Below are 106,861 nucleotides of genomic sequence, written 5' to 3'. Positions count from 1 at the left end.
GCGCTCACCCTCGCGGTCAACGTCGCCTGTACGGCCTCCAGCACCGTCACCAACACCGCCACCGTCACCGGAGGCGGCGACACCACCACCCACACCGCCACCGATCCCACGGCCATCACCGGCGCCTGCCCGCCCACGCTGGCGATCAGCAAGACCCACAGCGGCGCGTTCGGGCAGGGCAAGAGGGGCACCTACAGCATCACGGTCACCAACAGTGGCACCGGCCCGACCGACGGCACCACCGTCACTCTGACCGAAACCTTGCCCAAGGGACTCACCCCCGTCTCGCTCAGCGGCACTGGATGGGCCTGCAGCCGATCCACCCTCACCTGTACCCGCAGCGACGTCCTCCCCTCAGGGAGCAGCTACCCACCCATCACCCTCAAGGTGGACGTCTCCTGCAAGGCCTCCAGCACCGTCACCAACACCGCCACCGTCACCGGAGGCGGCGACACCACCACCCACACCGCCACCGACCCCACCAAGATCAAGCGTCACCAGCACGACAAGCACTGCGATCACCACGACCACTGGTAGGGCGACTCCCCTTGATGAGATCCGGCTAGAGCTACGGATCAGAAGCTGCCCGTGCCCCATCCGCGCAACAACACAGCCCCCTGACCGTCTCGTCCGGTCAGGGGCCATTCACCGGCGCGGTGGGTGGGGGCTTTGAACCCAGGGTGGCTCGCGCACGACCGTTTTCAAGACCTGTCTGTCGTTGGCGGGCCGGATCTGGCGTCCGGCTGATCCGGCAGGTTACGACTTCACGGGCGAAGCCGCAGGTCCGGGGCCAATTGCGTGACATCAATAACTGACATCAACAGAGGCGTACAACCACGCACGGCGGCGGGCCCGTAAGCGGCGGACGGACCAACAGATCCCAGCAGGCGAACGGTCCGTGATGGTGCTGCACGCGCCTACGGATCAGAAGGTTGCAGGTTCGAATCCTGCCGAGTGCACAGCAGGCCAGGGGCCTTCAGGAGAAATCCTGTAGGCCCCTGGCTTTTGCGTTGACGGAAGTCTTTGACGGGCCGTGGAGAAAAAGTGGGTCGAGGCCGGGCGGCCAGGGCGAGCGCCCGGTCCGACTTGGCGAGCCGGAATCCGCGGTGACCCTTCGCGAGTGCCTGAGGCCCCGTGGCCGGGGCGGCCGACCTGCGCTGCTTCACCTGCTTCGCTCACCTGTTCGGGCCGCGGCCCGAGTTGTCGTCCAGGGCACGCAGAAGCCCGGCCGGGTCAGGCCGATGCCTTGACGGCCGAGCCCGCCCGGGCCCGCTCCTGCACGACGCGGCGGCGCCGGGTCGGCATCCCGAGCGTCGGGTTGGCGACGCCCCAGGCCGCGCCTTTGCAGACCAGCTCCTTGTAGACGGCGGCGAGCCGTCCGGTCAGGGCCGCCCGGACGGCGCGGTCGTCGGCGGTGACGTACTGGATCACGCCTTCCTTGCGGCCCAGTGAGATGCACTGGTTGAAGTAGCGGAGCGGCGCGTTCGGGAGCTTCCCGCCGGTCAGGCGTGCCGCGATGGCGTCGGCGGCCTGCCATGCGGTCGGGGTGCCCGAGGCGCACGACATCCGCAGCGGCTTGTCGCCGGGGCCCATCACCATGGCCGCGTCGCCGATGGCGTACACGTCCGGGTGCGAGACCGAGCGCATGGTCCCGTCGACCACGATCTGGCCTGTGCCGGTGATCTCCAGAGCGGTGGCCTTCGCGATCGGGTGGACCGCGAAGCCGGTGGTCCACACGGTGACCGCGGCCGGGACGGACTTGCCGTCGGCGGTGGCGACGCGGTCGGCCTCCACGCCGGTGACGGCGGTGTGCTCGTGCACGGTGATGCCGAGCCTGTCGAAGACCCTCCGCAGGTGCCGGCGGCCTTTGGGCGAGAGCCAGTCGCCGAGCCCGCCGCGGGCGGCGAGGGCGATGTCGAGGTCCGGGCGGGACTCGGCGATCTCGGTCGCGGCCTCCAGGCCGGTGAGGCCGCCGCCGACGACGACCACGGGCTGTCCGGCGTCCAGGCCGGCCAGGCGCTCGCGCAGCCGGAGCGCTCCGGGGCGGCCGGCGACCTCGTGGGCGTGCTCGGCGGTGCCGGGGACGCCTTGGGTGTTCCAGCCGCTGCCGAGGGCGTACACGAGGCTGTCGTACTCCAGTTCCGCGGCGCCGTTCGCGTCGATGACGGCGACGGTCTTGCGGTCGACGTCGACGCCGGTGACCTTCGCGAGCTTCAGTTCGACGCCGGTGCCTGCGAACATCTCGCTGAAGGGCCGGGGTTTGAGGTCCTGGCCGACCGCCAGCTGGTGCATCCGGACGCGCTCGACGAAGTCGGGCTCGGCGTTGACGAGGGTGATGGCGACGTCCTCCCGGCGCAGCCGCTTGGCGAGGCGCCCGGCGGCGATGGCTCCGGTGTATCCGGCTCCGATGACGACGATGCGGTGCTGCATTTCCTGGCTCCTGTCTCGCGCGGGTTCGCCACTTGAACCGGGCAGCCCGCCGTTTCCTGACAGGAACGCGATGTGAAGCACCTCACATCGGGGTCAGAAGGCGTGGAGCAGAGGTTCCCCGTGGTCGGTGCCCGCCCACCGCTGGGTCGCGCGTTCGAGTTTGTCGGGGTTGACCTGGTTGCGGAACGCGGCGATGCCCTCGGCGGTGACCTCCAGGCACATGATGCCGATGACCCGGCCGTCGACGACCGCCACGACGGCGGGGGCGCCGTTGGCGGTCGTGGCGTAGACCTCGGGGGAGCCGCCGGCGATGGCGCGCTTTGCCTTGCCGGGTTTGAACAGGCCCCGCATGAACTTCGCGACCGCGAGGGCGCCCTCGAACGCCTTGGCACGGGCCGGGACCTTCCCGCCGCCGTCGCCGACCGAGACGGCGTCCTCGGTGAGCAGCCGCACGAGCGGCTCGGTCCGGCCGCTGGTGGCGGCCGCGAGGAACTCCTCGACGATCCGCCGGGCGGCGGCCTCGTCGATCTCGGTGCGGGCCCTGCCGTCCGCGACGTGCTTCTTGGCGCGGTGGAAGAGCTGCTGGCCGGCGGCCTCGGTGATGTCCAGGATCTCCGCGATCTTCCGGTGCGGGTAGTCGAAGGCCTCGCGCAGCACATACACCACCCGCTCGTCGGGGGAGAGGCGCTCCATGAGGGCGAGGACCGCGTACGAGACCGATTCGCGCTGCTCGGCGGTGTCGGCCGGACCGAGCATCGGGTCCCCGGCGAGCAGCGGCTCGGGCAGCCATTGGCCCACATAGGTCTCGCGCCGGGCACGGGCCGAGGTGAGCTGGTTGAGGCACAGGTTGGTGAGGACCTTCGTCAGCCAGGCCTCGGGGACCTCGATGCGGTCGATGTCGGCGGCCTGCCAGCGCAGGAACGTGTCCTGCACGGCGTCCTCGGCATCGCTCGCGGAGCCGAGGAGGCGGTAGGCGATGGCCTCCAGGCGGGGCATGGAGGCCTCGAACCGGTCCATGTGGTTCACGGTCAGAGCCATGGCCCGGATCCTAGCTCTCACAGCGTGCGACCGACCTCGGGCTGCGGCCCTGCGCCACTCGACCGGTGCTGTTCGACTTCCGGGACGCAGTGGATCGCGGTGATCGAGTCGATCTCGGGGCCCATTCGCGTGTGGCGGCGACTGGGCGCTCAGGTCGGGCCCTCCTTGGGGAGGCGGTGGACCGATCCGCCCTCGGTGGCGGCCTCCTCACCGCGCGGGAGGACAGCCGTAGTTGATCCGTAAGTGACGGCAATCCTGACGGCAACTACGGCACGAGGAGCTGATGATCAACCCCGTTGGCGATCAATCCGGAAGGCGTATCCGGTGGAGGGCGCAAGCGCCTGCCAGGATCACGCTGTGAACGAGTCTTCGATTGCCACGAGACTGAGCGGCGCCCTCGACTGGGCAGGACTGGTCCCGTCCGCCCTTCTTCTTGCGGGGGGCATCAGGGACTACCGAGACGGCGGATCCGTGGGCTGGCCGATCGGCGGAGCGCTGTTGGTTCTGCTCAGCCTCTGGGTGATCTGTCGCGGGAGGTCTCGCCGGAGCGGCAGGACCACCGAGTTGCCGTAGGCGTCCAGCAGAGCCGTACCGCAACCACCCCCGACCGCCCCGACCGCCCCGTCCGCTACCGTCATTCCAGGGCCTCGTAGCGGCCGGAATGGTCGTTGCTGACCGATCTCGCCAAAGCTACGGATCAGAAGGTTGCAGGTTCGAATCCTGCCGAGTGGACAGTGGCAAGAGGCCCTCGGAATCGCCGTCGTCCGGGGGCCTCTTGGCCTTTCCTCCGCCTGAATCGGAATCCGGGAGTTCACGCATGGGGTGCATGGGGTGGCAGTGCACCGGGCTGCGGTGGCCGGATGCGCAGGGGGTGCCCGTCCTGGGGTGGCGGCGGGGCGGGGCCGCGCGGGTGAGTGCGCCGGCGTACGGGACGGAGCTCGGGTTCCGGGCGGTGGGGCGGCGGCACTGTGTCGGGGCGCGCGGGAACGCGTGTCCGGTGGGGGCCGTGGTGGCGGGGCGGAGCACGGGGGCGCGGTGTCCGGAGTGTGCGCGGCTGGACAGGGCGCATTCGGTGGCCGCCGACACGATCGCCGACGACCCTCGGACGTACCGCGTGTATCTCGCCTGGTTCGGGCCGGGGATGGTGAAGGTCGGGATCACCGCCGAGGAGCGGGAGGCGGCGCGGCTGCGGGAGCAGGGGGCCGTGGTGTTCAGCTGGCTGGGGCGGGGGCCGTTGATGGCGGCGCGGCGGACCGAGGAGCTGCTGCGGTCGGCGCTCGGGGTGCCGGACCGGATTCCGTACGCCAGGAAGCGGGCCGTGCGCGCGGCGCTGCCGGGGGCGGCGGAGCGGCGGGCCGAGGTGGCGGAGCTCTACGCGCGGGCTGCGGCGCTGGAGGGGGCCGGGTGGCCGGAGTCGTTGGAGCGGCTGCCGTTCGAGGCGGTCGATCACGCCGGGGTGTTCGGGCTGGACGGCGCGGTCGAGGTGGCGTGGGCGGTCACCGAGTTGGTGGACGGGGGTGTGGTCGCGGGGCGGCTGGTGGCGGCGGCCGGGCCCGATCTGCATGTGGAGACGGTGACGCACGGGGTCGTGGTGCTGGACACCCGGCTGATGACCGGATGGGAACTGGCGGGCGCCGACGCGCGGGCCGGGGTGGGCGTTCCGGTGACCGACATCGGGGGCGGCGGCGTTCAGGGCGGGCTGTTCTGAGATCGTCGGGGCCGGAGGGCCGGAGGGCCGGAATCGTCGGGGCGGACGTGGGAATCGTCGGGGCCGGGCGGTGAAAGGGGCGCGTGATGAGTGGTGACGCAGACGACGTCGTGCGGTTCCGGGAACGGCTGGGGCTGCCCGGGATCATCGATGTCCATACGCACTTCATGCCGGATCGGGTGCTGCGCAAGGTCTGGGCGTACTTCGACTCCGCGGGGCCGCTGACCGGGATGGAGTGGCCGATCGAGTACCGGCACGACGAGGACGAACGCCTCGCGCTGCTGCGCTCGTTCGGCGTGCTCCGGTTCACCTCGATGCTCTACCCGCACAAGGCGGGGATGGCGGCCTGGCTGAACGGCTGGGCGGCCGACTTCGCGCACCGGGTGCCGGACTGCCTGCACACCGCGACGTTCTTCCCGGAGGAGGGCGTGGAGCGGTACGTGCGCGAGGCGGTGGAGGCGGGGGCGCGGGTCTTCAAGTCGCACGTCCAGGTGGGCGCGTACGACGCCAACGACCCGCTGCTGGAGCCGGTGTGGGGGCTGCTCGCGGAGGCCGGGGTGCCGGTGGTGATGCACTGCGGATCGGGGCCGGCGCCCGGCAAGCACACGGGGCCCGAACCGGTCGGCCGGCTGCTCGCCCGGCATCCGCGGCTGCGGCTGATCGTGGCGCACATGGGGATGCCGGAGTACGCGGAGTTCATGGAGCTGGCGGAGACGTACCCGGAGGTACGGCTCGATACGACGATGGCGTTCACGGACTTCTTGGAGGACTTCATGCCGTTCCCGGTGGCCGAGCGGGGGCGGCTCGCGGCGCTCGGGGACCGGATTCTGCTGGGCACGGACTTTCCGAACATCCCGCATCCGTACGCGCATCAGCTGCACGCCCTGGAGCGGCTGGAGTTGGGGGACGACTGGCTGCGGGCGGTCTGTCACGGCAACGCGAGCGCGTTGTTCGACGTGCGCTGAAGGGGTTGGAGGGCGCCGACGGTCGGTGGAGGACGGCGGAGGGCCATTTTTCTCAGGGAATTCACAGAATTGGGAAAGAGCCCTCTCAGAGGAGCCTCACAGGGTGGGGCCATGACGACGACGACCTCGCCCCAGGGGCGTACCGAACTGCTGAGGGCGGACCGCACCCCCGTCCGCGTGCTGGTGGTGGACGACGAGGCTCCGCTCGCCGAGCTGCTCTCCATGACGCTGCGTTACGAGGGCTGGGAGGTGCGCAGCGCCGGGGACGGGGCCGGTGCCGTCCGGATGGCGCGCGACTTCCGGCCCGACGTGGTGATCCTCGATGTGATGCTGCCCGACACGGACGGGTTCGCCGTGCTCGGCAGGCTGCGGCGGGAGCTGTCCGAGGTCCCCGTGCTGTTCCTGACCGCGCGCGACGCGGTGGAGGACCGGATCGCGGGGCTCACGGCGGGCGGCGACGACTACGTCACCAAGCCGTTCAGCCTGGAGGAGGTCGTGGCGCGGCTGCGCGGGCTGATCCGGCGGTCCGGTACGGCGGCCGTACGCAGCGAGTCGACGCTCGTCGTCGGCGATCTGGCGCTGGACGAGGACAGCCACGAGGTCAGCCGGGGCGGTACGTCCATCCACCTCACCGCGACCGAGTTCGAGCTGCTGCGCTTCCTGATGCGCAATCCGCGGCGGGTGCTGAGCAAGGCGCAGATCCTCGACCGGGTGTGGAACTACGACTTCGGCGGGCAGGCGAACGTCGTCGAGCTGTATATCTCGTATCTGCGCAAGAAGATCGACGCCGGACGGTCGCCGATGATCCATACCCGGCGCGGGGCGGGGTATCTCATCAAGCCCGGTGAATAGGCGCACGTACCGGCGGCGGGGGCCGTGGACGCTGCGGACCCGGCTCGTGGTCTCGGCGGTGACGCTGATCGCCGTGGTGGCCGCGGTCATCGGCTCGGTCACCACCATCGCCTTCCGCAGCTACATGTACGGCAAACTCGACGACCAGCTGCGCTCCATCGCCATGCGGGCCGCGAAGCCGCCCGGTGGCGGGGGGCTGATGCCCGGCGGTGCGCTGCCCGGCGGCGATCCGCTGGCCTTCGTCGACGGGCGCGGGCTGCCCGTCGGCGCCTTCGGGGCCGTTCTGGTGGACGGTTCGGTCACCGGGTCGAGGGTGGTCCCGGAGAGCTCGACCACGCCGGGGCCGGGGGCCGAGGACAGCGGGCAGCCGATGACCGGCGCCCAGCAGAAAGCCCTGGCCGCGGCGGACACGCCCGCCGGTGGCGGGGCGCGAAGCATCGATCTGCCCGGGCTCGGCGCCAACCGGGTGCAGGCGGTCGCGGGGCCGCAGGGGACGACGGTCCTCGTCGGCATCCCCGCCGCCGAGGTGCACGGCGCCCTCACCACCCTGATCCTCGTCGAGGTCTGTGTCACCGGCGCCGGTCTGATCGCGGCCGGGATCGCGGGCGCCGCCATGGTCGGTGTCGCGCTGCGTCCGCTGCGCCGGGTCGCCGCGACCGCGACCCGGGTCTCCGAACTCCCGCTGCACAGCGGCGAGGTGGCCCTCCTGGAACGGGTCCCGGACGCGGAGGCCGATCCGCGGACCGAGGTCGGGCAGGTGGGCGCGGCGCTCAACCGGATGCTGGGCCACGTCGGTTCGGCGCTGGAGGTGCGCCAGGAGAGCGAGACGCGGGTGCGCCAGTTCGTCGCGGACGCCAGCCACGAACTGCGCACCCCGCTGGCCTCGATCCGCGGATACGCCGAACTGACCCGGCGCGGCCGCGAGGAGACCGGCCCCGACACCCGGCACGCGCTGGGGCGGATCGAGTCCGAGGCGGAGCGGATGACGGGCATGGTGGAGGATCTGCTGCTGCTCGCCCGCCTGGATGCCGGACGCCCGCTCAGTCACGAGAGCACCGATCTCTCGCCGGTCGTCGTCGACGCGGTGAGCGATGCCCGCGCCGCCGGGCAGGGGGAGCACCACTGGCGCCTCGAACTGCCGGACGAGCCCGCGACCGTGCACGGTGATCCGCCCCGGCTCCATCAGGTGCTGGTCAATCTGCTGGCGAACGCCCGTACGCACACCCCGCCCGGCACCACCGTCACCGTGCGGGTGCGTGCCGCGGCCGGTCACCCGTGGGTGACGCTGGAGGTCCAGGACGACGGGCCCGGCATTCCACCCCAGCTGCTGCCGCATGTCTTCGAACGGTTTGCGCGCGGCGATGCCTCGCGCTCCCGCCAGGCGGGCTCCACCGGGCTCGGGCTCGCCATCGTGCAGGCCGTCGTCACGGCGCACGGCGGCCGGGTGGAGGTGTCGTCGGTCCCGGGGCGCACGGTGTTCGCCGTCCAGCTGCCCGCGGCGTCCGTCGCCCCGGCGCAGTCACAGGCGTCCGTCGCCCCGGCGCACTCACAGCAGGGGGACAGGCTCAGCACATCGGCGTGACAGCGGGGCCGGTGAGTGTCGACGGCATGCGAACCGACACTCCTTGGAGCGCCCTGCCGGCCCGGGACCATCTCCTCGCCGGAGCGGCCGACGCGGCAGGTGCACCCGTACTCGATGTGGTGGTACCCGTCTACAACGAGGAGAAGGACCTCGAACCGTGTGTGCTGCGCCTGCACGACCATCTGGCGCGCACCTTCCCGTACGCCTTCCGGATCACCGTCGCGGACAACGCGAGCACCGACCGGACACCGCAGGTGGCGGCCCGGCTCGCGGCGGCGCTGCCCCGGGTGCGGTCGTACCGGCTGGAGGAGAAGGGCCGCGGGCGCGCGCTGCGTACCGTCTGGTCGCACTCGGACGCCCCGGTCCTGGCGTACATGGACGTCGATCTCTCCACCGACCTCAACGCGCTGCTGCCGCTGGTCGCCCCGCTGATCTCGGGCCACTCGGACCTGGCGATCGGCTCGCGGCTGGCCCGTAGCTCGCGGGTGGTGCGCGGATCCAAGCGGGAGTTCGTCTCGCGCGCCTACAACCTCATTCTCCGCTCGTCGCTGGCCGCCCGGTTCAGCGACGCACAGTGCGGGTTCAAGGCCATCCGGCGCGAAGTCGCGCAGCGGCTGCTGCCGATGGTGGAGGACACGGGGTGGTTCTTCGACACCGAGATGCTGGTGCTTGCCGAGCGCGCCGGGCTGCGCATCCACGAGGTGCCGGTCGACTGGGTCGACGACCCCGACTCCACCGTTCACATCGTGCGGACGGCGACCGAGGACCTGAAAGGCGTGTGGCGGGTGGGGCGGGCGCTGGCGGTCGGCGCACTGCCGCTGGACCGGCTGGCCCGGCCCTTCGGGGACGATCCGCGCGACCGCGCGCTGAGTGGGGTGCCGGGCGGCCTGGCCCGGCAGCTCGTCGGGTTCTGTGTCGTCGGCGCGCTCTCCACGCTCTTCTATCTCGCCCTGTACTCGCTCTTCCGGCTGGGCGTCGGCCCGCAGACCGCCAACGGCGGCGCGCTGCTGGTGTCGGCCGTCGCCAATACGGCGGCCAACCGGAGGCTCACCTTCGGTGTACGCGGCCGGGGCGGAGCCGTACGCCATCAGGCGCAGGGCCTGGTCGTCTTCGCCATCGGTCTGGCCCTGACGAGCGGCTCGCTGGCCGCGCTGGGAGCGGCGTCCGGATCGCCGTCGCACGGCACGGAGCTCGCCGTGCTGATCGCGGCCAACCTCGCGGCGACGGTGCTGCGCTTCCTGCTCTTCCGCGCCTGGGTCTTCCCGGAGCGGGCCGCCGCGGAGGCCCGCTCGGCCGGGCGCGGCGACGACACTCACCACGAACTGGGGAACGCCCGATGACCACGCTGCCTCCCGACCACCTTCCGGCCCCGCCGGACGCGCCGACGCCGCCGCCACCGGATTCCGGGACCGGCCACGCACGGCCGGACAGGCCCTCGGCGCACCGCATATGGCGCGGGAGGCCCGAGGACCCGCGCTGGGCGCGGCCCGCCTTCCTCGCCATGCTGCTGGTCATCGCGCTCGCGTACGTGTGGGACCTCAGTGCCTCCGGATACGCCAACTCCTTCTACTCCGCGGCGGTCCAGGCGGGCAGCCGGAGCTGGAAGGCCTTCTTCTTCGGTTCGTTGGACGCGGCGAACGCGATCACGGTCGACAAGCCCCCGGCCACGCTCTGGCCGATGGCCCTGTCGGTGCGCGTCTTCGGCCTCGGTTCGTGGTCGATCCTGGTCCCGCAGGTGCTGATGGGGGTGGCCACCGCCGGGGTGCTGTACGCGGCCGTGCGCCGCCGTTTCAACGCGGTCGCCGGGCTGATCGCGATGGCGGTGTTCGCGCTCACGCCCGTCGCAGCGCTGATGTTCCGCTTCAACAACCCGGACGCGCTGCTGGCGTTGCTGATGACCGTCACCGTCTACTGCGTGCTGCGTGCGATGGAGAACGGCCGGACCAAGTGGCTGGTGTGGGCGGGCGTCGCGGTCGGGTTCGCGTTCCTGTCCAAGACTCTGCAGGCGTTCCTGATCCTGCCGCCGCTGGCCGTGCTGTACGCGGTGTTCGCGCCGGTCTCCGTACGCAAGCGGTTCGGCCAACTCGGCCTCTCGGCGCTCGCGATGGCCGTCGCGGGCGGCTGGTGGGTGGCGATCGTCGAACTGTGGCCCGCCTCGTCGCGTCCGTACATCGGCGGTTCGCAGAACAACTCCTTCCTGGAGCTGACCTTCGGCTACAACGGCCTCGGCCGGATCAACGGCGACGAGACCGGCAGCGTCGGAGGAGGCGGTGGCGGTGGCCGGTCCGGCGGTCAGTGGGGCGAGACCGGCATCGGCCGGATGTTCGACTCCGAGATCGGCAGCCAGATCTCCTGGCTGCTGCCGGCCGCGCTGATCCTGCTCGTCGCGGGTGTCTGGCTGACCTGGCGGGCCCGGCGCACCGACACGGCCCGTGCGGCGTTCCTCGCCTGGGGCGGCTCGCTGCTGATGACGGCCGTCGTCTTCAGCTTCATGGCCGGCATCTTCCACCAGTACTACACGGTCGCCCTGGCGCCGTATCTCGCGGCGCTCGTCGGCATGGGCGCCACGGTCCTGTGGGAGGAACGGGCCAGGTGGTGGGCGCGCGGGGCGCTCGCCGGCACGGTCGCGGTGACGGCGCTCTGGTCGTACGTCCTGCTGGGGCGCACCCCGGACTACCTGCCGTGGCTGCGCTGGGCCGTCCTCATCGGAGGTCTGGCGGGCGCGGCGGCCCTGCTGCTCGCCGCGCGTCTCGGGCGCCGGCTGTCGCTCGCGGCCGTGATGGTGAGCTTCGTGGCGTCGCTGGCGGGGCCGACGGCGTACACCCTCTCCACGCTGAACACCGGACACCAGGGTTCGATCGTCACGGCCGGCCCGTCCGGCGCCAGTTCGATGGGCGGTCCTGGCGGCGGCCGGGGCGGCGGCCCCGGTGGTGGCGGTACGGGCGGCGGAATGCGGCCTCCGGGGCAGGACGGTCAACAGGGCGGCGGCATGGGACAGCCCCCCACCGGCGGCCGGGGCGGCGACCAGCAGAACGGCCGGCCGCCGGGAGCCATGCCCGGCACAGCGCCGGGCACCGCCCCAGGCGGCATGCCCGAGGGCGGTTTCCCCGGCGGAGGCGACGGCGGAGTCGGCGGCATGGGCGGTCTGCTCAACGGTTCGTCCGTCGGTACCGAGGCCGGGAAGCTCCTGGAGAAGAACGCCGGGGACTACACCTGGGCCGCCGCCGCCATCGGTTCGCAGAACGCCGCGAGCTACCAACTCGCCACCGGATACCCGGTGATGGCGATCGGCGGGTTCAACGGAAGCGACCCGTCCCCGACGCTCTCCCAGTTCAAGAAGTACGTCGGGGACGGCAGGATCCACTATTTCATCGGCGGCGCAACAGGCGCAACGGGCGGCGGCGGCAACAGCGGCACCGCGTCCCGGATCTCCTCCTGGGTGGAGGAGAACTTCGAGGAAGTCACGGTCGGCAGCGCCACTTTCTACGACCTGACCCGGCCGAAGAGCGGCGCGTAGACGAGCGGTCGGGCAACGGCTCAGCGCCGCAGCAGCAGATCCGCGACAACCGGGCGGTGGTCCGAGGCGAGCGTCTCGGCCACCGCCGCGTCGCGTACCCGTACGGAATCCTTCGACACCGCCACGTAGTCGATCCGCTGCACCGGATCCTGCGCCGGGTACGTCGGCCCGCCGGGCTCGACGTCCGTCAGTTCCTTCCACAGCGGGGCGAGTTCGGGAGCGGCCGGTGCCGCGTTGAAGTCGCCGAGCAGGATCTGCCGCACCCCCTGCCGCCCCGCCCCGGCCTCCGCCGCCTCGTCCTGCGCCATGATCCGGCGGGTGTCGGCGACCTGGGCGGTCCGTACGGACGGGTCGGCGCGGTAGTCGAGATGCGTCACATACACATGCACGGGCAGCCCCTTCACCCGCAGGACCACCTCGCCGAAGCCGGGCGCGAGGGCCGGTACCGGGTTCGGGTCCTGGGTGGAGAGCCGGGTGATCTCGTGGTTCTCGGCGCTCACGATCCGGTGCCTGGACAGCACCGCGACCCCGAATTCACGCCGGGGCGCACCGGGTGCCGCGGGATCGAGGCTGTAGATCGGGGCGAACGAGACGTACATGTGCAGCCGCTCGGCCAGTTCACCCGCCAGATCGCGCCACTCGCTCCGGGTGCCCCAGTGGACGTCGACCTCCTGGAGCCCGATCACATCGGCGTCCAGGGCGCGCAGTTCGGCCGTCTGCCGGTCGAGATCGAAGACGTTGTCCATGCCGGCGCCCGCATGGATGTTGTACGTGACCACGCGCAGCGGCACCGCGGGTCCCTGCCCGGCGGCCGATGCGGGAGGCGCGAGGACGGCCCCCGAGAGGCCCGCTGCGATGAGAACGACCACCGTACGACGACGCAGTGACATACCACTCCAGCCCTTGTCGGATCAGCGGCGAGCACGGTATCGCGCGGAAATGAGTTGTAGACCGTACGAGGCGAGCTATACGGTGTACGTCTTACACCTGTACACCGTATAAGAAACCAGGATCAGGAGTCCGCATGACGGCGACCGCCGCCGAGCAGCACCGCTTCTCGCCGCCGAGCCACCCGCAACGCTGGCTGATTCTCGGCGTCATCTGCCTCGCCCAGCTCACCGTGCTGCTCGACAACACCGTGCTCAACGTGGCGATCCCCTCCCTCACCCGGGAACTGGACGCCTCCACCGCCGACGTGCAATGGATGATCAGCGCCTATTCGCTGGTCCAGTCGGGTCTGCTGCTCACGGCCGGCAGTTCCGCCGACCGCTACGGCCGCAAGAAGATGCTCATCGCGGGGCTCGCCCTGTTCGGCATCGGGTCGCTGGTGGCCGGACTCGCCCAGTCGTCCGCGCAACTGATCGCCGCCCGCGCGGGCATGGGTATCGGCGGTGCGCTGCTGCTGACGACGACCCTGGCCGTCGTCGTGCAGATCTTCGACGACTCCGAGCGGGTCAAGGCGATCGGCATCTGGTCGACCGTCAGCTCGCTCGGCTTCGCCGTCGGTCCGCTGATCGGCGGCGTGATGCTCGATCACTTCTGGTGGGGCGCGATCTTCCTGATCAACATCCCGGTCGCGGTCATCGGCCTGGTCGCCGTGGCCCGCCTCGTCCCGGAGTTCAAGAACTCCAGCAGCGAGCGCCCCGACCTGCTCGGCGCACTGCTCTCCACCATCGGCATGGCGTCCGTCGTGTACGCGATCATCTCCGGTCCGGAGCACGGCTGGGCGTCGGGCAGGGTGCTGCTGACCGCCTTCATCGGGGTCGCCGTACTGGCCGGGTTCGTGCTGTGGGAGCTGCACATCCCGTACCCGATGCTGGACATGCACTTCTTCCGGAACCAGAAGTTCATCGGCGCGGTCGCGGGCGCGATCCTGGTCGCCTTCGGGATGGGCGGCTCGCTGTTCCTGCTCACCCAGCAGCTCCAGTTCGTCCTCGGCTACGGGCCGCTGGAGGCCGGTCTGCGTACGGCTCCGCTGGCGCTGAGCGTCGTCGCCCTGAACCTCACCGGACTGGGCGCGAGGCTGGTGCCCAAGCTGGGCACGCCGGTCACCATCGCGGCCGGCATGAGCCTGCTGGCCGCCGGACTCGCCGCGATCGCGCTGCTCGGCGGCAACGGCTACGGCGGCATGCTGCTCGGCCTGGTCGTGATGGGAGCGGGCATCGCGCTCGCCATGCCCGCCATGGCCAACGCGATCATGAGCGCCATTCCGCCGGAGAAGGCGGGCGTGGGCGCCGGGGTCAACGGCACGCTCGCCGAGTTCGGCAACGGGCTCGGGGTCGCCGTGCTCGGCGCGGTGCTCCACTCCCGGTTCGCGACGCTCGTGCCGGCGGCCGTCGGGGCGGCCTCGCTGCCCGCCGCGCTGGCCTCGGCCACCGATGCCGGCGAGCGGGCGCGGATCACGGACGCCTTCACCTCGGGACTGGAGACCAGCCAGCTCGTCGGGGCGGTGGCGGTGCTGGCCGGCGGCCTGCTGGCCGCGGCGCTCCTGCGCCGTGCGGAGCGGGCGGAATCCGCCGGGGCGGACTCGGCCGGGGCCGCGACGGCGGCATAGCATCGAGGCGGGGCGTATCGGACCGTACGAATCCGCTTCGGCCGCGCAGGTACGCAACCGGGTCGTGCGGGCAGGTACCCAGCCGGTCCGTGCGCGCGAAGGATTCGTATCCGATCCGCCCCGCCGGCAAGACGAGGAGAGTGCGACATGGTGTCCGCGGCCGACCGTGTGAAGAACCCTGCCAGGACCAGTGTGTGGCTGGAACAGCGGACACCGTCGCGCGCCCGCAAATCGGACCAGCCGGCCGGCCTCGACCGGGAGAAGATCACCGCGGCATCGGTCCGGCTGCTGGACGCCGAGGGCCTCGCCAAGTTCTCCATGCGCCGGCTCGCCGCCGAGCTGGACGTCACCGCGATGTCCCTCTACTGGTACGTGGACACCAAGGACGATCTGCTGGAGCTGGCCCTCGACTCGGTCTACCGCGAGATCGCGCCCCCTCGTGAGGACGCGCACTGGCACGACCGGCTGCGCGAACTCGCCGTCTCCTACCGGGAACTGCTGGTCCGCCATGTCTGGGCGTCACCGCTCGCCGGTCACTTCCTCAACATGGGCCCGTACTCGATGCTGTTCTCGCACGCCATCCAGGACGTGATCCGGGCGACGGGGCTGCCACTGCACCAGCAGACCGGCGCGCTCTCCGCGGTCTTCCAGTTCGTCTACGGATTCGGCACCATCGAGGCCCACTTCGTGCAGCGCAGCGCGGAGACGGGGGTCAGCCAGGACGAGTTCTTCCAGCAGGCGTTGGGCGCCATCCGGAGCCAGCCGCAGCTCAGCCGGATCGTCGAGGCCTCGCAGGACCTGATGGACGCCCGCGGCGGCGACACGGTCGAGGAGATGCGCGACCGGGACTTCACCTTCGCCCTGGATCTGCTGATCGCGGGCATCGAGGCGATGCGGGACCGCGAGAGCCGCTGAGACCTCGCTCGTCCCTCAGTACCCGCGCCCCACGTCCACGGCCGTGCCCGGCACCCGGCAGGATCGCCCGGTGCCTGGGCCGTACGAAAGCCGGCAACTCGTCGAGTTCCACGGCGGTGTTCGTGGCGATGTGGGGTGCCGTGTCCGCAGACTACGACGGCAGGGACTCACCCTGCACGGCCTGGATGTCGAGCTCCACCCGCAGCGTCGTACCGATCGCGGAGATGCCCGCCTGCACCACCTGGTTGTAGTTCATGGCGAAGTCCTCGCGGCGCAGCTCCGCCGTCGCGCTGAACGCCGCGCGCACCCCGCCCCACGGGTCCGGACCCGTCCCGAGGTAGCTCAGGTTCAGGTCGACCGGGCGCACGATGCCGCGCATCGTCAGCTCGCCGTGGACCAGCCAGCGGTCGGGGCCCGCCGGGGTCAGTCCGTTCGAGCGGTACGTGATCTCCGGGAACCGGTCCGCGTCCAGGAAGTCCGGCGAGCGCAGGTGCTTGTCGCGCATGCCGTTGCCGGTGTCGATGCCGGCCGCGCTGATGACGGCGTCGACCCGCGACTGCTGTACGTCCTCCGCGATCTCGATCCGGCCGCTGAACTCGGTGAACCGGCCGTGCACGCTGGAGATACCCAGGTGCTGGGCGACCGCGCCCACCGAGGAGTGTGCCGGGTCCAGCGACCAGGCGCCCGGCGGCGGCAGCTCCACGCCGCCCTGGCGGGCCAGCACCACCGTGCCGGCCTCGACCCGCCCGCTCGCCGTGACGAGGGCGGTGGAGGCGGCGGGGGCGTACCCGACCGCCGTGACGATCACCGTGTACGCGCCGGCCTGCAGGGGAGTGTCGGTCCGCACCGCCCCGTCCTCGTCGGCGGCGGCCCGCAGCACCTGCGCGCCGGTCATGTCGGTGACCGTCACGATCGCGTGCTGGACCGCCCAGCCGTCCCGCGTACGTACCTGTGCGCGAAGTCCCATCCCGTTTTCTCTCCTTGCTCAATGACTCAATGAGTCGGGCCCCGGGGCGGGGACGGCAGGCCGTCCCCTGCCTGCCGTCCCCACCACCGGGGCCCATTTCCACCGGCCGGTACAACGTCTCCGCTCGAAACGCCGACCCGCCAGGGGTCTGTGGTTACTCGCCGGGGTGGGCGAGCTCGATGTCGTGGCCGTCGACCCCGCGACCGGCCACGGTCAGTGCGCCGGCCACCGGCGGGTAGCCGGTCGCGATGACCGAGTACTCGCCCGTGTCCAGGTCGGTGAAGGCGTACGCCCCGTCCTCCCCGGTCGTCGAGGTGGCGATTACATTGCCCGCCGCGTCGACCAGTGTGACCCGGGCGTCCGGCAGCGGCCGCCGGCCGGAACCGGCCCGCACGACACCCTGCACCAGTGCACCGGACTGCAGCGCGGCCTCGACCCGCGTGACGCCCTGGCCGCCGATGTCCACCGGCAGCGCCAGCGGACGGAACCCGGCGGCGTTCACCGCGACGGTCACCGAACCGGGGACCAGCTCACCGAAGGTGAACTCGCCCGTCTCACCGGACTTGCCGGCGGCCAGCACATCGCCGCGCACATCGGTCACGACGACCATGGCGCCCTCGACGGGCGCGGCGGTCTCGGCGGTCCGCACGATCCCGGCCAGGCCGCTCGTACCGGAGAGCAGGATGTCGTACGAGAGCGGCTCGTCACCGACGACCACGGTGGATGCCTGCGGCTGGAAGCCGTCGGCGGACGCGATCAGGACATAGGAACCGGAGCCCGGCGCGTCCAGACCGTAGCTGCCGTCGGCCTGGGCGACGGAGCGCCCCAGCTGCCGGCCGGCCAGCGAGATCAGCGTGACGGCGGCCCGGGCGACGGGCGCACCCTCGGCGCCGCGCACCACACCGTGCACGGCCGTGCCCTGCAGGGTGGCGACGGGGGCTTCCAGGGTGGTGACCGATGCGGCCGGGGACATCACCGGGGAGGACGGAGCGGTGGCCGGAGCCTCGACCGCGTCCGCGACGGGGGCCGCGGCCGTGGCCGGGGCGTCGTTGGCGGCGTTCGTCTTCAGCGCGACCTCCTTGATGAAGATCGTGACCAGGAAGGCGATCAGCGCGGCCGGAGCGGCGTACAGGAAGACATCGCCGACACCGTGCCCGTAGGCGCTCTCCACGACCGTACGGAACGGTTCGGGCAGCGCGTGCACGTCGGGGATGCCCCCGCCGCCGGTGCCACCGTGGCCCATGGCCTCGCCCTTGGGGCCGAGCTCCGCGAGACCGTCCTTGACGTAGTGGGTGACGCGGTTCGCCATGACGGCGCCCAGCGCCGAGACGCCGATCGCACCACCGAGGGAACGGAAGAAGGTGACGACGGAGCTGGCCGAGCCGAGGTCGGACGGAGCGACCTGGTTCTGCGTGGCGAGCACCAGGTTCTGCATCATCATGCCGATGCCGAGGCCCAGGACGGCCATGAAGACCGCGATGTGCCAGTACGTGGTGTCGTACCGGATGGTGCCCAGCAGTCCGAGCCCGGCGGTGACCAGGAAGCCACCGCTGACCAGCCAGACCTTCCAGCGGCCGGTCTTGGTGATGATCTGGCCCGAGACCGTCGAGGAGACGAACAGACCCGCGATCATCGGGATCGTCATGACACCGGACATCGTCGGCGACTTGCCGCGCGCCAGCTGGAAGTACTGGCTGAAGAAGACGGTGCCCGCGAACATCGCGATACCGACGAACAGCGAGGCCAGCGAGGCCAGCGTGATGGTGCGGTTACGGAAGAGACGCAGCGGGATGATCGGCTCGCTGGCCTTGGACTCGACGGCGATGAAGAGCAGTGCCAGCGCGGCGGAACCGGCGAGCATCACGCCGGTCTGCCAGGACAGCCAGTCGTACTTGTCGCCCGCGAAGGTGACCCAGAGGAGCAGCAGCGACACGGCGGCGCTGATGAAGAACGCGCCGGTCCAGTCGACCTTGACCTCACGCTTCACGACCGGGAGCTTCAGGGTCTTCTGGAGCACGACCAGCGCGATGACGGCGAACGGCACACCGACGTAGAAGCACCAGCGCCAGCCCATCCAGCTGGTGTCGGTGATGACACCGCCGAGCAGCGGACCACCGACGGTGGCGACGGCGAACACCGCACCGATGTATCCGCTGTAGCGACCGCGCTCACGCGGGGCGATCATCGCGGCCATCACGATCTGCGCGAGGGCGGAGAGACCGCCGACGCCGATGCCCTGGACGACACGGCAGGCGATCAGCATGCCGCTGCTGGTCGACATACCGGCGACGACCGAGCCCGCGACGTAGATGATGAGCGCTATCTGGACCAGCAGCTTCTTGCTGAACAGGTCGGAGAGCTTGCCCCACAGGGGGGTGGTGGCGGTCATCGCCAGCAGCGAGGCCGTGACGACCCAGGTGTAGGCGCTCTGGCCGCCGCCGAGGTCGGAGATGATCTCCGGGAGGGCGTTGGAGACGACCGTCGACGACAGGATCGCGACAAACATACCGAGCATCAGCCCGGCCAGCGCTTCCATGATCTGACGGTGTGTCATCGGCATGCCGGACGGGGTGTCGGAAGATCCCCCGTGCTTGGCGTGGCCGCCCCGCACACCGGCTGGTGTGGTCGTAGCCATTGAGTTCCTTGTCTTTGCTTCTGTTACACAGGTGTACGGGTGTGCACATCGTTGTCGCTGTCGGCGGGCCGCGGGCGGCAGTCGCCGATGTGCTTTCCGGGGGCGCATCCCCCGGGGCCGCGGCAGGCGAAACTGGTGCGCAGCCGGGCGAGCAGCGTGTTGAGCTGTCCGACTTCGTCGTCGGTCCAGTCGGAGAGGTTGTGGACGAACAGTTCCGTGATCCGTCGGTTCAGATCGATGAGCAGGTCGTGTCCGGCGGGGGTCAGCCGCAGGATGCGGGACCGCTTGTCCGCCGGGTCCGAGGACCGCTCGATCCAGCCGTGCTCTGCCACATGGGCGACATGGCGGCTGGTCACGGACATGTCGATGGCCATCAGTTCGGCCAGCCTGCTGATCCGCATTTCGCCGTGCTCACGGAGGAGTGCCAGTACGGCGGCGGAGCCGCCAGGGCATTCGGGGGGCAACATGCGGGCGAGTCCCCGCTTGACGGCTCCGACGGCGCTGAGCTGCCGGGCCAGTTCTTCGTACTGACCTCGTACGGCCACGGGCCCCCCAGACATCCCATCGTTCATCTTGTTGCTTAGGGCAACCATAGAATCCGTTGGTTGCTGAAGGCAAACGAAAAGGGGCTTGCAGAAGTAAAGGAACGCAAAAGGCTGCGTAGGGCGCGGGTCAAACGCCCAGCGTGCGGGGGGCGGGTTCGGGGCGGGTGTGTCTCCTGCCACAGGTGGGGCGATCGGGTGCCCGTTCCGGGGTGCGTGCGGGGCGGCCCCGCGGCGTATATAGGGGTGCGGGGGTGACGGGGCGCACGCGATGCACCGGGACGCGGGTGCACGAGGTGCACGCGGTGCGCGGGGGCGCCGGTACGCGGGGTGTACGCCCCTTTCGCACCGACTCCGCGGCGGGGTGGGCGTCCCTCCAGGACCCGGTCGCCGGCTCCGGCCACGGCCCTTCGGTGACCCGGGGGTTGGGCCGCAACGCCGAGTTCGCTAGGGTCCTGGCACATGGCACACAACCCCCACGCCCCGCAGGGCCCCGAGGGCAACAACGACCCGGCCGGCAGCACTCAGATGTTCCGCGCCTTCGTCGACGAGGGCGAGCCGCAGCGTCGGCAGCAGCCGGCCGCTTCGGCCGCTTCGGCCGGACCGAGGACCGGAGTGATCGCCGTCGTCGTCGCGGTGATCGTCGTCCTCGGGGCGGTCGCCTGGCTCGCGCTCCGCTGACCGGCGCACCGGTTCGCCCGTAGCGCTTCGGCTTCCACCCGTCACTTCAATACGGCGGTGACGTCCCGGGTCTCGACATGCATGCCCAGGGGCACCCGCCAGGCGTCCACGCAGACGGTGTACGTCTTCGTCCGCGCGGCTCCCGCGTCGATCGGCGCGGGCAGCGGCGCGGACGACTCGACGGTCGCCCAGTCGATCCCCAGCCCGCCGATGACGTGCGTGGCGAAGGTGACCGTCCCCGACCGCGCCGGTGATCCTCCGGTGTTACGGAACTCCACGGTCACCTTCTCGCACCAGCGCTCGTCCGCGGCCGCCCGCTCCGGGGCGCCCGCCACCAGCACGGCAGGCCCCGCGGGCGGGGTGGAGCCGGGTGCGGGTGCGGATGGGGGCGCGGGGTCCGTGGAGCCGCTTCCCGTACCGCCGGAGCCGCCCGTACTGCCGCCCCCGCTACCGCTGCCCGTACCGCCCGTACCGCCCGTACTGTCCGCACCGGCCGTGCCGGGAGCCCCCGGCGCCCGGCCGGGTTTTCCGCCCGCAGCGCCCGTGCCCCTGGCGGCGGAAGCGTCGGCGGAGGCGTCCGGCGAGGGCCCGCTGTCGCCGTCGGCCCGGCCCCTGGCACTCCCGCCGCCCTTGGCGTCCTCGCCGTCCTTGCCGCCCCTGCCCAGTGGCACCAGCGTCACCTTCCCCGACGGCGCCACCGTCCCGGAAAGCGGTCTCTCCGGCCCTGTGCCCGCCGCGCCGACCGCCACGTAGCCCTCGTTCGCCGTACCGCCGCCGCAGGCGGCCGACGTGCCGCCCAGACACAGCACGGCCGCCGAGGCGGCGATCATGGTGCCCCGGCGGCCGGTCGAGTCGCGTATCTGACGTCGCATCGAGCCAGTGTTGCTGACGGCCCGTCAAATCGGAAGCCTCGCGCCGCGGTGCGGCGGTCCGCGGCGGTCAGTCGGCGATGAGCCCTTCCCTGAGCTGGGCGAGCGTACGGGTCAGCAGGCGCGAGACGTGCATCTGCGAGATGCCGACCTCCTCGCCGATCTGCGACTGGGTCATGTTGGCGAAGAACCGCAGCATGATGATCTGGCGCTCGCGCGGCGGAAGCTTGGCCAGCAGCGGCTTGAGCGATTCGCGGTACTCGACGCCCTCCAGCGCCGAGTCCTCGTACCCCAGCCGGTCCGCAAGGGAGCCCTCGCCGCCGTCGTCCTCGGGCGAGGGCGAGTCCAGCGACGAGGCGGTGTACGCGTTGCCGACGGCCAGGCCGTCGACCACGTCCTCCTCGGAGACGCCGAGCGCCTTGGCCAGCTCCGGCACGGTCGGCGAACGGTCGAGCTTCTGGGCGAGCTCGTCGCTGGTCTTGGTCAGCGCGAGGCGCAGCTCCTGGAGCCGGCGCGGGACGCGCACCGACCACGAGGTGTCGCGGAAGAAACGCTTGATCTCCCCGACGACGGTCGGCATCGCGAACGTCGGGAATTCCACGCCCCGTTCGCAGTCGAACCGGTCGATCGCCTTGATCAGGCCGATCGTGCCGACCTGGACGATGTCCTCCATCGGCTCGTTGCGGCTGCGGAACCGCGCCGCGGCGTACCGCACCAGCGGGAGGTTGAGCTCGATGAGTGTGTCCCGTACATAGGCACGCTCCGGGCTGTCCGTTCCATCGGGGCCCGGTGCGGGCCCCAGCGCGGCGAGCCGCAGGAACAGTGAGCGGGACAGAGTGCGGGTGTCGATGGCTTCCGGCGAGCTGGTGAGCACAACGGGTGCGGGTGCGCTCTTCGTGAGCGTGAGCACCTTCGAGCTGCCCTGTTCTGCGGACATGCCACCCCCTTGAGGTCGCGGACGGTCGCGTGGAGCCGCGACCATCGGAGGAACGCAGCCTCCACCTGAATACCGGCGGCGAGGCCACGGCAAACGCGGTTTCCGCAGAATGTCACATGTCGTCAACACGCTGTAGTGACATGTCGACAAGTCTTTGTGGCATCTGCGCAGTTAACAGGGGGTGTGACGCAATTGCGGCCGTCCGAACCGGACTTCGAGTGCCCTACCCGAACCGGTTAGGCATCGATCCTGTTTGCGGATCGAAGTCGGGCGAAACTACGGGCCAGCAGCCTTGACACATGCATCTGGGAGACCCCCAGTTCCGCACTGATCTGTGACTGCGTCAGATTGCTGTAGTAGCGCAGCAGCAGGATGCGCTGTTCGCGTTCGGGCAGCTGTACGAGCAGGTGCCGGACCAGGTCGCGGTGCTCGACCCCGGCGAGGGCCGGGTCCTCGTAGCCGAGCCGGTCCAGCAGTCCGGGCAGACCGTCGCCCTCCTGGGCGGCCTCCAGCGAGGTCGCGTGGTAGGAGCGGCCCGCCTCGATGCAGGCCAGCACCTCGTCCTCGGAGATCCTCAGCCGCTCGGCGATCTCCGCGGTGGTGGGCGAGCGGCCATGTGCGGTGGTCAGGTCCTCGGTGGCGCCGGTGACCTGGACCCAGAGCTCGTGCAGCCGGCGCGGGACGTGGACGGTGCGTACGTTGTCCCGGAAGTACCGCTTGATCTCGCCCACGACGGTCGGCATCGCGAAGGTCGGGAACTGGACACCGCGTTCGGGGTCGAACCGGTCGATGGCGTTGATCAGACCGATCGTGCCGACCTGGACGACGTCCTCCATCGGCTCGTTGCGGCTCCGGAAGCGCGCGGCGGCGTACCGCACGAGGGGCAGGTTCGCCTCGATCAGCGCGGCTCGTACCCGGCCGTGCTCCGGAGTCCCCGGCTCCAGGTTCTTGAGCTGTCCGAAGAGGACCTGGGTGAGTGCCCTGGTGTCCGCGCCCCTGGTCCTGCCGGGCGTCGTCGCGGTGCTGTCGGGGGTCTCGGTCTGGACCGTCTGAGCTGCTTGGACCGTCTCGGCGGTCTGGACGGTCTGGGGAGGCACTTGAGGCGCTGTACTGGCCGGCACGATGACGCCACCCCTTTGCGGTCAACTTCGGTCAACTCATCCGTCAAAAGCGGTCATAGCATCACAAGACATGTCCACTGTGTGCAAGCACCGTATAGCGTCGTGTTGGGATCAACTTGGTTTAAACACTAAGAAAAGCCCCTCACCGCAATGGTGAGGGGCTCGGGGGACCAGCTACGGCAGGCGGAGCAGGCGGATCAGAACGGATAGTCGGCAATCACCCAGGTGGCGAACGCGCGCCACTGGGCGGCGGCGGCCTGATGGGCCGGATGCTCGATGTAGCGCTTCAGTGCGTCCTCGTCGGCGACCGCGGAGTTGATGGCGAAGTCGTACGCGATCGGCCGGTCGGTGATGTTCCAGGCGCACTCCCAGAACTCCAGCTCGGGGACCTGCCCCTCCAGCTCCCGGAAGGCCTGCGCCCCGGCGACGACCCGCGGGTCGTCCCGCTCGACGCCGTCGTTCAGCTTGAACAGGACCAGATGGCGGATCACGGGGTACTCCTACTTCACGAGCTCGGACATGAAGTCGCCGACGCCCTGTGCGGCACTCGAAACGCCCTCGAACCCTACCTGGACAAGTTCGGCAGCCCGCTCCGGGGACGTGATGATCGTGTACGCCACGAAGACGACTATCACGTAGAGAACTATCTTCTTCGCTTGCACCATCAGCCCCTGCCTCCCCTTCGATCCCCTGTGCAGTCGGGCGATTCTATCCGCACGAATGACCGTATCCCTCTGTTGTTTCCGACCACTCACACGGCCTTTAAGGACCAAGGGCCCGGCCATCGGGGCCCTTTGCCCGCTCGTGAGGCCTCTGTGAGGCCGCAGGATGGAGGGTGGAGCCCCGCGGATCCGGCAGGAAACCCGAGGGGCGAGGGACAGGACGTCACTGTGGGGTCCTCGCCGCGAGCTTCCCCCTGACTGCGGCGAGGGCTTGAACGGCCTGTTCTCCTCGGGGGAAGCGGCTTGTCCCCCCGATGCCGCTTCCCCCGACCAGGACTCCTTCCCCCGACCAGGACTTCGCGGACCGGCTGTGGTCCCGGGTACGACGACCGTCGCGCCCGGGACCACAGCCGGTCCGCGTGCGTATGGCGCGTCGGTACGAGTCGGTGCGAGGCGGTGCGGAAAACTCGAAGGGCCCGACGCGATGCGTCGGGCCCTTCGCAAGAGCGGTAGCGGAGGGATGTGAACCCTCGGTGAGTTTCCCCACACTTGCTTTCGAGTTCTGTTCGTGCTGTGCAGAGCGTGATCCGGGGCCGTTCACTGGCGTTCATTTCGGTACCGACACACGCCCGTCGCGGCAGGCTGAACGGCTCCGGACGGCCGCGTACTGCGATGAATGAGACGGAAACTGAGACGGCGGGGTGACCTCAGTTCACGGTGATCAAGGACGTCGTTCATATGCGCGATGAGTGCCTCCCTCCGAGCGGTGATCTCGTCTCTGCGGCTCTGCAGGGGCCCCGCGCCAGCTTCTGGGATTTCGAATGTTGACTCGCTGCCGTCAGAGGTCACCACTGCAGCAGCGACTTCCAGAGCGGTGCGCAGCAGCCAGATGTTTTGGACTAGAGACGATGCCTGGCGATTGATCTCAGGAGGCCCATGGACGGCGACCGCGGCGGCCAATCGTCGTAGCTCTGAGTGGCCGTCCGCGGCAGCATCTATAGCCCGGATCGCCCTCGCATAGTCCGGGGAGGCGACGTCCGCCACCACGCCCAGGCTCTGTAGGTGCTCGTCCATGCTGGTCATCCGACGGACGGGCAGGTCTGTTCAAAGCCTGAGCGTCCGGGGGTCGCGAAGCGTCGGGCGTGAGCGGGTGTGCACGCCGAGCCTTCCTCGCCGGAAGGCTTTCCTTATTACTGCGACTTTGCAAAGATTCCCCCCGGGGAGGGGACTTTCACATGCGCATCAACAAACGCGCGGTCTGCGCCGCGCTCGGTTTGCTCTTACCCGCCACAGGTGTGGCGACTCTGGCCGCGTCCACCGCGCACGCGGCCACGCCTTGTGCCTCCGGTGTGTGGACGGCGAAGTACTACGCGAACACCTCGTTCAGCGGTACGCCGAAGAAGACCACCTGCGATACGGCGATCAACGAGAATTACGGCACCGGTGACCCGGCGGGCATTGCGCTGCCGCGTGACAACTTTGGCGTCCGCTGGACCGTGAGCCGCGACTTCGGTTCCGGCGGGCCGTTCACCTTCTCCGCCGCCGCTCAGGACGGCATCCGGGTCTACCTCGACGGGGTCCGCAAGATCGACCTGTGGTCGAACGTCTCCGCGACGCGCGGCAAGAGCGTCCGCGTGACGATCCCCAAGGGCACCCACACCATCCGTGTCGACTTCGCCGCCTTCACCGGCAGGGCCAACGTGAAGTTCACGTACGCCCCGGTCACCAGCGCGAGTGTCGACAAGGTCAAGCCGCTGACGCCCACCGGTCTGAAGGCCGCCTACAGCACCAGCACCCTCAAGACCATTCTCACCTGGACGAAGAACGTCGAGATGGACCTGGCGGGGTATCGCGTCTACCGCCGCACCGGCACCTCCACCACCTGGACCAGGATCAGCGGCACGGGCCTGGTCACCTCGCCGTCGTACCTCGACACCCCGCCCGCCACCGGCGACGCGTACGGCTACGCCGTCACCGCCGTGGACAAGGCTGGCAACGAGACCGCCCGCTCCGCCGCCCAGACGGTGACCTCGGTGGACAAGACGGGGCCGGCCGCGCCGACCGGCGTCAAGGCGAAGGGCACACCGCCAGCCGTCACGCTGACGTGGTATCCCGACACCACCGACGATAACCCCTACTACCCCGGCTACTGGGTCTACCGGGCCACCTCGCCCACCGGTACCTTCACCCGCCTGGGCTCAGGGGATGTCGTCATTCCGGCTTACACTGACGCGTCTGCCGAGCCAGGCGTCACCTACTGGTACAAGGTGCGCGCGTCCGACCGCCTGGGCAATCTCTCCGCGTTCTCGGCGGCCGTCAGCGCCGCGCGCCCGGCCGTCGGCGCCGATGCCGCTCCCACCGGGGTGACCGCCGACGACTGGTACGACGGCAACACCGTCACCTGGAAGCCGCCCGCGGGAGCCACGTCGACCGGATACCACGTCTACTTCAAGTCCGCCGCGGACCTGGACTGGACGAAGTTGACGTCCACGCCGGTGACTTCCACCAGCCTCCATCACCCCACCGCGCCCACGGGTGTGCTGTCGCAGTACTACGTCACGGCTGTGGACGCCTCCGGAGCCGAGTCCCTCCCGTCGGCCATCGCGTCAGCCACCCGGCTCGACGGGTCCGGCACCGGCCCCTGGCCGACTCCGGAGGGACTGCTGGCCCGTGAGAACACGGGCGGCATCGAACTGTGGTGGGACCCCTTCCAGCCGCCCAACGGCTCCGCCGTCGGCCGGTACGACCACCAGATGCTGTACCGCGCGGCAGGCGAGGGCGGCACTTACGAGCCGGTCGCCCGGCTGTCGCTCTTCGCGACGTACTACGTGGACACCACGGCGCCGCTGAACGTCCCGCTCACCTACAAGCTCGTACGGGTCAACGGCGTCGGCACCGCGTCCGCCCCTGCGTTCGTCAGCAGCATCCGCGACACCCCCGCCGTCCCCGGGGCCCTCACGGCGAGCGACGGCGTCCGTGAGACGCACGTGAGTTGGACCAGCGGCGGCGAAGCCGACCTCAAGGGCTTCAACATTTACCGATCCACCAGCCCCGATGTCCGCGTCGCCCCCGAGTATCGGCTCAACAGCACGCCACTGAAGGGGAGCATCATCGAGGTGTACTCACCGGACACGATCTTCGAGTACAGCGGCCCCGCCCCCGTCCACCTCGTGGACCACTACATCGAGCCCGGCGTCACCTACTACTACGCGATCACCGCAGTGGATATCTACGGCAACGAGTCCAAGCCCGCCACCGGCTCGGCAACGTCCACCGGCTGGGAGTGACAGAACACGGCCGGGCGCCAAGGCGCGCCCGGCCGTACCTGGCTGCACTGAGAGCCACTGACCGCTGGCGGGTGCCCGGCGGTCATCGGCGCCTACAAGATCGAGCGTCCGACGAGCATCGCCCGCCGCGTGAGCGATGCGTGATGGAGGCGCTTCCTTGACGTGACGCACGAGATGCGCAAGGCGATCGCGGAATGAGTACGACCACAACCAGGTGGACAACCCCGAGACCCGGAATGTTGGGGCGGCAAATCTGGCCCTTGCGCGCGCGTACTTCGCTGTTCGTCTCCTGGGGCCTGAGTCGGTCAGGGGGAAGGCGCTGCAGCTCTGGCGGCGGGTGGAGGAGCACGCCGCCAGTCTTGGGACGTGGAGGAGCGCCTTCCTGAGCGGTGACAGCGCAGGCGTGGGGGAGGCTGAGGCCAGTGCGAATGCGCTCCGGGTGGAGATCGGGAACGCGCACAGCGAGTTTGTGACGGTGGTCAGCGACGTCGTCACCAGTGTCGAGCTGTCGGCCCGGCAGCCCAACTGAGACGGAGACTGAGACGGAACGCAGTGAAGGGGCAGACCCAAACGGGTCTGCCCCTTCATCTACCTGCGGTAGCGGAGGGATTTGAACCCTCGGTGAGTTTCCCCACACTCGCTTTCGAGGCGAGCTCCTTCGGCCGCTCGGACACGCTACCGAGAGAGAGCTTAGACCATCCCGGGGCGCGGACAGAAATCCGATGTCAGAGGTCGCGGAAGAACGCCGTCAGCCGGTCGGCGCAGATGTCCTCCAGCACTCCGTGGATCACCTCCGGGCGGTGGTTGAGCCGGCGGTCGCGTACGACGTCCCAGAGCGAGCCCGCCGCCCCCGCCTTCTCGTCGCGCGCCCCGTAGACCACCCGGTCCACGCGGGCCTGGACCAGTGCGCCCGCGCACATCGTGCAGGGCTCCAGGGTGACCACCAGGGTGCATCCGGACAGCCGCCACCGGCCGAGTGCCGCCGCGGCGCGGCGGAGGGCGAGGATCTCGGCGTGTGCGGTCGGGTCGCCGGTCGCCTCGCGTTCGTTGTGCCCCGTGGCGAGCAGGGTGCCGTCCGGGCCGAGTACGACGGCGCCGACCGGCACATCGCCGGCCCGCGCCGCCAGGTCGGCCTCGGCCAGGGCGCGGCGCATGTGCGCCCGCCACGGGTCTCTTACGGGATCGTGCGGGCCTCTTGTGGGCTCGCACGGGTCGCATGGTTCACGCGGTTCACACGGTTCGCGTGGTTCACGCGGTTCACGCGGTGCCGGTGGTCCTTGCGGGTGCGGTGGTTCGCTCACCCGCGGACCCTAACGGACGGCCTCCATGACCTCGGCCGCACCCAGCGCGTCCGCGATCTCCACCAGTGCGTCCGTACGCAGCATCAGCAGCTCCGCCTCGGGGAGCCCGAGGTCGGCCAGGACCCCGGTGTCACCGAGCGGGCCTGCCGGTACGGCGTCGGAATCGAGTCCGTCGTCGTCATCGTCGTTGGTGTCGTCGTTGTCGTTGTCGTTGTCGGGGCTGATGTCCGGTTCGCCGTCCTCCGTGCCGTCGAGGCCGACGAGCTCTTCGAGGGCGGCAATCGTGTCGTCGGCCCCGGGTTCGCGGCCGAGCAGTTCATCGGTGAGCAGGATCTCCCCGTACGAGGAGCGGGCGGCGGCGGTGGCGTCCGAGATGAAGATACGGGGATCTTCCTCACCGTCCACCCGGACGACGCCGAACCAGGCGTCCTCCTGCTCGATGAAGACGAGCACCGTGTCCTCGTCCACCGAGGCCTCGCGGGCCAGATCCGTCAGGTCGGACAGGGTCTCCACATCGTCGAGTTCCGTGTCGCTCGCTTCCCACCCGTCTTCGGTGCGCGCGAGCAGTGCGGCGAAGTACACCGTGACTCTCCCACTGGTCATAGGGGTGTCGGTCCGGCGGGAGGGCAGTCGGTGGTCCGGCTGTCCTGCGTCCCGCCCATCGGAATCGTGGCAGAAACAAGGCCTTTGCGAGAGGAGTTCGGCCGTTGCGTCGGCCATCAGTTCTCCTGGACGCCGCCACCAGGGGGACGCCGGGCCGCCGTCCGACCTACCAGCGGAAGGTCCGCATCCGCATGGCCTGGCGCATCCGGGCGGCCCGCGCCCGGCGCGGCTGGACCCGGTCGCGGAGCGCCTTCGCCTCATGAAGCTCGCGCAGGAACGCGGCGCGCCGTCTGCGGCGCGCCGCCTCGGTCTCCTGCGGGTCCTGTGGGTACTCGGCGTCCTGCGGGGCCGGCGTGTCCGGCTGGTCCCGCTCCCGCTGTTCACCGTCCGGCACGGCTCATCACCCCAAGGCTGGGTCCGTATGCCACCACCTTCCCTCCGAACATACGGTTGATGCCAGCGCACGAGTGCGGGAGGCCCGGTTACTGTTGAGCCCATGCGGATCCACGTCGTCGACCACCCACTGGTCGCGCACAAACTCACCACCCTGCGCGACAGGCGCACCGACTCCCCGACCTTCCGGCGGCTCGCCGACGAGCTGGTCACCCTGCTCGCCTACGAGGCCACCCGGGATGTGCGCACCGAACAGGTCGACATCGAGACCCCGGTCACACCGACGACCGGTGTGAAGCTGTCGCACCCGCGGCCGCTGGTCGTACCGATCCTGCGGGCCGGTCTCGGCATGCTCGACGGCATGGTGCGGCTGCTGCCGACCGCCGAGGTGGGTTTCCTGGGCATGATCCGCGACGAGGAGACGCTTCAGGCGTCCACGTACGCGACGCGGATGCCGGAGGACCTCTCGGGCCGCCAGGTGTACGTCCTGGACCCGATGCTGGCCACCGGCGGCACGCTGGTCGCGGCCATTCAGGAACTGATCAAGCGCGGTGCGGACGATGTCACCGCGGTCGTGCTCCTCGCGGCGCCCGAGGGCGTCGAGGTGATGGAGCGCGAGCTGGCGGGTACGCCGGTGACCGTGGTCACCGCCTCGGTCGACGAGCGGCTCAACGAGAACGGGTACATCGTCCCGGGCCTCGGTGACGCGGGCGACCGGATGTACGGCACGGTCGACTAGGACCTTCGTCCGGATCAGACCCGAGCGGGTTGTGCCGGGCTGCCGGGGTCGGCCCGGCAGCCGTCAGCAGGACGGTGCGGGGGACGGATTCGTCAGGGCCGTGAGCGCGTCGGCGGCCGACCGGGGCGTGTTGAACGCCGTGAACTTCGTACCGAGAATCAGATCGACGTCCGCCGTCCTGCGGGCGTCGGTCTTGAGTGCGGCGCCCTGCAACTGCGTACCGAGGACCGGGAACGAGCCGTTCGTGGCCGACGGAGCGCCGAGCAGCAGCCCCGGGCCGGCGACCTTCTTATCGTACGCGGCCGGGGCGTTCCCCACCTTGCCGATGGTGAAGCCGCGCTTCTTGAGCTCGTCGGCGGCCTTCTTGGCGAGGCCGCTGCGCGGTGTCGCGTTGTAGACGTTGACGGTGATCTTCGCGGGCTTCGGCAGCGCCTTCGCGGGCGCGGACGGCTTGGCTGACGGGCAGTCCGTCCTGTGGTCGGCGGCGCTGGCCTTCCTGTTGCCGCCCGTGAAGACGTCGATGAGCTGCAGCGTGCCCCATCCGGCCAGGCCGAGGGCGACCACGGAAGCGGTGGCAGCGAGGATCAGTTTGCCGCGACGCCGAGGGCGGCGCATGCGCGGGTACTTGTCGCCCGTGATGCGGTACTTTCCGCCCATGCCGGGGGGAGTGAGCATGCTCATGGGCGCAGCGTAGTGCGGCCCGGTGATGGTGCCTACTAAATGATCAATGGATCGCACCCGTTCGGTTGCGAAAGCACCCGAACGAACCCGGAGCGGGCCGTCCGCCGGGCTTACGAGTCCGTACGGGAATCCGCGGGGAGTCCGCGGGGCACCCGCGAGCCTTCGTCAGCCGAGTTCGAGTACCCGGGCGTGGAGTACCTGGCGCTGCTGAAGCGCGGCGCGGACCGCGCGGTGCAGTCCGTCCTCCAGGTAGAGGTCACCCTGCCACTTCACGACGTGCGCGAACAGGTCGCCGTAGAACGTCGAGTCCTCGGCGAGGAGGGTCTCCAGGTCCAGGTTGCCCTTGGTGGTCACCAGCTGATCGAGACGGACCGGGCGCGGCGCGACATCCGCCCACTGCCGGGTGCTTTCCCGGCCGTGGTCGGGATAAGGCCGCCCATTTCCGATGCGCTTGAAGATCACACGGAAAGCCTACCGGGCAAGAGCCCCCGGGCGCAGCCATGAGGCGGGACTGCGATGCCGGCGACAACGTCACAAACCCAGGCATTCCGGAAAAGGGGCCGTGATGAGTGACAGTGACAGCACGGGTGGAGGCGTGGGTTTCGGACACCGGCGGCGCCGGAGTGTTGCCTGCGCAGGCGCAAGCGCGGGAGATTGCCGACGGGTACGCCGTCTCCGCGGCCGCCCTCGATCCGGGCGCGCTGCTCTGGGACGGTGCGTGCCTGCCGGATGCGCAGATCCGGATTCCGTCGGCGGTGCTCAACCGGCACGGACTCACCCGGACCGTGCGGCTGATCCGGTCCAAGGGCGTGGGCATCTTCTTCGTCACGCAGACGCCGCGCGTCGTGCCCGGCGATGTGCCGGGGCAGCTCGGCAACCGGGTGCAGCACACGTTGCGCGCCTTCACTCCGGACGATGCGAAGGCGCTGCGGTCGACGGTGAAGACGTTCCCGAACTCGCCCTACGACCTGGAGGAGTTGCTGTCCGTAGGGATGCAGCCGGGGCGGGAGATCTCGCGGTCGCTCTTCGGTACGGCCCGCCGCAGGTGGCAGGCAGTTCTCGGGGGCGGGCGCACGGCGCTCTTGTCCGCGTGCGGCGTCGTAGCGTGTCGGCTCATTGGTGTCGGCTACTCGGTGTCGTCTACATGCCGGCTGCGCGTTTGGCCGCCCTGGCCGCCTGTTTGGCCTGCTGCTTGTACGCGCGGACCTCGGCGAGTGAGTCCGGGCCGGTGATGTCGGCGACCGACCGGTGCGAGCCCGCCTCGCCGTACGGTCCGGACGCCTCCCGCCAGCCCGTCGGCCGGACCCCGAACTGCTTTCCCAGCAGAGCCAGGAAGATCTGCGCCTTCTGCGTGCCGAACCCCGGCAGGGCGTTCAGCCGTTTCCGCAGCTCGGCCCCGGTGGAGACATCGCTCCATACCGCGCTCGCGTCGCCGTCGTACTCCGCCACCAGGTATTGGCACAACTGCTGCACCCTCTTGGCCATGGAGCCCGGATAGCGGTGCAGGGCGGGTCTGGTGGTGAAGAGTTCGACGAAGGCCTCCGGGTCGTAGGCGGCGATCTCATGGGCGTCCAGGTCGTCTCCGCCCATCCGCACGGCCAAGGTGTACGGGCCGGAGAAGGCCCATTCCATCGGCACCTGCTGGTCCAGCAGCATGCCGACCAGAGCGGCGAGCGGGCTGCGCGCCAGGAGCTCGTCCGCCGCCGGCTCCTGGGCGATCCGCAGGGTGATGTCCGGGTCCTTGTTGCTCTTGGTCATGCCTTCGATCATCCCGACGGTGGCGTGGCCCGGCCACTCCACTGCGCGTCGATGCAGCCGTTCGCCTCCGAATTCCGTTCGAGGAGGGAGGGAGGGGGAGGGCGAGGGAGCAGCAGGGGGAGCGATGTGGGCGGGCCGGCGTGACTGTCAGTGGTGGATGGCAGGCTCGGGGATGTGGACATCGACAACTGGAAGTTCCTTCTGGAGTGTTGGAGCAGGCACTGGATCGCCGCCCGGGACCTGCTCGATCCCGAGGAGGCCGAGGAGGAGGCCGACGACGAGGCGGTGGTCGCCGGATCGCTGGCGCTTCCGGCCGCCACCGAGGAGCAGATAGTCGCGCTGGAGCAGCGGCTGGGGCTCGTGCTGCCGCCTTCGTACCGGACGTTCCTCCGGGTCTCCAACGGGTGGCGGTACGCGAGCAGTTCGATCTACCTGATGGGTGTCGCCGAGCGTGTCGGGTTGCACGGCGATCCGCTGGATCTGCGGAGGCTGTACGAGGAGAACCCGGACGAGAGGTCCGGGCAGGCGGAGCGGCTGATGGCCGGCATGTGGGACAGGTCGCTGCAGCTGTCGCACGACTCGGACATGACCGATGTCCTGCTCGACCCGGGCGACGTGGGCGAGGACGGCGAGTGGGCGGTGTACGTCTACCACGGCTGGTCCGGCGAGCCCCCGGACCGTTACCCGTCGTTCGCGGAGTTCATGCGGTCGATGTACCGGGATTTCTATCGCTGGCACGGCGACAACCCCGGGTTCGAGAACGAGGTGACGCGCGAGCTCGACGCCGCCGTGGAGCGGGCCCGCCTGGCCTGTCTGGCCGGGGGCGACATCGACGAGCAGCTTGCGGTGTTCGACGAGGCCGAAAGGTACGGAAGGGGCCGGGCCCGGCGGCTGCGGGACCAGATCCACGCCATGTTCGCGCCGGTCGGCCATGTCGCGGCGATCAGGGACATGGACGACCCGCTGTACGTACGGGAGATCCTGCCGCTCCTCGCGCGGGCGCACCGCACAGCCGGCCGGGACGACGACTGGTTCCTGAGACCGCATGGCGACGCGGGCCGGGCCGGCGCGGAGGCCGCGCTGCGCGAGGCCGACGAGCGCTCCTTCCGGTACGAGCCGCCGGGGCCGTTCGGCCGGGCCGTCGCGGAGGCCCGCGAGCTGGCGCGCTGGGGCGACACGGAGGGGGCCTGTCGGGTGCTGGCCGCGGCGGTGCCCGACTGGGAGCCGTACGGCACCGACCATGTCGCGCCCGTCGGACTGCTCGCCGATCCGTTCCTGGGGCCGGTCGTCACGCCCGAGCGCGGACGGCAGATCCTGACCACACCGCGTGCGGGTCACGGCTCGGCTCCACGGCCGACGGAACCCGCTGCCTCCACCGCGCCGGACGGGCCGGACGGGCTTGATGGGCCCGATGGGACCGACCGGTCTGGTGGGCTCGATCGGCCCGATGGGCTCGGCTGGCTCGTCGAATCCGATTCCGGTACGCGCCCGGACGGCTTCCGCTTCGTCCTGGTCCAGGGCATAGCGCCGCAGGAGCTTGCGCAGCGGCTCGGCGAGGGACCGCTGCTGCCTCCGTGCGCCGAGAGCGACCTGCAGTGGTGGGGCTGGCGGAACGGACCGGTGGGGCAAGGCGCGTACGCACGGATCGGATCGTGCGGCGGAGGCTGGAGCTTCGCGTTCGAGACGGGCCCCGAGGGCTTCCTTGAGGACCGGCTGAGCGGCCTGGACGCGCGGGCGTCCCTGGGCACCAGGGCGATATCGGTCTGGTGCCCGGCGACCGGTGTCCCCAGAGACGCCGGCGGTCGCGCCACCCCTCCGCAGACCTTCCGCTTCTCGTACGCCGAGGACGGCCAGGAGGTGTACGGGTACACGATCGACGGCGACGTGCCCACGACGCGGGGCACGCTTCCCGCACCGCTCGGTGCGCTCTCTTCCGGTGGGCCCGCGCTCGACGCGATCGCGGCGGTGTACGGGGTCTCGTTGCCCCGATTCGCCCTGAGGGTCGGGGGGTTGCACGCCGTGGCGGCGAAGTCGTGGATCAGGCCACCGGGGCCGGGCGAGGGGAGTGCCACCTTCACCGCTGCTTCCACTGTCCTGCGTACCCGCACGGAGGGGTGATGTCCCCTTCGGCCCGCCCCCTCACCGGGCCCCGTGGTGGGCCACCCGACGATCCGGGTGCCCGAAGGGGCAGCGGCGGCTGCCCCCGGCCGGCGGGATCCGGGCTGGACGAGGCAGTGGCACGTCGTGAAGGTGGAGTGGTGGGGCCATCACGACGCGCCTTCGACCGGGGCGCGGTCAGGGGAGATGACGATGCACGCACAGGAATGGGACCAGGAACACGACCACGAGCGTGATCACGGGCACGGCCAGGAGCAGGTGCACGACGGCGCCCCGCACGAGTCGAGGGCGGCCGGGGGCCGGGAGGCGGCGGACACTCCGCACCTCTACCGTGCGGCGGCCGCCGGGCGGGCCGATGTGGTCGGGGCCGGCGGCATGAGCGTGCTCCAACGGGCGGTCGGCAACAGCGCCGTGGGATCGATGCTCCAGAGGCAGGAGGAGGACGAACGCTCCCCCGTGCACAACGTGATCTCGTCCGGCGGCGGGCAGCCCCTGGACACCGATACCCGCACCGACCTGGAGGGGCGGATGGGCGCGGACTTCTCCGAGGTGCGCATCCACACCGACTCCGCCGCGCACGAGTCGGCGAAGGGCGTGGGCGCCCACGCGTACACGGTCGGCAACAACGTGGTCTTCCAGCGTGACGCGTACGATCCGTCCTTGCCGCAGGGCCGCACCACGCTCGCCCATGAGCTCACCCATGTGGTCCAGCAGCGCAACGGCCCGGTGGAGGGTACGGAGGCGCCGGGCGGTATCCGGGTGAGCGACCCGTCCGACCGCTTCGAGCGGGAGGCCGTCGCGAACGCCGACCGGGTGCTGTCGGACCCGGCTCCGGCGTCGGGTTCGGCGTCGGATTCGGCTCAGGCGGCTGCGACCGGTGCGGTCGGGCATGACGCGTCCCCCACCACGTCCACCGCTGTGCAGCGGGCGGCGACGGAGGACGAGGACGAGCAACCCGCCGATGTGCAGGGCTCCTTCGTCCAACGGGCGCAGGAAGGGGCCGAGGAGGAGGAAGAGGCACCGCCCGCCTGACCGGAGTCAGCCCGCGGTGTCCGTCCGCATCGTGCCGCCGAGGAACAGCGACTCCGCACACCGCGAAGGCGTCGGCGCGTTCACCGGCTTGCCCACCTTCCGGCAGTCGACGGTCATCGTGACCTTGCCACCGGCGGTCACCAGGATCGGCGTGACGAAGTGGTAGTCGGAGTCGCGGAAGTTCTCCAGCGCGAGCCGGAGCACGGGCGCGTCCCGCCCGGAGGAGACCACGAGCGTGCCCGCGTCGCCCTGCGGGTTCTGGACCACGATGTCGGTCAGCTGGAAAGTGTGCCCGGTGGGCACCTGCAGGGCCGTCGAGGTGTTCGACCCACCGCCCACCGAGTCCCTGACCTGCACCTGCGCACTGGTCGGGGCGGCGGCCGCCGAGCCGTCGGACGCGCCGTCGGATGCGCCGGGGTTCGGCGAGGCACTCGGCTTCGGTGAGGTGCCGTTCGCACCGGAGGAGTCGCCGCCGCCCGAATCCGCCCCGGCCGTGGGGCCGGGGCTCGGGGCGTTGCTCTTGTCGGCCGCGGCGGCGGACCGTACCGCTTCCGGTGTGATCGCCTCCCGGGCCGCCGACTTCACGGCCGGTCGCAGCAGCGCGTACCAGAGCCCGACCAGCGCGATCAGCAGCACAGCCGCGGTGATGAGGGCCCGGGGAAGCCAGCGCGGCAGGATCGGCTCCTGCTGGTACGAACCGTCCAGGACCACCGGCGCGACCGGGTCCTGACCCTCCGCCACATCCGGAGTGGCGACGACCTGGAAGGGATGCGTGACCGGCGTACCGCGCCACACGCGCTTCGCCGGCCGGATCCGCAGCTTTCCGAACTCCGCCCGGCCGGGCGCGATCTGCAGCGTGTCCGCCGCGAACGTGACCCGGGCCCGCTCCGTACCCGACTGGGCCCCCAGCCGTACGGTCGCGGGGGTGTTTCCCCGGTTGTCGACGGCGAGTTGGTGCCGGCCGCGCCACGCACCGTGCGAGCTGCGCGGTACCAGCTCGGCGGTCGTCTCGGTGAACGGGAGTACGGTCACCCGCCCTTCGGGCACCACCGTGTCGCCCTGCTCGCTGGTGGGCACCACCCGGATCCCGAAGGGCGTCTCCCCCGCGAGTACGGTCGAGTCGCGGGGCGGATGCAGGACGAGAGAAACGGCCTGGGTGTCGCCCGGATACAGCGACAGGCTCGCCGGCTCCACCGTCGACCAGGCGGCACAGGCACCGACCACCTCGAAGCGGTATTCCTCGACGGTGTTGCCGGAGTTGAGGATCCGCAGGGGGAGGGCCGTCTCCTCGCCCGGTGCGGCAGTGACGGACGAATCGTCGAGGCTTGCCGTGAGACTCATAGGGCGCACCGTAGGGTCGGCGCCGAACGACGACATCGGCCGTGAAGGAACACTTCCGGGCAGACTCTGTGCCCGGATCGGCTTTTCTGTTTCCCTGTAGGTATACGCGGGAATCGTTTGACCGCCTCAAGACGAATGAGGCACACAAGAACAGCCGTGATGGTTGTGTTCAGTGTGAGGCCATCGGCTGTTTCCCAGGGGGAGCATTGCCATGGAGCGCACCACTGTCGCATTACGGGCGCAGGATCCGATCTCGCAGGCGGGCGTGGCCAGTCAGTTACGAGCCCGGCCGGAGGTCAGCGTGACGGACTGGGGGGAGGGCGACTCCTCACCCCAGATCGTGGTCGTCGTCGTGGACGCGGTCGATGACGAGGTGCTGACATTGCTGCGCCACATCCAGCGCACCAGCACCTCACGCACCGTCCTCGTCACCACGGACATCGACGAGCAGAAGCTGGTGAGCGCCGCGGAGTGCGGTGTCGCCGGTGTGGTCAGGCGTTCCGAGTCGACCCCGGAGCATCTGGTCCAGGTCATAAGGACGGTGGCGCGGGGCGAAGGCCATCTCCCGTCCGACCTGCTGGGCAGGCTGCTGGAGGAGGTCGGACGCCTCCAGGGACAGGTGCTCGGTCCCCGCGGACTGCACTTCACCGGTCTCGCGGCACGCGAGGTGGATGTGCTGCGCCTGGTCGCGGAGGGGTACGACACCGCCGACATCGCGACGAAGCTGGCCTATTCCGAGCGCACGATCAAGAACGTGCTGCATTCGGTGATGACCCGGCTGCAACTGCGGAACCGGTCGCATGCGGTGGCGTACGCGATGCGGCAAGGGCTGATCTGAGCGGTCCGGTACCGCGTCCGTACCGGCATCGATAGGGACGTATGCGGCAGTTCCGGTCGTCCCGGCGGCCCCGACAGCGCAGACGGTTCTGGCAGCCCTCTCACTCCCCTCAGCTGCCCGAAAGGGCAGTGGGGGCTTCCCGAGGGTGTGACTTCCGTACCGCTGCGGGTCTGCCGTGTGTACGGGACCGTGGCCCGGTACACCGATCGGCCGAGGGTGGGGGAGGACTTCCGTGCGCTGGTTCCAGCCGCTTCAGCGGGTGCCGCGGTCGCGGACAGGTCCGGTCGCCGGGCCCCGGTCGTCCGCCTCGCACAGGACCCTCGCGGTGCTCCGTGTGCCGGCGCTGGCCCTTCTCCTCGTGGCCACCGGTGTAGCCCCCGGCTCGGCCGTGACCGCCGGGGTGCAGGCGGTGGCGGTGCCCGAGCCCTGGGTCACCCCTGCCGAGTTCACCGACGCGGTCGACCCCGGTGGCTCCACGGGTGTGGCCAAGCAGGTGCGTACGCCCGCGATTCCGCCGAGGCCCGATGTGGTGCTGCTGGTAGACGGAACGAAGAGCATGAAGGACCCGATCACGAGCGTGCGGGACAACCTGACCGAGATCACCGACGCGATCCGGGCCGAGCAGGCGGACTCCCGGTTCGCCGTGGCCACCTTCGGGGACCAGGAAGGCGATGTGAACGCCGGATTCCAGGTGCTGACCGAGCTCACGACCGACGACACCAAGATCAGAGAGGGTGTCGGCGGCCTCGACACCGGGCTGGGGGGCGAGAGCCGCGGTCCGTCCGAGGACTGGATCAACGGGCTGTGGCAGATCGCCAACGGCGCAGGCGGGAAGACCGTGTTCCGTGAAGGGGCCAGCCCCGTCATCGTGGTGGTCAGTGACGCGTCCAGCCACTCGCCCAGCAACGGCCACTCCATCGACGACACGATCTTCGCCCTTCAGGACAAGAACGTCCGGGTGATCGGTGTGGACGTGGAGAGCAAGGTCGGCGACGGGATGAACGGCAACGGTGACGCACACAACCCCGACAACCCCGACTACGTCGAGGACCCGCCCACCACACCCGGTCAGGCGACGCGCATCGTGGGCGCCACCAACGGTCGACTGCTGGAAGGCATCGACGGGAAACAGGTGGCGGACGCGATCATCGAGGGCTTCCACAACCTGCCCACCAACGTCGGCTACCGCCTCGACAACTGCGACCCTCACCTGTCCGTCAGCCTCGACCCGCCCACCCGGCAGCTCACCAGCGGGGACACCGCGCACTTCGCGGAGAACATCGACGTCTCCGCGGACGCGCCCCAGGGCACCCGACTGACCTGCACCGTGCAGTTCCTGATGGGCACCCAGGCGCCCGGCACAGAAACCATCGGGCCGGCCGCCGCAGCCGATCCGGACTTCCAGGAGCAGATCAACATCGATGTGAACGACATCGACGCACCCGTCGTCACCGTGGACGATCTGACCGTCCGGGCCAAGGGCAAGAAGGGCGCGCGCGTGACGTACGACGCCACCGCCCAGGACGCCACCGACGGCACGCTCCCGGTGACCTGCACCCCGCCCTCCGGCTCACTCTTCCCGGTCGGCAGCACCACGGTGACCTGCTCGGCGACCGACTCGGCGGGCAATACGGGGACGGACACGGCACAGATCGAGGTCCTGGAGGCCCCCGTCCCGCCCTCTGCGGATGTGGCGATGAAGGTCGACGTCAGCCCGGACCGTACGTACACCGGCCGCCCGGCCCGTGCCCGCTTCACCATCACCAACGCGGGTCCGGACGCAGCGACGGGCGTGGTCATCGGTTCCACCTGGCCGAAACCGTCCAAGGCGAAGGACCGCAGGCTGCCCGCGCTGACCCGCTGCACGGCGGCCGAACCGTGCACCATCCGGGCCGGTGGCCGCATCGAGGTGACCCAGACGGCGACGTACCGGGCCGCGGTCACCGGAGACGTACGGGCCACGGTGCGCGGCACCTTGTCCGACCGCCGGAAAGCCAACAACCAGGACACCGACCGGCTGCGCGTCCTGAAGCCCTCGCTGACCGTCACGCCGCAGGTTGCCAAGCCGGGCCAAGTGGTGCTGGCACGCGGCAAGGACTATCCGCCGGGGCAGACCGTACGTTTCACGTGGAACAACGGGATCACTGCGGAGATGTCCGGTGTGGTCGTGGGCCGCGACGGCACCTTCGAGGTCCAGGTCCCGGTTCTGCGCAAGGACAAACTCGGCCCCCGGAAGCTCCGGGTGGACACCCGCGACATCGACCGGTTGCAGAAACCGGTCCTGGTGGTCCAGCGGAATCTCCAGCCACCGGACTTCGCGGGCCGCGCATGAGCGCCGGCGACCGTACGGGAGTGATCGGGTGATCCACGAGGTCGACGATGTACTGCGGGCCCTGATCAGGGCGGAGGTGCTCGAAGGCGGCCAGATCGCGGTGGTCTTCGACGCCCCGACCCGGGAGTGGGCGGCGAAGGTCAACGCCCCCATGGTCAACCTCTACCTCTACGACATCCGCGAGGACATGCGGAGGCGCGAGCGAGGTCTGCACAACGAGTACGACGAGCGCGGCACGATCACCGCGCGCCGCCGCCCGCCCCGCTTCTTCAAGCTGTCGTACCTGATCACGGCATGGACGAAGCGCCCGGAGGACGAGCATCGGCTGCTCTCGTCGCTGCTCGGCTGTCTGCTGCGCTACGAGGCGCTGCCTCCGGATCGGCTGACGGGCACCCTGGCCGAGATCGGGGCGGCCGTACCGATGTCGATCGCGCTGCCACCGCCGGAGGACCGTTCGTTCGCCGACGTGTGGAGCGCGCTGGGCGGCGAGTTGAAGCCCTCGCTGGACCTGGTGATCAGCGTTCCGGTGACGGCGTCGCCGAGCTATGTGGTCGGCCCGCCGGTGGGGGACGAGGGCTTGCAGGCCCGCTTCGGGGACGTACCGGAGGAGGCCGAGCCGTTGTCGGAACCGATGCCGGGGCGCGGCGGACTTCCGGTGTACGGAGGCCGTCCGGGCCGCCCCGGCCGGCTGGGCGGTCCGGGAAGTCCGGGCGGGGGCGCCCCCCGTACCTCTGACACGGAACGGCGGCGCGGTCTGTCCCTCCGTATCACCGAGAGCCGCAAGGCCGCTGCGGCGGACGTCATGCGGGGCGGCGCGGCAGACCACGCCGAGGACAACACGGAGGACGGCGCCGAATGACCACCGCGGGCGACCCGAACCTGCGCCATCTCCTCGCCCGTGCGGTAGCGGTGGAGCAGCGCATCCGACGAGCGGTCGAGGCCCGGCAGCTCACCGACCCGGACCCGGACGACGCCTTCCGCGGCCTCTACCTCACGGACGAGAACATCGCCCGTCTGCTGGACGCGGAGGAGGCCCGCGCCTTCCCGTCCCCCGTTCCGGACTACGACGAGACGCCGACGGAGACGCCGCCCAGGGCGTCGCCGGGGGCGCCGGCCGAGACGCCGACCGAAGTGCCCCGGCTCACCGCCCTGCCCGAAGCGTCCCGACTCACATCCCTGGCTGGTGAGTTCGGCCTCACCGCCCTCGACGTCGAGATCCTCCTCATCACGCTCGTACCGGATCTCGACGACCGCTTCGAGGCGTTCTACGGCTACCTGAACGACGACGTCACCCGCCGCCGCCCGTCCATCGGTCTGGCCCTGGGCCTCTGCGGCCTGTCCCCCGCCGACCAGGTGGCGCGCGGCCGGCTGTCGGCCCTTGCACCGCTCCGCGAGGGCCGTCTCCTCCTGGTCGAGGACCTGGACCGCCCGTTCCTGAGCCGTGCGCTCCGCGTCCCCGACCGGGTCACCGCGCACCTCCTGGGCGATGACACCCCTGACCCGCGTCTGGCCGATCTCCTCGCCCCCTGGCACGCCGTACCGGGCGTCGGCGACCCGGCCCCGCTGGCTGCGGCCCTCGCCCGGGGCGCCTCGCTCGCCTACCTCCGCGAGGACCAGGGCGGCGCGGGCACGGCCCTCGCGGCCTCCGCGCTGACGCTCGCGGGCCACCAGGTCCTGGGCCTGGATCTGGCGCGACTGGCCGAGGACCCGTCCCCCGCCGAGGCGGTCCGCTCCCTGGTCCGCGAGGCCAGACTGACCGGCGCCGGCCTGGTCTGTGCCCCGCTCGACGCGGTCTGCCGCGAACACCCGGAGCTCCTCCGGCTCCTCACCGGCACCCCGGTCCCCACGATCCTGGTGGGCCGGGCCCCCTGGGACGCGGCCTGGTCCGCCGCCCCGCCGCTCCTCCTGCACGCCCCCCGCGTGGAACCCTCGACCCGGGCCGCCCTCTGGACCGACGCGTACGACGCCCCCGTCCCCGAAACCATCGACGTGGACCGCCTGCTCTCGCCGTTCCTCCTCACCCCGGAACAGATCACCCGCGCCGCCCGGGGCGCCGCCCAGACCACCCACCTGGACGGCGGCACCCTCACCCCCGACCACGTACGCCAGGGCGCCCGCGCCCAGAACGCGGCAGGCCTCGACCGCCTGGCCCGCCGCATCGAACCCACCGTCACCTGGAACGACCTGGTCCTCCCCCCGGACACCCACGCCCAGCTCCGCGAACTGACCGCCCGCGCGCGCCATCGCGACCGCGTTCTGGGGGAGTGGGGCATGCGCCCCGGCGGCGGCAGGGGCCGGGGCGTGTCGGCCCTGTTCGCGGGTGATTCCGGCACCGGGAAGACGATGTCCGCGGAGGTCATAGCCGCGGACCTGGGCCTGGACCTCTACACGGTCGATCTGGCGACGGTGATCGACAAGTACGTGGGCGAGACGGAGAAGAACCTGGAACGGATCTTCTCCGAAGCGGCGGGCGTGAACGGAGTCCTCCTCTTCGACGAGGCGGACGCGATCTTCGGCAAACGCTCGGACGTGAAGGACGCCCACGACCGCTACGCGAACGTCGAGAGCGCGTACCTGCTCCAGCGTATGGAGTCCTTCGACGGCCTGGCCATCCTCGCCACCAACCTCCGGGCCAACCTGGACGACGCCTTCACCCGCCGCCTGGACCTGGTCATCGACTTCCCGGTCCCGGACCCCGAACAGCGCCTCCTGCTGTGGGAACGCTGCCTGGGCCCCGTACTCCCCCGGGGCAAGGACCTGGACCTCGCCTTCTGCGCGGAGAACTTCGAGCTGGCGGGCGGCAACATCCGCTCGGTCGCGGTGACAGCCGCGTACCTGGCGGCGGACACGGGCGAGCCGGTGACGATGCCGACGCTGATCCACGCGATCCAGCGCGAGTACCAGAAGCTGGGCCGGCTGACGCTGGCGTCGGAGTTCGGGCCGTATCTGGGACTGCTGGCGTAACGCCGCCGGCCTGACACCGGGCGCCCGTGCGTGGGCCCTTGCGCGGGCCGGTGGTTGCCGCCACCGTGGGCGGAGTCGGGCCGGTGACCGACCGGTCCGCTCCGTACGGTGACGGGAGTCAGCGTGACCTCATTGCCCCTGCCCCATGAACTGCACGGCGACGGTCCGCACAAGGTGATCGCGGTGCACGGCTGGCTCGCAGACCGCTCCGCGTACGCCCCTGTGCTGCCGGACCTCGACCTCGGTTCGTTCCAGTACGCGGTGGTGGACCTGCGGGGATACGGCGAGGCCCGGGACGCGAGCGGTACCTACACGACGGCCGAGGGCGCCGCGGACGTGCTCGCGCTGGCCGACCGGCTCGGCTGGGAGAGGTTCTCGCTGATCGGCCACTCGATGGGCGGCTCCGTCGCTCAGCGGACGCTGGCCATCGCACCGCAACGAGTGCGCAGAATCGTCGGGGTGTCCCCGGTCCCCGCGTCCGGCCTGCCCCTCCCGCCCGACCAGTGGGAACTCTTCTCCGCGGCGGCGCACACCCCTCAGAACCGTCGAACCATCCTCGACATCACCACCGGAGGCCGACGCCCCGCGAGCTGGCTGGACCGCATGGTGCGCCGCTCGCTCGAACGCAGCGACGCCAAGGCGTTCCGGGCCTGGCTGGATTCCTGGGCGGGCGAGGACTTCCACGACCGGATCGACGGTTCGCCCGTGCCGGCCCTGGCCGTGGTGGGCGCGCTGGACCCGGCGCTGTCGGCCGAGTTGCAGCGCGCCACGTGGATGCGCTGGTTTCGGCGGGCCGAACTGGTGGAGCTGCCGTCGTGCGGCCACTACGCGATGGACGAGGCCCCGCTCGACCTGATCCGCGTGGTGGAGGACTTCCTGCGAGCCGACGCGGAGGACGGCGGGGCGAAGGCGTGAACGGGCCCGTACCGGACGTGTTCGACCCCAGGCAGTACGCGCAGGGCATCCCCCACGACCGCTACCGCCACCTGCGCGATCACCACCCCGTGGCGTGGCAGGAGGAGCCGGAGGTGCTCGGCTGGCCGACGGGCCCCGGCTTCTGGGCGGTCACCCGGCACCGGGACGCCGTCCGCGTGCTGAAGGACTCCTCGACGTACTCCTCGTACCTGGGCGCCACCCAGATCCGCGACCCGGACCCCGCGGACCTGCCGTTCATCCGCCGCATGATGCTCAACCAGGACCCGCCGCACCACCGGCGACTGCGCGTACTTGTCAGCCGTGCGTTCACCCCCAAGCGCGTGGATCGTTTCGCCGCGGTCGTACGCGAACGAGCCCGCTCCCTGCTCACCCGGGCGGTCACCGAGGCGCGGGCCACCGACGGCACCTGCGACCTCGTCGCCCGCGTCACCGACGACTACGCCCTGCTCAACCTCACCGACCTGCTGGGCGTACCGGACAGCGACCGGGGCCTCCTCCTGCACTGGACCCAACGCGTCATCGGCTACCAGGACCCCGACGAGGCCGGAACATCGGTACGCGGCCCGGACGGCAAGCCGGTCAACCCGAGGTCCCCGGCGTCACTGCGCGACATGTTCGACTACGCGCACGCACTGGCGGCGCACAAGCGGCAGCACCCGGGCGACGACGTGATGACGGTCCTGGCCACGGACCCCGAACTGACCGAGCCCGAACTGGAGATGTTCTTCTTCCTGCTGGTGGTGGCAGGAAACGACACGGTACGCAGCGCAGCCCCAGGCGGCCTGCACCTCCTGGCGGAAAATCCCGAGGCCTACCGCCGCCTGCGCGACGGAGAGGTACGGATCGCCACGGCCATCGATGAACTGCTCCGCCGCCACCCACCGGTCCTGACCTTCCGCCGCACCGCCACTCAGGACACGGAACTGGCGGGCACACGGATCCGCGCCGGTGACAAGGTGGTGGTCTTCCACGCCTCGGCCAACCACGACGAACGCGTCTTCCCCGCCCCGTTCACCCTGGACCTCTCGCGTAGCCCCAACCCCCACATCTCCTTCGGCGACGGCCCCCACGTCTGCCTGGGCGCCCACTTCGCCCGCCTGCAACTGCGGACCCTGTACCAGGAGACGTGCCGTGCTTTGTCACCCGGCCCGCTCCAACTCGCGGCCCCGCCACGCCGCCTGGTGTCGAACTTCATCAATGGGTTGAAGTCATTGCCGGTGCAGGTCGCCGACGCGTGAACCTGATCTGTTAGGTCGAGGTCGGACAGCCGGCAAGGTGGCAGCTGCAAGCGCAATGCAGATACTCGACCGGCGCCTCGCCGGGCCTGACGCGAATGACCTGCTCGCCGTGGCACAGCCGGTGCCCTTCGGGCCAGTCACTGCCCGCAGTTCTGCACTCCGGGGATCTGTAAGAGGCGTGAGGGCCCAACCGGGGCGCGGTACTCATGGTCTACCTGCGCTGGAGTCCCGCGATGGCGCGTCAGTGTGACGTTCGTCTGTATGAGAGGTGGTGAACGGCGCACAGTCGGGATGGGCGTGGGCGTCGGGCCGTGCCCCGCTCATCGAGAAGCCGTCGCCGATCAACTGGGCCTCACCCGCGATGAATGCCTGGCAGTGGCAACAGATCTTCATGACGCCGCGCACGTCCGACAGGTGGTGCAGCAGCGGGGGAACCAGACAGTGGTGCTGTTGTGGATGTGCCGACCCCTCGGGCCGAGGTCCACTGCGGTGCGCGGGGTCAGGGTGACGTCGCACCACACGCAGTGCGCGCCGCGTTGCTGGGCCTGCGAAAGATCGTCGGGATCAGGAAGCATCCCAAAGTCACTCGTGTTGCCGTCAGTCGTGTAAGTGTCCACGCACTGGAGATCCCAAGCGTGGGAGTCTGACGGGAGACGACAACCTATGACACGGAGTTGATCATGCACGCCGTGGCGATCACGGGCACTCGGTCCACAGAGCATCGCCCACGAGACGAGTACGTGGCTCTCTTCGCCACCTACCTTGGGGCGTTCGCCCACAGCGCCTTCTACATCGGCGGCGCAAAGGGCATCGATTCATGGGCGTTGTTGTGGTTGGCGGAGAGCACGTGCGCGGACATCACGATCGTCGTTCCGGGCACAGTTGCCCAGCAGCCCCAAGAGGCTCGGCAGGCCGTCGCCCATACCCGCAACCGCATCAAGGAGGTCGTTGAACTCGGGGCGCCCGAGCTGTGCGCCGACGCGTATCACGCGCGGAACCGGTGGATGGTTGATCGCTCCGCGCTGACGATCGGGTTCCCTCACCGCTCGGAATCATCTTTGGGTACGTGGCAAACCATCAACTACACAGCAGATCGGGGGAAACCGCGGCTGATCGTGCCCGTGTAGCGCCGGACTGCGCCACGATGACGGGATGGACAGCTCAAGTGCAGGAGCGGCGGCGCTGAAGAGGCTGAGGACTCGACGCGGCCTGTCTCTGGCTGACATGGCGCGTGCTTTGACACAGGTTGCTCAGGACCTGGGCATGCCCAGACTGCCGCAGGTTGCGAGTGTCCAGCGTTCGATCGCGCGCTGGGAGTCGAAAGCGGTGACGATGCCGGACGATCGCTACCAACTGCTGCTTGCCCATCTGTACGCGACCACGCCTGGCGGAAGCCGCTCGCTCGGAGCGGGGTCGGACTTCGCGGAGTACCTCGATGCATTGGGAGAAATCGGGGAGAGCGAACATCGAATTGCGGAGTTGCGGAGCACGCTGGTCCGGGCGGTGACGGATGACGGCGGCGGCCCGTTCGCGCTGCTGGCGCCCCAAGTAGGTGCCGGATTGGCCCAGGCCCTCGCGGATCCGTCGCTCTTGGATGCGGAGACCGTCTCAGGGCTCGCCTCCGTTGTTGCGGATGTCAACGCGCAGGTAGGGAGCCTTCCCTTCGTACGCCTGCAACTGATGCTTGCTCCGGCGTTGGAAGCCTGCCGGCGGCTGATGGCCGGACGGCCACCGGAGCCGGTGCGTGAGCGTTTATGGGGTACGCGGGTGGAGGCGGCGATGCTGGCAGGCCGCCTTGCATTCGAGACGCGCGACGACGCTGCCAGTCGAGCTCTGTACGAGGAGGCGACCAGGGAAGCCGCCCGCCTGGGACAGTCCTGGCGACAGGCCAGGGTGCACCTCAGCCATGCGCTCACCGTCCTCTACGCGATGCCCGACACAGCGCACGCGGCTCGGCTCGTCGAAAAGGCGGTGCGAGCTGCTGGGGGTGGCGAGAGCCCTCTTCTTCGCGCGCGTGCGCATGCGCTGCAGGCGGAGGTCGCTGCCCGGTCGGGGCAGGGCCGGCAATCCGGTGCTGCGCTTGGCCTGGCCTGGTACGACATCGAGAGGAAGTCCACCAATGAGCCCCTCCCCGGTGTGTTCTCTGCGGAGTACTTGCGCGGTTTCGAGGGCGTGTGTGAGCTGTACGTGGGTGATCCGGCCGTTGCACACGACCAGTTCGCGGCCGCTGCCGCGGCATTGAGGGCCCCGCGACAGAAGGTTCAGCGGATCATCATCGCCACGGATCAGGCGTTGGCGAGAATTCAGCTCGGCGAACCGCGTGGAGCAGCCGACCTACTGCACGAGTGCGTGATGGCGGCGGCTTCGACGGGCGGAAGAGTGCCGCTGATCCGGTTACGGAGGGCCCGCCAGGAGCTTCAACCATGGCGTCGGGAGAACTTCGTCGCAGAGTTGGACGACCATCTCATGGATGCACTTGGGCGATAGTTGCGAGCAGTGTCGCCTTTGTTGAGAGGCAGATCACAGCAGAGATCTCCCGTGGATCACGCAGGCGATCTGGTCAGAGCTCAGCAATGGGTAGTCGATCTCTATTTACATCAAAGGATTCATCGGGCTTCCTGGGCTTCGCATTCACTTTCCGCCTGCTTCAGGATGTGAATTGCGAACTCCTGCTCATCGGAAGTTTTTCCCAGTGATTTACGATGCCAGATACCTACTCTTCTTTCCGGGTGCGAGAACCTCAGTTCCGCTGCGAGGTATGCCCGCAAGCCGTAGGTGAATGGTTCACCCTTCATCGGGAGTCTTTCGAGGACTCTGGCAAGGGTGCAATTATATTGCTGCACGACGATGTGTGGCTCTCCGCTGGGCAGTACTACTTCCTCTAGGTCAATGTCGCGGAATTCGACATCCCGCAAGATTGACTGAGAGAAGTCCACGTTTCGCATAATGTTCTCCGGAACGCTTCGGCCCGTGATGGAACTGCTCCAGAAGATGACATTACGCAAGAGGCCTGCGAATTTGCAGTCCGTAAAATTTGACCCTCGAAAATTGACTGAATTTAATTTGGCGTTCGTGAAGGTCGTGCGGTTAAACTCTGCATCCGTGCAGTTGGATCCGATCAGGATTGCTCGCGAGAAGTCAACGGAGTCATATGTGGTGTATTTTTCGTCCAAGGGTAGGCTTAACTGTGCGCCCCGTAGGCTAGATTTGACAAATGAGCAATTCTTGAAAATTACCCCTCGGCATTCCAATCCATCCATTTTGGCGTTGTCGAAGTTGCAATTTACTACGTTCGCTCCTGACAGCTGAAGTCCGGGGATCGTGGACCCAGTGAAGTCTATGTCAGTAAAAGATACTCCTTGTGCGGCCGCGATTGTGACGTCCGGCGCGTAATCCTCCATCCCTCGGAAATGGAGCCCTCGCAGATCGAGGCGTCCGTTGAAACGGCCAGGGGCCATATGGTTTATGTCTCCCCCCTCCTTTATTGCCTCAAGGATTTCATCGGCTTTCCGTGATCCTTCGGCAGAGGACCAGTATTCTCTATTCATTTACTACCCCTATCTGTTCCGGGAAAAGTTTCGCATACTCATTGTATTTCATCGGAGTATATATTAGAGCCAGGGCCTCTGAGCCAAAGGTTGGCGAATAGTTGTTAAGGTGCCCTTGCCAAGCATTTTCCGTTGTCACATCTCCCCACCAATTCTTGTTCTTTTCGTAGAAGTCTGGAATTTTTGTGCCTTTAGGCAGGCCGCGTGGGGAAATTACGACGCCCTGTGATGTCAGTGAGGAATTGGCGCGCGCCAAAGTTTTGAAGTTCTCATCGATGACAGTACCCTGATGCATGTAGAAGCGCACGTACCAGGGTGCACCTTCGTTGGCAACGTCTGAACCCGCACCTTCTTCGGCGCGATGTCTCTCTACGTCTGATATTTGCTTTGGGCTCAAGCCTGTGGCCCTGAAATCTGCATCTGCCGCAGCTAGTTGTTGACGTAATGTGCTTTCTATCTCAGGTGTCCATAGAGCATCGGCGCCTATGTCTATCTGGCCATGCTTTTTCGCGTAGTCTTCGATGGCTTCCTTGACCGACTCGAATGCTTTTTTCACTTTTTCATTTGTCCCATCCTTGTTCATTTTGTTGTATAGCTTGATTGCTTTGGTATTTCGGGTGATTATGCCCTGAAGTGATTTGTATTCGTCATTCCTCCCTGAGCCTGACTGCTTAATTTGCGCGCATCGCGCCCGGCATTTATCTACTACTCGACGGGGCAGTGCGCTGGCCATAGTCAAGCCATCGTCGGCTAGCTTTAAGGTGTGCCCATGACCTTCCATTTGGAATGTTGTGTTAATCTCTGAAGGATTCTTCGATTTCTTGTTTGGGTCTGATTCGCTCCCATCTCCTTTCTTTTTATCTTTTGTGGGCTTGAGTTTTTTCCAGAGATTTCTACCGGCCTTTACGATGAAGTTGACGATTTTGTCGATGGCGCGGTTGACGGGTTTGGCGACGGCGTGGAAGACGGATTTGACTTTGTTGGCGAGGGAGCCGATACCGAGGAGGGAGGCGAGGAAGCCGATCAGCAGGGGGACGCTGGCCGCCAGTGCGGCTTCGACCATCTTGGGGACGCCTGCTGATCCGCCGTTGGCGATGGCGATGACCGCGTCCAGGACCGCGTTGACGAACTCCACGATCTGGGCGCCCTGGTTCACGATGAACGTGACGATGTCGATGATTCCCTTGACCGCGCGGACGAAGGCGGAGGCGGGGTTGAGGAGGGAGATGATCCAGGTGATGCCGGCGATGATGACGGTGGGGATCAGGTAGCTGGTCAGTTTTTCGAGGATGGTGGCTTTGAGGTCGCCGGCCTCGGCGGTGATTTCTTTGACGGCGCCTGCGGGGCCTTCGCGGGCGAGGGTCTGGGCGACGGGGACGGACTGTTCGACGGCGCTCATGGCCTGGTCGGGGAGGCCCTTGCGGGTGATGCGGGCCCGGATGTTGGCCCAGGTCAGGCCGAGGAGGGAGGTGATGAGCTGGATGATGCCCTTGAGGTCGAACTTCTGGGGGAGTTCGAGGCCGGCCTTGACGGCGGTGCCGAGGAGCCAGGAGACGACGCCCTTCTTCAAGTGGTCGGCGATGTTGGTGATGAAGAGGTTGAGGCCCGCGCCGACGGCTCGTACCAGGTTGCCGAGGAAGCCGATCGGGTCCTTGATGATCTTCATGATGGCGGAGGCGGCCTTGGCGAGGATGCCGAGGAGGAGGTTCTTGAGTTCGTTGATCGTCTTGATCGCGCCGACGATCGCGTCCTTCGCTTTGTCGATCAGGCCCTTGTTGGCTTCCTGGAGCTTCTTGATCTCCTCGTCGACCTTGTTGAGGGCGGCGGTGTATTTCGTGGCGAGGTCCTGGACGAGTTGTTCGGACTTCTCGTTGACGGTGGCTTCGAGGTCGTCGAACTTTCCTGCGAAGTCCTTGGCCGCGTCCTCGCCGAACTGGCGCAGGTCGGCGGGGAGTTTGTCGACCTCGGCCTTCAGCTCGGTGCGGCCCTTGGCGATGCGGGCCTTGGCCTTGCCGAGTTCGGCGCCGATGATGTCGGCGACGGAGGAGATGACGGTCTGCATCTGGGCGACGTAGAGCTTGCGGGCCTCCTGGAAGAGGTCGTTGGCCTCTTTCGGCATGCCCATCAGCTTGTCCTTGGCCCACTTCGCGGGGCCGAACATCCCTGAGTAGCGTTTGTCCTTGTACTTCTTCATGCGGCGCTTGTGGTCGGCGGTGAATGCGTCCCGGGCCGCTTTCTCTCCTTGGGTGAACGCGGTGTCGACCTTTTTGTCCAGGTCGGAGAGGGTTCCCTCGACATCCTTCTTCGTGCCGTCGTAGACCTTCTGGAGCTTCGCGGTGACCTCGGCGCGCTTCTTCTCGTCCTTCGACTTGGTGTCGCCCTTCCCGCCGTCGACCTGCTTGCCCGCCGCGGTGCGGGTCGCGGTCAGGGCGTTCATGGCCTGGGCACCGGAGGCCGCTGCGCCTGCTTTGGCCGTGGACAGTTGCTGGGCCTCGGCTGATCTGCCCTTGGCGGGGGCCTTCGCCGAGTCCGTCTCGGCGGTATTCTTCGCGGACAAGGCCTGGTCGAACTCGGGTTCGTTGCCCTTGGCGAGCTGGTCCTCGGTGACCTCGGCGTCCGCCATCGCCTGATCGTTCTCGGCGGGCCCATGGGAGAAGTCCGTGACTGCGGCCGGCTGCTTCTCAGGGGTCGCATCCGCCGCCGACGGGGCACCTGGGTTGGCCGGGGGCTGGTCGGGGGTGAGGGGGGTTACCTGTTTTTCCTTGGCTGCCGCCGTGTCGGGCGGGGCCTTCGTCGCCGTATCGATGTCCTTGGCGGAGGACTCCTTGCCGTCCGAGACCTTGCCGTCGACCTCGTCCTTGATCTTGTCGGCCTTGCCGGACTTGGAGAACTTGTCGGCGTCGTCGAGGTTCTTCGGGGCCTGCGCGTCGATGGCCTTGTTCACCGCGTCGATGAACGCCTGTTTGTTGAACTCGCCCGGCTTCGCGGCGTTCATCTTCTCCGCGTTCGCCGCCTTGCCCTGCGCCTCTTTGTCGTCCGGGGGTGCGACGGCTGCGTCCTGTGCTGATTTGGACTCGGTGGCTGCGGGGGCGTGTGCGGCCAGGCGGAGTTTCTTGGCTGCTACGTCGGTCTTCACCTTGCGGAAGCCGGGGGCCTGAGAGGGGGAGGGCTTTACCGGGGCGGTGTAGCGCTGGGCGACCAGGCGGGAGACGGCGGCGTTGCCTGCCGCGCGTTGCAGGCGTTGCAGGCTGCGGCGGTCGGGAGCGGGGCGGTCGCCGGGCGGGCGGTGAGGTGGGGGTGCTTGCGAACGTGACACTTCGGGCGTGAGTGTCACGTTCTCGCGAGGGGGGGTACCCCCACGGCCGGACACGCCGGACCCGGAGGCGGGGTCCTTCTCCGGAACCGCCTTCATCCGCCCTCCCGGCCCACCACTTCCCCGGACAGTCGGCACTCGACGCACATGGCCCTGCCGCCGTCCCAGGGTGCGGGGGCGGTGCATCGCGTACGCAGCGCGTGGGGACGGGTCCGGGGGCAGCGCGCGCTGACACGTACAGCGCGGGAACGTTGCCTGATCGGGCAGCGGCCGGTGCACGGCAGGGCGGCCGTGCGTCCGTTCCCGATGATCGCCGCTGTCACGAGAATTGCGGGCGTTCCCCGGCCAAGGAGAGACTCATATGCCGTCGTACCTGTCCCCGGGCGTCTACGTCGAAGAGATCGAGTCCGGATCCCGGCCGATCGAAGGGGTGGGCACCTCGGTCGCCGCCTTCGTCGGCTTCGCGCAGAAGGGCCCGTTCGACGAGCCGACGCTGATCACGAACTGGAGCCAGTTCGCCGGCACCTTCGGTGACTTCGTCGACGGTACGTATCTCGCCTCCGCCGTCTACGGGTTCTTCTCCAACGGCGGCGGTGTCTGTTACGTGGTGCGCATCGGTGACGGCACCGAGCCCCCGGCCGAGGACGAGAGCAACGGGGCCGCCGGGCAGCTGCCTGCCGGATCGGAGACGCAGCTCGGGCCGTACGCGGTGAAGCCCCGCCCCGGTGTGGCCGGTGAGCTCACCGTCGAAGTGACCGAGGTGGAGGGAGACGATCCGCCCTCCGATGTCTTCCAGCTGATCGTGAAGCGGGACGGGCAGGTCGCGGAGACGTACCCGAGTGTGACGACCAAGCGCAGCAAGGAGAACGTCGCCACCCGGGTCAACGCCAAGTCGGAGCTCATCGAGATACGGGAGTCCGGGCGGGGCGCCGCTCCCGCCAAACCCGAGCCGCAGGCCGTGACCCTGGCCCCCGCAGCGCCCGCGTCACCGGGAGCCGGGGCACTGACACCCGAGGTGTACGTCGGCGACGCCGACCGCCGGACCGGGCTCGGCGGGCTCGAAGCCGTCGAAGAGGTCACCACGATCGCCGTGCCGGACCTGATGAGCGCGTACGAACGCGGGCTGCTGGACCTGGAGTCGGTCGTCGCCGTGCAGCAGGGGCTGATCACCCACTGCGAGCTGATGGGCGACCGCGTCGCCATTCTCGACCCGCCGCCCGGACTCAGCCCGCAGCAGATCCGGGCCTGGCGCACCGGCGGCGCCAACTTCGACTCCAAGTACGCCACGCTCTACTACCCCTGGATCCGCGTTGCCGATCCCTCGTCGGGGCGCGCGCAGCTGGTCCCGCCGAGCGGCCACATCGCCGGGGTCTGGGCCCGCAACGACGAGTCGCGCGGTGTGCACAAGGCCCCCGCCAACGAGGTCGTACGAGGGGCGGTCGCCCTGCAGACCCAGCTGACCAAGGGCGAACACGACCTGCTCAACCCGATCGGGCTGAACTGCATCCGGTCCTTCCCCGGACGCGGCATCCGGGTCTGGGGCGCGCGCACGCTGGCCTCGGACCCGGCCTGGCGCTACCTGAACGTCCGGCGCCTCTTCAACTACCTGGAGGAGTCGATCCTCGCCGGGACGCAGTGGGTCGTCTTCGAGCCGAACGACGACGCCCTGTGGGCCCGTATCCGGCGCACGGTCTCGGCGTTCCTGGTCAACGAGTGGCGCAAGGGAGCGCTGTTCGGGCTCACGCCGGAAGAGGCGTTCTACGTCAAGTGCGACCGTGAGACCAACCCGCCGGAGAGCATCGACGCAGGTCAGGTCATCTGCGAGATCGGGGTGGCACCGGTCAGGCCGGCCGAGTTCGTCGTCTTCCGTCTTTCCCAGCTGACCGGGGGCACCGGCGGCGTCGACGAATAACGCCGCCGGCGCCGGGCCGAGCAGCGCGGCCGTCCTGAGGTCCCCCAAGCGGTATAAGCGGTAAAGGAGCCTGTTGTGCCACTTCCCGATCTCGACAGCACCGTCGGGGCCTCCTTCGGCCTCGAATTCGACAGCGTCGTCATCAAGCAGATCACCGAGGTCAGCGGTCTGAAGATGGAACAGGACGTCATCGAGCTGAAGCAGAACACCGCCGACGGCCGCTACGCCATCAAGAAGCTCCCGGGCCGGCCGAAGGCCGGTGAGGTGACGGTGACCCGGGGCCTCACCGAGGACAACAGCTTCGAACGGTGGATCAAGGACTCCCGGTTCGGCCGGATGACCGCTGCCCGCCGCAACGGTGCGGTCATCGTGTACGACCACGAGGGCATCGCCATCAAGCGCTACAAACTCATCAACGCCTGGCCGAAGTCGCTGGAGATCGGCACCCTCAAGGCCGGTGACACCTCGGTCCTGACGGAGAAGCTCGCGATCACTTACGAGAGCATGGAACTCGACTGATGCGGCGTACGGCTCCGGCGGAGGCCCCTGAGCGGCCGGACGCGCACCTCCCGGCCGGCGGGAGCGAGCGGTCCGGCCAACGGGAGCCGCTCCGTACCGAGTTCACCTTCGAGCTGCCGCGCGGGTACGTCGACGACGCGGGTGTCGTGCACCATACGGGCGTCATGCGGCTCGCGACCGCGCGCGACGAACTCGTGCCGCTGCGGGACGACCGGGTGCGGGAGAACTCCGCGTACCTCTCGGTCGTGCTCATCGCCCGGGTCGTCACCCGGATCGGCACGATCGACGACATCCACCCCGGCATCATCGAGGACCTCTTCGCCTCCGATCTGGCCTTTCTCCAGGACTTCTACCGGCGGATCAACGCCGAGGGACACACCCGCGCCGCCGTCACCTGTCCGGCCTGCCAGGAGGAGTTCGCGGTGAATCTCGCCGGTGGCCGCCTGGGGGAATCGTGACGTACGCGGCCGACCTGCTCTACGAGGAGGTCGCGTACCTCGCCTATCACTTCCACTGGCCGCTCGATGAGCTGCTGGACCTGGAGCACCCGGAACGACTGAGGTTCGTCGCACAGATCGCTCGCCTCAACGGGCAGTAGCGAACAGCGCAGGGAGGGCGGAAGAATCCATGGGCCTGATGTCCTGGCTGCGCGGTGGCGGGCGCACGGAGACGAGTACGGGTGCGGAGGCGGGCCGTGCGGGCGCAGCTCCGCCGGCGCCGCCGCGCGAACGCGTCGATCTGTCCGAACTGTCGCCGATCCAACGGACCCTGGGCACTCAGGATCTGGTCATCGACCCCTCCGGATTCCAAGGGTCGCTCACCACCCGGCAGGACGCCTCGCTCGGGACGCCTCTCGGGCATCTGGTCAGTCCGGACGCACCCACCGGGCTGGTGCACGGGATCACCGCCCCGGCCGCCCCGGTCACCGTGGACCGTCCGTCGCCGGTGCAGCGGACCGTGGAGCGTTCGGCGGAGCTGCCGGTCGGGGCCCGGTCCGTCCCCCTGTCCGTACCTCTGGCCGTGCCCATGCAGCGTGTCGTTCCGGGGGATGCGCCCGCGATGACGTCGGCCGGGGAGTCGGCCGTGGCGGAGGTGCCGGTGCGTCAACTGGTGGGCGAGCAGCCCCTTGTAGCGGCATCCGAATCGACCGCTCCTGAGCCCGCGCCGCCGCACTCGTACCCGTCTCCGCACCCGCACCCGTCCCCGAACCCGCACCCGAACCCGCACCCGAACCCGCACCCGGCTCCGCCCGTTCAGCGATCGGTGATGCCGCCCGCCCCCGGCCCGGCCCGGCGCGCGCCCGGGCTTGGCGCGCCCATGTCCGCACTGCCGCCAACGGCACAGCAACAGGCCGCCGTTGAAGGTCTCGGTGCGGAGCCCGGAGGGATTCCGGTTGCCCGGAGTGCGGAGGACGGTGGGAGCGGTGGGGGCGGTGAGGTCCCTGAGGCCGCTCAGGCGCCCGTGGCCCCGGAGTCGGAGCCCGACTCCGGGGGGCCCACCGCGCCGCTGCTCGGCGACTCTCCCTTGCTCCCCGCCGCGTCGGACTCCACACCACAGGGCGGCCCCACGCCGGCGGTGCAGCGGACTCCCGCCGTGCCGCCGCAGGCTCCCTTGGCGCCGCCCCCGAACACCGCTCCGGTCGTGCCGCTGCTCGCCGACCGGCCCGTGACGCTCCAGAACGGGCGCAGTGGTGGGCCGGGGGCCGTACAGCGTTCCGCTGTGGACGGTGTGGTGCCGTCTTCGCCGGCCGGTGCGGGACCGATGTCGGTGCCAGGTGCAGAACCGGTGTCCCTGGCCGATGCCGTACCGGTGCGCTGGACGTCCGGTGGGGCGGGGGCGCCGTCGATGGCGGCGGCGACACCGTCCGTACCGGCGGCGCTGCAACGTACCGTCACAGCTCCGGGGCAGGGGACGGGCGCGCCCTCCCCGCCGCTTCCCGCCCTTCAGCGGCAGGCAGCCGGGGGGCCGCCGGTGCCTCGTTCACTGCCGGGTTCCGGTAGCCGTACCGCACCGTCTGCCGCCCATGCTCCCTCGGCGTCCGGGACCTCCTTCACCTCGGCCGGTTCGGTCGCCGTGGCCGCCGGGGTGGCGCAGCGGATGGCCGACGGCAGCGTCGTCTTCGGATCGCCGCCCCCGTCGTACGTCCCGCCCGTCGTCCAGCGCGAGACCGGGACCGAGGAGCCACCGCCACCGGATCCGCCCCAGGAGGCCGCGCCCGAACCCGACCCGGAGCCCCAACCGGAGCCCGGACCCGCGGCCGAGGGGCACGGCGCACCCGGCGCTCCCGGCCACGGCGCCGCCCCAGGAGGTGCCCCCGTCGTCACCGACGAACTGGTACGCGCCCTGTACACACCGCTCAGCAGGCTCTTCAAGGCGGATCTGCGACTGGAACGCGAACGAGCGGGCTTTCTCATCAACACCCGGCACTGATGAACGGCAGCGACAACCCAGGGAATTGAGAGGTACGTGCCATGGCCACCGCCCAGGACAACGATCCCGCCGTCAGCGTCTGCTTCGTCGTCACGATCGACGACATCGAGCTCGGGTCGTTCAACACATGTGACGGGCTGGGCTGTGAAGTGGTGCTCGAAACACGCGAGGAGGGCGGCAACAACGGGCATCTGTGGCAGCTGCCGACCCGCCTGAAGTACTCGAACGTGAAGCTGTCCAGGCCGCTGACCAAGGAGACCGAGAAGGTGGCGCGCTGGTTCGCCACCATGACCACCGGGTTCAGCCGCAAGACGGCGCACATCGAGGCGCGGACCGGAGACGGGCAGAAGGTGGCCCAGTGGGGGCTGCTGGAGGTCGTGCCCGTCCGCTGGACGGGCCCCTCCTTCACCCCCGAATCACCCAAGGTCGCGATGGAGACGATCGAGATCGCCCATCACGGCTACGTGATGGAGGGCTGACCGTCGTGAGTGGTGCGGGTCCCATCGCGTTCAGTGCCGCCGGTACGTCCGGGGCGTCGGCGGGGGCGAAGGCGGGCAAGGGAGGTTCGGCCCGGCCCAAGCTGGAGCACGCCTACCTGGAGCTGCGGACGCCGCCGACCGGCGGTGGCCTCACGCCCGGCGGTCCGTGCGGACGGATCGACTTCCAGTTCAACCCCAAGGAGCTGAGCCTGACCAAGGCGGCCTCCTGGAAGCGGAGTCCGGCGAAGGGCGCCAAGAGTTCGGGTCCGCCGGAGTATCAGGGCTCGCAGCCCAGCAAGCTCACCGTGGAGATGTTCTTCGACGCCAGCGACACCCAGGACACCCGCGTGGTGACCTCGGTGGAGCAGCTCTTCGCGTGCTGTGTGCCGACGAGCGAGACCCGTCAGCAGCAGCGGTCGTCGCCGCCGTGGGTGGTCTTCCACTGGGGCGGGCTGACCGGGTTCCCCGGCTACGTGAGCCAAGTGCAGGCGAAATACACGCTGTTCACCACGTCGGGTGTGCCGATCCGGGCCGTCTGCCAGGTGACGATGGAGGAGATCAGCGGCGACACCCCGGGGCAGAACCCGACCTCGGGCGCCCTCGCGGCCCGCCGGGTGCACCGGCTGGGCGCCGGGGACTCGCTGCCCTCGCTCGCCCAGCGCGAGTACGGCGACCCGGCCGCCTGGCGGGTGATCGCGGAGGCGAACGGGATCGACGACCCGATGCGCCTGGCCCCCGGACAGCAGTTGCTGCTCCCCGCGCTCGACGAGCTGGCCCGGCTCGAAGAGACCCGGGGCAGGGGGCGGTCCTGATGGCGCAGCCGGGCGTCGCGACGGCGCTGGTGGTGGAGTTCGGTGGCCGGCCGCTGCCGCCCAAGTTCGTGAACACACTGGTCGAGGGGTACGTCGACGACAGCCGGACGCTCCCCGACCTGTTTCTCCTGCGCTTCCGCGATCCGGACCGGGTGCTGCTGGAGCAGACCGGGCTGAAGATCGGCAGCGAGGCCCGGCTGCTGGCCCGCGCGGGTGGGGACACGGCACCGAAGCCGCTGCTGAAAGGGGTGGTCACCGCCCTGGAGGTGGAGCTCGACGAGACCGGCACCTTCACCGTCGTACGCGGGCTCGACGAGTCGCACCGGCTGTTCCGGGGGCGCCGCGTGGCCAGCTACCAGAACATGACGCTTGCCGACATCTGCGCCCAGGTGGCCCAGCGCGCCGGGCTGAAGCCGGGGACGGTGGACGTGGCCGGCCCCGTACTCGAACACATCGCCCAGCCCAACGTCACGGACTGGGAGTTCGTGCGCGATCTGGCGGAGGAGGCGGGCGCGCAGGCCTACGTACTCGACGGACAGCTGCACATCACCAGACCCGCGGAGGCCAGCGGCGCACCCGACGGCTCGGCGCGGGCCGACCGGAATCCGCTGGTCCTGGAGATGGGCAGCAATCTGCTGCGCTGCCGGGCCGGGGTGTCCGCCGCGGAGCAGGTCTCCGAGGTCGAGGTGCGGGGCTGGGACGTCAAGACCAAGCAGCCGCTCGTCGGGCGGGCGCCCGCGGGGAAGTCGGCGACGCTGGAGCTGGGGGTGAGCGCGGCCGAGGTGTCCGCACCCTTCGGCGAAGCGCGTTTCGTGGTCACGGACACGGCGTACGGGGCTCAGGCGCAGGTGGACCAGGCGGCGAAGGCCCTGGCGGAGCGGATCGCCGGATCGTTCGCCGAGCTGGAGGCGGTGATCCGGGGGAATCCGGAGGTGCGGGCGGGCAGCACGGTGGCGCTCAACGCGGTGGGGGCACCCTTCGAGGGGCGGTACACGGTCACGTCGTCGCGGCACGTCTTCGACCCGGTGCGCGGCTACGAGACGTGGCTCACGGTCTCCGGGCAACAGGAGCGCTCGTTGTTCGGGCTGACCGGCGGAGGGCCGGGTTCCGGCGGGTCCGGGGCAGGGCCCGGTGGCGGGTCGCGGTGTGCCGGGCTGGTCAGTGGGACGGTCACGGACACCCACGATCCGGAGGGCTCCGGCCGGGTCAAGGTGCGGTTTCCATGGCTGTCGGACGAGTACGCGAGCGACTGGGCGCGTACGGCGCAGTCGGGCGGGACGAGCGGCGGCGAAGCGTTCATCCCCGAGATCGGGGACGAGGTCCTGGTGGGATTCGAGCACGGGCATCTGGACCGTCCGTACGTCCTCGCCGGTCTGTACAACGGGAAGGACCGGCCGTCGCAGGGCAGCGGCGGCGGGTCGGGCGGGGATGCTGGTGGCGCGTCCGGGCCGGGTGCCCCCGGGGCGGGTGCCTCCGGGCCGGGCGCCGGTCCCGGCCCGTCCGCCGGCGCGCCGCCCGCCACCTCACCCGCAGCAACGCCCGCCGCACCCCCCGCCCCAGGAGGTGAGCTGGTCGACCCGACCACCGGGGCGGTCAACCGGCGTTCGATCGCCTCCAAGAGCGGAAACCAGCTGGAGCTCCTGGACGGCGCCAACGGACCGCAGGGCGTACGCCTGCTCACCGGCGACGGAAAACTGAAGATCGATCTCGACCGCAGGGGCACCGTGATCGTGATCAACAGCGACGGCAGCGTGAACATCGAGGCCAAGCAGAAGGTGTCCATCAGGGCGGCGCGCGGAGTCGCGCTGGACGGCGGGCAGGGAACGCTCGAACTGAGCGGCGACAGCGTCACGTTGACGTCCCGCAGCGGAGTACGGGTCGACGGCGGAAACGGCGAGGTCAAGCTCTCCACCGGCGGCACGGTGGACGTCCGGGGAGCCCAGGTCGCCGTCAACGGAACACAGCGGACCGACATCAAGGGCGGCAGCTCCCTGGCCATCAACGCGCCCCTCGTGAAGATCAATTGACGGCGCGGAAGCGTTGAGCCCGCTGCGCGAGACCAACGAGAGGACCGGACTTCCATGTCAGCAGCCGCGGCGCCAGCCGCACGGGTCGGGGACCCCACAGGACACCCCGGCACGGTCGGACCCCCCGGTGTCCCGTCCGTGCTCATCGGCGGCCTCCCCGCCGCCACGGTCGGCACCCCGCACCTGTGCGCGATGCCGCCGCCCGCGGTGCACCCGCCGTCCGCGCTCGCGCCGCCCGGCAGCACCTCGGTGCTGATCGGCGGGCAGCCCGCCGCCCGCGTCGGGGACCTGGCCGCCTGCGGCTCACCCGTCGTGTCCGGTTGCCCGACGGTGCTGATCGGAGGCTGAGCGTCCATGGGCCAGCAGTTCATCGGCGCGGGCTGGGCCTTCCCGCCCCGTACGGACGCCACCGGCTCCATCGCCCTGGTGCGCGGCGAGCACGAGCTGGAGGAGTCGATCCGGCTGATCCTCGCGACATCACCGGGCGAGCGGCCCATGCGGCCGGAGTTCGGCTGCGCCATCAACGACTACGTGTTCGCCCCGGCGGACGCGGGCACGGCCGGGCAGCTCGCGTACGAGGTACGGCTGGCGCTGGACCGGTGGGAGCCCCGGATCGAGGTCACGGAGGTCGTCGTCCGCTTCGACGAGGCCGACAACGGGGTGCTGTACATCGACATCGGCTACACCGTACGGGGCGCCAACGACCCCCGGAACCTCGTCTTCCCGTTCTATGTGATCCCGCAGCACGAGGAGGTGGACGGCGCGTGACGCTGCCCAGTCCGCATCTGGACGACCGCCGCTTCCAGGGCCTGGTCGACGAGGCGAAACGGCTCGTCCAGCAGCGCTGCCCCGAGTGGACCGACCACAACGTGTCCGACCCCGGCGTGACCCTCATCGAGGCCTTCGCGACCATGGTCGACCAGCTCGTCTACCGGGTGAACCGGGTACCGGAGAAGAGCTATCTGACCTTCCTCGACCTGATCGGGGTCCGGCTGCACCCGCCCACGGCCGCCCACACCGATGTGACGTTCCGGCTCTCCGCGCCGCAGCCGGAACCGGTGCGGGTGCGGGCCGGTACGGAGGTGGCCACCGTCCGTACGGAGACCGAGGAAGCGGTCGTGTTCACCACCGTCCGTGAACTGTCCGTCGTGCCGTGCGAGTTCGCCCACCTCGCCATCTGGCCGACGTCCGGCGACGCGGTCGACCGTACGGAGGAGCTCACGCTCGGCCGGGCCGTCCCCTGCTTCGACACCACGCCCACGCCCGGCGACGCCCTCTACCTGGGCCTGTCGGCCGCCGTTCCGTCGGGCGTCGTCGTGCTGCGGCTGGACTGCGCGGTCGAGGGCGTCGGCGTGGACCCGCTGCGGCCGCCGCTGCTCTGGGAGGCATGGGACGGCAGTGCCTGGACGGTCTGCGAGGTCGAGAAGGACGACACCGGCGGCTTCAACCGGTCCGGGGAGCTGATCCTGCACCTCCCCGAGGGACACACCCCGGCCGTCGTCGTGCGCCGGACCGGCGGCTGGCTGCGCTGCCGACTGGTGGAGGCCGCCCCCGGGCAGCCCACCTACATGGCGTCCCCGGTGGTGCGCCGGATCACGGCGTTCACGATCGGCGCGACCGTCGGGGCCGTCCACGCCGAGACCGTCACCGACGAGGTGCTCGGCCCGGCCGAGGGCGTACCCGGGCAGACCTTCACGGTAAGCCGCCCACCGGTCGTCCCCGGCGAATTCGTCGTCGAGGTCGCGGATCCGGCGGGAGGCCCGCAGGGCACGGAATGGACCCGTGTCGACGACTTCGCGCATTCCGGACCCGACGACCGGCACATCACGCTCGACCCGAACTCGGGGCGGGTCGAATTCGGTCCGGCGGTACGGGAGCGGGACGGCTCCGTCCGCCACTACGGTGCGGTGCCGCCGAAGGGCGCCACCGTACGCGTGCGTTCGTACCGTACGGGTGGTGGCCTGCGCGGCAATGTCGCCCGCTCCACGCTCCGGGTGCTGCGCAGTGCCATCCCGTACATGGCCCGGGTGGAGAACCGGCGGCCCGCGCTCGGCGGAGTCGACGGCGAGACGGTGGACAGCGCGCGGGTGCGCGGGCCCATGACACTGCGGACCCTGCACCGGGCCGTCGTACCGCACGACTACGAACTGCTGGCCCGTGAGGTCGCACCCGACGCGTCCCGGGTCCAGTGCATCCCGGCCGGCGGGGACTCGGACGTCGAGGCGGGCGGGGTGCGGCTGCTCGTCGTGCCGGCCGGGCGCAGCGACGAGCAGGGCCGGATCCAGTTCGACGAACTCGTCCCGCCGCAGCACACTCTCGCCCTGATCGCGGGCCATCTGGACGAACGGCGGCCCATCGGCGCCCGGTTGGTGGTCGAACCGCCCTACTACCAGGGGGTCACCGTGGTCGCCTCGGTCCAGGCCCGCCGGGGCGTCGTGCTGGAACGGGTACGCGAGGAAGCGCTGGCGGCCCTGTACAGCTACTTCAACCCGCTGAGCGGCGGGCCGGGCGGCGAGGGCTGGCCGTTCGGCCGGCCGATCCAGTCGGGCGAGGCGTTCGCCGTACTGCAACAGGTGGCGGGCGTGGACCTGGTGGAGGACGTACGGCTCTTCCCCGCGGACCCCGTGACCGGGCAGCGCGGCGAACCGACCACGAAGATCGCGCTGGACCGGCACGCACTGGTCTTCAGTTACGAGCACCAGCTCCGGGTGAAGGAGGCCTGACCGTCATGCGTACAGCCGTGAACGGCCTGCCGACACCCCACCCGCTGATCGAACAGCTCCCGGCGGTCTACCTGGAGCAGGACTTCCTGCGACGGTTCCTCGCGGCGCTCGACGAGGTACTCGCCCCGGTCCTGCTCTCCATCGACAATCTGCCCGCCCACCTCGATCCCCGCAGTGCGCCCGAGGACTTCCTCTCCTGGCTGGCCCAGTGGGTGGCCGTCGACATCCGCCCGGACCACCCGGCCGAGCAGCGGCGCGCGACGGTACGCGGCGCGGTGGAGCGGCACAGCAGGCGCGGCACCCGGCGCGGTCTCGCGGAGGCGGTGTTCCTGGAGACCGGGATCGAGCCGGACATCGTGGAGAGCGGCGGTACGGCGTGGTCGTCGACGCCGCACACACAGTTCCCGGGCGGCCCGCGGCCGTGGGTGACGGTCCGGGTGCGGGCGGCACAGCCGTACCAGGTCGACCGGGTGCGGCTGGAGGAACTGATCCGTACGGAGATTCCGGCACATGTGGGCTTCGACCTGGAGGTCTCGTGATCTGCGAGGCGTGCGGACAGAGCAATGCGCCGGGGACACAGTTCTGCACGTCGTGCCAGGCGTTCCTGGAGTGGGAGGGGTCGGGGAACAGTTCTTCTGCCGCCTCTGTTGCGCCGGTTACGCCGACCACGCCTGTTACGCCCGTCTCCGCGCACCAGCCACCACCGGGACCCCAGCCACCACCCCAACCCCAACCCCAACCTGAGCCCCCCGTCGCCCCGGCCGCCCCGCGTCGCCCCGGAGACGAGCCGGACGAGTCGGTGCCCGGGCCCGAGGCGCTGCCCGACGCACCTCCTGGCCCCCCGCGCACACCCCCGGGCCCGCCTCCCGTCACCTTCGTCCGCTGCCCCAACTGCCGTACGGAGAACGCCCCGGACCGCACCCTGTGCATCCGCTGCGCACTGCTCCTCGACCCGGGCCCGCCGCCCGGGACCCGGCCTCCGTGGTGGCGCCGGATCCTTCGCAGGCGACCGCGCCAGGCGCTCACCGCCGGTACCCGGCCGCGGCGCAGGCTGTGGCGCCGCCCCCGCCTGACGCTTCCGATCCTGCTGGTCGCGGTGGCGTGCGGAGTCTGGTTCGCTCTTCCGCATCTGTCCGGCTGGTTCGGCCTCGCCAAGGACGAGACCGGAACGCCGGAGGAGGTGCCGCCCACCCGGTTCCGGGCCTCCAGCACGGCGCCGGGCCACCCGGCGGGCGCGGCGTTCGACGGTTTCAACAACCGTTACTGGGCGCCGTCGGCCGCGGGCCCCGAAACGGGGGTGGGCCAGTACGTGGAGTGCGACTTCGAGCAGCCGGTACGGGTGCTGAAGCTGGTGGTCTTCTCCGGTACGTCGACCAAGATGGACGAGTTCCTCACCCAGGCCCGCCCGGCCAGGATCACCGTCCAGCTCACCTCCGCCGACGGAACCCGGGTCAGCAGGAAGCTGAGGGTCAAGGACCAGCCCGGCCAGCAGACGTTCGACCTGCGCGGTTCGGAGGTCGTCCGGGCCCGGCTCACCACCGACACCACCTACGGAGCGGGCCGTGGCCGCCGACTTGCCGTCGCCGAGGTCGAGTTCTTCGGCCGCAGGCCCTGAGCCGGTAACCCTGAGCCGGTAACCCTGAGCCGGTAACCCTGAGCCGGTAACCCTGAGCCCGGAACGCTGACCTCGTAACCCTGGACCCGTAACCCTGGACCCGGATTCCGGTGAAGTTCTCTTCCCGGCCTCCTACAATGCGTACGCCTGTGCCCTCGCGGGTACGGCCGTACGGCCCGCTCGGCGGCGTTCCCCGTGATCGGAGTCCTTCATGACCGCAGGTTCAGATACGGCCGCGTCCCGGATCGACACCAGCAGGCCGCACCCGGCACGGGTGTACGACTACCTCCTGGGCGGCAAGGACAACTACCTCGTCGACCAGGAGGTCGGCGAGAAGCTCCCCGAAGTGGCCCGGCAGGCCTGCCGGTTGAACCGGGCGTTCATGCACCGCGCATCGGCCTGGGTGGCCGGGACGGGCGTCGACCAGTTCCTCGACATAGGAACCGGCATCCCCACCGAGCCGAACCTGCACCAGGTCGTCCAGGCGGTCGACCCGGCGGCCAGGGTCGTGTACACCGACAACGACCCGATCGTCCTGCGTCACGCCGAAGCCCTGCTGACCAGCACACCGGAGGGCGCCACCTCGTACATCGAGGCGGACGTCCGCGACCCGGAGACGATCCTCGGACACGCCCGCGAGATCCTGGACTTCAGCAGGCCCGTCGCGCTGTCACTCATCGCGCTCATGCACTTCATGGCGGACGAGGAGGACCCGTACGGCATCACCCGGACCCTGGTCGACGCCCTGCCGTCCGGCAGCTACCTGATGCTTTCGCACGGCACCGCGGATTTCCTGCCGGCCGAGCTGACGGACCGGATCAGCGGTACGTACCGGGAGGGTGGCATGACGCTGCTCGCCCGTAACCGCGCCCAGGTCGAGCGGTTCTTCGAGGGGCTCGAATTCGTGGCCCCCGGACTGGTGTCGGGCCCCGAGTGGTACAAGGACACCGAGGCTCCGGAGTACGAGCCCAATGGCGTGTACGTCGGGGTGGCGCGGGTCCGCTGACCCGGGCGGGCGCCACGGGGCCGGGCCCCGCGCCGGGACCAGGCCCCGCGCCGGGGTTCCGGCGTCACTCCGTGCCCAGGCCGACCAGCGCGTCCGCGTGTGCGAGACCGCTCTCCTCGACGACCTCGCGCACACTCTGCGCCTCCCGCACGAGCGCGAACCGCACCCGTCCGTCGGTGCCGGTCCGATAGCCGTAAACAGCGGGCCGGGGCAGCGAGTTGTACGAGAAGTGCGACGAGAAGTAGTACGCCCCGGTGTCGTACAGCGCCACCACGTCGCCGGGCTCGATGACGGGAAGCTCGCGCCCGGACGCGGTGAGGTCCCCGGCGAAGCAGCAGGGACCCGCGATGTCGACGATCTCGGTCGGGCCCTGCTTGGGGTGGCCCGAGGCGTCGAAGACCCCGACGCGCAGCGGCCAGGATTCGGGCATGAACACGGTACGGGCGGCGACCTGAGCCCCCGCGTGCGTGACGGCGATCTGCCGTCCCCCGGCGGACTTGGTGTATTCGACGACCGTTCCGATCGTTCCGCTCTTGGCGAGCAGGGAGCGTCCGAACTCCGTGACCAGGGTGTAGCGGCCGTCGAACAGCCCGGGTACGGCGCTGCGGAGTTCGGCGACGTAGTCGGCGTACGTCGGCCGGTCGTCCTCGCCGGCGAAGTTCACGGGCAGGCCGCCGCCGATGTCGAGCCCGGTGATCCGGGCGTGGCCCAGCTGTGCGTTGATGCGTTCGGCCAGTTCGTAGGCGGCGCGGATGCCCTGGGCGATGAGCGGCAGCGGGCAGCCCTGGGAACCGACGTGCGCGTGCAGCCGGTTGAGCCAGGGCCGGCGCGCGAAGGCGTCGATCACCGCGTCGACGGCCCCCGGATCGCGCAGCGCGACACCGAACTTCGAGGTCGCCGTCGCGGTGCTCATCGCACCGATGGCGCCCGCCCCCACCTGCGGGTTGACCCGCAGCCCGATCGGTCCGGCGGGTTCCCGGCCGGCCAGCAGGCGGTCCACCCGGGCCAGCTCCTGGAAGTTGTCCAGGTTGATCGCGATGCCATGGGCGAGGGCCGGCTCCAGCTCCTCGACGGTCTTCGCCGGGCTGTCGAAGACCAGCCGGTCGTACGGGAATCCGGCCGCCAGGGCCTGTTCCAGCTCACCGGGCGAGGCCACCTCGCAGCCCATCCCCGCATCCGCGAGCAGCCGGAGCACCGGTACCAGGCCGCACGCCTTGGCCGCGAACGTGTGGTGCACGGTCGCCGGTCCCTCGAACGCCTCGTTCAGCGCGTCCACCGCGGCCAGCACACCGTCGACGTCCAGGAGGCCGACGAGGGGTGCGCCGGGGCCGAGCAGCCCGTCCTCGACGGCACGTGCCAGCGCCGCTTCACGGGCGCTGCCGCGCTGATGAGCCGAACCGGAAGTCACCTGAACCACACTCCGTAGGTCGGTCGTGCACTGCGCCCGCCGAGCGGCAGGCCGTCCCGCACAGCTTCGGTGCGTGAGCGGCAGGCCGTCCCGCACAGTTTGGGTGCGCGAGGCCCGGTATGTCTTCGTCATGGGCGACCACGCGGGACCGGTTCGGCTGTGCCGTCCGACAGCGGAACGATCACCATGGTCGCCCGGCGGGCCCGTCCTCAGCCGGCCCGCCGGGCGAGCCGCAGACCGATGTCCGCCAGCAGCCGCACGGTGGGGTCGGCCAGATCCACGCCGAACAGGTCCCGGGCCCGGCGCAGCCGGTACCGCAAGGTGTTGGGGTGCACATTGAGGCGTTGCGCGGCCCTGCCCGTGTCCCCGAACGCGTCCAGGTGGGCGGCGACCGAATCGCCGTACTGCGAACCGTGCACCCGGTCGTGCTCCACCATCGCGTGCACCGGCCCCGCCAGCGACTCCCACAACGGCTCCACCCCGTCGAGCAACCGCAGCAGCGCCGCGTCGGCGCCCACCTCCGCGTACCCCGCCACCGCCGACACCACCTCGGCGGCCGGCAGCGTGGCGGCCCGCTCCCGCAGCACCCGCACCACCAGCTCCGCGGCCTCGCGCGACGCGGGCAGCCCCGACAGGTCCGCCACCACCGGCCCGACGCCCGCGAACACCACACTGCGCGGCACCGAGCGGACCGTCGCCAGCAGGGTGCGCGCCGGATCGGCCTCCCCGTCCCCGGCGGGCACCAGGACGTACAGCCGCCGCCCGGACCGCGCGGTCACGCATCCGGGCCGGTACGCGGCGGCCCGCAGCGCGAGTACATCCAGCACCCGCTGTCCGGCGGCGGAGGCCGCACCGGATTCCCGGCTGTCGTGCGCCTCGGCGACCAGCACCGCGTACGGGCGGCCCGGCGCGACGCCGACATCGTGCGCGGCCCGGACGCTCCCCTTCAGGAGCGCGTGCACCGCCTCCTCGCGCGCTCCGGCCGCGGCCCGGCCCCACGTCCGGTGGTGGGAGAGGTGGGGCACGGCGGCCCGGGCCGCCGTGCGCAGTGCCGCCACCGCGTCCTCGGCGAGCGGCCGGCCGTCGGCGGCGGCCCAGATGGACCCGAGCACCTCGGACCCGTGGCGCACCGCGATGGCCAGCCGCTCGGCGGACCGCGCGTCGGCGGGGCGCCGCACCACGTCGTCGGTGCCCCAGAGCGCCTGGAAGAAGCCGCTCTCGCGGAGTTCGACGACCCGCCAGCGAGGGACCTCCTGACCCAGGATCGTCAGCCGCCGCATCGGATCGGGCTCGTGGTCCATCCGCGAGTACGCCAGCACCCGCGACTGCGGATCCTCGATCGTGATCGCACCGCCGACCAGGTCCGCCACGGTATTGGCCAGCCCCGAAAGGTCGCCGAGCCGCAGCCCGTCCACCCCGTCCACCCCGTCCGCGCCGTCCGACCCGGCTGCCCCGGCTGCCCCGGCGCACCGGGCGGGGGCGCTGTGCACCAGAGCCGTCCGCAACTGACCGAGCACCTCCGCCCACCGCTGCTCCGGCCGCCGGGTCAGCAACGCCGTACGGCCCTGGCCGGCCGCCTCCACCAGCGCCGTCCGCGGCCCGCGACCGCCCCGTCGCAGCACCACGGCCACGGCCCCGGCCCGCTCCGCGTCGCGCAGCACGTCGATCGCGTCGGGCGAGGCGACCTCCACCCCGACCGCGAGGAGGATCGCCCCGGGAGCCGCCCAGGCATCGTCGTCCCGTTCCTCGCCGGGATCGTGCAGCACCACGTCGGCCACCGGCACGCCGGTACCACGCGGCGCCACGACGACATCGAGCATCCCGGGTGCGATCAGCCCGAGAAGCTGCTCCAGCGAGGGCCACACATCGTGCCGGTCCGGTTCATCCGCAGGCATCCACCCATCATGGTCGGCGGTCCCCGACGTGAGCCACTACCGGGCGCGGAGCCCGTCGAACGCGATGTCCAGGTGGCGGGGGCCGCGCAGCACGGCGTTCTGGCGGTACGGGGGCGGGTCCGTCACCAGCCGGGGGCCGTCGAGCCTGCGGACCAGCGCGGTCAGGGCGAGCTGTGTCTCCAGGCGTGCGAGGGGCGCGCCGAAGCAGTTGTGGATGCCGCTGCCGAAGCCGAGGTGCTGGTTGTCCTGCCGGTCGGGGTCGAAGCGGTCGGGGTCGGGGAAGCGTTGCGGGTCCCGGTTGCCGGAGGCCAGGACGAGCCAGACGGAGGCGCCCCTGGGGATGGTGGTGCCGGCGATGTCGATGTCCGCGAGGGTGGTGCGCTGCGGAAGCAACTGCACGGGGGGTTCGAAGCGCAGGAGTTCCTCCACGATCGGCAGGGCCACCCCGGAGTCGTTCCGCAGCCGCTCCAGGACGTCGGGGTTGCGGAGCAGGGTGAGCATCCCGTTGGTGATGAGGTTGACCGTGGTCTCGTGACCGGCGATCAGGAGCAGCGCGGCCGTGCTGAGCACTTCCATCCGGGTCATCTGCCCGTCCGTGCCGCTGTGCTGGTTGATCAGCGCGGAGAGCATGCCGTCATCGGGTGCGGTGCTGCGTTCGTCGACGAGTCCGGACAGATACGCGCCCAGCTCTGTGCGGGCCTCCTGGCTGACGCGGCGCCGCTCGCCGGGGTCCTGGTCCGGGTCCGGGTCCAGTCCGGCGGCGATGGTGTCGGCCCACGTGTGGAAGCGTGCCTCGTCCTCGCGAGGAATCCCGAGCAGCCGGCAGATCACGGTGACGGGGAAGGGATACGAGAAGTCGTCGACGAGGTCGACCTGGTTCCGGTCCCCGAAATCGTCGATGAGGCCGGAGACGATCCGGTCCAGTTCACCCCGCATGCTGTGGACGCGCCGAGGGGACTCCGGCGGCCCGAACGGGCGCATCGACATACGGCGCAGCCGGTCGTGCTCGGGCGGATCGAGTCTCAGGAAGGCGGGCGGCAGCGGCGACGCCTCCTCTTCCTGGAGGAGCGTGCCGGCGGCACCGGGGGAGAGGTTGCGGAGGTCCGAGCTGATCCGCGGGTCGTGCAGCAGGCTCTTGATCTCCCAGTAGGTGCTGACGACGAAGAGATCGTTCCCCTGCTGAAGCACCGGCGTTTTGCGGAGTTCGGCGTACAGGGGGTAGGGGTCGGCGCGGTTGGCGTGGTCCAGGATCTGCCGCAGGAGTGTGTCGTGCGTCATGGTGGCGTCCTTGTGGGCGGTGGGACAGCGGGCTTCCGGGCACTCCGTACTCCGGCTTCCGGGCTTTCCGGTCATTCCGGGCTGTGGTCGGGCGGTCAGGCGGTCAGGCCCGGGCGGGGGTGAAGGTGATCCGCTGGTCGGTCGGTGAGTAGCCGCTCACGGTGACGGACGGCCCGTGGGTGGGCACGGAGGGATCCGGGAATTCGGCCGGGACCGGCCGCAGACCCTCGGGACGGCGGTCCACCGAGGAGTAGGCCGGCGGGAACGGCGCAGCCGACTCGATCTGCCGCTGGTAGAACTCCAGCCACTTCGTCTGGTCGAAGGTGACGGCAGCGATCACGCGGTCCTGATATCCGTACACGCAGGTGAAGCGGTGATCGGAGAGCGATCCCTGCGCGACGATGATCTCCTCGCCCAGCGACGGGACGCCGACCGACTTGATGTTGACCCCGAACTGGGCGGACCAGAAGGCCGGCATCCACAGGTGCGGGCGGCGCTGCGAGCTGCTGCTGATCATGTTGTGCGCCGCGGTCTCGGCCTGGGCGACGGCATTGCCCCAGTGTTCGAGGGACAGGAACTGGTACCCGAACAGCGCGTGCGGGGACCGTGCCACGTCACCGGCGACGAAGACGTCGTCGGTCACGATGCCGCTGACGTCGAAGGCCCGGCATCCGGCGTCGCAGGCGATCCCGCGCGGGCCGGCGCCGAGCCCGGACCCGGCCAGCCATTCGGTGTTCCGCGACGCGCCGAGCGAGACCACCGCGACATCCGCGTCGACGGTGGTGCCGTCGGACAGATGGGCGCGCCGCAGCCGTCCCGCCGGGTCGCCCTCCAGGCCCGTGACCATGATCCCGCAGCGCAGGTCCACGCCGTGCTCGCGCTGCAGCTCCGCGGCCACCCGGCCGATCACTCCGCCGAGCGCCCCCACGAGCGGCGCCGCGCCGCGTTCGGCGACGGTCACCGGCAGCCCGCGCTCGCGGCAGGCCGACGCGATCTCCGAACCGGTGAATCCGGCGCCGATGACGAGCACCCGGCGCGGCGACGCCGCCAGCCGCCGCTGCAACCGGGCCGCGTCATCACGCGTACGCAGTACGAAGACCCCGTCCAGTTCGGCCTCGGTCTCGTGCGGCCAGGGCCGGGCGTGCACGCCGGTGGCGATCAGCAGCCGGTCGTACTCCACTTCGTCCCCGTCGGCCAGCCGCACCCGCTTGGCCGCCATGTCCAGCCCGGTGGCGGCGACACCGAGCCGCCAGTGCGCGTCGAGGGCGATACGCCGGGGCAGCACGGTGCGGTCGGCGGTGGCGTGGCCCAGCAGGACCTGCTTGGAGAGCGGCGGCCGGTCGTACGGTTCATGGGGCTCGTCGCCGATCAGCGTGAGCGAACCGGCGAAGCCCTCCTTCCGCAGGGTCTCCGCCGCCCGGAGACCGGCGAGCGAGGCGCCGACGATCACGATCCGCCCCTCGCGCCTCAGCCACCCTGCACCGTCACCGGACACCGGACAGCCCTTCTCGCAGGGCGCCTTGTACCGCCCCGCCCGACGCGTCGTCCAGGTCGTCCACCAGGATCGCCTGCACCGGACACGCGGTGGCGGCACGCATCACCTGCTCCCGCTGCGTCTCGTCGGCGTGCGGGTTGTACAACAGCGCCTCTTCGCCGTGCATGGCGAAGACATCGGGTGCGAGGAAGGCGCACTGCGCGTACCCCTGACACCGGTTGAGATCGACGACAAGCCTCATCAAGGGGCCGCCCTTCCTGTGAGTACCCCCGCCTCAGCCTGCGAGCGCCGTTCAGGATCGGCGAGCAATGGCGGACCAATGGAGTCATCGATCACCTGTCGGGAGCGCGCGGGGCGTCGACGACAGAAGGCGTGGACCAGGCCCCGCGTGCAGGAGATCGGGATATTTATCAGGAATGAGGGTGCAAACCCCTTGACCTGGCTCGAATAGTGAGGAAAATCATCAATACACCAGAAAACCAGAGAAGGCCGCACCGTCGGTGAAGACGTTCACTGATCCGCGTGACCTAATCGTCGGCTCTGGCCAGGCCCCCGGCAGATCCTCTCGATCCCGGAGTTTTCAGCGACGGCTGAGATTCACGGAACCCCGAAGGACTACCGGGGACTGCATGTGTGTGGGCTGTTTCGCGGGGGAGGGCGAACCCGCTCGGGAGCCCCAGGCGGGTGCCGCGCATCCCGCGACCGGACCGGTATACGGCGACCGGTTGGCGCGCGGACGAGCGACCGGAGACGAAGAGACCGGTGGTCAGGCGGCCGTGGCCGGGCGTGGGCTGCCATGGAAGACCTGGCTGGTATGCCAGGAGCGGTGGGCCGCGGCGACGGGGCGGATCCCGGGTTGAGGGCCGGTGAGCGCACGGCCCGCGAGCGCTATGACGTGTTCGCGGGCGGCGGGGCTGTGGCCGACGAAGCGCTGGGAGACCAGGATGCGGTGGCCGTCACCGACTCCGAGGACGCCCTTGTCGAAGAGCTTGTGGTGCAGCGAGCACAGACAGAGCCCGTTGTCGACGTCGTCCGGGCCACCGAATGCCCACCAGCGCACGTGGGCGGCCTCCAACCCGACGGGCACCGCGCCGATCCTGCCGTCGTAGCCACAGAAGGCGCACTGGTACTCGTAGGCCGTCAGTACCAGCTCGCGCATCCGCGGATTGCGGCGTCTGCGCACCGCCGAGAGCTCTTCGGTCTCCGCCGGCTCCAGTTCCAGGCCGACCGCTTCGCACAGGTCGCCGTGGAGTGAGACCGGGAAGTTCAGGTCGAGCAGTACCCGCGCCATCCGGCCGAGCAGCGACGGCTCCCGCCGCAGTGCTGCCCGCAGTTCCGGCGCCAGTCGCCCTGCGGCCCCCGCCGCACGCAGTTCCCGTACCCCGCTGCCGGGGCTGCCGGCTCCGCGGTCGGTCCGTACCTCCCACACCCCGTCGCTCACCAGATGGTGGAACGGGTACGCGGGCGTCGTCCTGTTGGGCGGACCGTACTCGGCCAGCAGCCGCTGCAGGTCCTCCTCCACTGCGCTGTAGCGCAGTTCGCCGTCGGCATCCTGCTGGAACCGGCCCAGGGCGTACAGGAACAGCAGCGGCTTGTGCGGAGCGCGCGCCCCGCTTCTGGTCCACTGCCTCAGCTTCGCTGTGCGCTCCAGCCAGTCCATGACCGGCGATCGTAGTGCGGCCGTACGACCTGTCCGGAGCGGGGGGCAGTACGTCGAAGGGCCCCACCGCAAGCGGTGGGGCCCTTCGACGTACTGCCCAAGACGCTTTCCACATGGTCAGCCGGCGAAGCCCGGGACCATCAGGCCGGACTCGTACGCGATCACCACCGCATGGGTCCGGTTCTGCGCGCCGAGCTTGGTCAGCACGTTTCCGACGTGGGTCTTGACCGTCTCCAGGCTCACCACGAGGGACTCCGCGATCTCCGGATTGGAGAGCCCGGTGGCCATCAGGCGCAGCACCTCCTCCTCCCGGCCGGTCAGGGCGGCCTGCGGCAGGGCCTCGGCGGAGCCCAGCGGGCGGGCGGCGACCATGCGGCCCAGTGCGGCCGGGAAGAGGACCGCTTCGCCCGCCGCCGCCACCCGGACCGCCTCGGCGATCCGGCGGACCGGGAGACGCTTGAGGACGAAGCCGCTGGCGCCCGCGCTGAGGGCGGCGGTGACGTAGCCGTCGTTCTCGAAGGTGGTGATCACCACGACCTTCGGCGGGTCGGCCGCTTCGGCCAGCAGTTGGCGGGTGGCCTCGATCCCGTTGCGACGCGGCATCCGGACGTCCATCAGGACCACGTCCGGCCGCAGGCTCCGCGCCCGTTCGACCGCCTCGACGCCGTCGGCGGCCTCGCCGACCACCGTGATCCCCGGCTGTGCGGCGAGCAGTATGCGCAGGCCGCTGCGGGTCACCTCGTCGTCGTCCGCGATCAGGAGGGTGACGGCGGGGCCGGTGACGGCGGGGAGGGCCATGCCTTCGCCCGCGTCGGATCCACTCACGCCGACACCCGTACCGGCAGCCGGACGGTCAGCCGCCAGTGCTGCGTCCCGTCCGGGCCGGCCTGGAACTCACCGTGCAGCAGCCGGACGCGCTCGGCCAGTCCGGGCAGACCGTGGCCGGAGGTCGGGAAGGCACCCGGGCCCGGGCCCGTCCGTGCCCCGGTCCGGTTGACCACCGTGAGATCCAGTCCGTCCGGCCCGGCCGCCACCCTGACCTCGATCGGGCCGCCCGCCCCGTGGCGCAGCGCGTTCGTCAGCCCCTCCTGGAGGATCCGGTACGCCGCCCGGGAGAGCGTCCCCTGCACCTGCGTGAAATCGCCCGACAGCTCCGGTTCCACCACCGCCCCCGCGTGCCGCAGGCGGTCGAGCAGCTCGGGGAGGTCGGCCAGGGTCCGGGCCGGCGCCGTCCCCGACTGTTCCTCGCGCAGCACTCCGAGTACGTAGTCCAGGTCCTCCAGCGCGGCCCGCGTCGACTCCTCGATGCTGCGCATGGCGGCCCGCGCCGCCGCCGGGTCGGCGGAGAGCACCTCGCCCGCCACCGCCGCCTGGATGGTGGCCGCCGTCAGCGTGTGCCCGATCGAGTCGTGCAACTCGTGGGCAATCCGGTTGCGTTCGGCCAGCAGCAGTTCCCGCTCGGCAGCCAGCGCGAGCCGTTCGGCCGCCGACGGCCCCAGCAGCCGTGGCGCCGACCACCGCAGGGCCTTCGTCACCAGTACGCAGACGGCCACCGCCAGCAGGATGCACACGGCCGCCACCACCCAGCTCCACCCGCCCGACACCCGGACCGACGTGCCGAACAGACTCGCCCGCGCCTCTCCGCCGAGCCAGTTCCCGGGCAGGGAGAGGCCCATGATGAACAGCACCCCGCTCGCCAGCGCCCCCGTCCACCCGACGGCCACGTGCAGCACCAGCCACAGCGGGGTCCGCCAGCGGTCGAGGCCGGGTGAACCGGAGGTCCGGCGACCGGCCACCGGATTCGGCAGCGGCACCCGCAGCAGCCGGCGGGCGGACACGACCAGCGCCCGCCGTACGGGGCGCGCCAGTCCGACCACGCCGACCAGTACCGCCCAGACCAGCAGGACCAGGACGATCTGCACGCTCTCGGGTGCGGATCGCCACGACAGCGCCGGCAACAGGGCGAAAGGCAGCAGCGGAAGGCTCGCCAGCGCGCCGCAATAGGCGAACAGCACACCCGAATACGTGGAGCCGCGCAGCAGCGGCCGAATTCCCCTGATCACGGTCGCCAGTATTGCCGGGCAGCCCACCGGCAGCCTCCCCCGATCGGGGGAGCGATTTCTCCCGCCTTCCCGCGATGCGGCCAGAGGGCCCTGGAAACCAGGATCGTGCCTTGACCAAACGATTCCCCAGGAGTTGATTTATGCGTGCTCGGATCCGGCAGGACCTTCGTTCCTCGACCCGGCAGCAGGGCGGCAGGCGGCGACGAGCCGTGTCGGCCGCGGCCGCGGTGGCCATCGGCGTCATGACGCTGGGCGCCCTCGCCCCGCCCGCCGCCGCCTCCGATTCCGCCGCCTCCGCTGCTGCCGCAGCCAGGCCGGACGCCGTCCAGCAGGCCCTGAACGCGCTGGTGCGCGACGACGGGATGCCCGCCGCGCTGGCGAGCGTCAAGGACCGTGACGGCCGCACCCGGACCTACACCGCAGGGCTCGGAAACCTGGCCACCGGCGCACCGGTACCCGTCGACGGGCAGGTGCGGATCGGCAGCAACACCAAGACCTTCGTCGCGGTCGTCGTCCTCCAGCTCGTCGCGGAGCGGAGGGTGGACCTGGACGCCTCCGTCGACACCTACCTGCCCGGCCTCGTCCGCGGGAAGGGGATCAACGGACGGCGCATCACCGTCCGCCAGCTCCTGCAGCAGACCAGCGGACTCCCCAACTACAGCAACTACCTCGGGGACGACGTCCGGTACTACGCCCCCCGCGAACTGCTCGCCACAGCCCTCCAGCACCCGGCCGACTTCGCCCCCGGGAAGAGTTGGAAGTACAGCAACACCAACTACGTGCTCGCCGGCCTGATCGTCCAGAAGGTGACCGGCCGCCCCCTGGCCGAGGAGATCGACCGGCGCGTCGTCCGACGCGCCGGGCTGCGCCACACCTACTTCCCCGCCCCCGGTGACGCGAGCATCCGGGAGCCCCACCCCCACGGCTACTACCGGGAATCGGCGGACGCGCCGCTGCGCGACATCACGGAGATCGACCCCTCCTGGGGCTGGGCGGCAGGCCAGATGGTCTCCACCAGCTCCGACCTCAACCGCTTCTTCAGCGCACTCCTGGCCGGCCGCCTCCTGCCCTCGGCCCAGCTCGCCCAGATGCGCTCCACCGTCCCCGCCGAAGCGACCTTCGGCCCCGGCGCCCGCTACGGACTTGGACTCGTCAGCAGGCCGCTGCCGTGCGGCGGCCTCTCCTGGGGCCACGGCGGCAGCTTCCCGGGGTACGAGACCCGGGGCGGCGCCACCGACGACGGCCGCGCCACCAACGTCGCGGTCACCATGCAGCTCACCGACGAGGCGGGCCGGAGGAATCTCGAACGCGCCGTGGACACCGCCCTGTGCCGCTGAACCCCGCCGAGGGCGTTCCGTGAAGACGACCGATGGGCCCGACATGACGTCGGGCCCATCGGCCTCATGTGTGCGCACAGCCGCACATCGTCACCTGAGGTGGCCCCTGTGGTGTGGACACACCTGACGATGGATCCTGTTGATCCTGGAAGGCGTAGATCCACGTGGCACGGCCTTCGACGTACTGCCCGGTGAGAGCAATGGCGGAGGATTCGGGATTCGAACTCGTGAGGGGTTGCCCCCAACACGCTTTCCAAAGGTTCGTCCGGTGGTTCGGGGTCGGCCGGGAGCGTTCCGACCTGGGGCGGATCGGCGTATTCGATACTGCCCGGACGCCGGTGAACAGCGGCGAATGCAACCAGAACTGCAACCATGGACCGGCCGTGTTCCGGTTTCCTCGGCTTTGCCTACGGAGCGTGAGCAGGACGATCAGGTGAATGCCGGTCGAGCTTCGGGCGCCGCCGCTGGGCCTTGTCGCTGGAACCGGCTCGGCCGAAACAGAGGAGTCGGGTGCCGGCGGTGTCGAAGCGTCTGGGCCTACCCCATTCCGGTCAAGGCTCGGCCATGAGGTCGTTAAATCGTACTGACGCACTACAGGTGAATATGTGGAGATTGAGATGTGTCCGGGGCCAGGTACCGGCACTCTGCTGAGTGTCGATCTGAGTGGCTGCGGCGGAGGATCCCCTGGGTTCGTCCGCGGAGCAGGCCGGTCCGCCGCTTGCGGGAGCGAAACTCGTCCGCAGACTCGACAGGTTTCCGGTGGATGCGCAACGCGCTCAGCAGAGCCCTGACACAGCAGGGCACTGTCCGGGTCTACTACGGCGGTGCTTTGCGGCCGGGAGGCGCTGCGACCGGCGGGTGGGGGCGATGCGGAAGGGGACTGTGTTGCGGCAGCCGGGGGAGCACGGATGACGGTTGAACGAGCGGGCGGCACTTCTGCCTCGTCGTCGGTCCATACACATCTGCGTTGCCCAACCGGTGAGGACCGGCACAGGGGGGTGCCGCGCCATGTCGCGTGCGTGATGGACGGGAACGGCCGGTGGGCGGCACGGCGGTCCTTACCGCGTACGTCGGGTCACCGGGCAGCGGAATCAACGGTGATCGACGTCATCGAGGCGGCGCGGACGTCGGGAGTGGAGTGGCTGAGCCTGTACGCGTTCTCCACCGAGAACTGGCGACGCCCGAGCAGCGAGGTCGACTTCCTGATGCGACTGGTGCGCCGCGTAGTACGCAAACACGCCCCGTTGCTGCACGCGCGCGGCATCCGCTGCCGGTTCCTCGGAGTGGCGGACCCGAGGATCCCCGGGCCGCTGGCCCGGGACTTCGCCGACCTGATGACGCTGACCAACACGAACCGGGGCATGACGCTGACCGTGGCGTTCGACCACGGCGGACGCAGGGACATCGTCGAGGCGGCACGGTCCCTCATCCGCAGCGGGGTACCGGCCGATGCCGTCGACGAGCAGCATTTCGCCGCTCACCTGCCCTTTTCCGACACGCCCGATGTGGACCTCGTCATCCGGACGTCCGGCGAACAGCGGATCTCCAACTTCATGCTCTGGCAGGTGGCCTACGCCGAGTGGATCTTCCCGCCGGTGCTCTGGCCCGACTTCCGTGCGCCGCACTTCGTGGAGTGCCTGCACGCCTACCAGCAACGCAATCGCCGCTTCGGCGGTGTGACGCCGCACGCGAACGGGGAACCTCACCCGTGACGGACACAGGCAGCAGCAGCCCCAGGCGCACGCGTTCCGGAGCCACCGATCACCACGGTGACCCCGCGCGGCCGACCCCCGAAGCACCGTCCGGATCTCTGTTCGGTCCAGACTCGCAGTTCCACCGGTTCTTCAACGATCCGCGCTGGGCACTGGCCATGGTCAGGGCCACGGTATTGGAGGCCGCCCACCCGCAGATCGGCGCGGCCCTGATCGACAACTCGACGTTCGTCGCGCACCCGTGGCGACGGCTGCGCAACACCCTCGTGAGCCTGCAGCGCATGTTCGGCACCGACGATCACGAGCGGCAAAGGGAGGCGGCGCGGCTCAACCGCCTGCACGCGCGGCTGAGCGGCACCGACGCACAGGACCGGCCCTACGACGCGATGGACCCCCAGGTCCGCGCCTGGGTGGTCGCGACCCTCTTCGAGAGCTCCGTCACCATGTGCCGACTGAGCGGGCAGCCGCTCGACCAGACCTCCATGGAACGGCTCTACGCCGAATACCAGGCATTCCTCGCAGTCTTGGGGGATGGGGTCGGCCATCTGCCTCCCACGTTGCAGGAGTTCTGGCAGTACTACGACCACATGGTCCAGGAGGAACTGGAGGACACGGAGGCGCTGCGCATCATCCTCTACAAGCTCTTCGACCATCTCCCGGCACCGCCCCTGCTGGACGGCCTGCCCACCGTATGGGCGGCGGGCCGCGCGCTCGCAGGCCCGGTCATCGGCACGATCACGGTGGCGTCCCTCCCCGAGCCCTTCCGCCGACGGGCGGGTCTGCCCGAAATTCCTGGCGCCCAGACGCTGATGCAAAGCGTCTACGTGGCTGTCGGCCTGGCGCGCTTTTTGCCCGACAACTGGCTCCGGGTCGAGGGCCTCACCAGCCTGCTCTACCTGTCCTCGGACAGCGACGTCCCTCAAGCCGCGACGCTCACCGCGCTGCGCGGCCGGATGAAGCAGGCCGGCGCCCTGTTCCGGCTGGTCACGCCGTTTTCCGTGCAGCACGGTCCCGCCGAGGGAACCGGGTCGCAGCGGAGCGCTGACGAATTCTTCACCGCGGTGCTTGACCAGACCGGCGACGGCTACCTGGACTGGCCCGATCTCGCCGCCATGGCACGGGAGTTGTCCTCCCGCCTTGCTCTGGACGAACCGGAGGAGACCAGGCTCTACAACGCGTATGCCGAGTGGTGGAGGGAACTCCAGGCGGCCCTCGACATCGACGGTGACGGCCGCATCAGCAAGGAGGAGTACGCCGCCGCTGTCCCCTCCCTCGCCGGGCCCGCGCTGATCAGGGTCGCCGAAGTGCTCTTCGACGTCACCGACGCGGACGGCAACCAGTTCATCGACGCGGACGAGTACCGGACCCTGTTCCGGACCGGGTTCCGGCGCATGGTGGCCGACGCCGACGCAAGGTACTCCCGCAGCGCGTTCGTGAAGGACTTTCTCTCCTTCATGTCGGGCCGCCGGCGCTCGACCGCTTATGACCCACTGCTCGCCGACGCGTAGGACCCCCGGGCTCGGCAGGGGCCGCTGCGAGAACAGGACCAGGGAGGCGTGCGGCGCACCGTGGTGGGTTCCTCGCGGGGCCGGTCCCAAAAGGCGCATGGGCTGATGTTGTTGGTCAGCGGGGCAAACCGCGGGTACTTCGCGCGGTTGCGCTCGATGTTTCGCCAGTAGACCTCGGGGTCGCGTGGGGCGGCCCTGTCCAGGTCGCGGCCCATCGTGTCGTCGGGGCCTTCGGCACAGCTACCCCAGCTGAGATTCTGCTGGTAGTAGCGGTCGAGTCCGGTCCCGGCGCCATTCCTGCCCGTCGCCCCGGCGGGAGCCGCAGTGGCCGTCGAGGGGGAAGCGGGTTTCCGTGGCCCCCGCGTGGCCCCCTCACGCCGATGGCACCGGTCCCCGTGGCGGGGGCCGGTGCCATCGTCCAGGTGGTGCGCTCAGGCACCGTCAGCGCGGGACGTGGACCCCGGGCGTCAGCCCTGGCGCGCGTCCGTGACCTTCCCCGTGAGGAGGGGGCCCTCCAACCACTCGTCCTCCTTGAGGATGTACACCTGCATCCGCAGGGACTCCTCCGACTCGGTCAGCGCGTCGGTGACCGTGGGCACGGACACTTCGGTGCTCGTCCCGCCCTTGGGGACGGACACCCAGAGGGAGGGACTGTCCGTGGACAGGGGCCGCTCCGGGTCGGCGGCCTCGCCGAGCCCGGAGAGCCACTCCTCGTCGACGTCCTTCGTGGACAGCTCCGTGCCCTCGCGCACCGGCAGGAGGTCGAACCGCGTCTCGATGCCGGTGTCGGCGGGCTGGGAGAGCTCCACCTTCCAGGTGAGCTTCTGGCCCTCGGTGACCGAGTCGGCGACCGGGGTCACGGTGACCGTGGGCATGGGGTCGTCGTTCTCGACGAGCACGCCCCCGAAGGCGCCGCCGACCGCCGTGCCGCGCATGGCCTTGGCCGCGACCTCGTGGCGGAGGTCGTAGTTGTAGCGGGAGTTGCCCTTGACCGTGATCGACACGCCCACGGAGCCACCGGCCTTCACCGTCACGGTGCGGACGGTGGACTTGTAGGTCTCCGGGTCGCGGACGGCGAGCTTGATCACGCCGGTGCCCTTGCCGGTGACCCGGACGGGCACGCGGTAGGTGCGGGTGCCGGAGTCGCCCTCCTTGACCGTCAGCCTGCCGATGTCGACACGCGGGAGCGCGACGGGGCGTACCGCCGGGGTGCCGGGGCGCCAGCCCCAGGCGTCCATCAACCAGAGCTCGCCGGAGCTGCTGCGTGGGGTGAGCTCCAGCGACTGCGTCCGCTTCAGGTCGACACCGGCGCTGACGGCGGCCTTCAGCGGGACGCGGACCTCACGCGCCCAGTGCGCGGCCGTCGAGTCGGAGCCGGGAAGGCCGTCGACGGTGACCTGACCGAGCCTCACCCGCTTGCCGGAGGTGTCGGTGAGGGCGACGTCGAGCCGGGTGTCCCGGGTGTTCGGCGGCACCATCACCCGCAGGGCGAGCGCGTCGGAGCCCGCCAGCGAGAAGGCGCGCTCCGGCGTCAGCCGGACCGGGGTGCCCGGCTTGGCCCAGCGGGCCGTGACCGCGTTGCGGCCCGGCTCACTGGTGGTGTCCGCCCAGGACGCGAAGTGCGGCGACCTACCGGGTTCGGAGTCCGGCCTGCAGGCCCGGGCGGTGCTCGTCGTGATCTGCCGGCACACGCGCCCGTTCGTCACCGAGAGCGGGTCGTCGGGGCGGATCGCCGGGGTGCGGTTGCCGCCGACGGCGTGGGTCAGCACCCGGGCGGGGCCGGCCGAGGGCGCGCGCCGGTCGGAGCCGTCGAGCAGCGGGCGGACCCGGTCGTCGCCCGCGAGGAAGAGCCGCGCGGCGGCGGCGATGTAGGTGGTGCCCGCCGTCTGCTGCTGCTTGGCGCTCAGCCGGGTCTCGGCCCGTGCCGAGCAGACCGGGTCCGGGTTGTTCTTGTCGTCCCAGAAGTCGTCGGCGGCCGGGGCCTCGGCCTGGCCGGGCGTCCACTCCGTGTTGAAGAAGTTGTGGTTGGCGCCGACCATGTACACCGCGCTGTGCAGCGCCGTGCCCCGGCCGATGCCCCGGGTGCCGTCGAGGTAGATCTGGCCCTGAAGATCGCTCACATCGCCGTCACAGCCCGGCAGGATGGTCATGGAGGGCACGTCGGGCGTGGGGTTCTGGCCGAAGACAGTGGGGCCGATCAGGACGGTGCCGCGGATCCGCCAGCCCACCGGCCCCCGGTAGCCGTCCTCGGCGGGCGGCGGCGGGGAGACGCTGTCGAGAGCCGCCCGGTTGACGCCCTCGCCGCCCCGGGAGTGGCCGACCAGGAGCACCTTCGAGAGGTCCGCGGGCTCCGTCGCGCGCACGGCCGCGGGGGCCTTCGCGGGGTTCGCGCCCCACTCCGCCCAGCGGGCGAGGTGCCGGCGCACCAGGGACGAACGGGCTTGCGCCCCGAAGTCGGCCGTGCGGCCGTCCTGCGCGTTGACACCGTTCGCGGAGATGGAAACCGTCACATAGCCCTGGGATGCCAGGCGCTTCTGGTCGTGCAGGAAGCCGCGGTAGCTCGGGACCGCCTTGTCGCCCGGCTTGCACGGCCACTGCATGCCCGCGCTGTTCTTGCCGGGCTCGTAGCAGGTGGCGCTGCGGCCGTGGAGGAAGAGCGCCAGCGGTCGCTTCCCCGGCGCGTCCGTCGGGCCGACGACCGTGGCGCGCATCTCCACGGGCTCGGCGTAGCCCGGCAGCCTCACCGACTTCAGGACGTACTCACCGCTGATGGTGCGGTACCTACCGGCGACACCGGGGTCGACCGGGTTGACGGGGAACGGGTCCTCGGGCGCCGCCGCGGCCGACGAGCGCCGCTGACCGGGTGCCTGGTCAGCCCCTGCCGCGTCCAGCCGCCGCGAACCGGCGACCACCTGGAGTTCGCTCACCGGTCCGACCCTCGCCCCGCCGAGGCGGAGCCGGAAGGTGCGTTGGTCGGGGGAGGGCTTCGGGACGCCGAGGGTCCGCTCCCCCGAGCGGAACTCGACCAGGGCGCCGCCCATGCCCACGGGCTCGGGCGAGCTCCAGATCAGCTCCCCGCCCTCGACACGCCACCCCTCCGGCAGCCGCTCCCCGGAGGCGCCCGGCGGCGCGCCGGGTATGGACTCGGCGGCAGGTTGCGCGTGCGCCGGCCCTGACGCACCCGCCGCCAGCGCCACGGCCGCCAAGGCAGCCGTCAGCGCGCGTGAGACCTGTCTCACGATGGTGTCTCCTCGTCGTTGGTCGTGCTTCAGCGCCCCAGGAATCCCAGGAGCACCCCCCCGCACCGGGGAGAGGGTGACGTGTCGTCACCGGTTGTCCCACCTCGGGAACCTGACAGGAATCTGACCGGAGCCACACAGGAGCCGAACAAGGAGACGAAGAGGAACCGGACGGGAGTCATGGGGCCGGTCCGCCGATCGAAGGATCCTGGCCCGGAGCGGCGGCCGTTTTGCTGGCCAGGCTGATGTGTGCCCGTAGTACTGGATCCGTGCCCGGGGGCGGGCACGGCCGCTGGGGGGACTGTTGGACCCCCGCTCTGCTGGACCCCCGCTCTGCGCCTGCCGCTAGAGTGCGATGCTTGTTCGATTCGCCGCAGGGCGGAGGGGGAGGGGTTGTGAGCGCACAACTGAGGGACACCGCCGGGGAGTTGGCGGAGATATTGTGGCGGGAACACACCGTGTACCGGGAGCGGTCCGGCGGTGTGGTCATCCGGGGTGAGCATGTACGGCGGTGGATCAGCCTCGCTCCGGCGGGCGGCCGGGACGAGGTCCTCGTACGCGCGGGGCGCATCCTGGACGGCGGCACCACCGCTCCGGCGCGTTCGGAGGCCGTGGTGCCCCTCTCCGTCGGTACAGGCATGCTCGCCGCGACCTGCCGTCGCCTGCTCGCCGAGGCGGCGGCCGATGTGGAGCCGGTCGCGCCGGGACGGGCAGCGCCCGGGCGGTCCAAGCGGTCCAAGCGGTCCAATCAGTCCGGGAAGGCCGCGCGGTCCAAAGGCAGGGGGAAACACACCAGTTTCGGTTCATGGGTGATCCTCGCCTGCGTCGCCGGTGTGATCGCCCTGTACGTCTACAGCACCGCGATGCGCGGCTACTAGTACGTGCGTCGCCGCGGCATCCCACACACCATTCCGGAGAAGAGGGACCAGCAAGCCGACAGGGTCCGGCGCGGACGCGGCGGCGGACGGCCGCCAAGCTTCGACACCGACCGGTACAGGAAACGCAACGTCGTTGAGCGGGCGATCAACAAGCTCAAGCAGTTCCGGGCTGTGGGCGTGTACCTCGGCGCCTCGACCGCCGCCGCAGTCGTTCTATGGCTCCGCACGTAAGAGACCGGTCAGGCTCAATCGCCCCGGATGCGGGCGTGCAGGTGCATGTCGTGCCGGCCGTCGTCATGCACCGCAGCGCTGCGCTTGGTGCCTTCCAGTAGGTAGCCGGATTTTATGGCGACTCTGCAGGATCCTGTGTTGCGCGTCGAGTGGTCCAGCTCCAGGCGGTGGAAGCCGATCTCATACAGGGCCCAGGCAGTGAGCGCGGCGAGGGCACCGGAGGCCACGCCGGCACCGCGGGCGGCCGGGAGCACCCAGTACGCGACGCTGGCGTGGGCTTTGTCGTTGAAGCCTGCTCCACTGAAGCAGATGAGGCGGGTGCGGCTCGTGTCGTAGCGTCCCGCCAGAGCGACGAGGTCGCGGGTGTGCCGTAGGCGCTCGATGTAGGCAGCACCCATGGTGTCGTTCCACTTGGCCTCCCCGATGGCCAGTAGCGGCGACTTGGCGCCGTCCGCGATTCCGATGACCGCCACGTCGACCTCATGGCCGGTGCGGGCCTTGGGGTCGTGGACGATGCCTTGTCCGACGCGTGCGGGCAGACCGCCCAGGAGCTCGGGGTCGGCGTGATGCAGCGCCCAGCCGCGGCAGACCTGCTCGAAATGGGGCCCGAGGGCATTGCTGACGAAGCGGCGACGGCTGGCCTGCCAGACCCGTGTCGCACTGCCGGGGCGTTCGAGCTGGTCCCAGACCGGTCGCGTGATCGCGTGGTAGAAGCCGATCAGCGGTTCGGCGATGCGGTAGGTGGGCCGGTTGTCGCGGAAGGCATGGGCGTCCCGGTGGAGCAGGCCGCGCGTTCGGGGCTTCACGGAACCGTGAACTGTGGCTTCGACGAGAGATCGGCCCGACGCTTGCCGCAGAACCAGGTAGATCTCACCCCTGTCATGCCTGGGTAGCCGACGCTTTCCCCTTCTTCTTGTCAATATGACAGCAACTGAAGTACCGTGAGAAACATGGAAGTTGACTCCTGGGCACCGCCTCCCGTGCTGCTCGCGGTTGATCTCGTGATCTTGACGCTGCGTGAGGGCCGGCTGTGTGTCCTGCTTGTGGAACGGGGTGAGGAGCCATTTCCGGGCATGCTGGCGCTGCCTGGGGGTTTCCTCAATCATGTTGGTGAGGCGATCCTGGACGCCGCGCACCGCGAGTTGGGTGAGGAAACCGCGCTGGATGCTGGGCGGTTGCATCTTGAGCAGTTGGCCATCTACGGAGATGCGGGCCGTGATCCGCGGGGGCGAGTTGTTTCCGTGGCCCACTTGGCGATCGCACCAGGACTTCCTGAGCCGGTCGCGGGGACGGATGCCATGGGTGCTTCGTGGGTTCCTGCGGACACCGTCGCGTCCGGGCAGGTGAGGCTGGCTTTTGATCACAGCCGGATCGTGGCGGACGGGATCGAACGCGCGCGTACGAAGCTTGAGTTCTCGGCGCTGGCCACGGCCTTCTGCGGAGAGCTGTTCACCATCGCCGAGTTGCAGCAGGTATACGAAGCGGTGTGGGGCACCGAGCTCGACACCCGTAATTTCTACCGGAAAGTCCAGGCGGTGAAGGGGTTCATCGTCCCCGTCGGCTCGGGAAGCAGGACCACGGGAGGTCGCCCCGCGCGGCTGTTCCGGGCCGGGCCGAGGACGGTGTTGTCCCCACCACTGATCCGACCTGTGCCGTCCACGACGGAAGAGGAAGAGGAAGAATAGATGCCGAAAGACCTAGTGGTGATGCTCACCGCCCTCAATCTCGAGTACAAGGCCTTGCGTCGGAGACTGGCCGGTCCACAGGTGCACCGTCATGAGCGTGGCACGCGGTTCGAGGTGGGGACCGTGCCGGGCACGTCATGTCGTGTGGCGCTCGGCCTGACGAACAAAGGGAATCATCCCGCCGCAGTGCTCGCGGAGCGCGCGATTCAGGAGTTCTCGCCGGTGGCTGTGTTGTTCGTCGGTGTCGCCGGTGCCCTTTGGGATACCACCAGGCTGGGCGACGTGGTGATGGCTACGCACGTGTACGCCTACCACGGTGGGACCAGCGAGGACGACGGACTCAAGGCGCGTCCCCGGGTGTGGGAGGCGGCGCACGGCATCAGCCAGCTTGGCTCGTATCTGGCACGCACAAGCGACTGGGTCGACGACATGCCTGGTGACAGGAACGCGCCGCAGGTGCATCTCGGTGCGATCGCTGCCGGTGAGGTCGTACAGAACTCGCGGATTTCCGCCGAGGCAGAGTGGATCCGGCAGCACTACAACGACGCGCTCGCGATCGAAATGGAAGCCGCCGGCGTGGCACAGGCCGGCCATCTCAATGGGTCACCGGTCGCCATCATCCGCGGCATCAGCGACCGGGCGGACGGTTCGAAAAGCAGCGCGGAGGACCGTAAATGGCAACCACAGGCCGCAGCGAACGCGGCAGCCTTCGCCACGCGGCTGGCCGCGGAACTGATCGGAGAACAGGAGCAGATCGCAATGTCCCAGGACAACAGGGCCGACAGTCTCAGAGAACACGTCCGCAACACCGCCCGTTCCAGCACCGTTGGGATCATGGCTGGCTCAGTCACCGGAAGCAACGTCTACATGAACGCGAATCCCAAGTTATCCAGTCTGGCGGACCTGGTCGCGGAACTGGACAGCTTCCGTGAGCACCTGAAGCGTCACCACGCTGAGGGCGCCCTCGACGACGACACCTACCAAGAGGCGCAAGCCGAGCTGGACACCGCCAGCCAAGCGGCACGGGAGAACGCTCCCGAGTCACCGAAGAGGGTGACCATCGCACTCAAGAGGTTACGCGGTCTGATCGCTGACCTTTCCGAGCCGGCAGCCAGGCTGGCACCGCTGATCGTTGCGGTGGGTGGGTTGTCATGACCGATGGCACCAGCTTCACGCACAATTCGGCCGCATACGACTCCACCGTCGGTATCCAGGCCGAGACCGTGCACAACTCCAACGTGTACTTCATCAATCCGGAAGCATCGCCCCAGGAGAAGTACAAGGTTGGTGTGCGGTACCTGGAGGACGGCGTACCCAGTCGTGCTCGCGACATGATCAGTGACGCCATCGCCCACAGATACGACGATGCGGAGGTCCGTTTCCACTGGGTACTTGCCATGCTCAGTAAACGCGCCTACCACGACCTCAGCGCCGAAGAACTCCAGCGACTGCACCAGGCCTCCGAACTCGTACGGACCTACGCCGACGGAGTGTGGAGAACTGCCCTTTATATCGCCTTCGAACTGCTGGCGATTCTCAGCGACACGGACGGCGAAACCGGACCTGTACTGAAGCGGCTGCGAGAGCTGCCACCTCGCCAGCGTGACCCGATCCTCCACCATCTCGACCTCGTGCTCACCGGAGGGATGAAAGACAGCTTGTGGGCGGTAACCCGCGAGCTGGCTGAGACCTCCCGCTTCGGCAACGATCGTGCCCAACGGGTCTGGGCCTATTTCGAGCCCGAACCCATTGGGCCACGGGCGCTCCCGCCCAAGGCGAACACCACTGCCGACGCCCGGGCAGGCATCGCTGCCTGCGTCGGCCTGTTCACCGTCGCCACCGGGTTCCTCTGGATCTCGGCACTGGTAGCGGCTCCGGCCGCGGCAGTCGTCGAGTTGCTGGTGGCGCTTGGAGCCGGCTTCACTGCCGCACGATTCGGCCAGCAATGGTGGTACCAGGAGCACCGGCTGAAAGCCAAGAACCAGGAGTACCACACCGCGCAAAGGAGCAATGTTGCCTTCGCGGGAGACGGGTTCACCAACGGCGTCCGCCATTCCTTCGACCACTACTTCAGCACCCGCGTGCCGGTTGGGTTTGCCCCGCACCAATGGCTCGTTCATACCGCTGACATCCGTAATAGCCTAGCCGTGGAGATCTCGCTTCTCTACCGCGAGAGCAGAATCGGTGTGGACCGGGTCAACTGGCTGATTCGCTACCTGGCTCAGGATGCCCGAGACCGCTTCAACAGCGGGACTTTGGTCGACCATCGCCAGCAATACCGGGCACCGGTGAGAATAAAGGCTATCTGCGTTATCGCCTTCATTGCCCTCGGTATTACAACCCTGGCTCTGATCGTGACCATGGTCGTAGCGGCTGGCCCGTCCCATGTGCTACTGGCGCTCCTCGCCATAGTCGGTGCAGTCTGGGCCGGACGTACAGCGGCGTTGTCGTGGCTACATATGCGTAGCGAAGAGCGCCGATACGCCGAAGAAGCCCACGAATATCATGAGCGCGTGAGTGCGCGACAAGCGGCGTATCAGCAATGGAAGACCTTCTTGGACACCACGCGGCCCACTGAGTTGGAAATGGAGACCTGGCTCACCTGCGACAAAACCCTGTTTGTCGACGAAGCGTTGCGCCACTACCAACTCAGTTGGCGCAACATCATCGCCCACACCATCCTGATGACACCTGCGCGCCCCTACAAGCGTGGACGGGAAAAGGGTGGTCCTTGGCGGTACTCGCGCTACATCCTCCGTTTGTTCCTGGTTACACAGGATGGTGTCCGTGAAATCAACACCGAATACGACTTCACGGACGCGACACGAACGAACGAGCAGCGAAGCAACTACCGGTTCGACGCACTGTCCTCCGTACACGTCACTGAGCGCGCCAATGTCGGCTACGACCTGGAACTGATCCTGACCAACGGACCTGCCAGGAACATCCGAGTCAAAGACGCCGATACGCATCAACTCGCTCCCGACGAAAATGCTCAGGAAATCTCCGAAATGAACCTTAATTCGGCTGGTTTCATCCACACATTTCGTCTCCTGGAGGGAATCGCAGCAGAAGGAAAGGGCTGGATCGAACGAAACAACCCCAACAACCCGCCATCCTTCATCGCTGCCGACTGAGTTTCCGGGTCTTGAGGTCGGGCAGGGGGCTGGAAAAGGCGAGATCACCCAAGTTGGACAACTCGGGCACCTCGCAACTTTGTCGGAGTCCTGTCCGCCCACTCCTCAGCCCAGCCGCAACTTGAGTTTGGGGATGCCGTGGCCGCCACAGAGGACATTACCGAGAGCAGACTGCTACTCGCCGAGTACGACCGAATAAAGGAGGAGCAGAAGGCTCGGATCGGATTCCGTGACAACCTGCTCTACGTCACGCTCGCCGCGTCCACTGCGGCCCTGGCGATAACCGTCCAGAACAGGCACGCTCAGGTGTTGCTCGCCGTCCCCGTGATCTGCCTGGTTCTGGGCTGGACCTACCTGGTCAACGACGAGAAGATCTCGGCGATCGCCCGCTACATCCGCGACCAAATGGGGCCGCGGTTGGCCGAGCTCAGTGATGCCCGCGGCGCCGTGTTCGGCTGGGAGGTCTACCACCGCGGTGACGCAAGCCGCACCACGCGCAAGCGTCTGCAAACCGCTGTCGATCTGTTCACGTACTTGGCATTGCCGATGACCTGCGTGATCGCATTCTGGTGCTCTCGCGCTGTCCAGCCTTTGCTCTTGATCGTCTCCATCGCGCAGATGCTTGCTCTGGCCGTGCTGGGCTGGCAGTTCCTGCGCTACGCCGAGCGATAGAGCGCGCCCCGGACCGCACCCGACCGTCCCGGTCTGTCCGCGAGATCACCGCCCGCGTCTCCGAGCGCGACTCGCATCTGAGTGTGGTTGAGACCGCTACGAGCTACGGCCCAGACGCCGAGGCCGAGGTGCCCGCGGCCAACCGGCGCAGCGTCTCGGATGCCGTCAACGGTAAGGAGATGGTGATCCGCGGGGGATACCGGCACCTCGAAGTCTGGATGCGTACCGAGCAGCGAGCGTCACTGCCTCATCAGCGAGGGCGCCAGACACTGTGGCGCGATTCATGCGGACCGGTTCGGGCCCGCGCTGTGCCTCCCGCAGCGGGAGCCCGTCCACATCGAGGACCTGCTTCTGCGGAGTGCGAGGGGGAACGACATCCCGGTCCACGCGCCCAGCCGAGGGAACGGCCATGCAGGTCGGCATACGTGGGTGTCGGCGGGCGACCGCGCACTGTGAGTGGACATCGTCGGCGAGAGGACCCCTGTTCCCGCGGCCCTGGCCGAAGACGAGGACGACGTGATCACCATCGCCGAGCAGGAGATCGACCTCACCTGTCGGCTGATGCAGCGCTACGGGTGGAACGCAGCCATGTACTGCAACGTGTGCCGGGCCGTCCTCAACGGGCTATAGCCGCAACTGGGACCACGCACGTCGAAGGGCCCCGCAGTAAGCGCCTGTCTGTCCTCAGGGTCTGGTGGATCTGTCAGGTTGCCGCCAACTGAGACCAAAACTGAGACCACATACGTTGAAGGGCCCCGCTGCAAGCAGCGGGGCCCTTCAACGTATTGCCCGGTGAGAGCAATGGCGGAGGATACGAGATTCGAACTCGTGAGGGGTTGCCCCCAACATGCTTTCCACATGTTCGTTTGGGGGTTCGGGGAGGGACAGGGGCGTCCTGACCTGGGGCGGATTGGACTGTTCAGCGGCGTCCGGACGCGGCTGAATGTAGGCGAACGAGACCAGAACTGAGACCACGAGGTGCCGGATGGGTGGCTCGCGTCGTCCGGCGGATGCTGTGCGGCGAAATTCCTACTTGTTTGATAATGTCGGTTCCATGAGCGAAATTCCTTACAGCGTCGGCGAAGGACCGGCCACCAGGGTCAGTCTCTCCCTCCCCGAGGGGACGGCGGAGGCGATTCGCCGACGGGTCGGCAAGCGTGAGTTCTCCGCGTTCATCACCGAAGCGGTGGAGCGCGAGCTGCGCGGTCAGATCTTGGATGAGTACCTGGCCGACTACGAACGCCGTCAGGGGCCGATCTCCGAGCACGAGCAGGAGCGGGCACGCCGGGTCTTCGACGAGGTGTTCGCCGAGGAGGGGCAGTGGCCCGCCGCAAGCTGAGCCACGAAGGCACCCTCGTTCTCGACTGCGAGGGCCTGTCGAAGTTCGTCAGTGATCACGAGCCCGTCGTCGCCCTCATCGCCGAAGCCCGCAAGCGGGGCATGGAGGTGGTCATCAGCGCACTCACCATCATCGAAGCGGTGCATCGCCGGACAGACAAGGCGCGGCTCGCCTGGGTCCTGTCCGGCGTTCGAATCGTGCACATCGGCGACGAGGAGGCCAAGGCCGCCTCAGCCATGCTGATCAACGCCGGGCTGCATGGTCACAAATACGCCATCGACGCTGCCGTGGCCGAGACGGCGCTGCGTCAGCGCCGCCCGGTCGTCATGCTCACCTCGGACATCGACGACATGACGAAGCTCTGCGGCGACAGAGTGCGCCTGGTCGCCGTGTAGCCGACGCCCAGGACCCGAACGCCGGGGACTGAAGGTCGGCCCGTATGTCCTTGTCCGAGCGCGGCGGGGCCGGTGGATCAGTCGGCAGCACCCAGGGCCGTGAACGGCTGCGTGGCCGGACAGCTCGTCTTTCATGGTGCCGTGAGGTGCAGCAGCCGCGCGTTGGCCTCGTCCGGCGCGAAAGGGGCAGGAGCGAATCCGTGGCGGACCGAAGTCCGAGCCACACCAGCATGGCGTGGTGTTCCTCATGGGCCGGGTCGGCGAGGATCACCTTGAGATCGCTGTAGCCGGGGGCGCCGCCGCAGTCCTCGGGCGGGCACGCCCCGGCACCGTCCATGCAGTGGACCAGCTCAGCCGCTACGACGGCCTGTCCGCACTCCGCCTCAATCCCCTGGGCGCCCACGCCGCCGGCCTCGCGGGCGACTACGCCCCTGCCCAGTTCCCCGCCTCGGCCGTCCCGACGGGCAGGGTCACCGTCCTGGCGAACTTCGACATCGTCGCCCTCGACGGGGGAACCCAGTGCGTCGGCGGATTGCCCTCTCACCGTATGGGCCCCTGGACCGCGCGCATGTCGGCGTGTGCGCACGCTCCGCCGGGCTTCGCGGCGGCCCCGCACGCCCCGCAGCCCCTAAACGGCGTGAAGACCTCTTCCAGCCGGCGGACGGCTCCGTCGTCACTTACGTGAACACGGGAACGGGAAAGGCCCCGGGCACGATCGCCCGTGCCCGGGGCCCTGGCCGCGCTCATCGCCCGTGCGTCAGGCGACGACCACGGCCGTCGCTTTGCTGTACGCGTAGCCGCTGGAGTGGCCCGTGCGGAGGGCGGTCACCTTGACGGTGATCCGCAGACTGCGCTGCGCCCGGGTGAGGACGAACGTGGACTTCGTCGCGCCCGTGACGGCCTTGCCGTTGGCGTACCACTGGTAGCCGTACGACGTCGGCGTGGGCGTCCACGTGCCGCGGTTCGCGGTGAGCGTGCGGCCCACCTTCGCCGTGCCGGAGACCGACGGCAGTGTGGTCGCCTTCGGGGCGACACCACGGGCCACGGCGATCGCCGTCGTCCCGGCCGCGCCGCTCGCGTGGCCGGTGCGGTTGGCCTTCACCGTGACCGACAGCTTCTTGCCGAGCTGGGAGGCCGTCGGGACGTACGAGGAGGCGGTGGCGCCCGCGATGGCGACGCCGTCGAGCCTCCACTGGTAGGTGTACGACGTCGGCGTCGGCGTCCAGACGCCGGCCTTGGCGTACACCCGGGTGCCGACCTTGGGGGTCGCGCCGAGCGCCGGCGGTGTCGTGGCCTTCGGCGCGACGCCCAGGGCGACCGTGGTGGCCGCCGAGGTCGCGGTGCGGGACGGGGCCCCGGTGAGGTGCGCGGTGACGGCGACCGACAGCTTCTTGCCCAGCTGGGCGGCGGTCGGGACGTACGAGGAGGCGGTGGCGCCCGGGATGGCGACGCCGTCGAGCTTCCACTGGTAGGTGTACGACGTCGGCGTCGGCGTCCACGTGCCGGTCCGGGCGACCAGACCGGTACCGACCCGGACCGTGCCCGCGATGGTGGGGGCGGCGGTGTTGGCCGGCGGCTGGGGCGCGGTGACCGTGAACCGACCGCTGAAGTACTGCCATCCGTTGGTCGTGATGACGCCGAGCGCCCACGAGCCCGTGGCCGCGTTCGTCAGGTCGAGCGTGGCCGTGAGGGTCCGGCGGTCGGGCGCCACCGAGACGGTGGTCGACTCGATCGTCGTGCCGCCGGAGCTGATCCGGACCTTGTCGCCCTCGTGCAGGGCCGAGCCCGACACGTTGACGGTCACCTTGGTGCCGGTGACGCCCGTGGTCGGGGTGACGCCGGTGACGCTGTACTTCTCGGGGCCACAGGTCGTCGAGCAGACCAGCTCCGCCTTGTAGGACGTCTGGGACGCCTTCTCGGGCAGGCCGAGGACGAAGAGGGTCGGGACGACCTGGGTGCTGTACGACCCGTTCAGACTGCAGCGGCTCTCGCCGCCGGACGCGGCGGCGCAGGCGTTGTCCAGGTCGGTCTCGTACAGGGCGGGCACGGCGGTAGTGGCCGCGCCGTTCGTGTCGCTCACCTTGACGGCGAAGGTGTCGTGGTACGAGGTGGGCAGCTGGGCGCAGAACGCCGTGTGCTGCTCGTCCAGCGTGCCGGAGAACGGCCCGTATCCGTACGTGATGTTCGGGACCTTCACGCACTCCGGCGACGGGCCGGCGGCCGTGGCGATGCGCAGGGCGTCGAGCCGGTACGAGTCGGCGGCCTTCTGGGACGACGGGACGGTCAGCAGCACCTGGTACCGGGTTGAGCCGGTGACCGCGCAGCTCCTGTTCCGGTTGGTGCACGTGGTGACGGCGCCGTCGGCGCCGTGCGCCAGGATGTTGGTGGTGCCGAGCGCGTCGCGCACATCGAGGTGCAGGACGTCGGCCGGGTCGGCCGTGGTGACCTGGTGGCACACCAGGGTGCCCGGCTCCCCGGGGACGCCCGGCGTCGCGGGGCCGTTGACGGTGGTCGCCGGAGTGGGCGTGCAGCCCTTGGCGGTCCCGGTGACGTCACGGCGGACCAGGGTGTGTTCGGCGGTGGCGTCACGGCCCCGGAAGAGCGCGGTGTACGCGGCCCCGGGGGTGAGGCGGCAAGTGGTCCAGGTCGTGGGGGCCGAAGCGGCCGAAGCGTTCATGGAGCAGGCCTGCTTGCCCGCGGCGTCGAGGACCCAGAACATGGCGCCGTTCGTTTCGGCGACGGTCCGCATCTGGAAGTTCTCGACGGCGCTGTGCCCGTCCGCGGGGATGGCCAGGCAGTACGAGAACCCGTCGGCGCCGGCGCCCGTGCGCAGCCGCGCGGACGCGGTCGCGGCGGTGAAGTCACCTGCGGGGAAGACCTGGCAGCCGCTCCCGGCCGGGTCCGTACGGTGGAACGCGACGCGGTACGTCTTGTTTCCCGCGTTGCCGCTGCCGTGGGACACGAGGGCGCGGTAAGGGGCCGGTCCGGTGAGGGCGCACGCGAGGCTGGAGCCGGAGCACAGGGTGTCGCCGTCGGCGTTGACGACGGTGACGTCCGGGGTCGCCGCGAAACCGGTGTACGCCGTGAGAGCGGCCATGCGGGCGCCCTGGGGCAGAGGCAGTGTCAGGCAGTCCACCGCGGCGCCCGAGACCCACGCTCCGTCGTTGACGCCGAGGCGCGCGGGCCGGCAGCCGGCGGTGGACCTCCGGTCGAGGACGAGCGTCGTCTCGTCGGTCAGGATCGTGTAGTCACCGTCGGCCGGAACGGTGCAGGTGTTCCCCCGGCAGACCGTGCGCCCGGCGCTGTCGTACAGGGGCATGGCGGACCGGTAGCCGTTCGGCCCCACGCCGTACACGTCGTAGCGGCCGGCCGTCGAGGCCCTGAAGACCTTGCAGTCGACGGCCGGGTCCACGACGGTCGCAGCGGAACCGTAGGCGTTGACGGGCACGGTGGCGCAGCCGACCGGGTCCGACAGCCTGCGCGCCCCGAGGGCGTACGCGCCGGGGTAGCCCTGCGGCGACTTCGCGACACGCACCAGCACCCGGTACGGGCCGTCACCGCGCAGGACGCAGCCCGGATTGCCGTCCCCGCTGAAGGCCGGGCAGAGCGGGGCGCCACTCTCGTCGGTGATCCACGCTTCGACGGCCGTGTCGTACGTCTGCGGATCGAGGCGGATCCGCTCACCGGCCCTGGCCACGAGGCCGTGGCACCGGACCGTGAACGGGTCGGGAACGGTACCGGTGACGTGGGGCGAGGTGAAGGGCGTGTGGATCGCTTCCCCGGCGCAGTCGGCGGTGGCGGCGCCGAGGGGCACGACGGCGAGGGTGTTCGCCTGGTCCTCGTCCCAGTAGTTGGGGATCCGGATCGTGTACGCGCCCGTCCGGGGCAGGTCGCACCAGCCGCTGTAGTACGAGACCGTCTGGTCCTCGCACTGGACTTCCTGCGCACCGTCGTAGACGTGCGCGTACGTCCGGTCGTTGCCGGTGAGGACGCGGTGCATACCGGGCTGCTGGACATTGACGGTGAAGCAGACGGACCCATTGGCCGGAACCGTCGCCTTGCCCATGGCCTCTTCCCCGGTGCCGCCGATGGAGGCGAGCGGGAGAGGTGCGCATTCCTCGGTTCCGGCGGCCCACGCGGTGCCGGCGCCGACCGGCACCAGCAGCGAGAGCAGGATGGCCAGCGTGGCCATCAGAGCGGTGGCGTGCGGCCATCCGGTTCCGGATCTGCCTTCCGCACGCGGGTGGTACGACATGAAACCCCCAGGAGATCACAGGTTCGGGGTGCATGACCGCCAAGAGGCCCAGACGGTTGTATGACACATGGCGTAGGCCGACCGATCCGTGACCGGAGGTCACCGGCTTCGGTGACTCGACGACCCAATGGGTGCCGGGGAACGGTGCGTTGGTGTGGCGTCCTGCACCCGGCCGTAATAGGGCGCCAGTTGTCACGCATGTAGGAGTACGCACGCCCTGTTGCGATACGAGGCGCCTGGACCGGTCCCGAGCAACAAAGAACCGACCGTTCCGCCGTGATCTCGTGTGTGACCTGCGCGAATGAGGGTTTTCTCCCGTTCCGCGGCCGGCATCCCCTTGTCCGCGTCGACCCGGTTTACCGCCCTGTCTGGTGCCGATCTGGTGCGGACTGGTGCAGCCGAACGCGAAGTGCACGCCTTACCCGTACAGCCAGTGCTCCAGCATCTCGTCTCGGGTGACGCGTTCGTGAAGCAGCTCGTCCCGCCTGATCAGCCACGGATGGGGCATGGGCGTGGAAGGCCAAGCCGGGCCCGCGACAGGTTCGACGGCTTCTGTGTCGCGCTGGGAAGGGACGTCCGCCCTGGTGTTCCGGCGGCTCTGGACGAGGCTCCTCAGTTCCTTCGGCGTCGGCCAGGGAGCACGGCGGTGGATCATACGGTGGCAGTTTGCACAGTGTGAGAGCGAGATCGCTGAGCTTGGTCCGGCCTTCGTCGGCCTCATGCAGGGGAACGACGTGGTGGCACTCGATGTAGCCGCTTCCGCGGTCGCCGTAGGCCTCCTCGAAGTCGAAGTCGTTCCCGATGAACTGGTGAGGCTGCTCGAACTCCACCGTAGGGAGCAGGAACGCGAGCGGGCGATCGCTGGGGAGGATTGGCGCGAGTCGGGGTTCGACTTCACTTCCCCCGTGGGCGAGCCGCTGGTGCCGAGTACGGACTACGACGTGTGGAAGCGGCTGCTTGCCGATGCCAAGGTCCGGGATGGGCGCCTGCACGATGCGCGGCACACCGCGGCGACGGTTCTGCTCATCCTCGGTGTCCCCGAACGGGTAGTGATGCAGATCATGGGCTGGTCGTCCACGGCGATGGCGGTCCGGTACCAGCACGTGACGGGCGGCATCCTGGCCAACGACGCTGACGACAGCGGCTCGGAGGACTCCGAAGAGTCTCGTTGAGACTGCAGATGAGACTAGGAACGTCGAAGGCCCCCGCTGCAAGCAGTGGGGGCCTTCGACGTATTGCCCGGTGAGAGCAATGGCGGAGGATACGAGATTCGAACTCGTGAGGGGTTGCCCCCAACACGCTTTCCAAATGTTCGTCTGGGGGTCCGGGGTGAGCCATCGGCGTCCTGACCTGCGCCGGAATGAGAGGCGGGGCGTCCGGTGGACGTTGCTGGACGGGGGCGAACGAGACCAGAACTGAGACCATCAGGGCAGGGCCGCCGAGGCCGCCCCGTCGGCACGGCCGCCTCTTGACCAGCCCCGCTGCAGCTTTGTGTGCCCCCGAGTAGGCGCTACCAGGACCGATCGGCAGTTGACGCTGGCTGCTGGGTCACCGTCCTGGAGTCGGATCGCCATCACGGTTCCGTCGGGGCGGATGGACACCGCGTTCCACTGCTCTGATGTGCTGCGGTCCGGCCACTGCCCTCGTAGGGCGTGTACCTCACTTCGGTATTCATTGACGCGCCCGTGGTGGAGGTGCGTGTAGAGGCTCTTCTTGAGCCCGGAAAATGCCTCTATGCGGGTGCCATTGAGGCGGTAGATGTGGTCGGTACCGACGAAGTCGATGTCGTGGATGCGGTGCTCCGCATCTCGCAGCCCGGCCGTGTTGGCGTGGACATCGTGCTGGAAGTGGCGTCGGCCTTGTTCCTTGGTCAGGTACTGGGCGGTGGGTTTGCCACCTCCGGTGAAGGCCGTGAGCGTGGCTGCTTCCGTCCGTGCCAGCACGACGCTGAACCAGGCAAAGGAGTCGGGCAGTACCTGGAACCCGGGGACGATCGTCTCTCCGCGGTCCGTGGGCCGCACGATGTCGGCCATACGGTTCCCCTGCTCCAGGGCGAGATCCAGGCCGGCTTCTGATGTCTCTCTGGACGGGCGGAGGACGGTCGTACCCGGCGCCTCCAGGATGTGCACGGCAAGGCTCTCCGTGGTGGGGATCTCGGTTCCGATGAGCAGGTACGGGACTGTGCCGTATGGCCCAATGTGCACGGACTCTACGTGGGCGCTAGCCGTACCGAGCTGCTTCTGTACCTGGTGAACGCTGCTGTGGGTGCCCTTGGAGGAGAGGAGAAGGACCTTGGACGGCTGGCCTGGTTGCCAGGCTTCGACGAAGAAGTGGGGCCGTCGCTGTAGCGGCTCCGGGCGAGTGCCGGTACCAGAGCTGCGTAGGGTCCAGCCGGCCTTCAGAGCGATGTCCGCCGGGATCACGGAGACCGAGTGGTCGGGGTAGCGGGACCTGACCAGCTTCTCGGCCAAAAGAGAGGCGAAGCCGGTGCCGATTTCTCCGGACTGGGTGGCCTTGTAGAAGCGCAGGAGATCGCGCCCTTCGGACGAGAGCTGCAGGTAACGGCCGCGGTTGGCTTCCAGGGCCTGGCTGTAGCGCAGGCTGCCCCAGTGCTCGGCGAGTCCTCGCCCCGCACCTTGGCGGGCCGAAGCGGCTCCGAGGCCGATGGCGTGGATGACCTGCCAGGGTGTGAGTGTCAGTGATCGCGGCGCTGCCCGGACGGCTCTGTAGTCGGTACGCCGGCGAAGAGGGCTCCGCCCGTCCTCCATCCGCTTCTCGTCCTCGTCTGACGCAGCCTTGGCGACCTGGGCGGCGAGCTCGGGCGATGAGCGGACCTGGACGTGGGAGGTGGTGCTCAGCTCGTGGAGGATCTCGGCGACGGCTTTGGATTCGTCCTTCTGCACCGGCAGCCCTTCTATCGATGTGGTGTGGCGTGAGCTGGAGGACCGTAGGACAGTGCAGGGGAGCGCAAACAAGTGCGCACGAAGGGCTCAGGTCGGTATTCGGCCAGCCCTCTTCGAGGAACGTTAGGACGGCGCCGTGTAGGGGGCCCCCAGGACTATTAGGGGGATGCTGTGACGGACTCTGAGAGACCGGTGGAGGCGACGTCGGATGTGTACACGGGCTCACTCCCGTCCTGCTGTTCGTCTGGGGGTTCAGTGCCTCGGCAACTGGGGCCGCCCGTCGACAGTGGTGGGTTGGCTCGTCGTGGCGGTACTCGCTTATGAGGGGTGACCACCACCAGTGGAAGGCTCTCCTCAAGGCGGCGGGCATCCGTGACGGCCGACTCCATGACGCCCGTCACACCGCAGGCGCAGTCCTGCTCATCCTCGAAGTTCCGGAGACCGTGGGGGACGCGATCATGGGCTGGGAGCCCGGTCAGCCCGCCCGCATGCGCCGGCACCACCAGCACATGACGGACCAGGTGCTCAAGGACACCGCCGACAATATCGGCGGCCTCCTTTGGAACGCGCGCGACGAGTCGCCTGCTGCCTGATCACGGTCAACAGAGGAAGCCGTCGCTCCGAGCGCAGAAGGTCCGAGCGACGGCTCCTCGCGCCCACCATTCAGATGGCTGTCCCAGCCATCACTCCGGCTACCTCGGCGAAGTCCTCGCATACGAACTCCTGGCCGACGAGAACGTCCTGCCGGTGCTCCACCGGCGCCTGTGACACCTCCCGCACCCTGCTGGTCGACCACCTTGACGAGGCCGTCATGCTCGCGGGCACCGACGCCTTCGATGAACTGGTCCGGTCGGTCGCCCTCATCCACACCGTCTCCGCCCACTGGCAGCCCGAGGTCGCCGAAACCATGGCCCGCTGGCATGCCAGAAGCGCCCTCGGTGCCCCATCCCCCGACTGGATCAACCGCCCCGACGACTGGCGCCGACTCCTCCAGCTCGTCACCGACGCCCATGCACCCGGCCACGTACCGCTCGGCCACCTGGACCTCAAGCCGGAACACATCCGCCGCCGCGCCGACGGACACCTCGCCCTCATCGACGCAGAAACCCTCCGCCCGGACATCACCGGGCTGCCCGATCTGATCACCCTTGCCCACATGGCGGACCAGAAAGGACATCCAACCCCGCGCTGGGTACGCCACGCCTACCTGCACCACGTACGCGAACTCGGCGCCCAGTGGAACGACTCCGACCTCATACGCGCCCTGACGGCGTTCGCCGCCGCCACCGGTCTGCATTCCCTGCACGGCGCCCACGAGTGACCATCCCGGCGGTACCGTGCCACTTTCCAACGCAAGGAGAATCCCAAGTGCGCGGTATCCGAACCGTCATGGTCTTCGTCGACGATCCCGAAGCTGCCGCCCGCTGGTGGGGCGAGATCTTCGAAGCTGAGGTCAAGCTCGACATCAACGGCACCTCCGTCTACGCCTGGCTCGACCTCGACGGACTCGAGTTCGGCTTCCACCCCGCGTCCCCCATGGCCAACGCCCACGGGCGAAGCACCGTCCCGTACTGGTCCGTTGAGGACCTCGACACCGAACGCAAGCGCCTCCTGGAAGCGGGCTGCACCCATCACCGCGGCCCCCTCGATGTGGAGCCCGGACGGCGCATCTGCCAGCTCATCGACCCGTTCGGCACCGTCTTCGGACTCGACGGGCCCTGAACCCTCGGAGCCAACCCATGCGCCACTGGCCACTCACAGCCCTCCAGCTCACCACCCCCGAACTCGTTCTGCGTCTCCCCTCGGACGACGAGCTCGACGCCCTCGCTCAGGTGGCCGCCGACGGAGTCGTCCCCGACGGCGCCGTGTACTTCCCGCAGCCCTGGGCCTTCGCGCCGCCGACCGAGCGGGCCAGGAGCGTCGTGCAGAACCACTGGTGGGCACGAGGTGACTGGACCTGCGAGAACTGGCGCCTGCTCCTGGCCGTCTTCCGCGACGGCCAGGTCATCAGCCAGCAGAACCTCTCCGCCCGCGACTTCGCCACCACCGGCCTCGTGTGAGGCTGACCGGCAGGAGCACGAAAGGGGACCTGCGCGTCCATGCTCGGACAGCGGACGCAAGGCTGATAGCGGCTCGCGGACTACGCGGATGTCGCTGATGGTCCGCAGCAACTGCGGACCGGTCCATCCTCATCGCCGACTCCTCCCGCTGCCGTGTTCGATGCCCGCAGGCCCTCCCAACCCTGGTGTTCTCGGATGAGCGAGTGCTCGCGTGGTACGCACCGTAGAGGGGAGAGAGCCCCCGCGAGCGGGCCCGTGATCAATTGCTGGGGGCACTGTTGCTGGATGTGAGGGTGCCAGCGGCGGGGACGGTCAGGATCCGACGTACACCGGTCGCCAGGACCTTCCTCTCTTTGAGGCCGCCAATTCTCCCAAATCGCAGCCTACTTGACGATGCTCACAGGCTTGCAGTGAACGCGTACCACGTGGTTTATGTTGTTCTACGTGTAGTTGGCATTGCATCAACCTCAGGGGGAACGGCATGGAGCCAACAGATCCGGCGGAGCGGCCGTGGAACGCCCCGCCCCCGCCCCCGGTGCCACCGCTCTCACGCGGCGTCGACGTAGATCTGCGGGTCAGCAAGCGGCTGCTGTGGGTCGGCGGCGCCGCCTATCCGCTGCAGAACATCGCGCGGGTGTACACGCTCACCATCCACCCCAGGCGCAAGGAAGCCATCGTCCGCTTCTGCAGGAACGTCGCGATCACGCTGGCGGTCGCGATTGCCCTCACGATCCTCGGCGCCGTGGCCACCATAGGGAGTGAGGACGTGGGCGGCGGCATTATTACCTTCGTCTGGTACGTCACGGTGGCTGGGCTGATCTACTTCGTCGTGGAGCTGATCTCCGTATTGACGGCGCAGTCGCACTACGTACTTGCCGTCGAAACGTCCGGCCCGTCCACCGCGGTCGTGACCAGCGCCAACCGGGAACACCTGAACCAGCTCGTCGGCTACATCGCCCACGCGATCGAGAATCCCGAAACCGAGTTCCAGGTGAAGGTGGAGAGCATCACGATCAGCCCCAAGAACTACTACTTCGGGGACAACGTCAACATGTACGGCGGCACCGGAAACGTTGGGATGGCGAGCGCATGAGCGGCGACAGCTACTACTTCGGCGACAACGTGAACATGCACGGCGGGCGGGGCAACACCGGCATCGTCAAGAACCAGGCCGTGGCCGACGACGCCGCAGCGGTGTCTCCCGCACTGCAGTCGGCCGTTGAGGAACTGCTCCAGCTGGTCGAGGAACTCCGCGACCGGGTTCCGTCGGCGAGCGCCCAGGCCATCGATGAATCCCTGGCGGACATCAGCGCCGACGACGGCGCGCCGCCGCAGGACAGACACCGCGCTCTGATGGCCATCGCAGGCATCGCCGCGACGGTCGGCGTCGTCGGCCAGCCGGTCCTCGATGCGGTCAACAAGATCCTCGAACTGCTGGGTGCGCAGTAGGACGACATCGGCTACCGGCTAGCGGCGTCGGGACCGAGCTCGGGGCAGCTGCTGCGGCGATGTCGTTCGTGCGTTCACGTGCTGGACTCCTTGAAGCGTCCTCGCATCGGCCGACACGTTGTCTGGTTTGGTCTTGAGCGTTCTACCGAGGACCTGCACGCCGTCGGGCGTCAGGCTGCGGGGCTGCTTGGCGGCGAGTCACGCGATTCCCATCCGGCGGCGGCCCCGTGACCCGTCGCCCGCTGGGGTGTGGTCAGACGAGTCGACTGGAGTGATGTCGCAAGGCGTCTTCAGGTCGTGAGCGCTGAACATGGTCACGGGCCACGTCAGCTGGACCGAGGCCGTCACTAGGCGACCCGCCATGGTGAACGAGCCACCCCTTTGTCCGGTCACGCCGGCCAACCGATCTATGCGGAATACACCAAGGCGGCGGAGCCGCCGGTGGCTACCTCTACTGCGATCCGAGCCGGGGCCGGAGACTGGTACGGCGTCGGACGGGCTCACCCAGCTGACTCCACAGCCGATCTCCTGAGCGGAGCAGGGTCCAGCCGAAGGTGCGATGCAACATCAGCTCCCCGACGCCGAACCCACCCATCATCCGGACCAGGAACCCGGCCTGGTCCAGAAGACGATGCTGTTCGCGGTGGGTAGCACTGCTGAACCCTTCAGCGCGAGCACCAGCTTCGATCGCCTCCAGGCGTTTCCTCGCCTTCCACCGCTCTGTCCGTGCCTCGGCGTATAACTCAGCGTCAGTGAACACCCGCCCTCTCGCACGCCAAAACGACGCAACCCGCTTGCGGTGATACTCGATCGTGTCCTCCTCGATACCGCGGTTCGTATGGCGAGCCATGACATCTTGAGCGCTCTGCAGCTTCCTCAGGACTGGGGAAAGGCACAGAAATATCCCGAGGCGGCCATAGCCATCGAACTCGCAGTAGGTGTAGTCGGCAGCCTGGCGGATCTGTGCGGCGTCGTCGCGGTACCCGTTGGAGTTGGACGGGAGCTTGAACTCGACTCCGAAAACCGGGTCGTTGTCGAACCACGACCCAGGGTCACGAGGCCGGAGAACGGCGTCCAGACGCAGGGCCTTGCCGGTCGGGTGCCGTCCGGGGACTTCGCGCTGAATGTGGAAGTGCGGCCTCAGCTTGCCGAGGACGGTTTCGGCGAGCTGCTTCTCATTGGTGTATTGGCCGGGCTCAGGCAGAAGCAGGTCGGCGTAGTTCATGCAGTCAGGGTGGCACCGGTCTCTGATACCAGGTAGAGGGAAGGTTGAACTGCCCTGTGATCGATGGAGATCTCAGTTGATGGCTGTGAGCTGGAGATTCGTGGTTGCACGGTAGTTTCCTCGGTTCGGGGCCGGGGCGCCGAAGTCGCAGTCGTCGCAGTCCGGGACCTAGTGGCGGCCGGGCCCGGGAGGGCGCGGCGCTGCCGGTTGATAAGTAGTGAACAGGCGGCGGTCGGCGAACTGCCAGGGCGTTTTCGCGGCGGTGGTGAAGGCGGCAGGGCCTTCTGGGAGATGGGTGAGGACGCCGAGGAGAAGGGTGTGGGAGACGGCCAGGAGGGGGCCGTGGAGTTGGGCGGTGTGGTGGAGGAAGACGGCGCAGTGGCGGGCGCGGGTGTGGAGGTCGGTGAGGCTTTCGCCGTCTTCGCAGCGTAGGGAGGGGTTGGCGAGGCGGCGGGCTCGCCAGGCGCGGTAGGCCGGCGGGTAGGTCTCGGCGGTGCGGCCGAGGACGATGCTCGGGGCGCGCCATTCGGCGAGGAGGCAGGAGGTGGCCACGATCGGCAGGCCCGTGAGGTACGAGACGAGGGTGGCGGTCTGGCGGGCGCGGGGGATCGGGCTGGTGACGATCGCGGTGATGCCCTCGGGGAGGGGGAGGGAGCGGCGTACCTGGTCGCGGCCCTCCTGCGTGAGAGTGGCCTCGTGCGGGGCGTGGTAGCCGGGGCGGTGGCCTTCGTAGGCGCCGTGGCGCATGAGCCAGATGTCAGCCAAGAATCCAGCCTCCGTCCACGCGCAGGGTCTGGCCAGTGATGAAGCCGGCGTCGTCGGTGGCGAGGAAGGCGACGGCCGCGGCGACATCGTCCGGGCGGCCCCGGCGTTGGACGCACTGGCGGGCGAGCTGCCGGGCGCTCATGGCCTCAGGGTCGTCGACGACGGTGTCCTCGGCGAGAACGCGGATGGAGCCGGGGGCGACGCAGTTCGCGGTGATGCCGCCGGGGCCGAGTTCGCGGGCGAGGGCACGGGTGAGTCCTTCGAGGCCGGCCTTCGCGCTGATGTAGCCAGTGAGGTCGTGGCGGCCTGCAGTGGCGAGGACGGAACCGATGGTGATGATCCGGCCCCAGCCGGCGGCCGTCATGGCGGGGGTGAGCTCGTGGGCGAGGAGGTAGTGGCTGGTCAGGTTGGTGGCCAGCGCATCGTCCCAGTGGGTGGGCGTCATCTCAGGCCAGGGGCGGCGGGGGTAGGCGCCGGCGTTGCTGACCAGGATGTCGATCGGGCCGACCTGGTCGTGGGCCTGGTGGCAGAGGGCGCGCACGGCCTTGGCGTCGCGGAGGTCGGCCGCCAGAGAGATGGCGGTGCCGCCGCTGTCGGCGATATGGGTGGCGAGCTCGGCTGCGGCCTGGTCGTCGTGGAGACGGGCGAGGGCGACGGTGGCTCCGTCGGTGGCGAGTCGGCGGGCGATGGCCGAGCCGATGCCACTGGTGGCTCCGGTGACCAGGGCGGTGCGGCCGTTCAAGGGGCCGGGCATGGCGACTCCAGCGGGCAGAAGTAGGTGATGGGGTCGAAGGTGGGGCTCATGGCCTCGGCGAGCCGGGCGAGAAGGACGAGCCGGTCCTCGGGGGCCAGGTCGGCCAGGTTGTAGACGCCGAGGATGCGCATGGCCACGTAGGGACGGAGCAGGTTCGCCAGGTCCGCACCGGGCCAGAGGCGGTCCGCGATCGGCCGTACGAGCTGGTTCCAGTACGCGGTCACGGCGGCTCGCCGGGGCGCCGAGAGGCGCGGGGTGTAGTCGATGTGGATGGTGCTGGTGGTGGGGTCGACGGCCGCTCGTCGGAGTTCGGGCGCGTTGGCCGGGACGTGGGTGAAGGTGGCGGTGTGGTCGGCGAAGGCGGTCGGGTTGTACGTGGGGACGAGCCAGCCGCCGAGGGCGGAGGCGTACCAGAGGAAGTTCGCGAACTCGCCGGGGATGCTGTTCATCCCTGCGGTGTCGTAGTCGAACCAGGCGAGTGGGTGGGCAAGGTTGACGTCGGTGGGGTCGCCCTGGGTGAGGGCTGCCCAGACCGGCTCGGCGGTGGTGAAGTGGGAGCGGAGCCAGCGGAGGGTGGCGGCCCAGGCCAGGTGGTGCCGGCGACCGTTGATGCTCAGGGTGTAGGTGCCGAGGCGGGAGACCGGGGCGTCGATGAGGCCGTCGGCGATCAGGAAGTCCTTGCCGGCGTAGTACGTGTCGAGGCGGCCACTGGGTGCCGCTCGGTCCCAGTACAGCTTGCGGACGACGTGCGCCGGATCGGCCGGCCATGCCGTCGCGAGGATGACCGCGCGGTAAGCGGCCGTGAGTTGGTCCATGTAGGTGTGGAGGTCGCCGCTCGGCTCGTCCGCGTTGAGGAGGTCGAGCAGGAGGCCCTGGTCGGTGCCGCCGGGGAGACGTTCGTACGCGAGGAGGTGCCCGCCCGGCACGCGCAGGTGGGCGTGGAGGACGGGGACGCGGTAGTGCTGGGCCAGGTGGGCGTGGCCGCGGATCTCCTCGCGGGCCTCGGCCGGGTCGCGGGTGTACTTCAGGAGCAGCGGGCGGCCGAGGAGGTCGACGGGGCAGAGCAGGTTGCAGGTGAAGCGCCGTACCGGACCGAGTCGGAAGGGGCTCTGGATGGTCATTGCCTCACCCCGTTGAGCAGTTCGAGGCAGACTTGGGCCAGCGCGGCGGGCGAGAAGGCATCCATGTGGATGTTCGTGTCCGGGGCGATGACGTCGCGGACGGGGCAGAGGTCGCCCTGGTGCATGCGGTCGGACAGGTCGGTGGCGACGGCGTGGTGGTGCGGCAGGCCGGTGCGCCACTTGCTGTGGCTGTGGCGCGCGTACAGGCCGACGACCGGCGGGCTGCTGCCGTCCACAGAGCTTGCTCCTGGCACCGGTGGCTGGATTGGCGCCGCGCGGGAGGCGCGGAGCTCCGATGCTACGGCCGAGTGTCGCCTTTCAAGGCTCTATCGACAGGCTTGCCGCGCCATGGTGATCAGCTAGCGCGTACTGATCCAACTAGTACTCCAGCCGGACTTCTCCATTAGCGCTGGTCAACGGCTTGGGCGTGGAGAGTGTAGCGGGCTGGAATGGGAGTGGGACGGTCTTTGCCGGGCC

At 69.6% G+C, this 106,861-nt stretch carries 93 protein-coding genes, 1 tRNA gene and 6 pseudogenes; 58 read left to right on the top strand and 42 right to left on the bottom strand.

The features are described from left to right. Positions 1 to 537: pseudogene (locus tag ACFVV1_RS04205) on the top strand (YncE family protein); the annotation flags it as partial. 696 nt (positions 538 to 1,233) lie between these two features. On the opposite strand, the gene ACFVV1_RS04200 reads toward ACFVV1_RS04205, so the two are convergent. Next, positions 1,234 to 2,430, bottom strand: coding sequence for an NAD(P)/FAD-dependent oxidoreductase (locus ACFVV1_RS04200; protein ID WP_389984197.1), 1,197 nt, complete (start codon positions 2,428 to 2,430; stop codon positions 1,234 to 1,236). Between the two features lie 93 nt (positions 2,431 to 2,523). Then, entirely contained in the window at positions 2,524 to 3,468 is a 945-nt protein-coding gene (sigJ, locus tag ACFVV1_RS04195) for an RNA polymerase sigma factor SigJ (protein ID WP_389984194.1), read from the bottom strand. Between the two features lie 826 nt (positions 3,469 to 4,294). Here sigJ and ACFVV1_RS04190 point away from each other — a divergent pair. The 6 genes from ACFVV1_RS04190 (at position 4,295) to ACFVV1_RS04165 (ending at position 12,092) form a co-directional block, all read left to right on the top strand. Next, the gene (locus ACFVV1_RS04190; RefSeq protein WP_389985113.1) at positions 4,295 to 5,176 is read left to right on the top strand and encodes a DUF2797 domain-containing protein; all 882 of its coding nucleotides are present in this window, start codon (positions 4,295 to 4,297) and stop codon (positions 5,174 to 5,176) included. A gap of 86 nt (positions 5,177 to 5,262) precedes the next feature. Continuing rightward, positions 5,263 to 6,141 (top strand): amidohydrolase family protein, encoded by an 879-nt coding sequence (locus ACFVV1_RS04185; protein ID WP_389984191.1) that lies wholly within the window; start codon positions 5,263 to 5,265, stop codon positions 6,139 to 6,141. Positions 6,142 to 6,252: 111 nt separating this feature from the next. Next, positions 6,253 to 6,993: a response regulator transcription factor gene (locus ACFVV1_RS04180; protein WP_389984188.1), complete on the top strand. Its 741-nt coding sequence runs from the start codon at positions 6,253 to 6,255 to the stop codon at positions 6,991 to 6,993. Then, positions 6,986 to 8,575, top strand: coding sequence for an ATP-binding protein (locus tag ACFVV1_RS04175; RefSeq protein ID WP_389984185.1), 1,590 nt, complete (start codon positions 6,986 to 6,988; stop codon positions 8,573 to 8,575). Before ACFVV1_RS04180 ends, ACFVV1_RS04175 begins: the two co-directional genes overlap by 8 nt. Before the next feature lie 26 nt (positions 8,576 to 8,601). After that, positions 8,602 to 9,915: a glycosyltransferase gene (locus ACFVV1_RS04170; RefSeq protein ID WP_389984182.1), complete on the top strand. Its 1,314-nt coding sequence runs from the start codon at positions 8,602 to 8,604 to the stop codon at positions 9,913 to 9,915. Next, positions 9,912 to 12,092 carry a glycosyltransferase family 39 protein gene (locus ACFVV1_RS04165; RefSeq protein WP_389984179.1) on the top strand — a complete coding sequence of 727 codons (2,181 nt, stop codon included), beginning with the start codon at positions 9,912 to 9,914 and terminating at the stop codon, positions 12,090 to 12,092. Before ACFVV1_RS04170 ends, ACFVV1_RS04165 begins: the two co-directional genes overlap by 4 nt. A 20-nt stretch (positions 12,093 to 12,112) precedes the next feature. Here the strand turns inward: ACFVV1_RS04165 and ACFVV1_RS04160 are convergent, their stop codons facing one another. Next, entirely contained in the window at positions 12,113 to 12,982 is an 870-nt protein-coding gene (locus ACFVV1_RS04160) for an endonuclease/exonuclease/phosphatase family protein (protein ID WP_389984176.1), read from the bottom strand. A gap of 134 nt (positions 12,983 to 13,116) precedes the next feature. Here ACFVV1_RS04160 and ACFVV1_RS04155 point away from each other — a divergent pair, with 134 nt between their 5' ends. Both ACFVV1_RS04155 and ACFVV1_RS04150 read left to right on the top strand, forming a co-directional pair. Then, positions 13,117 to 14,646 (top strand): MFS transporter, encoded by a 1,530-nt coding sequence (locus tag ACFVV1_RS04155; RefSeq protein WP_389984173.1) that lies wholly within the window; start codon positions 13,117 to 13,119, stop codon positions 14,644 to 14,646. A 147-nt stretch (positions 14,647 to 14,793) separates the two neighbouring features. Then, the gene (locus ACFVV1_RS04150) at positions 14,794 to 15,561 is read left to right on the top strand and encodes a TetR/AcrR family transcriptional regulator C-terminal domain-containing protein (RefSeq protein WP_389984170.1); all 768 of its coding nucleotides are present in this window, start codon (positions 14,794 to 14,796) and stop codon (positions 15,559 to 15,561) included. Positions 15,562 to 15,619: 58 nt separating this feature from the next. Here the strand turns inward: ACFVV1_RS04150 and ACFVV1_RS04145 are convergent. From ACFVV1_RS04145 to ACFVV1_RS04130, 4 genes and pseudogenes are all read right to left on the bottom strand, one after another. Beyond that, positions 15,620 to 15,691 (bottom strand): annotated as a pseudogene (locus ACFVV1_RS04145) (PPOX class F420-dependent oxidoreductase); the annotation flags it as partial. 21 nt (positions 15,692 to 15,712) lie between these two features. Next, complete coding sequence (locus tag ACFVV1_RS04140) at positions 15,713 to 16,528, bottom strand: YceI family protein (RefSeq protein ID WP_389984167.1); 816 nt, start codon at positions 16,526 to 16,528, stop codon at positions 15,713 to 15,715. A gap of 154 nt (positions 16,529 to 16,682) precedes the next feature. Further along, the gene (locus ACFVV1_RS04135; protein WP_389984164.1) at positions 16,683 to 19,163 is read right to left on the bottom strand and encodes an MFS transporter; all 2,481 of its coding nucleotides are present in this window, start codon (positions 19,161 to 19,163) and stop codon (positions 16,683 to 16,685) included. 23 nt (positions 19,164 to 19,186) lie between these two features. Continuing rightward, positions 19,187 to 19,708, bottom strand: coding sequence for a MarR family winged helix-turn-helix transcriptional regulator (locus ACFVV1_RS04130; protein WP_389985110.1), 522 nt, complete (start codon positions 19,706 to 19,708; stop codon positions 19,187 to 19,189). Between the two features lie 459 nt (positions 19,709 to 20,167). On the opposite strand from ACFVV1_RS04130, the gene ACFVV1_RS04125 reads away from it, so the two are divergent. Further along, positions 20,168 to 20,386, top strand: a complete 219-nt coding sequence (locus ACFVV1_RS04125) for a hypothetical protein (RefSeq protein WP_389984161.1) — start codon at positions 20,168 to 20,170, stop codon at positions 20,384 to 20,386. Positions 20,387 to 20,427: 41 nt separating this feature from the next. Here the strand turns inward: ACFVV1_RS04125 and ACFVV1_RS04120 are convergent, their stop codons facing one another. From ACFVV1_RS04120 to ACFVV1_RS04100, 5 genes are all read right to left on the bottom strand, one after another. Continuing rightward, positions 20,428 to 21,258 carry a hypothetical protein gene (locus ACFVV1_RS04120; protein ID WP_389984158.1) on the bottom strand — a complete coding sequence of 277 codons (831 nt, stop codon included), beginning with the start codon at positions 21,256 to 21,258 and terminating at the stop codon, positions 20,428 to 20,430. A gap of 67 nt (positions 21,259 to 21,325) precedes the next feature. Continuing rightward, positions 21,326 to 22,192 carry an RNA polymerase sigma factor SigF gene (locus ACFVV1_RS04115; protein WP_266747420.1) on the bottom strand — a complete coding sequence of 289 codons (867 nt, stop codon included), beginning with the start codon at positions 22,190 to 22,192 and terminating at the stop codon, positions 21,326 to 21,328. Positions 22,193 to 22,428: 236 nt separating this feature from the next. Beyond that, positions 22,429 to 23,313 carry an RNA polymerase sigma factor SigF gene (locus tag ACFVV1_RS04110; RefSeq protein ID WP_389984153.1) on the bottom strand — a complete coding sequence of 295 codons (885 nt, stop codon included), beginning with the start codon at positions 23,311 to 23,313 and terminating at the stop codon, positions 22,429 to 22,431. A 197-nt stretch (positions 23,314 to 23,510) separates the two neighbouring features. Further along, complete coding sequence (locus ACFVV1_RS04105; protein ID WP_389984150.1) at positions 23,511 to 23,804, bottom strand: Dabb family protein; 294 nt, start codon at positions 23,802 to 23,804, stop codon at positions 23,511 to 23,513. A gap of 9 nt (positions 23,805 to 23,813) precedes the next feature. Beyond that, complete coding sequence (locus ACFVV1_RS04100) at positions 23,814 to 23,978, bottom strand: hypothetical protein (RefSeq protein WP_389984147.1); 165 nt, start codon at positions 23,976 to 23,978, stop codon at positions 23,814 to 23,816. Positions 23,979 to 25,210: 1,232 nt separating this feature from the next. Between ACFVV1_RS04100 and ACFVV1_RS04095 the strand changes: the two genes are divergently transcribed. Beyond that, a complete protein-coding gene (locus ACFVV1_RS04095) occupies positions 25,211 to 27,262 on the top strand; it encodes a PA14 domain-containing protein (protein ID WP_389984144.1) in 2,052 nt (683 codons plus the stop codon). A 214-nt stretch (positions 27,263 to 27,476) separates the two neighbouring features. Then, entirely contained in the window at positions 27,477 to 27,791 is a 315-nt protein-coding gene (locus ACFVV1_RS04090; RefSeq protein WP_389984141.1) for a hypothetical protein, read from the top strand. Between the two features lie 66 nt (positions 27,792 to 27,857). Here ACFVV1_RS04090 and ACFVV1_RS04085 read toward each other — a convergent pair. The 4 genes from ACFVV1_RS04085 to ACFVV1_RS04070 all read right to left on the bottom strand — a co-directional run bounded on the left by ACFVV1_RS04085 (position 27,858) and on the right by ACFVV1_RS04070 (position 29,560). After that, positions 27,858 to 27,942 (bottom strand) — tRNA-Ser (locus ACFVV1_RS04085). 45 nt (positions 27,943 to 27,987) lie between these two features. Further along, positions 27,988 to 28,416, bottom strand: a complete 429-nt coding sequence (gene tadA, locus ACFVV1_RS04080) for a tRNA adenosine(34) deaminase TadA (protein WP_389984138.1) — start codon at positions 28,414 to 28,416, stop codon at positions 27,988 to 27,990. Positions 28,417 to 28,572: 156 nt separating this feature from the next. Then, positions 28,573 to 29,145, bottom strand: coding sequence for a hypothetical protein (locus tag ACFVV1_RS04075; protein WP_389985107.1), 573 nt, complete (start codon positions 29,143 to 29,145; stop codon positions 28,573 to 28,575). 187 nt (positions 29,146 to 29,332) lie between these two features. Continuing rightward, on the bottom strand, positions 29,333 to 29,560 hold the full coding sequence (locus ACFVV1_RS04070) for a hypothetical protein (protein ID WP_389984136.1): 228 nt from the start codon (positions 29,558 to 29,560) through the stop codon (positions 29,333 to 29,335). Positions 29,561 to 29,662: 102 nt separating this feature from the next. Here ACFVV1_RS04070 and upp point away from each other — a divergent pair, with 102 nt between their 5' ends. Beyond that, positions 29,663 to 30,298: a uracil phosphoribosyltransferase gene (gene upp, locus ACFVV1_RS04065; protein WP_093900065.1), complete on the top strand. Its 636-nt coding sequence runs from the start codon at positions 29,663 to 29,665 to the stop codon at positions 30,296 to 30,298. A 63-nt stretch (positions 30,299 to 30,361) separates the two neighbouring features. Here upp and ACFVV1_RS04060 read toward each other — a convergent pair whose 3' ends face one another. Then, the gene (locus tag ACFVV1_RS04060) at positions 30,362 to 30,955 is read right to left on the bottom strand and encodes a LytR C-terminal domain-containing protein (RefSeq protein ID WP_389985104.1); all 594 of its coding nucleotides are present in this window, start codon (positions 30,953 to 30,955) and stop codon (positions 30,362 to 30,364) included. Between the two features lie 189 nt (positions 30,956 to 31,144). Then, positions 31,145 to 31,441 (bottom strand): type II toxin-antitoxin system VapB family antitoxin, encoded by a 297-nt coding sequence (locus tag ACFVV1_RS04055; RefSeq protein WP_072488263.1) that lies wholly within the window; start codon positions 31,439 to 31,441, stop codon positions 31,145 to 31,147. A 311-nt stretch (positions 31,442 to 31,752) separates the two neighbouring features. On the opposite strand from ACFVV1_RS04055, the pseudogene ACFVV1_RS04050 reads away from it, so the two are divergent. Beyond that, positions 31,753 to 31,992, top strand: a pseudogene (locus ACFVV1_RS04050) (helicase HerA-like domain-containing protein); the annotation flags it as partial. Positions 31,993 to 32,119: 127 nt separating this feature from the next. Here the strand turns inward: ACFVV1_RS04050 and ACFVV1_RS04045 are convergent. Further along, positions 32,120 to 32,737, bottom strand: coding sequence for an HhH-GPD-type base excision DNA repair protein (locus ACFVV1_RS04045; RefSeq protein WP_389984134.1), 618 nt, complete (start codon positions 32,735 to 32,737; stop codon positions 32,120 to 32,122). A gap of 174 nt (positions 32,738 to 32,911) precedes the next feature. Here ACFVV1_RS04045 and ACFVV1_RS04040 point away from each other — a divergent pair, with 174 nt between their 5' ends. Both ACFVV1_RS04040 and ACFVV1_RS04035 read left to right on the top strand, forming a co-directional pair. Continuing rightward, positions 32,912 to 34,855 carry an SMI1/KNR4 family protein gene (locus tag ACFVV1_RS04040; RefSeq protein WP_389984131.1) on the top strand — a complete coding sequence of 648 codons (1,944 nt, stop codon included), beginning with the start codon at positions 32,912 to 32,914 and terminating at the stop codon, positions 34,853 to 34,855. A 186-nt stretch (positions 34,856 to 35,041) separates the two neighbouring features. Then, positions 35,042 to 35,887, top strand: a complete 846-nt coding sequence (locus ACFVV1_RS04035) for a DUF4157 domain-containing protein (protein WP_389984128.1) — start codon at positions 35,042 to 35,044, stop codon at positions 35,885 to 35,887. 6 nt (positions 35,888 to 35,893) lie between these two features. On the opposite strand, the gene ACFVV1_RS04030 is transcribed toward ACFVV1_RS04035, so the two are convergent. Continuing rightward, positions 35,894 to 37,228, bottom strand: coding sequence for a hypothetical protein (locus tag ACFVV1_RS04030; RefSeq protein ID WP_389984125.1), 1,335 nt, complete (start codon positions 37,226 to 37,228; stop codon positions 35,894 to 35,896). A 211-nt stretch (positions 37,229 to 37,439) separates the two neighbouring features. On the opposite strand from ACFVV1_RS04030, the gene ACFVV1_RS04025 reads away from it, so the two are divergent. The 8 genes from ACFVV1_RS04025 (at position 37,440) to ACFVV1_RS03990 (ending at position 48,023) form a co-directional block, all read left to right on the top strand. After that, positions 37,440 to 38,066, top strand: coding sequence for a response regulator transcription factor (locus tag ACFVV1_RS04025; RefSeq protein ID WP_389984122.1), 627 nt, complete (start codon positions 37,440 to 37,442; stop codon positions 38,064 to 38,066). Positions 38,067 to 38,391: 325 nt separating this feature from the next. After that, positions 38,392 to 40,398, top strand: coding sequence for an HYR domain-containing protein (locus ACFVV1_RS04020; RefSeq protein WP_389984120.1), 2,007 nt, complete (start codon positions 38,392 to 38,394; stop codon positions 40,396 to 40,398). A gap of 28 nt (positions 40,399 to 40,426) precedes the next feature. Next, positions 40,427 to 41,257 carry a DUF4255 domain-containing protein gene (locus ACFVV1_RS04015; RefSeq protein WP_389984117.1) on the top strand — a complete coding sequence of 277 codons (831 nt, stop codon included), beginning with the start codon at positions 40,427 to 40,429 and terminating at the stop codon, positions 41,255 to 41,257. Then, positions 41,254 to 43,362 (top strand): AAA family ATPase, encoded by a 2,109-nt coding sequence (locus tag ACFVV1_RS04010; protein WP_389984114.1) that lies wholly within the window; start codon positions 41,254 to 41,256, stop codon positions 43,360 to 43,362. Before ACFVV1_RS04015 ends, ACFVV1_RS04010 begins: the two co-directional genes overlap by 4 nt. A gap of 123 nt (positions 43,363 to 43,485) precedes the next feature. Beyond that, complete coding sequence (locus ACFVV1_RS04005; RefSeq protein WP_389984111.1) at positions 43,486 to 44,277, top strand: alpha/beta fold hydrolase; 792 nt, start codon at positions 43,486 to 43,488, stop codon at positions 44,275 to 44,277. Continuing rightward, entirely contained in the window at positions 44,274 to 45,536 is a 1,263-nt protein-coding gene (locus ACFVV1_RS04000) for a cytochrome P450 (RefSeq protein ID WP_389984108.1), read from the top strand. The genes ACFVV1_RS04005 and ACFVV1_RS04000 overlap by 4 nt, the downstream gene beginning before the upstream one ends. A 740-nt stretch (positions 45,537 to 46,276) precedes the next feature. Further along, positions 46,277 to 46,663, top strand: coding sequence for a hypothetical protein (locus ACFVV1_RS03995; protein WP_389984105.1), 387 nt, complete (start codon positions 46,277 to 46,279; stop codon positions 46,661 to 46,663). Positions 46,664 to 46,688: 25 nt separating this feature from the next. Continuing rightward, positions 46,689 to 48,023 carry a hypothetical protein gene (locus ACFVV1_RS03990; RefSeq protein ID WP_389984103.1) on the top strand — a complete coding sequence of 445 codons (1,335 nt, stop codon included), beginning with the start codon at positions 46,689 to 46,691 and terminating at the stop codon, positions 48,021 to 48,023. Positions 48,024 to 48,142: 119 nt separating this feature from the next. Here the strand turns inward: ACFVV1_RS03990 and ACFVV1_RS03985 are convergent, their stop codons facing one another. Then, the gene (locus ACFVV1_RS03985) at positions 48,143 to 49,084 is read right to left on the bottom strand and encodes a pentapeptide repeat-containing protein (protein ID WP_389984100.1); all 942 of its coding nucleotides are present in this window, start codon (positions 49,082 to 49,084) and stop codon (positions 48,143 to 48,145) included. After that, the gene (locus ACFVV1_RS03980) at positions 49,077 to 52,418 is read right to left on the bottom strand and encodes a hypothetical protein (RefSeq protein WP_389984097.1); all 3,342 of its coding nucleotides are present in this window, start codon (positions 52,416 to 52,418) and stop codon (positions 49,077 to 49,079) included. The genes ACFVV1_RS03985 and ACFVV1_RS03980 overlap by 8 nt, the downstream gene beginning before the upstream one ends. Before the next feature lie 340 nt (positions 52,419 to 52,758). Here ACFVV1_RS03980 and ACFVV1_RS03975 point away from each other — a divergent pair, with 340 nt between their 5' ends. From ACFVV1_RS03975 to ACFVV1_RS03910, 14 genes are all read left to right on the top strand, one after another. After that, complete coding sequence (locus ACFVV1_RS03975) at positions 52,759 to 54,309, top strand: phage tail sheath family protein (protein ID WP_389984094.1); 1,551 nt, start codon at positions 52,759 to 52,761, stop codon at positions 54,307 to 54,309. A 75-nt stretch (positions 54,310 to 54,384) separates the two neighbouring features. Continuing rightward, positions 54,385 to 54,828, top strand: a complete 444-nt coding sequence (locus ACFVV1_RS03970; RefSeq protein ID WP_072488539.1) for a phage tail protein — start codon at positions 54,385 to 54,387, stop codon at positions 54,826 to 54,828. Further along, positions 54,828 to 55,286, top strand: a complete 459-nt coding sequence (locus tag ACFVV1_RS03965) for a hypothetical protein (RefSeq protein ID WP_389984091.1) — start codon at positions 54,828 to 54,830, stop codon at positions 55,284 to 55,286. Before ACFVV1_RS03970 ends, ACFVV1_RS03965 begins: the two co-directional genes overlap by 1 nt. Then, positions 55,283 to 55,426, top strand: a complete 144-nt coding sequence (locus ACFVV1_RS03960; RefSeq protein ID WP_093896703.1) for a DUF6760 family protein — start codon at positions 55,283 to 55,285, stop codon at positions 55,424 to 55,426. The genes ACFVV1_RS03965 and ACFVV1_RS03960 overlap by 4 nt, the downstream gene beginning before the upstream one ends. 29 nt (positions 55,427 to 55,455) lie before the next feature. Beyond that, positions 55,456 to 57,258, top strand: coding sequence for a hypothetical protein (locus tag ACFVV1_RS03955; RefSeq protein WP_389984088.1), 1,803 nt, complete (start codon positions 55,456 to 55,458; stop codon positions 57,256 to 57,258). Positions 57,259 to 57,299: 41 nt separating this feature from the next. Further along, entirely contained in the window at positions 57,300 to 57,737 is a 438-nt protein-coding gene (locus ACFVV1_RS03950) for a phage tail protein (protein WP_093549687.1), read from the top strand. A gap of 5 nt (positions 57,738 to 57,742) precedes the next feature. Continuing rightward, positions 57,743 to 58,549: a LysM peptidoglycan-binding domain-containing protein gene (locus ACFVV1_RS03945; RefSeq protein ID WP_389984085.1), complete on the top strand. Its 807-nt coding sequence runs from the start codon at positions 57,743 to 57,745 to the stop codon at positions 58,547 to 58,549. Beyond that, positions 58,549 to 60,576 (top strand): VgrG-related protein, encoded by a 2,028-nt coding sequence (locus tag ACFVV1_RS03940; RefSeq protein WP_389984082.1) that lies wholly within the window; start codon positions 58,549 to 58,551, stop codon positions 60,574 to 60,576. Before ACFVV1_RS03945 ends, ACFVV1_RS03940 begins: the two co-directional genes overlap by 1 nt. A 54-nt stretch (positions 60,577 to 60,630) precedes the next feature. Beyond that, the gene (locus ACFVV1_RS03935) at positions 60,631 to 60,924 is read left to right on the top strand and encodes a PAAR domain-containing protein (protein WP_389984079.1); all 294 of its coding nucleotides are present in this window, start codon (positions 60,631 to 60,633) and stop codon (positions 60,922 to 60,924) included. A 6-nt stretch (positions 60,925 to 60,930) separates the two neighbouring features. After that, positions 60,931 to 61,344, top strand: a complete 414-nt coding sequence (locus tag ACFVV1_RS03930) for a GPW/gp25 family protein (protein WP_389984076.1) — start codon at positions 60,931 to 60,933, stop codon at positions 61,342 to 61,344. Beyond that, on the top strand, positions 61,341 to 63,299 hold the full coding sequence (locus ACFVV1_RS03925) for a putative baseplate assembly protein (RefSeq protein ID WP_389984073.1): 1,959 nt from the start codon (positions 61,341 to 61,343) through the stop codon (positions 63,297 to 63,299). The genes ACFVV1_RS03930 and ACFVV1_RS03925 overlap by 4 nt, the downstream gene beginning before the upstream one ends. Positions 63,300 to 63,304: 5 nt before the next feature. Beyond that, on the top strand, positions 63,305 to 63,838 hold the full coding sequence (locus ACFVV1_RS03920; protein ID WP_384455500.1) for a phage tail protein: 534 nt from the start codon (positions 63,305 to 63,307) through the stop codon (positions 63,836 to 63,838). 260 nt (positions 63,839 to 64,098) lie between these two features. Continuing rightward, a complete protein-coding gene (locus ACFVV1_RS03915; protein ID WP_389984070.1) occupies positions 64,099 to 64,914 on the top strand; it encodes a discoidin domain-containing protein in 816 nt (271 codons plus the stop codon). 211 nt (positions 64,915 to 65,125) lie between these two features. Then, positions 65,126 to 65,920 (top strand): SAM-dependent methyltransferase, encoded by a 795-nt coding sequence (locus ACFVV1_RS03910; RefSeq protein WP_389984067.1) that lies wholly within the window; start codon positions 65,126 to 65,128, stop codon positions 65,918 to 65,920. Positions 65,921 to 65,984: 64 nt separating this feature from the next. Here ACFVV1_RS03910 and ACFVV1_RS03905 read toward each other — a convergent pair whose 3' ends face one another. The 8 genes from ACFVV1_RS03905 to ACFVV1_RS03870 all read right to left on the bottom strand — a co-directional run bounded on the left by ACFVV1_RS03905 (position 65,985) and on the right by ACFVV1_RS03870 (position 75,719). Next, on the bottom strand, positions 65,985 to 67,328 hold the full coding sequence (locus ACFVV1_RS03905) for a diaminopimelate decarboxylase (protein ID WP_389984064.1): 1,344 nt from the start codon (positions 67,326 to 67,328) through the stop codon (positions 65,985 to 65,987). 209 nt (positions 67,329 to 67,537) lie between these two features. Next, positions 67,538 to 69,223, bottom strand: coding sequence for a PucR family transcriptional regulator (locus ACFVV1_RS03900; protein WP_389984061.1), 1,686 nt, complete (start codon positions 69,221 to 69,223; stop codon positions 67,538 to 67,540). 36 nt (positions 69,224 to 69,259) lie between these two features. After that, positions 69,260 to 70,501: a cytochrome P450 gene (locus ACFVV1_RS03895; protein WP_389984058.1), complete on the bottom strand. Its 1,242-nt coding sequence runs from the start codon at positions 70,499 to 70,501 to the stop codon at positions 69,260 to 69,262. Positions 70,502 to 70,604: 103 nt separating this feature from the next. Next, on the bottom strand, positions 70,605 to 71,996 hold the full coding sequence (locus ACFVV1_RS03890) for an NAD(P)/FAD-dependent oxidoreductase (protein ID WP_389984056.1): 1,392 nt from the start codon (positions 71,994 to 71,996) through the stop codon (positions 70,605 to 70,607). Continuing rightward, positions 71,986 to 72,237 carry a ferredoxin gene (locus ACFVV1_RS03885; RefSeq protein ID WP_389984052.1) on the bottom strand — a complete coding sequence of 84 codons (252 nt, stop codon included), beginning with the start codon at positions 72,235 to 72,237 and terminating at the stop codon, positions 71,986 to 71,988. Before ACFVV1_RS03885 ends, ACFVV1_RS03890 begins: the two co-directional genes overlap by 11 nt. A gap of 525 nt (positions 72,238 to 72,762) precedes the next feature. Next, complete coding sequence (locus tag ACFVV1_RS03880) at positions 72,763 to 73,656, bottom strand: phosphorothioated DNA-binding restriction endonuclease (RefSeq protein ID WP_389984049.1); 894 nt, start codon at positions 73,654 to 73,656, stop codon at positions 72,763 to 72,765. Between the two features lie 117 nt (positions 73,657 to 73,773). Then, positions 73,774 to 74,454, bottom strand: coding sequence for a response regulator (locus ACFVV1_RS03875; RefSeq protein ID WP_389985101.1), 681 nt, complete (start codon positions 74,452 to 74,454; stop codon positions 73,774 to 73,776). Between the two features lie 23 nt (positions 74,455 to 74,477). Next, a complete protein-coding gene (locus tag ACFVV1_RS03870) occupies positions 74,478 to 75,719 on the bottom strand; it encodes a sensor histidine kinase (RefSeq protein WP_389984046.1) in 1,242 nt (413 codons plus the stop codon). A 140-nt stretch (positions 75,720 to 75,859) separates the two neighbouring features. Here ACFVV1_RS03870 and ACFVV1_RS03865 point away from each other — a divergent pair, with 140 nt between their 5' ends. The 3 genes from ACFVV1_RS03865 to ACFVV1_RS03855 all read left to right on the top strand — a co-directional run bounded on the left by ACFVV1_RS03865 (position 75,860) and on the right by ACFVV1_RS03855 (position 80,276). Further along, a complete protein-coding gene (locus ACFVV1_RS03865) occupies positions 75,860 to 77,056 on the top strand; it encodes a serine hydrolase domain-containing protein (RefSeq protein WP_389984043.1) in 1,197 nt (398 codons plus the stop codon). Between the two features lie 908 nt (positions 77,057 to 77,964). Beyond that, positions 77,965 to 78,768 (top strand): polyprenyl diphosphate synthase, encoded by an 804-nt coding sequence (gene uppS, locus ACFVV1_RS03860; protein ID WP_389984040.1) that lies wholly within the window; start codon positions 77,965 to 77,967, stop codon positions 78,766 to 78,768. Between the two features lie 98 nt (positions 78,769 to 78,866). Beyond that, the gene (locus ACFVV1_RS03855; RefSeq protein WP_389985098.1) at positions 78,867 to 80,276 is read left to right on the top strand and encodes an oxygenase MpaB family protein; all 1,410 of its coding nucleotides are present in this window, start codon (positions 78,867 to 78,869) and stop codon (positions 80,274 to 80,276) included. A gap of 41 nt (positions 80,277 to 80,317) precedes the next feature. On the opposite strand, the pseudogene ACFVV1_RS03850 reads toward ACFVV1_RS03855, so the two are convergent. Then, positions 80,318 to 80,476, bottom strand: a pseudogene (locus ACFVV1_RS03850) (alpha/beta hydrolase); the annotation flags it as partial. A 267-nt stretch (positions 80,477 to 80,743) separates the two neighbouring features. Then, positions 80,744 to 83,515, bottom strand: a complete 2,772-nt coding sequence (locus ACFVV1_RS03845; protein WP_389984037.1) for a hypothetical protein — start codon at positions 83,513 to 83,515, stop codon at positions 80,744 to 80,746. 395 nt (positions 83,516 to 83,910) lie between these two features. Here ACFVV1_RS03845 and ACFVV1_RS03840 point away from each other — a divergent pair, with 395 nt between their 5' ends. Further along, positions 83,911 to 84,393, top strand: a complete 483-nt coding sequence (locus ACFVV1_RS03840) for a hypothetical protein (RefSeq protein WP_389984034.1) — start codon at positions 83,911 to 83,913, stop codon at positions 84,391 to 84,393. Next, positions 84,394 to 84,624: pseudogene (locus tag ACFVV1_RS03835) on the top strand (IS5/IS1182 family transposase); the annotation flags it as partial. It abuts the gene before it with no gap. Positions 84,625 to 84,638: 14 nt separating this feature from the next. Here ACFVV1_RS03835 and ACFVV1_RS03830 read toward each other — a convergent pair. Next, positions 84,639 to 85,430: a GNAT family N-acetyltransferase gene (locus ACFVV1_RS03830; RefSeq protein ID WP_389984031.1), complete on the bottom strand. Its 792-nt coding sequence runs from the start codon at positions 85,428 to 85,430 to the stop codon at positions 84,639 to 84,641. 144 nt (positions 85,431 to 85,574) lie between these two features. Here ACFVV1_RS03830 and ACFVV1_RS03825 point away from each other — a divergent pair, with 144 nt between their 5' ends. The 7 genes from ACFVV1_RS03825 (at position 85,575) to ACFVV1_RS03795 (ending at position 91,852) form a co-directional block, all read left to right on the top strand. After that, a complete protein-coding gene (locus tag ACFVV1_RS03825) occupies positions 85,575 to 86,309 on the top strand; it encodes an NUDIX domain-containing protein (RefSeq protein WP_389984028.1) in 735 nt (244 codons plus the stop codon). Beyond that, positions 86,310 to 87,464 carry a purine phosphorylase gene (locus tag ACFVV1_RS03820; RefSeq protein ID WP_389984025.1) on the top strand — a complete coding sequence of 385 codons (1,155 nt, stop codon included), beginning with the start codon at positions 86,310 to 86,312 and terminating at the stop codon, positions 87,462 to 87,464. It begins immediately after the preceding gene. Then, positions 87,461 to 89,446, top strand: coding sequence for a hypothetical protein (locus ACFVV1_RS03815; RefSeq protein ID WP_389984022.1), 1,986 nt, complete (start codon positions 87,461 to 87,463; stop codon positions 89,444 to 89,446). The genes ACFVV1_RS03820 and ACFVV1_RS03815 overlap by 4 nt, the downstream gene beginning before the upstream one ends. A gap of 138 nt (positions 89,447 to 89,584) precedes the next feature. Beyond that, a complete protein-coding gene (locus ACFVV1_RS03810; protein WP_389984019.1) occupies positions 89,585 to 90,118 on the top strand; it encodes a hypothetical protein in 534 nt (177 codons plus the stop codon). Positions 90,119 to 90,574: 456 nt separating this feature from the next. Next, the gene (locus ACFVV1_RS03805; protein WP_389984016.1) at positions 90,575 to 90,748 is read left to right on the top strand and encodes a hypothetical protein; all 174 of its coding nucleotides are present in this window, start codon (positions 90,575 to 90,577) and stop codon (positions 90,746 to 90,748) included. A gap of 424 nt (positions 90,749 to 91,172) precedes the next feature. After that, the gene (locus ACFVV1_RS03800; RefSeq protein ID WP_030973973.1) at positions 91,173 to 91,457 is read left to right on the top strand and encodes a hypothetical protein; all 285 of its coding nucleotides are present in this window, start codon (positions 91,173 to 91,175) and stop codon (positions 91,455 to 91,457) included. Continuing rightward, positions 91,439 to 91,852 carry a DNA-binding protein gene (locus ACFVV1_RS03795; RefSeq protein WP_366133204.1) on the top strand — a complete coding sequence of 138 codons (414 nt, stop codon included), beginning with the start codon at positions 91,439 to 91,441 and terminating at the stop codon, positions 91,850 to 91,852. Before ACFVV1_RS03800 ends, ACFVV1_RS03795 begins: the two co-directional genes overlap by 19 nt. Here ACFVV1_RS03795 and ACFVV1_RS03790 read toward each other — a convergent pair. Continuing rightward, a complete protein-coding gene (locus tag ACFVV1_RS03790) occupies positions 91,788 to 92,189 on the bottom strand; it encodes a hypothetical protein (protein WP_389984011.1) in 402 nt (133 codons plus the stop codon). The genes ACFVV1_RS03795 and ACFVV1_RS03790 overlap by 65 nt on opposite strands. Between ACFVV1_RS03790 and ACFVV1_RS03785 the strand changes: the two genes are divergently transcribed. Beyond that, positions 92,088 to 92,537 (top strand): hypothetical protein, encoded by a 450-nt coding sequence (locus tag ACFVV1_RS03785; protein ID WP_389985179.1) that lies wholly within the window; start codon positions 92,088 to 92,090, stop codon positions 92,535 to 92,537. The genes ACFVV1_RS03790 and ACFVV1_RS03785 overlap by 102 nt on opposite strands. Before the next feature lie 72 nt (positions 92,538 to 92,609). On the opposite strand, the gene ACFVV1_RS03780 is transcribed toward ACFVV1_RS03785, so the two are convergent. Then, complete coding sequence (locus tag ACFVV1_RS03780; RefSeq protein WP_389984008.1) at positions 92,610 to 96,044, bottom strand: hypothetical protein; 3,435 nt, start codon at positions 96,042 to 96,044, stop codon at positions 92,610 to 92,612. A 652-nt stretch (positions 96,045 to 96,696) separates the two neighbouring features. Next, positions 96,697 to 96,898: pseudogene (locus tag ACFVV1_RS03775) on the bottom strand (HNH endonuclease); the annotation flags it as partial. Between ACFVV1_RS03775 and ACFVV1_RS03770 the strand changes: the two are divergent. After that, complete coding sequence (locus ACFVV1_RS03770; protein ID WP_389984005.1) at positions 96,827 to 97,279, top strand: tyrosine-type recombinase/integrase; 453 nt, start codon at positions 96,827 to 96,829, stop codon at positions 97,277 to 97,279. The pseudogene ACFVV1_RS03775 and the gene ACFVV1_RS03770 sit on opposite strands and share 72 nt — an antisense overlap. 252 nt (positions 97,280 to 97,531) lie before the next feature. Here the strand turns inward: ACFVV1_RS03770 and ACFVV1_RS03765 are convergent, their stop codons facing one another. After that, entirely contained in the window at positions 97,532 to 99,010 is a 1,479-nt protein-coding gene (locus tag ACFVV1_RS03765) for a hypothetical protein (RefSeq protein ID WP_389984002.1), read from the bottom strand. 320 nt (positions 99,011 to 99,330) lie between these two features. Between ACFVV1_RS03765 and ACFVV1_RS03760 the strand changes: the two genes are divergently transcribed. The 6 genes from ACFVV1_RS03760 to ACFVV1_RS03735 all read left to right on the top strand — a co-directional run bounded on the left by ACFVV1_RS03760 (position 99,331) and on the right by ACFVV1_RS03735 (position 102,519). After that, entirely contained in the window at positions 99,331 to 99,603 is a 273-nt protein-coding gene (locus ACFVV1_RS03760; RefSeq protein WP_389983999.1) for an integrase, read from the top strand. Between the two features lie 74 nt (positions 99,604 to 99,677). Then, positions 99,678 to 100,331 carry a hypothetical protein gene (locus ACFVV1_RS03755; protein WP_389983996.1) on the top strand — a complete coding sequence of 218 codons (654 nt, stop codon included), beginning with the start codon at positions 99,678 to 99,680 and terminating at the stop codon, positions 100,329 to 100,331. Positions 100,332 to 100,378: 47 nt separating this feature from the next. Then, positions 100,379 to 100,732 (top strand): VOC family protein, encoded by a 354-nt coding sequence (locus ACFVV1_RS03750; protein WP_389983993.1) that lies wholly within the window; start codon positions 100,379 to 100,381, stop codon positions 100,730 to 100,732. 17 nt (positions 100,733 to 100,749) lie between these two features. Beyond that, positions 100,750 to 101,070 carry a hypothetical protein gene (locus ACFVV1_RS03745; RefSeq protein ID WP_389983990.1) on the top strand — a complete coding sequence of 107 codons (321 nt, stop codon included), beginning with the start codon at positions 100,750 to 100,752 and terminating at the stop codon, positions 101,068 to 101,070. A gap of 481 nt (positions 101,071 to 101,551) precedes the next feature. Continuing rightward, complete coding sequence (locus ACFVV1_RS03740) at positions 101,552 to 102,163, top strand: DUF6232 family protein (RefSeq protein WP_389983987.1); 612 nt, start codon at positions 101,552 to 101,554, stop codon at positions 102,161 to 102,163. Then, positions 102,160 to 102,519, top strand: a complete 360-nt coding sequence (locus ACFVV1_RS03735) for a hypothetical protein (protein WP_389983984.1) — start codon at positions 102,160 to 102,162, stop codon at positions 102,517 to 102,519. The genes ACFVV1_RS03740 and ACFVV1_RS03735 overlap by 4 nt, the downstream gene beginning before the upstream one ends. Before the next feature lie 451 nt (positions 102,520 to 102,970). On the opposite strand, the gene ACFVV1_RS03730 is transcribed toward ACFVV1_RS03735, so the two are convergent. The 5 genes from ACFVV1_RS03730 to ACFVV1_RS03710 form a co-directional block, all read right to left on the bottom strand. Further along, positions 102,971 to 103,744, bottom strand: coding sequence for a hypothetical protein (locus tag ACFVV1_RS03730; protein ID WP_389983981.1), 774 nt, complete (start codon positions 103,742 to 103,744; stop codon positions 102,971 to 102,973). Positions 103,745 to 103,912: 168 nt separating this feature from the next. After that, positions 103,913 to 104,509 (bottom strand): histidine phosphatase family protein, encoded by a 597-nt coding sequence (locus tag ACFVV1_RS03725; RefSeq protein WP_389983978.1) that lies wholly within the window; start codon positions 104,507 to 104,509, stop codon positions 103,913 to 103,915. Beyond that, a complete protein-coding gene (locus ACFVV1_RS03720) occupies positions 104,502 to 105,263 on the bottom strand; it encodes an SDR family NAD(P)-dependent oxidoreductase (RefSeq protein ID WP_389983975.1) in 762 nt (253 codons plus the stop codon). Before ACFVV1_RS03720 ends, ACFVV1_RS03725 begins: the two co-directional genes overlap by 8 nt. After that, positions 105,248 to 106,384: a hypothetical protein gene (locus ACFVV1_RS03715; RefSeq protein WP_389983972.1), complete on the bottom strand. Its 1,137-nt coding sequence runs from the start codon at positions 106,382 to 106,384 to the stop codon at positions 105,248 to 105,250. The genes ACFVV1_RS03720 and ACFVV1_RS03715 overlap by 16 nt, the downstream gene beginning before the upstream one ends. Next, positions 106,381 to 106,620, bottom strand: coding sequence for a hypothetical protein (locus tag ACFVV1_RS03710; protein WP_389983969.1), 240 nt, complete (start codon positions 106,618 to 106,620; stop codon positions 106,381 to 106,383). Before ACFVV1_RS03710 ends, ACFVV1_RS03715 begins: the two co-directional genes overlap by 4 nt. Positions 106,621 to 106,861 lie beyond the last annotated feature (241 nt).

The sequence above is a fragment of the Streptomyces sp. NPDC058092 genome (genome assembly GCF_042884935.1).
Lineage (GTDB): Bacteria > Actinomycetota > Actinomycetes > Streptomycetales > Streptomycetaceae > Streptomyces.
Note: the sequence above shows the minus strand (reverse complement) of the source record. Positions and strands in the feature narration are given on the sequence as shown.

Bases quoted from the DNA above. Each gene is read 5' to 3' on its own strand.
- ACFVV1_RS04200 (WP_389984197.1), bottom strand. From the start codon at position 2,430: ATGCAGCACCGCATCGTCGTCATCGGAGCCGGATACACCGGAGCCATC.
- sigJ (WP_389984194.1), bottom strand. From the start codon at position 3,468: ATGGCTCTGACCGTGAACCACATGGACCGGTTCGAGGCCTCCATGCCC.
- ACFVV1_RS04190 (WP_389985113.1), top strand. From the start codon at position 4,295: ATGGGGTGGCAGTGCACCGGGCTGCGGTGGCCGGATGCGCAGGGGGTG.
- ACFVV1_RS04185 (WP_389984191.1), top strand. From the start codon at position 5,263: ATGAGTGGTGACGCAGACGACGTCGTGCGGTTCCGGGAACGGCTGGGG.
- ACFVV1_RS04180 (WP_389984188.1), top strand. From the start codon at position 6,253: ATGACGACGACGACCTCGCCCCAGGGGCGTACCGAACTGCTGAGGGCG.
- ACFVV1_RS04170 (WP_389984182.1), top strand. From the start codon at position 8,602: ATGCGAACCGACACTCCTTGGAGCGCCCTGCCGGCCCGGGACCATCTC.
- ACFVV1_RS04165 (WP_389984179.1), top strand. From the start codon at position 9,912: ATGACCACGCTGCCTCCCGACCACCTTCCGGCCCCGCCGGACGCGCCG.
- ACFVV1_RS04160 (WP_389984176.1), bottom strand. From the start codon at position 12,982: ATGTCACTGCGTCGTCGTACGGTGGTCGTTCTCATCGCAGCGGGCCTC.
- ACFVV1_RS04155 (WP_389984173.1), top strand. From the start codon at position 13,117: ATGACGGCGACCGCCGCCGAGCAGCACCGCTTCTCGCCGCCGAGCCAC.
- ACFVV1_RS04150 (WP_389984170.1), top strand. From the start codon at position 14,794: ATGGTGTCCGCGGCCGACCGTGTGAAGAACCCTGCCAGGACCAGTGTG.
- ACFVV1_RS04140 (WP_389984167.1), bottom strand. From the start codon at position 16,528: ATGGGACTTCGCGCACAGGTACGTACGCGGGACGGCTGGGCGGTCCAG.
- ACFVV1_RS04135 (WP_389984164.1), bottom strand. From the start codon at position 19,163: ATGGCTACGACCACACCAGCCGGTGTGCGGGGCGGCCACGCCAAGCAC.
- ACFVV1_RS04125 (WP_389984161.1), top strand. From the start codon at position 20,168: ATGGCACACAACCCCCACGCCCCGCAGGGCCCCGAGGGCAACAACGAC.
- ACFVV1_RS04120 (WP_389984158.1), bottom strand. From the start codon at position 21,258: ATGCGACGTCAGATACGCGACTCGACCGGCCGCCGGGGCACCATGATC.
- ACFVV1_RS04115 (WP_266747420.1), bottom strand. From the start codon at position 22,192: ATGTCCGCAGAACAGGGCAGCTCGAAGGTGCTCACGCTCACGAAGAGC.
- ACFVV1_RS04100 (WP_389984147.1), bottom strand. From the start codon at position 23,978: ATGGTGCAAGCGAAGAAGATAGTTCTCTACGTGATAGTCGTCTTCGTG.
- ACFVV1_RS04095 (WP_389984144.1), top strand. From the start codon at position 25,211: ATGCGCATCAACAAACGCGCGGTCTGCGCCGCGCTCGGTTTGCTCTTA.
- tadA (WP_389984138.1), bottom strand. From the start codon at position 28,416: ATGCGCCGCGCCCTGGCCGAGGCCGACCTGGCGGCGCGGGCCGGCGAT.
- upp (WP_093900065.1), top strand. From the start codon at position 29,663: ATGCGGATCCACGTCGTCGACCACCCACTGGTCGCGCACAAACTCACC.
- ACFVV1_RS04060 (WP_389985104.1), bottom strand. From the start codon at position 30,955: ATGGGCGGAAAGTACCGCATCACGGGCGACAAGTACCCGCGCATGCGC.
- ACFVV1_RS04045 (WP_389984134.1), bottom strand. From the start codon at position 32,737: ATGACCAAGAGCAACAAGGACCCGGACATCACCCTGCGGATCGCCCAG.
- ACFVV1_RS04035 (WP_389984128.1), top strand. From the start codon at position 35,042: ATGACGATGCACGCACAGGAATGGGACCAGGAACACGACCACGAGCGT.
- ACFVV1_RS04030 (WP_389984125.1), bottom strand. From the start codon at position 37,228: ATGAGTCTCACGGCAAGCCTCGACGATTCGTCCGTCACTGCCGCACCG.
- ACFVV1_RS04025 (WP_389984122.1), top strand. From the start codon at position 37,440: ATGGAGCGCACCACTGTCGCATTACGGGCGCAGGATCCGATCTCGCAG.
- ACFVV1_RS04010 (WP_389984114.1), top strand. From the start codon at position 41,254: ATGACCACCGCGGGCGACCCGAACCTGCGCCATCTCCTCGCCCGTGCG.
- ACFVV1_RS03990 (WP_389984103.1), top strand. From the start codon at position 46,689: ATGGACAGCTCAAGTGCAGGAGCGGCGGCGCTGAAGAGGCTGAGGACT.
- ACFVV1_RS03985 (WP_389984100.1), bottom strand. From the start codon at position 49,084: ATGAATAGAGAATACTGGTCCTCTGCCGAAGGATCACGGAAAGCCGAT.
- ACFVV1_RS03975 (WP_389984094.1), top strand. From the start codon at position 52,759: ATGCCGTCGTACCTGTCCCCGGGCGTCTACGTCGAAGAGATCGAGTCC.
- ACFVV1_RS03965 (WP_389984091.1), top strand. From the start codon at position 54,828: ATGCGGCGTACGGCTCCGGCGGAGGCCCCTGAGCGGCCGGACGCGCAC.
- ACFVV1_RS03955 (WP_389984088.1), top strand. From the start codon at position 55,456: ATGGGCCTGATGTCCTGGCTGCGCGGTGGCGGGCGCACGGAGACGAGT.
- ACFVV1_RS03950 (WP_093549687.1), top strand. From the start codon at position 57,300: ATGGCCACCGCCCAGGACAACGATCCCGCCGTCAGCGTCTGCTTCGTC.
- ACFVV1_RS03940 (WP_389984082.1), top strand. From the start codon at position 58,549: ATGGCGCAGCCGGGCGTCGCGACGGCGCTGGTGGTGGAGTTCGGTGGC.
- ACFVV1_RS03935 (WP_389984079.1), top strand. From the start codon at position 60,631: ATGTCAGCAGCCGCGGCGCCAGCCGCACGGGTCGGGGACCCCACAGGA.
- ACFVV1_RS03930 (WP_389984076.1), top strand. From the start codon at position 60,931: ATGGGCCAGCAGTTCATCGGCGCGGGCTGGGCCTTCCCGCCCCGTACG.
- ACFVV1_RS03920 (WP_384455500.1), top strand. From the start codon at position 63,305: ATGCGTACAGCCGTGAACGGCCTGCCGACACCCCACCCGCTGATCGAA.
- ACFVV1_RS03910 (WP_389984067.1), top strand. From the start codon at position 65,126: ATGACCGCAGGTTCAGATACGGCCGCGTCCCGGATCGACACCAGCAGG.
- ACFVV1_RS03900 (WP_389984061.1), bottom strand. From the start codon at position 69,223: ATGCCTGCGGATGAACCGGACCGGCACGATGTGTGGCCCTCGCTGGAG.
- ACFVV1_RS03895 (WP_389984058.1), bottom strand. From the start codon at position 70,501: ATGACGCACGACACACTCCTGCGGCAGATCCTGGACCACGCCAACCGC.
- ACFVV1_RS03885 (WP_389984052.1), bottom strand. From the start codon at position 72,237: ATGAGGCTTGTCGTCGATCTCAACCGGTGTCAGGGGTACGCGCAGTGC.
- ACFVV1_RS03880 (WP_389984049.1), bottom strand. From the start codon at position 73,656: ATGGACTGGCTGGAGCGCACAGCGAAGCTGAGGCAGTGGACCAGAAGC.
- ACFVV1_RS03875 (WP_389985101.1), bottom strand. From the start codon at position 74,454: ATGGCCCTCCCCGCCGTCACCGGCCCCGCCGTCACCCTCCTGATCGCG.
- ACFVV1_RS03865 (WP_389984043.1), top strand. From the start codon at position 75,860: ATGCGTGCTCGGATCCGGCAGGACCTTCGTTCCTCGACCCGGCAGCAG.
- uppS (WP_389984040.1), top strand. From the start codon at position 77,965: ATGACGGTTGAACGAGCGGGCGGCACTTCTGCCTCGTCGTCGGTCCAT.
- ACFVV1_RS03825 (WP_389984028.1), top strand. From the start codon at position 85,575: ATGGAAGTTGACTCCTGGGCACCGCCTCCCGTGCTGCTCGCGGTTGAT.
- ACFVV1_RS03820 (WP_389984025.1), top strand. From the start codon at position 86,310: ATGCCGAAAGACCTAGTGGTGATGCTCACCGCCCTCAATCTCGAGTAC.
- ACFVV1_RS03815 (WP_389984022.1), top strand. From the start codon at position 87,461: ATGACCGATGGCACCAGCTTCACGCACAATTCGGCCGCATACGACTCC.
- ACFVV1_RS03800 (WP_030973973.1), top strand. From the start codon at position 91,173: ATGAGCGAAATTCCTTACAGCGTCGGCGAAGGACCGGCCACCAGGGTC.
- ACFVV1_RS03790 (WP_389984011.1), bottom strand. From the start codon at position 92,189: ATGGACGGTGCCGGGGCGTGCCCGCCCGAGGACTGCGGCGGCGCCCCC.
- ACFVV1_RS03780 (WP_389984008.1), bottom strand. From the start codon at position 96,044: ATGGCCACGCTGGCCATCCTGCTCTCGCTGCTGGTGCCGGTCGGCGCC.
- ACFVV1_RS03770 (WP_389984005.1), top strand. From the start codon at position 96,827: ATGCAGGGGAACGACGTGGTGGCACTCGATGTAGCCGCTTCCGCGGTC.
- ACFVV1_RS03760 (WP_389983999.1), top strand. From the start codon at position 99,331: ATGAGGGGTGACCACCACCAGTGGAAGGCTCTCCTCAAGGCGGCGGGC.
- ACFVV1_RS03755 (WP_389983996.1), top strand. From the start codon at position 99,678: ATGGCTGTCCCAGCCATCACTCCGGCTACCTCGGCGAAGTCCTCGCAT.
- ACFVV1_RS03745 (WP_389983990.1), top strand. From the start codon at position 100,750: ATGCGCCACTGGCCACTCACAGCCCTCCAGCTCACCACCCCCGAACTC.
- ACFVV1_RS03740 (WP_389983987.1), top strand. From the start codon at position 101,552: ATGGAGCCAACAGATCCGGCGGAGCGGCCGTGGAACGCCCCGCCCCCG.
- ACFVV1_RS03735 (WP_389983984.1), top strand. From the start codon at position 102,160: ATGAGCGGCGACAGCTACTACTTCGGCGACAACGTGAACATGCACGGC.
- ACFVV1_RS03730 (WP_389983981.1), bottom strand. From the start codon at position 103,744: ATGAACTACGCCGACCTGCTTCTGCCTGAGCCCGGCCAATACACCAAT.
- ACFVV1_RS03720 (WP_389983975.1), bottom strand. From the start codon at position 105,263: ATGCCCGGCCCCTTGAACGGCCGCACCGCCCTGGTCACCGGAGCCACC.
- ACFVV1_RS03715 (WP_389983972.1), bottom strand. From the start codon at position 106,384: ATGACCATCCAGAGCCCCTTCCGACTCGGTCCGGTACGGCGCTTCACC.